The organism is Pseudomonas cichorii (genome assembly GCF_019719005.1).
Lineage (GTDB): Bacteria > Pseudomonadota > Gammaproteobacteria > Pseudomonadales > Pseudomonadaceae > Aquipseudomonas > Aquipseudomonas cichorii_E.
The window spans coordinates 112,353-226,147 of sequence record NZ_JAIGPJ010000002.1 but is presented as its reverse complement, the minus strand read 5'-3'; the positions used below and the strand labels follow the sequence as shown (position 1 = coordinate 226,147).

The 113,795-nt window shown below is 58.0% G+C and carries 114 protein-coding genes, 5 pseudogenes and 1 riboswitch (2 of these 120 cut by a window edge); of the genes and pseudogenes, 40 read left to right on the top strand and 79 right to left on the bottom strand.

Annotated features, from left to right (window positions below):
• Positions 1-132 (top strand): annotated as a pseudogene (locus K5D32_RS03165) (LysR substrate-binding domain-containing protein) (its annotated part extends 60 nt beyond the left edge of the window); the annotation flags it as partial.
• 1 nt (position 133) lies between these two features.
• Here K5D32_RS03165 and K5D32_RS03160 read toward each other — a convergent pair.
• Complete coding sequence (locus K5D32_RS03160; protein WP_221555574.1) at positions 134-1,255, bottom strand: MBL fold metallo-hydrolase; 1,122 nt, start codon at positions 1,253-1,255, stop codon at positions 134-136.
• A gap of 167 nt (positions 1,256-1,422) precedes the next feature.
• Between K5D32_RS03160 and K5D32_RS03155 the strand changes: the two genes are divergently transcribed.
• The 23 genes from K5D32_RS03155 to K5D32_RS03040 all read left to right on the top strand — a co-directional run bounded on the left by K5D32_RS03155 (position 1,423) and on the right by K5D32_RS03040 (position 31,297).
• Positions 1,423-1,821: a hypothetical protein gene (locus K5D32_RS03155; protein ID WP_221555573.1), complete on the top strand. Its 399-nt coding sequence runs from the start codon at positions 1,423-1,425 to the stop codon at positions 1,819-1,821.
• 38 nt (positions 1,822-1,859) lie between these two features.
• The gene (locus K5D32_RS03150) at positions 1,860-2,345 is read left to right on the top strand and encodes a GNAT family N-acetyltransferase (RefSeq protein WP_221555571.1); all 486 of its coding nucleotides are present in this window, start codon (positions 1,860-1,862) and stop codon (positions 2,343-2,345) included.
• 145 nt (positions 2,346-2,490) lie between these two features.
• Complete coding sequence (locus tag K5D32_RS03145; protein ID WP_221599223.1) at positions 2,491-3,021, top strand: sigma-70 family RNA polymerase sigma factor; 531 nt, start codon at positions 2,491-2,493, stop codon at positions 3,019-3,021.
• Complete coding sequence (locus K5D32_RS03140; protein ID WP_221599222.1) at positions 3,018-3,956, top strand: FecR family protein; 939 nt, start codon at positions 3,018-3,020, stop codon at positions 3,954-3,956. Before K5D32_RS03145 ends, K5D32_RS03140 begins: the two co-directional genes overlap by 4 nt.
• An 81-nt stretch (positions 3,957-4,037) precedes the next feature.
• Positions 4,038-6,443: a TonB-dependent siderophore receptor gene (locus K5D32_RS03135; RefSeq protein WP_221599221.1), complete on the top strand. Its 2,406-nt coding sequence runs from the start codon at positions 4,038-4,040 to the stop codon at positions 6,441-6,443.
• A 112-nt stretch (positions 6,444-6,555) separates the two neighbouring features.
• A riboswitch (cobalamin riboswitch) is annotated at positions 6,556-6,762 on the top strand.
• Positions 6,763-6,869: 107 nt separating this feature from the next.
• A complete protein-coding gene (locus tag K5D32_RS03130) occupies positions 6,870-8,999 on the top strand; it encodes a TonB-dependent siderophore receptor (protein ID WP_221599220.1) in 2,130 nt (709 codons plus the stop codon).
• Positions 9,000-9,051: 52 nt separating this feature from the next.
• On the top strand, positions 9,052-9,834 hold the full coding sequence (locus tag K5D32_RS03125; protein WP_221599219.1) for an ABC transporter ATP-binding protein: 783 nt from the start codon (positions 9,052-9,054) through the stop codon (positions 9,832-9,834).
• On the top strand, positions 9,831-10,799 hold the full coding sequence (locus tag K5D32_RS03120; protein ID WP_221599218.1) for an ABC transporter substrate-binding protein: 969 nt from the start codon (positions 9,831-9,833) through the stop codon (positions 10,797-10,799). The genes K5D32_RS03125 and K5D32_RS03120 overlap by 4 nt, the downstream gene beginning before the upstream one ends.
• A gap of 14 nt (positions 10,800-10,813) precedes the next feature.
• Positions 10,814-11,815 (top strand): iron ABC transporter permease, encoded by a 1,002-nt coding sequence (locus K5D32_RS03115; protein ID WP_221599287.1) that lies wholly within the window; start codon positions 10,814-10,816, stop codon positions 11,813-11,815.
• Positions 11,816-11,957: 142 nt separating this feature from the next.
• Positions 11,958-12,890 (top strand): LysR family transcriptional regulator, encoded by a 933-nt coding sequence (locus K5D32_RS03110; RefSeq protein ID WP_221559612.1) that lies wholly within the window; start codon positions 11,958-11,960, stop codon positions 12,888-12,890.
• Positions 12,891-13,000: 110 nt separating this feature from the next.
• Complete coding sequence (locus tag K5D32_RS03105; RefSeq protein WP_221599217.1) at positions 13,001-13,786, top strand: putative hydro-lyase; 786 nt, start codon at positions 13,001-13,003, stop codon at positions 13,784-13,786.
• Between the two features lie 189 nt (positions 13,787-13,975).
• A complete protein-coding gene (locus K5D32_RS03100; RefSeq protein ID WP_221559615.1) occupies positions 13,976-14,164 on the top strand; it encodes a hypothetical protein in 189 nt (62 codons plus the stop codon).
• 230 nt (positions 14,165-14,394) lie between these two features.
• Positions 14,395-16,425: an SrfA family protein gene (locus K5D32_RS03090; protein ID WP_260407141.1), complete on the top strand. Its 2,031-nt coding sequence runs from the start codon at positions 14,395-14,397 to the stop codon at positions 16,423-16,425.
• A gap of 11 nt (positions 16,426-16,436) precedes the next feature.
• Positions 16,437-19,574, top strand: a complete 3,138-nt coding sequence (locus K5D32_RS03085) for a virulence factor SrfB (RefSeq protein WP_221599216.1) — start codon at positions 16,437-16,439, stop codon at positions 19,572-19,574.
• Positions 19,571-22,270 carry a putative virulence factor gene (locus K5D32_RS03080; protein ID WP_221599215.1) on the top strand — a complete coding sequence of 900 codons (2,700 nt, stop codon included), beginning with the start codon at positions 19,571-19,573 and terminating at the stop codon, positions 22,268-22,270. The genes K5D32_RS03085 and K5D32_RS03080 overlap by 4 nt, the downstream gene beginning before the upstream one ends.
• A gap of 3 nt (positions 22,271-22,273) precedes the next feature.
• Positions 22,274-23,290, top strand: a complete 1,017-nt coding sequence (locus tag K5D32_RS03075) for a hypothetical protein (RefSeq protein WP_221599214.1) — start codon at positions 22,274-22,276, stop codon at positions 23,288-23,290.
• Positions 23,287-25,272, top strand: coding sequence for a vWA domain-containing protein (locus K5D32_RS03070; protein WP_221599213.1), 1,986 nt, complete (start codon positions 23,287-23,289; stop codon positions 25,270-25,272). Before K5D32_RS03075 ends, K5D32_RS03070 begins: the two co-directional genes overlap by 4 nt.
• A 1-nt stretch (position 25,273) precedes the next feature.
• A complete protein-coding gene (locus K5D32_RS03065; protein ID WP_221575832.1) occupies positions 25,274-25,966 on the top strand; it encodes an ABC transporter ATP-binding protein in 693 nt (230 codons plus the stop codon).
• A complete protein-coding gene (locus K5D32_RS03060) occupies positions 25,950-27,173 on the top strand; it encodes an FtsX-like permease family protein (protein WP_221599212.1) in 1,224 nt (407 codons plus the stop codon). Before K5D32_RS03065 ends, K5D32_RS03060 begins: the two co-directional genes overlap by 17 nt.
• A gap of 28 nt (positions 27,174-27,201) precedes the next feature.
• On the top strand, positions 27,202-28,710 hold the full coding sequence (locus K5D32_RS03055) for an SUMF1/EgtB/PvdO family nonheme iron enzyme (protein ID WP_221599285.1): 1,509 nt from the start codon (positions 27,202-27,204) through the stop codon (positions 28,708-28,710).
• 33 nt (positions 28,711-28,743) lie between these two features.
• The gene (locus K5D32_RS03050; protein WP_221575834.1) at positions 28,744-29,478 is read left to right on the top strand and encodes a hypothetical protein; all 735 of its coding nucleotides are present in this window, start codon (positions 28,744-28,746) and stop codon (positions 29,476-29,478) included.
• Positions 29,479-29,485: 7 nt separating this feature from the next.
• Complete coding sequence (locus K5D32_RS03045) at positions 29,486-29,986, top strand: hypothetical protein (RefSeq protein WP_221599210.1); 501 nt, start codon at positions 29,486-29,488, stop codon at positions 29,984-29,986.
• Positions 29,987-30,034: 48 nt separating this feature from the next.
• Positions 30,035-31,297 carry a hypothetical protein gene (locus tag K5D32_RS03040; protein WP_221599209.1) on the top strand — a complete coding sequence of 421 codons (1,263 nt, stop codon included), beginning with the start codon at positions 30,035-30,037 and terminating at the stop codon, positions 31,295-31,297.
• Between the two features lie 62 nt (positions 31,298-31,359).
• On the opposite strand, the gene katG is transcribed toward K5D32_RS03040, so the two are convergent.
• Together katG and K5D32_RS03030 are read right to left on the bottom strand one after the other, a co-directional pair.
• Positions 31,360-33,621, bottom strand: a complete 2,262-nt coding sequence (katG, locus tag K5D32_RS03035) for a catalase/peroxidase HPI (protein WP_221599208.1) — start codon at positions 33,619-33,621, stop codon at positions 31,360-31,362.
• Between the two features lie 269 nt (positions 33,622-33,890).
• Positions 33,891-36,314 carry a glucose/quinate/shikimate family membrane-bound PQQ-dependent dehydrogenase gene (locus K5D32_RS03030; protein ID WP_221599207.1) on the bottom strand — a complete coding sequence of 808 codons (2,424 nt, stop codon included), beginning with the start codon at positions 36,312-36,314 and terminating at the stop codon, positions 33,891-33,893.
• Between the two features lie 326 nt (positions 36,315-36,640).
• Between K5D32_RS03030 and K5D32_RS03025 the strand changes: the two genes are divergently transcribed.
• The 6 genes from K5D32_RS03025 (at position 36,641) to K5D32_RS03000 (ending at position 43,291) form a co-directional block, all read left to right on the top strand.
• Positions 36,641-37,360, top strand: a complete 720-nt coding sequence (locus K5D32_RS03025) for a response regulator transcription factor (RefSeq protein ID WP_221599205.1) — start codon at positions 36,641-36,643, stop codon at positions 37,358-37,360.
• Positions 37,357-38,694, top strand: a complete 1,338-nt coding sequence (locus K5D32_RS03020) for a sensor histidine kinase (RefSeq protein ID WP_221599204.1) — start codon at positions 37,357-37,359, stop codon at positions 38,692-38,694. The genes K5D32_RS03025 and K5D32_RS03020 overlap by 4 nt, the downstream gene beginning before the upstream one ends.
• Before the next feature lie 112 nt (positions 38,695-38,806).
• Positions 38,807-41,035 (top strand): FepA family TonB-dependent siderophore receptor, encoded by a 2,229-nt coding sequence (locus tag K5D32_RS03015; RefSeq protein WP_221599203.1) that lies wholly within the window; start codon positions 38,807-38,809, stop codon positions 41,033-41,035.
• Between the two features lie 82 nt (positions 41,036-41,117).
• A complete protein-coding gene (locus tag K5D32_RS03010; RefSeq protein ID WP_221593017.1) occupies positions 41,118-41,405 on the top strand; it encodes a DUF3649 domain-containing protein in 288 nt (95 codons plus the stop codon).
• Positions 41,402-42,955, top strand: coding sequence for a PepSY domain-containing protein (locus tag K5D32_RS03005; protein ID WP_221593016.1), 1,554 nt, complete (start codon positions 41,402-41,404; stop codon positions 42,953-42,955). Before K5D32_RS03010 ends, K5D32_RS03005 begins: the two co-directional genes overlap by 4 nt.
• Positions 42,956-43,291, top strand: a complete 336-nt coding sequence (locus tag K5D32_RS03000; RefSeq protein WP_221593015.1) for a DUF3325 domain-containing protein — start codon at positions 42,956-42,958, stop codon at positions 43,289-43,291.
• Positions 43,292-43,346: 55 nt separating this feature from the next.
• Here K5D32_RS03000 and K5D32_RS02995 read toward each other — a convergent pair whose 3' ends face one another.
• The 8 genes from K5D32_RS02995 to K5D32_RS02960 form a co-directional block, all read right to left on the bottom strand.
• Entirely contained in the window at positions 43,347-43,529 is a 183-nt protein-coding gene (locus K5D32_RS02995; protein ID WP_221575845.1) for a hypothetical protein, read from the bottom strand.
• A 94-nt stretch (positions 43,530-43,623) separates the two neighbouring features.
• Entirely contained in the window at positions 43,624-44,352 is a 729-nt protein-coding gene (locus K5D32_RS02990; RefSeq protein ID WP_221593014.1) for a GntR family transcriptional regulator, read from the bottom strand.
• Between the two features lie 20 nt (positions 44,353-44,372).
• A complete protein-coding gene (pnuC, locus tag K5D32_RS02985; RefSeq protein WP_221575847.1) occupies positions 44,373-44,972 on the bottom strand; it encodes a nicotinamide riboside transporter PnuC in 600 nt (199 codons plus the stop codon).
• A gap of 24 nt (positions 44,973-44,996) precedes the next feature.
• Positions 44,997-45,836 (bottom strand): 5'-nucleotidase, lipoprotein e(P4) family, encoded by an 840-nt coding sequence (locus K5D32_RS02980; RefSeq protein WP_221575848.1) that lies wholly within the window; start codon positions 45,834-45,836, stop codon positions 44,997-44,999.
• 8 nt (positions 45,837-45,844) lie between these two features.
• Positions 45,845-48,067, bottom strand: a complete 2,223-nt coding sequence (locus K5D32_RS02975) for a TonB-dependent siderophore receptor (protein WP_221599202.1) — start codon at positions 48,065-48,067, stop codon at positions 45,845-45,847.
• A 115-nt stretch (positions 48,068-48,182) separates the two neighbouring features.
• Positions 48,183-49,061, bottom strand: coding sequence for a sulfurtransferase (locus K5D32_RS02970; RefSeq protein WP_221599201.1), 879 nt, complete (start codon positions 49,059-49,061; stop codon positions 48,183-48,185).
• Entirely contained in the window at positions 49,058-50,212 is a 1,155-nt protein-coding gene (locus K5D32_RS02965) for a phosphotransferase enzyme family protein (RefSeq protein ID WP_221599200.1), read from the bottom strand. The genes K5D32_RS02970 and K5D32_RS02965 overlap by 4 nt, the downstream gene beginning before the upstream one ends.
• Positions 50,212-51,129 carry an ABC transporter substrate-binding protein gene (locus K5D32_RS02960; RefSeq protein ID WP_221599199.1) on the bottom strand — a complete coding sequence of 306 codons (918 nt, stop codon included), beginning with the start codon at positions 51,127-51,129 and terminating at the stop codon, positions 50,212-50,214. Before K5D32_RS02960 ends, K5D32_RS02965 begins: the two co-directional genes overlap by 1 nt.
• A gap of 305 nt (positions 51,130-51,434) precedes the next feature.
• Here K5D32_RS02960 and K5D32_RS02955 point away from each other — a divergent pair, with 305 nt between their 5' ends.
• Together K5D32_RS02955 and K5D32_RS02950 are read left to right on the top strand one after the other, a co-directional pair.
• On the top strand, positions 51,435-51,839 hold the full coding sequence (locus K5D32_RS02955; RefSeq protein WP_221575853.1) for a MarR family winged helix-turn-helix transcriptional regulator: 405 nt from the start codon (positions 51,435-51,437) through the stop codon (positions 51,837-51,839).
• Between the two features lie 10 nt (positions 51,840-51,849).
• Positions 51,850-52,995: an HPP family protein gene (locus K5D32_RS02950; RefSeq protein ID WP_221599198.1), complete on the top strand. Its 1,146-nt coding sequence runs from the start codon at positions 51,850-51,852 to the stop codon at positions 52,993-52,995.
• Here K5D32_RS02950 and K5D32_RS02945 read toward each other — a convergent pair.
• The 12 genes and pseudogenes from K5D32_RS02945 to K5D32_RS02895 form a co-directional block, all read right to left on the bottom strand.
• Complete coding sequence (locus K5D32_RS02945; RefSeq protein WP_221599197.1) at positions 52,992-53,276, bottom strand: gamma-butyrobetaine hydroxylase-like domain-containing protein; 285 nt, start codon at positions 53,274-53,276, stop codon at positions 52,992-52,994. The genes K5D32_RS02950 and K5D32_RS02945 overlap by 4 nt on opposite strands.
• A complete protein-coding gene (locus tag K5D32_RS02940) occupies positions 53,273-54,229 on the bottom strand; it encodes a HEAT repeat domain-containing protein (RefSeq protein WP_221599196.1) in 957 nt (318 codons plus the stop codon). Before K5D32_RS02940 ends, K5D32_RS02945 begins: the two co-directional genes overlap by 4 nt.
• 7 nt (positions 54,230-54,236) lie before the next feature.
• Complete coding sequence (locus K5D32_RS02935; RefSeq protein ID WP_221599195.1) at positions 54,237-55,073, bottom strand: ABC transporter ATP-binding protein; 837 nt, start codon at positions 55,071-55,073, stop codon at positions 54,237-54,239.
• Positions 55,070-55,858: an ABC transporter permease gene (locus K5D32_RS02930; protein ID WP_221593005.1), complete on the bottom strand. Its 789-nt coding sequence runs from the start codon at positions 55,856-55,858 to the stop codon at positions 55,070-55,072. Before K5D32_RS02930 ends, K5D32_RS02935 begins: the two co-directional genes overlap by 4 nt.
• 10 nt (positions 55,859-55,868) lie before the next feature.
• A complete protein-coding gene (locus K5D32_RS02925; RefSeq protein WP_221599194.1) occupies positions 55,869-57,278 on the bottom strand; it encodes an ABC transporter substrate-binding protein in 1,410 nt (469 codons plus the stop codon).
• A gap of 131 nt (positions 57,279-57,409) precedes the next feature.
• Positions 57,410-57,655 carry a ferredoxin family protein gene (locus tag K5D32_RS02920; RefSeq protein WP_201019141.1) on the bottom strand — a complete coding sequence of 82 codons (246 nt, stop codon included), beginning with the start codon at positions 57,653-57,655 and terminating at the stop codon, positions 57,410-57,412.
• 15 nt (positions 57,656-57,670) lie between these two features.
• Positions 57,671-59,407 carry a fumarate reductase/succinate dehydrogenase flavoprotein subunit gene (locus K5D32_RS02915; protein ID WP_221575860.1) on the bottom strand — a complete coding sequence of 579 codons (1,737 nt, stop codon included), beginning with the start codon at positions 59,405-59,407 and terminating at the stop codon, positions 57,671-57,673.
• 209 nt (positions 59,408-59,616) lie between these two features.
• Positions 59,617-60,363: a GntR family transcriptional regulator gene (locus tag K5D32_RS02910; protein ID WP_201019139.1), complete on the bottom strand. Its 747-nt coding sequence runs from the start codon at positions 60,361-60,363 to the stop codon at positions 59,617-59,619.
• A 189-nt stretch (positions 60,364-60,552) separates the two neighbouring features.
• A pseudogene (locus K5D32_RS26180) lies at positions 60,553-60,984 on the bottom strand (methyl-accepting chemotaxis protein); the annotation flags it as partial.
• Positions 60,985-61,092: 108 nt separating this feature from the next.
• Positions 61,093-61,815 (bottom strand): annotated as a pseudogene (locus K5D32_RS26175) (PAS domain-containing protein); the annotation flags it as partial.
• A 260-nt stretch (positions 61,816-62,075) separates the two neighbouring features.
• Entirely contained in the window at positions 62,076-62,336 is a 261-nt protein-coding gene (locus K5D32_RS02900) for a DUF1652 domain-containing protein (RefSeq protein ID WP_221555558.1), read from the bottom strand.
• A 154-nt stretch (positions 62,337-62,490) separates the two neighbouring features.
• A complete protein-coding gene (locus K5D32_RS02895) occupies positions 62,491-62,730 on the bottom strand; it encodes a hypothetical protein (RefSeq protein WP_221599193.1) in 240 nt (79 codons plus the stop codon).
• A gap of 112 nt (positions 62,731-62,842) precedes the next feature.
• Here K5D32_RS02895 and K5D32_RS02890 point away from each other — a divergent pair, with 112 nt between their 5' ends.
• Entirely contained in the window at positions 62,843-63,250 is a 408-nt protein-coding gene (locus tag K5D32_RS02890) for a hypothetical protein (RefSeq protein WP_221599192.1), read from the top strand.
• Between the two features lie 284 nt (positions 63,251-63,534).
• Here K5D32_RS02890 and K5D32_RS02885 read toward each other — a convergent pair whose 3' ends face one another.
• On the bottom strand, positions 63,535-63,723 hold the full coding sequence (locus tag K5D32_RS02885) for a hypothetical protein (protein ID WP_221599191.1): 189 nt from the start codon (positions 63,721-63,723) through the stop codon (positions 63,535-63,537).
• Positions 63,724-63,768: 45 nt separating this feature from the next.
• Between K5D32_RS02885 and K5D32_RS02880 the strand changes: the two are divergent.
• Positions 63,769-64,384 (top strand): annotated as a pseudogene (locus K5D32_RS02880) (nucleoid-associated protein); the annotation flags it as partial.
• A pseudogene (locus K5D32_RS25850) lies at positions 64,361-64,982 on the top strand (tyrosine-type recombinase/integrase); the annotation flags it as partial. The pseudogenes K5D32_RS02880 and K5D32_RS25850, both read left to right, overlap by 24 nt.
• A gap of 371 nt (positions 64,983-65,353) precedes the next feature.
• Here K5D32_RS25850 and qatC read toward each other — a convergent pair.
• Genes qatC through K5D32_RS02860 form a run of 3 tightly spaced genes read right to left on the bottom strand, consistent with a single transcriptional unit; the run spans position 65,354 to position 69,220 of the window.
• Positions 65,354-66,664 (bottom strand): Qat anti-phage system QueC-like protein QatC, encoded by a 1,311-nt coding sequence (gene qatC, locus K5D32_RS02870; protein WP_311775765.1) that lies wholly within the window; start codon positions 66,662-66,664, stop codon positions 65,354-65,356.
• The gene (locus tag K5D32_RS02865) at positions 66,661-67,416 is read right to left on the bottom strand and encodes a hypothetical protein (protein ID WP_260407139.1); all 756 of its coding nucleotides are present in this window, start codon (positions 67,414-67,416) and stop codon (positions 66,661-66,663) included. Before K5D32_RS02865 ends, qatC begins: the two co-directional genes overlap by 4 nt.
• 1 nt (position 67,417) lies before the next feature.
• Positions 67,418-69,220, bottom strand: coding sequence for a P-loop NTPase fold protein (locus tag K5D32_RS02860; RefSeq protein ID WP_221599189.1), 1,803 nt, complete (start codon positions 69,218-69,220; stop codon positions 67,418-67,420).
• Between the two features lie 447 nt (positions 69,221-69,667).
• On the opposite strand from K5D32_RS02860, the gene K5D32_RS02855 reads away from it, so the two are divergent.
• A complete protein-coding gene (locus K5D32_RS02855) occupies positions 69,668-72,685 on the top strand; it encodes an RNA-directed DNA polymerase (RefSeq protein WP_221599188.1) in 3,018 nt (1,005 codons plus the stop codon).
• 1,371 nt (positions 72,686-74,056) lie between these two features.
• Here K5D32_RS02855 and K5D32_RS02850 read toward each other — a convergent pair.
• From K5D32_RS02850 to K5D32_RS02780, 15 genes are all read right to left on the bottom strand, one after another.
• Positions 74,057-74,569 carry a DUF2514 domain-containing protein gene (locus K5D32_RS02850; RefSeq protein WP_311775764.1) on the bottom strand — a complete coding sequence of 171 codons (513 nt, stop codon included), beginning with the start codon at positions 74,567-74,569 and terminating at the stop codon, positions 74,057-74,059.
• The gene (locus K5D32_RS25845; RefSeq protein ID WP_260407138.1) at positions 74,566-75,000 is read right to left on the bottom strand and encodes a hypothetical protein; all 435 of its coding nucleotides are present in this window, start codon (positions 74,998-75,000) and stop codon (positions 74,566-74,568) included. Before K5D32_RS25845 ends, K5D32_RS02850 begins: the two co-directional genes overlap by 4 nt.
• 283 nt (positions 75,001-75,283) lie before the next feature.
• Positions 75,284-75,832: a glycoside hydrolase family 19 protein gene (locus K5D32_RS02840; RefSeq protein WP_221599187.1), complete on the bottom strand. Its 549-nt coding sequence runs from the start codon at positions 75,830-75,832 to the stop codon at positions 75,284-75,286.
• Between the two features lie 58 nt (positions 75,833-75,890).
• On the bottom strand, positions 75,891-76,256 hold the full coding sequence (locus tag K5D32_RS02835) for a phage tail protein (RefSeq protein ID WP_221599186.1): 366 nt from the start codon (positions 76,254-76,256) through the stop codon (positions 75,891-75,893).
• Positions 76,253-76,606, bottom strand: a complete 354-nt coding sequence (locus K5D32_RS02830) for a hypothetical protein (protein WP_221599185.1) — start codon at positions 76,604-76,606, stop codon at positions 76,253-76,255. Before K5D32_RS02830 ends, K5D32_RS02835 begins: the two co-directional genes overlap by 4 nt.
• On the bottom strand, positions 76,606-77,391 hold the full coding sequence (locus K5D32_RS26170; protein WP_260407136.1) for a hypothetical protein: 786 nt from the start codon (positions 77,389-77,391) through the stop codon (positions 76,606-76,608). The genes K5D32_RS02830 and K5D32_RS26170 overlap by 1 nt, the downstream gene beginning before the upstream one ends.
• Before the next feature lie 16 nt (positions 77,392-77,407).
• Complete coding sequence (locus K5D32_RS02820; RefSeq protein WP_221599184.1) at positions 77,408-78,274, bottom strand: hypothetical protein; 867 nt, start codon at positions 78,272-78,274, stop codon at positions 77,408-77,410.
• Between the two features lie 306 nt (positions 78,275-78,580).
• Positions 78,581-82,015, bottom strand: a complete 3,435-nt coding sequence (locus K5D32_RS02815; RefSeq protein WP_221599183.1) for a host specificity protein J — start codon at positions 82,013-82,015, stop codon at positions 78,581-78,583.
• 58 nt (positions 82,016-82,073) lie between these two features.
• Positions 82,074-82,685, bottom strand: coding sequence for a tail assembly protein (locus K5D32_RS02810; protein ID WP_221599182.1), 612 nt, complete (start codon positions 82,683-82,685; stop codon positions 82,074-82,076).
• 60 nt (positions 82,686-82,745) lie between these two features.
• Positions 82,746-83,096 (bottom strand): hypothetical protein, encoded by a 351-nt coding sequence (locus K5D32_RS02805; protein ID WP_221599181.1) that lies wholly within the window; start codon positions 83,094-83,096, stop codon positions 82,746-82,748.
• 67 nt (positions 83,097-83,163) lie between these two features.
• Entirely contained in the window at positions 83,164-84,291 is a 1,128-nt protein-coding gene (locus K5D32_RS02800; protein ID WP_221599180.1) for a DUF6575 domain-containing protein, read from the bottom strand.
• A complete protein-coding gene (locus K5D32_RS02795) occupies positions 84,288-84,674 on the bottom strand; it encodes a hypothetical protein (protein WP_221599179.1) in 387 nt (128 codons plus the stop codon). The genes K5D32_RS02800 and K5D32_RS02795 overlap by 4 nt, the downstream gene beginning before the upstream one ends.
• A gap of 266 nt (positions 84,675-84,940) precedes the next feature.
• Positions 84,941-85,747, bottom strand: coding sequence for a KilA-N domain-containing protein (locus tag K5D32_RS02790; RefSeq protein WP_221599178.1), 807 nt, complete (start codon positions 85,745-85,747; stop codon positions 84,941-84,943).
• Complete coding sequence (locus K5D32_RS02785; RefSeq protein WP_221599177.1) at positions 85,744-86,589, bottom strand: Bro-N domain-containing protein; 846 nt, start codon at positions 86,587-86,589, stop codon at positions 85,744-85,746. The genes K5D32_RS02790 and K5D32_RS02785 overlap by 4 nt, the downstream gene beginning before the upstream one ends.
• Positions 86,590-86,663: 74 nt before the next feature.
• Entirely contained in the window at positions 86,664-86,819 is a 156-nt protein-coding gene (locus tag K5D32_RS02780; RefSeq protein ID WP_221599176.1) for an Arc family DNA-binding protein, read from the bottom strand.
• A 95-nt stretch (positions 86,820-86,914) separates the two neighbouring features.
• On the opposite strand from K5D32_RS02780, the gene K5D32_RS02775 reads away from it, so the two are divergent.
• On the top strand, positions 86,915-87,310 hold the full coding sequence (locus K5D32_RS02775) for a TraY domain-containing protein (protein ID WP_221599175.1): 396 nt from the start codon (positions 86,915-86,917) through the stop codon (positions 87,308-87,310).
• A 48-nt stretch (positions 87,311-87,358) separates the two neighbouring features.
• Complete coding sequence (locus K5D32_RS02770) at positions 87,359-87,700, top strand: hypothetical protein (RefSeq protein WP_221599174.1); 342 nt, start codon at positions 87,359-87,361, stop codon at positions 87,698-87,700.
• A gap of 95 nt (positions 87,701-87,795) precedes the next feature.
• Here K5D32_RS02770 and K5D32_RS02765 read toward each other — a convergent pair whose 3' ends face one another.
• Positions 87,796-88,299: a KilA-N domain-containing protein gene (locus K5D32_RS02765; protein ID WP_221599173.1), complete on the bottom strand. Its 504-nt coding sequence runs from the start codon at positions 88,297-88,299 to the stop codon at positions 87,796-87,798.
• 189 nt (positions 88,300-88,488) lie between these two features.
• Positions 88,489-88,851, bottom strand: coding sequence for a DUF2513 domain-containing protein (locus K5D32_RS02760; RefSeq protein ID WP_221599172.1), 363 nt, complete (start codon positions 88,849-88,851; stop codon positions 88,489-88,491).
• Positions 88,852-89,010: 159 nt separating this feature from the next.
• Here K5D32_RS02760 and K5D32_RS02755 point away from each other — a divergent pair, with 159 nt between their 5' ends.
• Positions 89,011-89,280 carry a hypothetical protein gene (locus K5D32_RS02755; protein WP_221599171.1) on the top strand — a complete coding sequence of 90 codons (270 nt, stop codon included), beginning with the start codon at positions 89,011-89,013 and terminating at the stop codon, positions 89,278-89,280.
• Positions 89,281-89,350: 70 nt separating this feature from the next.
• Entirely contained in the window at positions 89,351-89,596 is a 246-nt protein-coding gene (locus K5D32_RS02750; protein ID WP_221599170.1) for a hypothetical protein, read from the top strand.
• A gap of 20 nt (positions 89,597-89,616) precedes the next feature.
• Here K5D32_RS02750 and K5D32_RS02745 read toward each other — a convergent pair whose 3' ends face one another.
• From K5D32_RS02745 to K5D32_RS02575, 35 genes are all read right to left on the bottom strand, one after another.
• Entirely contained in the window at positions 89,617-89,919 is a 303-nt protein-coding gene (locus tag K5D32_RS02745; RefSeq protein ID WP_221599169.1) for a hypothetical protein, read from the bottom strand.
• Between the two features lie 25 nt (positions 89,920-89,944).
• On the bottom strand, positions 89,945-90,700 hold the full coding sequence (locus K5D32_RS02740) for a C40 family peptidase (RefSeq protein ID WP_221599168.1): 756 nt from the start codon (positions 90,698-90,700) through the stop codon (positions 89,945-89,947).
• 2 nt (positions 90,701-90,702) lie between these two features.
• Positions 90,703-91,455 carry a phage minor tail protein L gene (locus K5D32_RS02735; protein ID WP_221599167.1) on the bottom strand — a complete coding sequence of 251 codons (753 nt, stop codon included), beginning with the start codon at positions 91,453-91,455 and terminating at the stop codon, positions 90,703-90,705.
• Positions 91,456-91,465: 10 nt separating this feature from the next.
• Positions 91,466-91,804: a phage tail protein gene (locus tag K5D32_RS02730; protein WP_221599166.1), complete on the bottom strand. Its 339-nt coding sequence runs from the start codon at positions 91,802-91,804 to the stop codon at positions 91,466-91,468.
• Positions 91,804-95,280: a phage tail tape measure protein gene (locus tag K5D32_RS02725; RefSeq protein WP_221599165.1), complete on the bottom strand. Its 3,477-nt coding sequence runs from the start codon at positions 95,278-95,280 to the stop codon at positions 91,804-91,806. Before K5D32_RS02725 ends, K5D32_RS02730 begins: the two co-directional genes overlap by 1 nt.
• Positions 95,281-95,283: 3 nt before the next feature.
• Positions 95,284-95,580, bottom strand: a complete 297-nt coding sequence (locus K5D32_RS02720; RefSeq protein WP_221599281.1) for a DUF1799 domain-containing protein — start codon at positions 95,578-95,580, stop codon at positions 95,284-95,286.
• Between the two features lie 17 nt (positions 95,581-95,597).
• Positions 95,598-95,981: a phage tail assembly chaperone gene (locus K5D32_RS02715; protein WP_221599164.1), complete on the bottom strand. Its 384-nt coding sequence runs from the start codon at positions 95,979-95,981 to the stop codon at positions 95,598-95,600.
• A 9-nt stretch (positions 95,982-95,990) separates the two neighbouring features.
• Positions 95,991-96,650 (bottom strand): phage tail protein, encoded by a 660-nt coding sequence (locus K5D32_RS02710; protein WP_221599163.1) that lies wholly within the window; start codon positions 96,648-96,650, stop codon positions 95,991-95,993.
• Between the two features lie 38 nt (positions 96,651-96,688).
• On the bottom strand, positions 96,689-97,117 hold the full coding sequence (locus K5D32_RS02705; protein WP_221599162.1) for a phage tail terminator-like protein: 429 nt from the start codon (positions 97,115-97,117) through the stop codon (positions 96,689-96,691).
• Positions 97,114-97,785, bottom strand: a complete 672-nt coding sequence (locus K5D32_RS02700) for a hypothetical protein (RefSeq protein ID WP_221599161.1) — start codon at positions 97,783-97,785, stop codon at positions 97,114-97,116. The genes K5D32_RS02705 and K5D32_RS02700 overlap by 4 nt, the downstream gene beginning before the upstream one ends.
• Before the next feature lie 2 nt (positions 97,786-97,787).
• Positions 97,788-98,171, bottom strand: a complete 384-nt coding sequence (locus K5D32_RS02695; protein WP_221599160.1) for a hypothetical protein — start codon at positions 98,169-98,171, stop codon at positions 97,788-97,790.
• A 1-nt stretch (position 98,172) separates the two neighbouring features.
• Positions 98,173-98,541 (bottom strand): hypothetical protein, encoded by a 369-nt coding sequence (locus K5D32_RS02690; protein ID WP_221599159.1) that lies wholly within the window; start codon positions 98,539-98,541, stop codon positions 98,173-98,175.
• A complete protein-coding gene (locus K5D32_RS02685; protein WP_221599158.1) occupies positions 98,541-98,915 on the bottom strand; it encodes a HeH/LEM domain-containing protein in 375 nt (124 codons plus the stop codon). Before K5D32_RS02685 ends, K5D32_RS02690 begins: the two co-directional genes overlap by 1 nt.
• A 48-nt stretch (positions 98,916-98,963) precedes the next feature.
• Positions 98,964-99,944, bottom strand: a complete 981-nt coding sequence (locus K5D32_RS02680) for a major capsid protein (protein WP_221599157.1) — start codon at positions 99,942-99,944, stop codon at positions 98,964-98,966.
• A 104-nt stretch (positions 99,945-100,048) separates the two neighbouring features.
• A complete protein-coding gene (locus K5D32_RS02675) occupies positions 100,049-100,837 on the bottom strand; it encodes a DUF6651 domain-containing protein (protein ID WP_221599156.1) in 789 nt (262 codons plus the stop codon).
• Positions 100,838-100,985: 148 nt separating this feature from the next.
• Entirely contained in the window at positions 100,986-102,062 is a 1,077-nt protein-coding gene (locus tag K5D32_RS02670; RefSeq protein ID WP_221599155.1) for a hypothetical protein, read from the bottom strand.
• Positions 102,062-103,441 carry a DUF4055 domain-containing protein gene (locus K5D32_RS02665; RefSeq protein WP_221599153.1) on the bottom strand — a complete coding sequence of 460 codons (1,380 nt, stop codon included), beginning with the start codon at positions 103,439-103,441 and terminating at the stop codon, positions 102,062-102,064. The genes K5D32_RS02670 and K5D32_RS02665 overlap by 1 nt, the downstream gene beginning before the upstream one ends.
• A gap of 2 nt (positions 103,442-103,443) precedes the next feature.
• Positions 103,444-104,763, bottom strand: a complete 1,320-nt coding sequence (locus K5D32_RS02660; protein ID WP_221599152.1) for a terminase — start codon at positions 104,761-104,763, stop codon at positions 103,444-103,446.
• Positions 104,738-105,214 carry a DUF2280 domain-containing protein gene (locus K5D32_RS02655; RefSeq protein WP_221599151.1) on the bottom strand — a complete coding sequence of 159 codons (477 nt, stop codon included), beginning with the start codon at positions 105,212-105,214 and terminating at the stop codon, positions 104,738-104,740. The genes K5D32_RS02660 and K5D32_RS02655 overlap by 26 nt, the downstream gene beginning before the upstream one ends.
• 31 nt (positions 105,215-105,245) lie before the next feature.
• Entirely contained in the window at positions 105,246-105,857 is a 612-nt protein-coding gene (locus K5D32_RS02650; RefSeq protein WP_221599150.1) for a putative metallopeptidase, read from the bottom strand.
• A gap of 332 nt (positions 105,858-106,189) precedes the next feature.
• Positions 106,190-106,636 carry a proteasome subunit beta gene (locus K5D32_RS02645; RefSeq protein ID WP_221599149.1) on the bottom strand — a complete coding sequence of 149 codons (447 nt, stop codon included), beginning with the start codon at positions 106,634-106,636 and terminating at the stop codon, positions 106,190-106,192.
• Positions 106,637-107,021: 385 nt separating this feature from the next.
• Positions 107,022-107,339, bottom strand: coding sequence for a hypothetical protein (locus K5D32_RS02640; RefSeq protein WP_221599148.1), 318 nt, complete (start codon positions 107,337-107,339; stop codon positions 107,022-107,024).
• Positions 107,339-107,710 carry a chemotaxis protein gene (locus K5D32_RS02635; RefSeq protein WP_095067907.1) on the bottom strand — a complete coding sequence of 124 codons (372 nt, stop codon included), beginning with the start codon at positions 107,708-107,710 and terminating at the stop codon, positions 107,339-107,341. The genes K5D32_RS02640 and K5D32_RS02635 overlap by 1 nt, the downstream gene beginning before the upstream one ends.
• A gap of 361 nt (positions 107,711-108,071) precedes the next feature.
• Complete coding sequence (locus K5D32_RS02630; protein ID WP_260407134.1) at positions 108,072-108,665, bottom strand: hypothetical protein; 594 nt, start codon at positions 108,663-108,665, stop codon at positions 108,072-108,074.
• Positions 108,662-109,291, bottom strand: coding sequence for a recombination protein NinG (locus K5D32_RS02625; protein ID WP_221599147.1), 630 nt, complete (start codon positions 109,289-109,291; stop codon positions 108,662-108,664). Before K5D32_RS02625 ends, K5D32_RS02630 begins: the two co-directional genes overlap by 4 nt.
• Positions 109,288-109,875 (bottom strand): DUF1367 family protein, encoded by a 588-nt coding sequence (locus K5D32_RS02620; RefSeq protein ID WP_221599146.1) that lies wholly within the window; start codon positions 109,873-109,875, stop codon positions 109,288-109,290. The genes K5D32_RS02625 and K5D32_RS02620 overlap by 4 nt, the downstream gene beginning before the upstream one ends.
• Positions 109,868-110,575 carry an ead/Ea22-like family protein gene (locus K5D32_RS02615; RefSeq protein WP_221599145.1) on the bottom strand — a complete coding sequence of 236 codons (708 nt, stop codon included), beginning with the start codon at positions 110,573-110,575 and terminating at the stop codon, positions 109,868-109,870. The genes K5D32_RS02620 and K5D32_RS02615 overlap by 8 nt, the downstream gene beginning before the upstream one ends.
• On the bottom strand, positions 110,572-110,736 hold the full coding sequence (locus tag K5D32_RS02610; RefSeq protein WP_221599144.1) for a hypothetical protein: 165 nt from the start codon (positions 110,734-110,736) through the stop codon (positions 110,572-110,574). The genes K5D32_RS02615 and K5D32_RS02610 overlap by 4 nt, the downstream gene beginning before the upstream one ends.
• Entirely contained in the window at positions 110,733-111,029 is a 297-nt protein-coding gene (locus K5D32_RS02605) for a hypothetical protein (RefSeq protein WP_221599143.1), read from the bottom strand. The genes K5D32_RS02610 and K5D32_RS02605 overlap by 4 nt, the downstream gene beginning before the upstream one ends.
• Positions 111,026-111,214: a DUF1382 family protein gene (locus K5D32_RS02600; protein ID WP_221599142.1), complete on the bottom strand. Its 189-nt coding sequence runs from the start codon at positions 111,212-111,214 to the stop codon at positions 111,026-111,028. The genes K5D32_RS02605 and K5D32_RS02600 overlap by 4 nt, the downstream gene beginning before the upstream one ends.
• Positions 111,211-111,375, bottom strand: coding sequence for a hypothetical protein (locus tag K5D32_RS02595; protein WP_221599141.1), 165 nt, complete (start codon positions 111,373-111,375; stop codon positions 111,211-111,213). The genes K5D32_RS02600 and K5D32_RS02595 overlap by 4 nt, the downstream gene beginning before the upstream one ends.
• The gene (locus tag K5D32_RS02590; protein WP_221599140.1) at positions 111,372-112,112 is read right to left on the bottom strand and encodes a replication protein P; all 741 of its coding nucleotides are present in this window, start codon (positions 112,110-112,112) and stop codon (positions 111,372-111,374) included. Before K5D32_RS02590 ends, K5D32_RS02595 begins: the two co-directional genes overlap by 4 nt.
• Positions 112,109-112,909: a hypothetical protein gene (locus K5D32_RS02585; protein WP_311775763.1), complete on the bottom strand. Its 801-nt coding sequence runs from the start codon at positions 112,907-112,909 to the stop codon at positions 112,109-112,111. The genes K5D32_RS02590 and K5D32_RS02585 overlap by 4 nt, the downstream gene beginning before the upstream one ends.
• Complete coding sequence (locus tag K5D32_RS02580; RefSeq protein WP_221599139.1) at positions 112,906-113,145, bottom strand: hypothetical protein; 240 nt, start codon at positions 113,143-113,145, stop codon at positions 112,906-112,908. The genes K5D32_RS02585 and K5D32_RS02580 overlap by 4 nt, the downstream gene beginning before the upstream one ends.
• On the bottom strand, positions 113,142-113,795 hold the 3' portion of the coding sequence (locus K5D32_RS02575; RefSeq protein WP_221599138.1) for a phage antirepressor KilAC domain-containing protein. 144 nt of this gene lie beyond the right edge of the window; only the last 654 of its 798 coding nucleotides appear in the window; its start codon lies beyond the right edge, outside the window — the gene reads right to left on this strand; the stop codon is at positions 113,142-113,144. Before K5D32_RS02575 ends, K5D32_RS02580 begins: the two co-directional genes overlap by 4 nt.

Here is a 113,795-nt window from a genome sequence, read left to right as displayed (position 1 = left end):
AGCGGTCAGCTAAAGGAAGTACAGGCTGACTGGTGTCCTTACTTTCAGGGCTTTCACCTGTATTACCCCAATCGCCGCCAGGCCTCTTCGGCCTTTACTGCATTTGTAGAGGCGGTCAGGTATCAGGGTTGATTCAGTCGACGCGGTTCCACCAGGACTCGAAGGACTGAGCCCTGCCGTCGACATGGACGGGTTGGCCGATCATCGGTGTCCACAGGGCATAGCCGCGCCCTTCGCTGGCTGTAGTCAGGCGCCGGAAAGGATCGTTCCAGTCATGGGACGCGAGGGAGAAGCGTCCCACATGTCCGGGAGTCAATACGCGGGTGCCCAGATCGACAGCAGCTTGAGCAGCCTCTTCGGGGTTCATGTGCAGATGCGCCCAGCGCTGGTCGTACTGGCCGCTGTCGAGGGACACCCAGTCGAACGGCCCGAAGCGCTTGCCGATCTCGGCAAAGTGGCTGCCATAGCCGGAGTCTCCACTGAAGAACAGTCGCCGCTGCGGTGACTCCAGTACAAAACCGGCCCATAACGCCTGATTGCGGGTCAATGTGCGCCCCGAATAATGCCGCGCAGGTGTCGCATGCAGCCGCAGGCCCTCGCCGACTTCATGACTGTCATACCAGTCCAGCTCGTGAATCCGGGCCGCGTCATATCCCCAGGACTCGAAATGCGCACCGATGCCCAGTCCGGTAACCACCTGCTTGACCAGAGGCTTGAGGGCAAGAACCGTCGGGTAATCGATGTGATCGTAATGGTCGTGAGTGATCAGTAGTACATCGATCCATGGCATGTCCTGGGCCGAATAGATAGTCGTGCCATCAAACGCTGTAACGAATCCGGGCAAAGGAGCAGCATGATCACTGAAAACAGGGTCGATCAGGATGCGCTTGCCGTTCAGTTGCACATACCACGAGGAATGGCCGAGCCACAGAACCAGATCATCCTGCGGGTTCAGGGCGCGCAGGTCGGTTTTTTGCGTGGGAATATCATGGGCAGGCCGAGGCTTGCCCTTCTCCGCGAAAAAATTATCGATGCGGATCGACAACTGGGTAGCACCATTGGTCAGGAAGGGCGTGTCCTCCTGGTTTTGAAAGGCTCCGTTCACGTAGTTCGGCGATGCCTGAATACGGGCAAGCCGCTCGCCCTGCGGCAACTGGCCGAAAACCGGCTGACGCATATAGAGGAAGACCGCTGCAACCAGCACGGCAACGATAGCCGTGAGCACAGCCAATGTTCGCAACAGGATTTTTCTCATCTTGGCTCTGGCCACATTCAAAAATTGCCAGCGATGTTAGGGGGAGAACGAGTATCCAACCAGACCCTATTACTTGATACGGTTATGAATGAGGTTCAGCAATGACGCTCGACAGAAGGCTGTGCCACCTATGGCCAGAAGCACTCGCGAATGGCTATGCTGCGCCCATGAACACCTCGCCTCCGATCCGCAACCCCTGCCCGCCCGGTGCTTGTATCTGCGAGCGCGAACGGCTGGACGCTCCCGATGCAGATCGGCGCATTCTGCTTCTGACCCGTGAAGAAGAAAAACGCCTGCTTGAGCGGCTGGAGCGTATCGAAAGCCTCGGCGACCTTGAGCGCTTGCAGGGCAAGATTCACGACCAGTTGGGCATCCGCGTGGAGATCGCGCCGGGTTTCAATGAGGTGCGCACCATGCGTGGTATCAGCATCTCTGTCCCCGAAAAGACCGGCCTGTGCCGCAAGACTCGCCAGTCGATTCCGGCGGCCATTCGCCGTGGCCTGGAAAATCGCCCGGAAATCGCCTGGGAACTGCTCAACGCCCATGACTTGTTGCGTGATGCCTGAGCTATGATGCCGGCTCATACCAATAAGGAAGAATCGTTGTGCCGCTCGAAATTCGCCCTGCCCGCCCCGACGACGCCAGCCAGATCCTTGCCTTCATCACTGAACTGGCCATCTATGAACGCGCCCGCCATGAAGTGATTGCCACGGTCGAAGACATTCACCGCTCGCTGTTCGCCGACAATGCACCTGCCAAGGCCCTGATCTGCCTGTATGACGACAAGCCGGTGGGTTTCGCCGTGTATTTCTACAGTTATTCCACCTGGCTGGGCCGCAACGGTATTTACCTTGAGGACCTGTACGTGTCGCCGGAAAACCGCAGCATCGGTGCCGGACGCGCACTGTTGCGTCACATTGCCCGTGAAGCCGTCGCCAATGAATGCGGACGCTTCGAGTGGAGCGTGCTGGACTGGAATGAACCGGCCATCAAGTTCTACAAGGCACTGGGTGCGGCACCTCAGGACGAGTGGGTGAGGTATCGCATGGAAGGCGACGCGCTGCTGAGTTTTGCCAAGGGTGACGAATAACCTCGTTATCACGCTGGAATCAGGCCCGACGCAATGTCGGGCTTTGCAATCAAAGGCTTGCTCACCTCTCGAACGATAGCCGTTTGTTGCAATCAATGCAGCGAATCGGCATCATTTGATAATAATTTTCATTAACTTTAGTGACATGCCGCCCATCTCTCCCGATGTCCGACGCTTGAGCGTGCGTAACCGTGTTCTGCAACAGTTGTTCGGCGACCATCATGGCTGGTTGCAGGAGCGATTGCGTGCTCGTCTGGGTTGCCATCACGATGCGGCGGACATGGCGGCTGAAACCTTCGCCCAAGTGGTCGCCCTGCCCGAACCTCAGGCCATTCGTGAACCGCGGGCGCTGCTGACCACCATCGCCAAACGGCTGATCTTTGCCTCATGGCGACGCCGGGATCTGGAGCGAGCCTATCTGGAAGTGCTGGCCCAGCAGCCTCAGGGCTACGAACCTTCTGCCGAAGAACAGGTACAGGCACTGGAAGCCCTGAGCACCCTCGATCAGATACTGGATGGCTTGTCGCCCATAGGCCGCAGCGCCTTTCTGTATAGCCAGCTCGACGGCATGACCTATGCCGAAATCGGCCGTACTCTGGGCATCTCCGCACCACGGGTTCATCAATACATCGTCAAGGCATTGGGCCTTTGCTACCTGGCGCTGGAGCAACAATGAGCAGCCAGCAACTGTCGCCCTCTGTCGCCGAAGCCATCGAGTGGCTGGCCCTGCAACGCTCCGGCACTATCAGCAACACGCAACGTCAGCGCTTTCAGCAATGGCTACAGACCAGCCAGGACAATCGCGATGCCTGGGCTCAGCTTGAGCAGCGTGTCGGGCAAGCATTCACCGGGCTTCCGCCATTGTCGCGCCAGGTCCTGAACCAGTCCGGGCAAACCCGCCGTCAATGGCTGCGCGGCGCATTGGGGCTGACCGGTTTGGGCATCGGCGGCTGGTGGCTGCAACGCAACGGGCTGCTGCCATGGAGTCGCGGGGATCTCTACACCGGGCTGGCCGAGCGGCGCCCCTTCTCTCTGGAGGATGGCAGCCAACTCTTGCTCAATGCCAAAAGCCGTGTGGATATGGCTTTCGATGAGCGGCAACGCACCCTCATTCTGCATGAAGGCGCTCTCAGCATTCAGGTCGCTTCAGACCCGCAGCGCCCCTTGGTCATTCGCACCGCCTTCGGCGAAGCCAGAGCTTTGGGCACACGCTTTACGGTCAGCCTGCACGAACAGGGTACGCATGTCTGGGTACAGGAATCCCGCGTGCAACTCACGACGCCCGGCGGTGCGACTCAAACGCTTGGTCCTGGCCAGGGCGCTCGACTGCATGGCGGGCGCATTCACCCACTGGACCCGCGTCTGTCGAGTGAAAACGCCTGGAAAGAGGGCTTGCTGGAAGTGCATGACCAGTCACTGGCCGGTATCATCGAAGCCTTGCAGAACTATCACCCGGGCCTGTTACGTATCGATCCGGATGCCGCCGCGTTGCGGGTCACTGGCGTCTTCACCCTGGATGACACTGACCAGACCTTGCGTTCATTGCAGGAAGTACTGCCAGTCAAGGTCGAAAAACGCTTCGGCTGGTGGACGCACATCAGCCTGCGCTGAAAATATTTTTCATACCCCCTTAATTTCCAGGCCGCTCGCGTCACATAGCTGGCATCGACTACCCAAACGGGAAATGCTGCCATGCACCGACCACTGCGCTTGACCCTGACACCGCTGGCATTTGCCCTGGCGTTCACCACCCTGGAGAGCGCGGCCGATGGCGCGGCCCAGCCCTCGACAGCCCGCCAGCAACTCATGGATCTGGACCTGCCAGCCGGCCCTCTGGATACAACCCTGACCAGCATCGCTCGCCAAAGCGGGCGCAACATTGCCTTCAATGCCACCCTGACTCGCGGCCTGACGGCGAAGCCATTGCGCGGTCGCTACAGCGTCGAGCAGGCCGTGAGCGAAGTACTGCGCGGTTTGCCCCTGCAATTGAGCATCACGCCCAGCGGCACCTTGAGCATCGAGCCGCGCCCCGAGACTTCGGCCATGGAGCTTTCGGATATCAATGTGAGTGCGGCCAGCCACGAACAGGACGCCTGGGGACCGGCACACAGCTGGGTCGCGCAACGCAGCGCGACCGTGAGCAAGACCGACACGTCCCTGCTGGAAATCCCCCAGTCGGTGTCGGTGATCACCCGTGAAGAAATGCAAGCGCGCAAGCACGACAGCCTCGCCGATGCACTCAACTACAACACCAGCGTGATCAGCCAGCCGAACGGCTACAGCCGCGTGGCCGACGACTACCGCATGCGCGGTTTCGATATCGGCCCGCGCACGGGTGGCGTGATGCGCGACGGCATGAAAATGCAAAGCACCCAGTTTGAAGGAGGCCAGGAGCCTTATGGCCTTGAGCGTGTGGAGGTGCTCAAGGGCGCATCATCGGTGCTCTATGGCCAACTGGCACCCGGCGGGCTGATCAACACCATCAGTAAACGGCCGACACTCGACCCGCTGCATGAAATCAATCTGGAATACGGCAACCATGACCGGCAGCAACTCTCCACCGATCATAGCGGACGCCTCGATGAAGAAGGTCGCTTCAGCTATCGCCTTACAGCCCTGGTGCGTGACAGCGGCACCCAGTACGACGCCATCGACGATGACAAACACTACATCGCCCCCGCGCTGACCTGGCAGATCAACGACGACAGCCGCCTGACCCTGCTCGCCAGCCATCAGCGCACCCAGACCACCCTGACGCCGCCCATGCGCTATGACATCACCACCTTTAGCTCAACGCCGGGCTACAAAGTGCCCTATGACCTGTTTGCGAGCGAGCCGGACTTCGATGATTACGACGGCACCTTGCAGACCTTCGGCTATCTGTTCGAGCAGCGCCTGAACGACAACCTGCAACTGCGTCACGCCGCCCGCTATTTCGAGTCACGCTCCGACTATGACTACATCACCCTGAACAACAGCCGGATCAGCGGCGCTAACCTGTCGAGCCTGTCGCGCACCTACAACTCACGCGAAGACATTGCCACCGGCTGGACCAGCGACAGCAGCCTGCAACTGGATCTGGAAAGCGGGCGCTGGAAACATACCCTGCTGGGCGGCCTGGACTACTACCGCAAGACCTACGACAGCCATCGTTTCAGCGGCAGCGCACCGGCACTTGACCTTGCCACCCCGGTCTATGGCAACCTGCCAAACGTGAACCGCAACATCGACAGCGGCTCGGACCTGCACAGCCATCAGCTCGGCATTTACCTGCAGGAACAACTGAAGCTCGATGATCGCTGGCTGCTGATGATCGGCATGCGTCAGGACTGGGCCGACAACAGCACCCGCAACTACCGCAACGACTCGCGCAGCAGCACCGACGACAGCAAGGCCACCGGGCGCATCGGCCTGGTCTACCTGGCTGAAAACGGTCTGGCACCCTATATCAGCTACAGCCAGTCCTTCCTGCCCTCTTCCGGCACCGATGCCAATGGCGATGCCTTCCTGCCCACCGAGGGCGAGCAGTATGAAATCGGTATCCGCTACCAGCCTCCGGGTCGCGAGATGATGATCAGCGCGGCGGTCTACCAGTTGACCCAGAGTAACGTCATCACCTCCATTGCAGGCTCGGACTTCGACGAGCAGACCGGCAAGGAACGCAGCACCGGTTTTGAAGTGGAAGCCAAGGCTCAACTGACCCCGCAACTGGCCATGAACGCTGCCTACGCCTACACCGACGCCCATATCATCAAGGACAACGATGAAGTGCTCGAAGGATCACGCATCGAAGGCACGCCTTATCACAATGCTTCGCTGTGGCTGGATTACCGCTTCGCCTCGGCGGGCCTGCAAGGTTTGTCAGTCGGCAGCGGCGTGCGTTACGTCGGCACCACCCACACCACGCCCAGCGTCACGGATCGCAAGATCCCGGCATACGCTCTGTTCGACGCCCGGATCAGCTATGACCTGGACGACAACTGGCAAATCAGCGCCAAGGCACAGAACCTCACCAACGAGAAATATCTGTACTGCGCCAATTCATGCCGGTATGGCGATACTCGCAGCCTGGTGGGGGCTGTCAGTTATCGGTGGTGATCTCTTCCCGAATGAATTCGCTCCTACGCGAGATGTGAAGGAGCGAATTCATTCGCGAAAACCCTCACGCCCGACCAACATCAGCCATTGACGCTTTCCAGCTTCAATGATCTGATGCGCGCCAGTTTCAGGTGTCCCCTGCCGCCGTGCATGGGATTAAACGGGAAGCCGGTGCGTCACTCTCCGTGATCAGTCCGGCGCTGCCCCCGCAACGGTAAGCGAGCGAAGCATTCGACATACCACTGTGCCAAGGCATGGGAAGGTGAATGCTTCATGACCCTCGCAAGCCCGGAGACCGGCCTGCAACCTTGTTTGGCAAACCCGCGGTGGGCGGGCGCAGGCCGGTCTTCGCGGGCTTTTTGCGCCTGCGATTCCCTATGCGTTGTTCCCTCCGGGATTCATTCATTCCTGATTGGCTGGAATCGCATGTCCCGTTTTTTTCTGCTTCAATCCCTGAGCCTGCTTCCCTGCCTGGCGCTTTCGTCCCATGCATGGGCCGCTGACTCGCAAACCCTGGCACTGCCCTCGGTCGCCATCACCGGCAGCGCCGATACGCCAGTAACCGATCTGGCAACCCCGACACCCAGCGGTTCGCGCCTGAACCTCACGGCGCTGGAAACACCCGCCAGCACCAGTAGCCTCGACAGCCAGACCCTCGAGAGCCGCAACAACCTCACCGTTCAGGATGCAGTCACTCGTTCGCCGGGTATCACCAGCATCGCAACGCCCGGTGATGGCAATACCGCGTTGTCTGCCCGTGGTTTCACCGGGCATTCCTCGGTCATGACCCTGTTCGACGGTTCGCGTCTGTATACCGGCGCAGGCACTCAGACCTTCCCGGTCGATCCGTTCATGGTCGAGCGCATCGACGTGATTCGCGGCCCGGCGTCGGTGCTGTATGGCGAGGGCGCAACAGGTGCCGTCATCAACGTGGTGCCGAAAAAACCTTTCGAGGGCGAGATCCGTAATCGCCTGCGCCTGGGCTACGGCTCCAATGACCGCCAGCAACTGGGCCTCGACAGCGGCGGTTCGCTGAGCGATACCCTGAGCTATCGCCTTACTCTGAACCAGCAGGAAAGCAATGGCTGGGTCGATAACGGCAACTCCCGCAGCCTGGCCATGAGCGCCGCCTTGCGCTGGCAAGCCACCGATGACCTGAGCTTCACCCTCGCCCACGAGCGTGGCGACAGCGAGCCGATGAACTACTTCGGTACGCCGCTGATCGATGGCCACTACCGCGACAGCCTGCGCGACAAGAACTACAACCTGCGCAATGCCGTGCAACGCTACAACGATGAATGGACCCGCCTGAACACCGACTGGGCCATCAGCGACAACGTCAGCGCCAGCAACCAGCTCTACTACATCAAGAGCCGCCGCCACTGGCGCAACGCTGAAACCTATACATGGAGCAGCGCACAAGGCCAGTTGCTGCGTGGCGACTACCTGGAAATCAAGCACGATCAGGAACAGATCGGCGACCGCCAGAGCTTCACCTTCAACCACTCGCTGTTCGGCCTGGACAGCCGCACGGTGGTCGGCGCCGAGTACAACAGAATCCGCTTCGACGTCAGCAACAACTCGCCCTACAACGATGTCGGCGGCGACTTTATCGACCCATGGAACCCGGCATCCGGCGACTTCCAGAGCCAGTCGGCATTCCGGCCACTGGCCGAAAGCACCACGCGCACCTTTGCCCTGTTTGCCGAAAACCGCCTGCAACTGTCCGAGCGCTGGTCGCTGGTGACCGGCGTGCGCCGCGACCAGAACCATATCGACCGCTATGACCAGCGCGCCGACAGCCGCAGCGACCGCAGCCTCACCGGCGGCAACTGGCGCGCCGGGCTGGTGTTCGCCGTAACCGACCAGTTGTCCTTGTATGGCCAGTATTCCACCAGTGAAGACGGCGTCAGCAACCTCATCAGCATGACTCCGACCCAGCAGCAGATGGACCTGACCGAAGCGAAACAGACCGAGTTCGGCCTCAAGCAGCAGTTCTGGGACGGACGTGGCGAATGGACCCTGGCGGCCTATCACATCGTCAAGAAAAAGCTGTTGACCATCGACCCGGTGACCCGCGTCACGCAACAGGTCGGCCAGCAGTCGTCCGACGGCCTGGAAGCCTCTCTGGAACTGGCCCTCGCCAATGACTGGCATGTGTCGGCCAACGCCTCGGTGGTACGTGCCGAGTACGATGATTTCGATGAGACGGTTTCCGGGCAGGTCGTGTCCCGCGCCGGCAATCGCCCCTCCGACGTCCCGCGCCGCACCGCCAATCTGTGGCTGAGCAAGGCGTTGAACGAAACCCTGGATGCCGGCATGGGCCTGCGCTATGTAGACGAACGCTATGCCAACACCGCCAATACCACTTCAGTACCGGGCTATACGGTGCTGGACGCCAATCTGGGCTGGCAGGTGCAGCGCGATGTGCGCCTGGGCCTGCAACTGAACAACCTGCTCGACCGCCGCTACGCCGCCTCGCAATACAACAACGGGCAGCAATGGCTGATGGGCGAGCCTCGCTCGTTCTTTGTCACGGCTGATTACAGCTTCTGATCCTGTTGGCGGCAGGCATACAACCTGTCGCCAGCCAACCCGGAGATCGAGCATGTCCACCCTGCATATCAACCGCCTGAACTGGGCTGCGCCACAGGGTCAGGGCCAACACTGGCAGCTTGAAGACATCGACTTGCACATCGGGCAAGGCGAATTCGTCGGGCTGATCGGCCCCAATGGCAGCGGCAAGACCAGCCTGCTGCGCTGCGCCTACCGTTTCAACGAACCGGACAGCGGCTCGCTGCACCTCGACGGGCAGGATATCTGGCAACAGACACCCCGCTGGAGCGCTCAGCGCATGGCGGTGATGATGCAAGAATTCCCTCAGGAATTCGGCCTGACCGTACAGGATGTGGTGGCCATGGGACGTACGCCTCATCAGGGCTGGTTCGACGGCGAAAGTGCCGAAGACCTTGAGCTGATCCACAAAACCTTGAACCAGGTGGGCCTGCAAGGGCTCAGCGAGCACTCGTTCGAGTCATTGTCGGGCGGCGAAAAACAGCGCGCATTGCTGGCCCGCGCACTGGTGCAGCAGCCCGGTCTGCTGATACTCGACGAGCCCACCAACCACCTTGACCCACGCTATCAACTGGAGCTGCTGCACTCTTTGCGGCAACTGAAACTCAGCACGCTGGCCAGCTTTCATGACCTCAATCTGGCGGCGGCTTTCTGCGACCGGCTGTATGTCATCCACCACGGCCAGATCGTTGCCAGTGGCACACCGACCGAGGTTCTGACCGAGCAACGACTGCTTCAAATCTTCGGCGTCCACGCGCTGGTGGATACCCATCCACTCGCTCCTCATCCACGCATTACCTGGATCAGCCCATCATGACCCGAGCCCTGGCCTGCCTGATGCTGCTTGCCGCCCTGCCCCCGGCCGCTGCCGCCGATAATTTCCCCCTGACCGTGCAGAGTTGCGGGCGCGAGGTGACATTCGATCATCCACCACAACGGGCAGTCAGCCATGACATCAACCTGACCGGCATGCTGCTTGCCCTCGGCCTGCGCCCACACATGGTTGGCTACACCGGCATCACCGGCTGGAAAACCCTCGCCCCGGCCCTGAGCGAAGCACTGGACGGCCTGCCAGAACTGGCAGAGCGTTACCCGTCGGTGGAAAACCTGCTGGACGCCAATGCCGACTTCTTCTTTGCAGGCTGGAGTTACGGCATGCGCGTCGGTGGCCCGGTGACGCCGCAAACCCTTCAACCGCTCGGCATTCCCGTCTACGAGTTGAGCGAATCCTGTTCGCGAATCATGGCCCAGCGCGAAGCCAGCCTGGACGATCTGTACCGCGACCTGCATAACCTGGGGCGAATCTTCGACGTCAAGGAACGCGCCGACACACTGATCGAAGGGCTGAAAAAACGGATTGCACAGGTCACGACCAGACTGACCCAGGTTCAGCAACATCCTCGGGTGTTCCTTTATGACAGCGGCGAAGATCGGCCTGCCACCTCAGGAAAACTGGGCATGCCTCAGGCCTTGATCACAACGGCTGCCGGGCAGAACGTCATGGACGATATCGCCGCCAGCTGGACGCAGGTCAGTTGGGAGAGCGTGGTGGAACGTAACCCTCAGGTCATCGTGATCGTCGATTACGGCCCGACCTCCTGGCAGCACAAACGTGACTTCCTGTTGCAGAACCCAGCCTTGAGCAGTGTTGAAGCCATTCGCCAGAAACGGTTCGTGGTCCTGCCCTATGTCGCCGTCACGCCTTCGGTCGATAACGCCGAAGCCATTGAAAAACTGGCCGCGGCGCTGCATCCGGAACAGTTCAACGGAGCCAGTCAGTGAAGCCTGTACGCAGTGTGGCTGGCTATCGCTGGCTGATCGGCGGACTGTTCGTTCTATTGGCGCTGTCATGCCTGATATCTCTGGGGTTCGGCTCGGCACGGGTGCCATTGGCCAAGGTAGTGGGCATTGTTCTGCAACAGGTCGGCTTCGATGCCGTGGTGGACTGGAGCAAGGGCCAGGAGCACATCATCTGGCTGATCCGCGCACCCAGGGTATTGCTCGGCGCATTGGTGGGCGCGGGACTGGCGCTGGTCGGTACCGCCCTGCAGGCGGTGACCCGCAATCCGCTGGCTGACCCACACCTGTTGGGCGTCAGCTCCGGCGCGGCGCTCGGGGCGGTGATCGCGGTGTTGTATCTGGGTGAGTTCATCGGCGTATTCAGTCTGCCGCTGGCCGCCTTTGTTGGCGCACTGGGCAGCATGCTGCTGGTTCTGGCCATCGCTAGCAGGCACGGACGCCTGGAAAGCGAGCGCCTGTTGCTGGCCGGGGTCGCGGTGTCCTTCGTGCTGATGGCGCTGGTCAACCTGTTGCTCTATACCGGCGATCAGCATGCCGCCAACTCGGTGATGTTCTGGATGCTCGGCGGCCTGGGGCTGGCGCGCTGGGAACTGCTGTGGCTGCCGGTCGCTTGTGTATCGGGTGGTTTCATCGTGCTGCTCAGCCTGAGCCGCGCCCTCAATGCCTTGATGAGTGGCGAACAGACTGCCGTGAGCCTGGGTTTCAATACCCGGCATGTGCGCTGGCAGGTGTTTGTCAGCACTTCACTGCTGACAGGCGTACTGGTGTCGCTCTCGGGAGCCATCGGTTTCGTCGGCCTGATGCTGCCGCACATGGCGCGCCGTCTGGTCGGTGCCGAGCACCGCAGGCTGCTGCCGGTCAGTGCCCTGCTTGGGGCAGTGTTCATGATCTGGGTGGACGTCGCAGCCCGCACGCTGATTGCGCCGCAGGATCTGCCCATCGGCATCGCCACTGCCGCAATTGGCGGTGTGTTTTTCATAGTGCTGATACGTCGATAGGAGTTCTCACCCCTCACCCGATCATGGGTTTCATGTTTCAATAGCCCGGCAGCAGAGAACAGGCAGCTACCTCTGTTCATATTTACTGAACAGAGGCCATGTGGTGTGCATGCGGGATTGTCCGCACAAGGTTGTGACATTCATGAATACGCGATTCGTTGAAACCTTCATCCTGTTGGCCCATGTGGGCAGTGTTCGTCAGGTTGCCAAGCAGATGCACACCACACCGGGCGCTATCTCCATGCGTGTGCGCAAGCTGGAAGCCGAGCTGGGTATCGTGCTCTTCAACTGGGACCACAAGACCCTTCAGATCACGGCGCAAGGTGCCAGCCTGTTGCCTCATGCCGAGCGTCTGGTGGCCGCCACACAGGAATTTCAACGTGCCGCCAGCTCTCCCGCGACAGAACAAGGCAGGATACGGATTGCGGTCATCGAGACGGTAGTCCATACCTTTTTGCCGGACTTCATGAAATTCATGAGCCGGGCAATGCCTGATGTAATCATCGACCTGTCGGTTGAACTGACTTCCAACTCGAAAGAGCAGTTGATGCGGCGTGAAGTCGACCTGATCATCCGGGTCACTGCCGATGACGGCGACAATCCTTTTGCGGTGACCAGGCCGATTGCAGAACTGCCCATTCATTGGGTGGCACGCCCACGCGCTGTACCGGCACGGGATATGGTGCGCAAAGTATTGAGCAAGCAAATGCTGACGCAAATGCGTGGCTCGGCCCCCTATGAATCGGCGGTTTCCATTGCGCAGCAATTGGCCTCGGAGCATGGCGTATTGGCCAGTGAGCTGCGCATATCCGGCTCTCCTTCCCTGGCCGCGCTGGTATCGCTGGTGAAAGAAGGTGTAGGCGTGGCAATCATGCCGGGCATTCTGGTCAAGGACAGCCTGGAACAGGGCGAGCTGCAAGAGCTCCCGCTACCCAGTCCACCCTCGTTCAAAATCGCTACGTCCCATATGAAAAATGCACCTGCGCTGGTATCAGGGGTCGCAGACATCGTACACAAGGTTTGCCGCACGTACTGTAAACGCCAGGGAGAGCACTGGATCATCAGCCATGGGTAAAGCATCTGTTCAGTTAAATTGAACAGACATGACGATTATTGTTGGATAGACACTGCCTGCAAGCTGTTCAAAGAATGACTCCCCTACTTCGTAATACTGGAGTCTTCACGATGAGCACGTCCTGGACCAACCCCGCCGAGTTTCGCGCAGCTGTTCGAGAAGGCCGTCATACCGGACCCACCGCTGACGTCTGCCCTGGCTACACACAGGGAAACCTGGCCATTCTGCCTCGTGAATACGCCGATGAGTTCTTGCGATTCGCCCGCCTCAACCCGAAGTCCTGCCCGATTATCGGGATGACCGAACCGGGAGACAGCCGGGTTCCTGAACTGGGCGGCGTGGATTTGATGGCCGACGTCCCCGCTTATTGCGTATTCCGCGATGGCGAGCAGGTCGATGAAGTTTCGGATCTCAAAGGGCTGTGGAACGACGATCTGGTAGGTTTTGTCATTGGCTGCTCCTTCTCCTTTGAAGGCGCGCTTCTGGATGCTGGCGTACCGATTCGCCACATCGAACAGGGCAGCAATGTCCCGATGTACGTTTCCAATATTGCAAATGGCAAGGCAGGACGTTTCGGCGGAACCACCGTGGTCAGCATGCGTCCGATGACACCGGCACAGGCGATCCGCGCAGTGCAGGTCACTTCCCGCTTTCCGAGCGTACATGGAGCGCCCGTTCATCTGGGTGATCCGTCCCAGATCGGCATCCGCGATGTAGACACACCCGACTTCGGCGAACGCTCGATTATCCGCCCAGGCGAAATCCCGGTGTTCTGGGCCTGCGGCGTAACCCCCCAACAAGCGATCCGCAGCGCACGCCCCTCATTCGCCATTACTCATAAACCGGGACATATGGTGGTGACGGATATTCTTAATAGTCATCTTGCGGTGTTTTAAGTCAGCCAACCGACACCTACGCTTCTGATAACGAGGCATAAGGCGTTCTTCTGCCCCCTGGACTGACTCCCTGCAGATCATTGAGAATTCTGCAGGGTGTTTCTTTTTTCGGGTTCAGTTATGAAAGCAGAGCCTGTAGCATCCCGTGGCTCGCATGTATCCAGAACAGTGCAAGACCCGAGGAAAGAGATGGCTCATTCACTTCAATATCAGGTGTCAGATTCCATTCGTGGCATCGAAAACGAAGTCGGCCGGCTGCTGGATCTGGTGCCCATGCTCAAGGAAGCCGGCAATGACGAACTGGCCGCAAAAGTCGGCCAGCAGGCGCATAAGTTGCTTGAAGTGGCGGTGGCGTTGAGGATGGCGTTGGCGGATTGAGTTACGCCTGGAAAAACACTGCAATAAACACTTTATCGCTGCACACGGCCTCCTCTTGTAACGAATCTTGCACTCTATAAAACCGCACTAAAAACTGGCTCATGATTTTTATGTCAGCCCGGAAACCTTTTGTATAAAAATTGACGAAAGCGTCACTTTGCCATTACTGTTGCGCCTTGCGGCAGCGTCATTGCTTCGCCAACGGATTGAATTACAAGGGAATGTAAAGCATGCAGGCTGCGCTGCTTCGTACGGGCAAAAGTGACGAATTCATCGCTGTAGGCGAAACCGGACAATCCGTTTACAAAGCCGCCCTGCAGTTGATCGCAGCACTCACCCGCAAAGATCCCTCTCTGGCCAGATTCCTTGCTGTGCCCAAAAGCAACGAGCAAGGCAGCGTGATCGACTGGTACAGCCCGGTCCCGGGCGACGTGGTGCCGTGGAGTTCGGCAAGCGAAGACGAGCGCGACGACGCCAGAGCGCAACTGCTCCGGTTCAAGAACGCCATCGCCGACATGAGCCAGGCATTGGTTCAGGCTGCAAACAAGGATGAGCAAAGAGACCAGATCATCTTTGGGAAATTGCTGGGGCTGATTCCCCATGCACCTGCCGAAGACTATCTGTATCTGGTCCAGACAACTCGTCCCAATGCCAGCGACGGTAATGAACTCTATATGCAGCCGGTGCTGACGTTCTGGGGTTTTGTACAGAGCGAAGCCGACCGCAATCGTGATCCACTGCATTTTCTGACCTCAAGGCCGATTGTCTCTGACCTCTCGCCCTCACTGAATCCGGCACCTGCTGCAAATGGGGCAAAGCCGCAGATGACATCCTCACCCGTTATACTTGGCGCCCCCAATGCATTGCTTCGCACAGGCAAAACTGACGAACTCATAGCAATGGGCGAAACCGGGCAAGCGGTCTACAAAGCTGCCTTGCAGCTCATTTCAGCACTCGCCCGTAAAGATCCCTCACTGGCCAGATTCCTTGCCGTGCCCAAAAGCAACGAACAGGGCAGTGTCATCGACTGGTACAGCCCGGTTCCAGGCGATGTCGTGCCCTGGAGTTCGGCAAGCGAAGACGAGCGCAATGCAGCACGGGCTCAGCTGTCCCGCTTCAAGGAAAGCATCGCAGCCATGAGCCAGGCTCTGGTGCAGGCCGGTAAAAGGGATGGGCAAAGCGACCAGACCATATTTGGCAAATTGCTGGGACTGGTTTCTCATGCACCAGACGAAAGCTATCTGCATCTGGTCCAGACAACACGCACCCATGCCAACGGCGATCAAGAATCCTACATGCAGCCGGTGCTGACATTCTGGGGTTTCGTAAAGACCGAAACGGATCGTAATCGTGAGCCATTGTATTTTCTGGCACCCAAGCCAAAGACTACTGCCCCCTTGCTCGACTCGACACCGTCTGCAAATCCGACTACGCCCCAACTGACAGCCACTCCTGTTTTGCCTGGTCCCTGGTGGCGTCGTTTCTGGTGGTTATGGCCACTGCTGCTGTTGGTGCTGGCCTTGCTGTTGTTTGGTCTGCTTCGCGGTTGCCTGCCTGCGGCCACGCTACCTGTTGGCGATCTTTCCGTGCCGTCCACGGGTATCTCCACAACCACAAACGCCATCAATGCAAGTAACCCGCCTGTAGATGGCGTGGCGCTCAATGGCTCAGCACTGTCCTCGAGCAGCACAACTGTCAGCCCCTCTGTGCCTCAGGAACAAACTGCCGAGCCGATATCGACGGTGGCTGAATCGACAGTGCCTGTGCCTACACCTACATCGCCACCACCGTCTCAAGCCAGCGAAACGGCTGTACCCGAATCCAGCGCTGCGCCTGAACTGCCAGCCGAACAACCGACAGCCGCGCCTCAGACACCGCAACCCGGAACGCCAGGTGAACAACTGAGCATTCCGCAGGATACCCCCGAAGGCCCGGCCTTCTTTCTCGACGGAAAGTACCGTGCAGGCGCAGGCATCATGGATGCCAAGACTTCCAGACCATTGCGCCTCCAGTATGAGTTCGAGAAAGGCAAGGGCAACGTCACTATCCGCCGTCCTGACGGTGTGTCCTGCACAGGTGCGGTCAATGCCGTCATGAATGGCGCAAGCCTGGGCATCAACAGCCAGGATCAGGCCAACTGCACCGACGGCAGTCGCTATGACATGCCACAAGTGTCCTGCAAACCGGGTGCCCAAAGCATCGCCGATTGCCAGGGCAACTACGGCAACACTCAATTCCCCATGTCCATGCGGCGCGAATAAAGGCTGGACCCATGCTGCCAGAACTGACTCAATTTGAAGAAACCGTCCACCTGATCAATGACAGCGGGCTCCAGTTCATGGACTTCGCGGTCAAGCTTGATCTGCGTAACGAGCCCGCGGGGCGCTTTGCCAGGATGGGCAACACCCTGATCGCACGCCTGTTGCAGAATCAGGAAAGCAAACAGTACTTCCACTTCGGCCCGGTGGGCACAGCCAGCCAGTCCGGCGAGCGGCTGGCACAGTCACAGGCTCAGGAACGTCTGATCAGTGAAGTCGACGACGAAGACCTGACCCTGAGCATGCAGACCAGCCTCAGGCTGCTTGATGGATTGTGGCTGCCCGTTCCCTTCTTTCGTTTCCTGCCACCAGAGCGTTATGACGAAGGCCCGACCAACTGGGCAAGAGCGCGCCTGGTCGAACTTGAGCAAGCCGATGTAGATGGCAACACTCACCGCCTGACCTTGGCGTTCGACACCCGCGCCATGGCCTCGGCAGCAGGCATGCAGTACCTGGCACCCACCCGTGACGACATCAATGCCGGTTCATCTTTCCGCCTGGCCTGCCACGCACGCCAGAGCCGCTGGTTTCTGGACCAAAAATGGGTGCAGGACTGGCTGGCGGAAATCTATCGCGAAAGCAACAAGCATCGCCCCAGCGAAGACATCGACGAAGAACTGGTCGAGCAGCGCCACATTGGTCACTACCTGAACCTCCTGAGCCTGATGGCCCGGCCGATTCCGGAGCAGCGCACCAGCGAGCCCGCCCGCATCGAAGTGCCGGAGGTCAAACTCACCGCCAACGGCGTCGATTCCATTGATCCGCCCATCCCGGTGGATCTGGTGCTGGACGTCGGCAACTCACGTACCTGCGGCATTCTGATCGAGAATCACGGGCAATCCGGCGACGGGATGAAGCACAACTACATCCTGCAGATTCGCGATCTCGTACGCTCCGAACGGGTTTACAACCAACCCTTTGAAAGCCGGATCGAGTTTTCCCAGGCAGCCTTCGGCAAGGAAAACTTTTCGGTACAAAGCGGTCGCCACGACGCTTTCCAGTGGCCGACCATCGCCCGCGTCGGGGTCGAAGCAGGACGTTTGTCCGCACGCCGCCGTGGCACCGAGGGCTCGACCGGTCTGTCGAGCCCCAAGCGTTACCTCTGGGATGAAAACGCCTACACCCACGGTTGGCGCTTCAACAATTCCTACGTGCAGACCGACAGCGAGCCCAAAGCCACCGCTGCGCCCTTCTCGCACAAGATCACCAAACTCGGCCAAGCGTTCTACAAGCTCAAGAACGAGGACGATCGCCTGCCCGCGTTCTCCCCGCAGTATTCTCGCAGCTCGCTGATGACGTTCATGCTCGCCGAGGTGCTGACTCAGGCCTTGTCGCAGATCAACAGCCCGGCGCAGCGGACCCGCATGGGGCACACCCAGCGACCACGCCAGTTGTCCAGCATCACTCTGACCGTGCCGCCGGGCATGCCACAGGTCGAGCGCAGCCTGCTCAATGACCGTCTGTTGCAAGCCCTGGCGCTGGTCTGGAAATGCATGGGCTGGCACGAAGGCGACCTTGATCCGAGCAAGGCCAAGGGCCTGAACTCCCCGGTACCGGCACCACGAGTCCCATTACCACGGGTAAAAGTGGAATGGGATGAAGCCAGCTGTGGCCAACTGGTTTACCTGTATACCGAAATTCGCGAAAACTTTGCCGGTCATGCCCAGGAGTTCTTCGACACTCTGGCTCGCCCGGACAAGGCCAATCGGGAGCAGATCACCCTGGCCAGCATCGATATCGGTGGCGGCACCACCGATCTGGTCATCACCGATTACACGCTGGAGCGCGGTGCCGAGCATGCAAGCGGCAGTAACGTGTCGATCATTCCCGAGCAGCGTTTTCGGGACAGCTTCAAGGTCGCCGGTGACGACATCCTGCTGGATATCATTCAGCGCTTCGTACTACCGCCGCTGGAACAGGCCCTCAAGGACTTTGGCGTGGTATCGCCCCGCTCGCTGCTTTCGCGCTTGTGCGGCGATGAAAGCACCAGTGCTCAGGACGCCATTCTGCGCCAGCAACTGAACCTGCAAGTGTTCGTTCCCCTGGGCCTGCGCCTGCTCAAGGATTACGAGGCATACGACCCGGAACTGCCAAGCCCGGTCCATGACTACAGCTTCGCCGAGTTGCTGGCAAAAGACGCGATCAGCGAACGCATTCAAGAATACGTGGCCGGTGGTGTACGCCGCATCGACGGTGGCCGCGACGGCTTTGAGCTGGGCAAGGTCGTGCTGCGCATCGACTTGCCAGCCATTCATCAGGCCTTCCTGAAAGGCCAGATCAACCTCAGCAAGATTCTCGATGCCCTGTGCGAAGTGGTGTTCCAGTACCCTTGCGACGCGTTGCTGCTGACTGGCCGACCCTCGCGTCTGCCGGGCGTGCAGGCTTACATCCGCCGCAAAGTGCCACTGCCACCGGGACGCATCGTGCCCATGAACGGTTATCGCACCGGCGGCTGGTACCCGTTCCACCGCAATGGCCAGATCGATGACCCCAAGAGCACGGCAGCCGTTGGTGCCATGCTGTGCCTGCTCAGCGAGCAGCGCAAAGTGTCGAACTTCTATTTCAGCGTTGGCCGCCTCAAGCCGTACTCGACCATGCGTCATATCGGCAAGCTGGACGAAAACAATCTGGTCATCGACCACGACATGCTCTACCGGGACGTGATCAAGAGCGACGCCCAAGGCAATGAGTTCCTGCAACTGCACGAACCGCAACTGGACGGCCCGCAACTGCGGGTACTGGGCAAGACCCGTCTGGGTTATCGCCAGTTGAATGCAGAGCGCTGGGTCGCGGCACCGCTGTACCTGATCGAACTCACCGAGCGCGGCACTCGCAAACTGGTGGGTAAACCCACTACCGACGGTAAAGAAGCCTGCCTGCTGTTGCGCTTTCGCGTAGAGAGCGCAGACGCAGACCGCAGCGACGCCGACATCATCGCCGAGACACTGGTGATCGACGACAACATCGAAAGCAACGTCCTGGATCAATCCTTCGACCGCAAGGACGTAAGGCTGCAGCTCTACACCATGTTGAGCGCTGAAGGCGGTGCCTCCAACTATTGGCTCGACAGCGGGAGCGTGAGTCCGAAATGACTACTCTGACCAGCGGACAGATTCAACTCGCACACGCATGGACATCGGTACACAAGGGCGCCGGCATGGCCCTGGACTGGGTGGAAGAAGTGGCCGGTAAAGTCGAGGAAGTGGCGACCAAGGCCGTACCGCTCAACCGCGACCTGCACCGAGCCCGCAACCTGGCTCGCAGCCTGGGTCGCGTGTCCACCACGCCCATGGGCATCGGTTTCTTCGGTTTGTCCCAGGCGGGCAAGAGCTACCTGATTTCCGCCCTGGCTGCCGACAGCAAGGGCCAGCTTCTGACCCAGTTCGGTACCCAGTCACTGGACTTCATCAAGCATGTAAACCCGGTGGGCGGCGGCAAGGAGGCCACCGGCCTGGTGACCCGTTTCACGCGCCGTGCAGAACCCGGCAAGGACCCACAGTTTCCGGTGGAATTGCGGCTGTTCCGAGAGGTCGAGATCGCCATTATTCTGGCCAATGCCTGGTTCGAGGACTTCGACCATCAGCGCCTGAACAGCCAGATCACCGACGCGCACATCGACGCTCTGCTGCAACGCTTTGAAGATCACGCGGCGAGCGAACCGACACCGGGCGTCAACAGCGACGACGTCGTGCTGCTCTGGGATTATCTGGAACACAACTACCCCAACGCCGTGCGCCCGCTGAATGCCCGCTACTGGCCACGGGTGGTCAAGCTGGCTCCAAGGCTGTCGGTTCGCGAACGCGCCCAGCTGTTCTCGCTGTTGTGGGGCGGCATCAACAAGATGACCGAAACCTACGAGCAACTGACAGTCGCCCTGCACCGTCTTGGTCTGGCCGAAACGGTCTTCGCACCGATCACCGCGCTGGTCAGCGAGCGTGACGGGCAGATGATCCAGACCAACAGCATCATCAACGTAGACATCCTCAGCCGCCTGGGCGGCAGCGGGGACAGTGCACTGGAAGTCCGTCCGGCCCATGAAGGCAACCTGCGTGCGCCGGTATCGGTGAGCAGGGCCGAACTGGCGGCACTGACCAACGAGCTGATTTTCCGTCTGGACAACGAACCGGCCAACGCCATCGTCAACAGTGTCGATCTGCTGGACTTCCCAGGCTATCGCAGCCGCCAGAAGCTGATGAGCATCGACGAAGCCAGCGAAGTGGACAGCAGCGGCGCGACCAACAACCCGGTTGCAAAACTGCTGCTGCGCGGCAAGGTCGCCTACCTGTTCGAGCGTTACACCAATGAACAGGAAATGAACGCGCTGGTCATGTGCACCAGCAGCTTCAAGCAGAGCGAAGTGGTCAGCGTGGGGCCCGTGCTCAAGAGCTGGATCGACAAGACCCAAGGCACCACCGCCCAACAGCGTGATGGCCGTGCCAGCGGGTTGATCTGGGCCTTGACCATGTGTGACGGCTTCATCGGCGGCGCGCTGAACGGCGAGATCGTGCAGTTCCCCGAGTCCTGCGACAACATGCTCAAGCTGACCATGATCGAGCGCTTCGGCAACGAAGAGTGGATGAAACAGTGGGGCAATACGCCGTTCAAGAATACCTATCTGGTGCGCAAGCCACGCTTCAAGACGAGCTTCATCGACCTGGCAACAAGTGGTGAAGAACTCGGCTTCAATGAATCATCCAGAGCCGCCTTGCAGGCTTTGCAGGAAGCCTTCAGCAATAACGAACTGGTCAAGCGTCATGTCGCCGAACCGCTGGATGCCTGGCAGGCGATGCTCAAGATCAACGATGGCGGCATGAGCCGCTTCAGTACCGCCTTCACGCCAGTGGCTGATATCAACTTCAAGTTGCAGCGTATCGAAGAGCAACTGGATGACTTGATGGTGAAGTTGCTGCCGCGCCTTGAGGAGTACTACGAAGCCGGTGGCGAAGACGAACGGGCCAAGAAAAAAGCCATCGCCAACCTGATCGCCCGCCCCTTCGCCACCACCAAGCACGGTAAATACGTACTGGGGGAACTGCTCGCCTACATGGCAGTGCCGGAAGACCAGTTGCGTGACCTTTATCTGAACGGTGACTTCGACAGCCCGGCTACCGAAACCACCGAAGCGGCACCGGCCAACAACGCCCCGGAAGTGGAATACGACATTTTCGGCGACGCCGTTACTCCGGCACCGGCCCCTGAAGCGCCACCTGCCGCAGTGGCCGCGCCGCAATACCAGAGCCATGAACACCTTTTTGCCCGCGCAGCATTCAACCTGTGGGCAACGCACTTGCGCGGCCTGAGCCGTCGCCAGCATTTGCTGGACCTGCTGGAGTTGCCGTCCGACGCCATTGCCTTGCTGGTCAAGGAACTGGTGGTCTGCGCCGAACGCCTGGACCTGCCTTTGCAACTCAGCCAGGCCCTGCTCAAGCGGGCCCAGAGCGGCGTGCGCAGGGAAAATCTGGTTCAGCGCCAGGTGCTGACTGCACAACTGCTGCTCAACGACTTTTCCGCCTGGTTCGGTCATACCGCACAGCCAGCCAGTCAGCGGCCCGCAGGCCTCTTGGGTGCAAAGCAACCGCTGTTCTCCTTTTATCAGAAGGAAATGCCGGGGCGCTTCCCGCTTCTGGCACCGCAGGCCGATGACCAAAGCGTGATCTTCGCCGACGACTGGATTTCCGGCATTGCCATTCACACCCATAACAACGTGGGCCATCGCAAGGGCAAAGAAATCACGCCCGAGCAGAACGAGGCCCTGGGCCGCGTCATCCAGGCCTTCAAAGCGAGATAGTTCATGCCCATCAAGATCACGCTCACTCCCTTGGCCAACCCGGTTCCCGGGCGCGCCTTTCTTCAAGTAAGTGGTTGGGAACATGATGCTGGCAACCTGAAATTCACCATTCAGCGCAACCAGGATAACCACTACCTGCAACACAACCAGCAATGGGGCAATGCGCCTTGCTGGTTCGTCCAGCATTTCGTGGAAGATGCCGATGGCGGCTTGATCCGTTATGAGGCCGGGCCGGAAATCGTCGACCCGTTACTGCTGAGCTCGGCCACCGGAATGTTCAACTTTCATATGCGCAGCCCGGACAATAGCGCCGAAGCTGAAAACCCCATGACCTTTGCTCCTGGCTTGAACTCATCCCTGGCGGTGAGCGCAAGCAGTGCCGGTGCCGCTGAAACCACGGTCAGCCTTGCGCCGCCACAACCGGTTGCAGAACCCGTGGCAGAACAGCCAGAAGAAGTACAACCGCTGCCCGAACCTGTCACTGAACCAGCGCCACCGGCACCGCCACCCGCCAAAAGCCGCACGGCCCTGCTGCTGATCGCTCTTCTGGTCTTGCTGGCTATCGCGGCAGGCCTGTGGTTCTGGCTCAAGCAGCCCGCCGCTCCGGCACCCGTTGCCGTTGCGGCCACTGCGGCGACCGTTGCACCACCTGCGCCTGCCCCGGCAGTGGCCGCGGTGCCCTGCAGCGTCGAAGCATTGAGCAGTGAGACTGAACTGAACTTTGTCCAGAGTTGTATCAAGCAGGCACCGGACAGCGCCGCGCTGCTCAAGGTCATCGAGCTGGCCAAGGCCAACAAACAATGCGGCGTCGCGCAGCGGCTGTACGCCAATCGCGCCCAGGCCGGCAATGTCGAAGTGGCTCAGGCCTATGCCCGCGAGTACGACCCCAAGTACCTGCAACCCAGCGCCTGCTTCGCTGCTGCGGACAATGCCACTGCCGTTTACTGGTACGAGACCATCCTCAGCTATCAGGCCGACAACGCCGAAGCCGCACAACGCCTGAAGGAACTCAAGCCGTGAGCCTGCGCAATGTTTCCCTGACTCTCGCCGCCTGCCTGTGTTTGAGCAGCGGCTACGCCCTGGCCGCCGACAAACCACTGTTGCAGGAAGGCAAGAAAACCCTGTTCCAGCGGGTGCTCACCACGCCCGGATGCCACTTGAGCACCGCCGCGGGTGGCGCCCCCGGCGCGGAGCAACCGGCGTTCAGCCGCTTTTATGTCTATGAGCATGCCAGCACAGGCAATGCAGAGTGGCTGAAGGTCGGGCCAGACAGTTTCGGCAAGACCAGCGGCTGGCTGCCTGCGGCCTGCACCGTGGACTGGAAGATGCAGTTGACCCTGGCCTTCACCAACCCGGCCAACCGCGACCGCTTGATGTTCTTCAAGGAGCGCAAGACCCTTGAAGGCATCCTCGACGCGCCGGACCCGGTGAGCCATGTTGCCCCGCTGCGGGCCAAGCTCAAGCAGAACACCCTTGCGCCGGGTGTACTGGCCCAGGAGCCGGAATACTTCATCGACATGCAAAAGCAGTTCTACCTGCTGCCGGTCCTCAGTGGCGAAGAAGTCATGACCGAGGCGGGCTTTCGCACCCGCATTCTCAATGTCGCCTCGGTCAGCAAGGCTGATCCGGCAAACGCCGGGCAAGCGGGCCAGGCCGGAGCAGCACAGGGTCAGGGCCAGACGCCTGCAGACGCCGCCAGCCAGCTCAAGGAGTTCAGCGCCGCAGTCGTGTTCGTGATCGACTCGACCATTTCCATGGACCCTTACATCGAGCGCACTCGCGAAGCAATCAGCAAGGTCTATGCAGAAATCGCCAAGGAAAACCTTGGTCGCCAGGTGAAGTTCGGTCTGGTCGCGTTCCGCTCCAGCACACAGGCAGTACCGGGCCTGGAATACGTGACCAAGATGTACGCCGACCCCAATACCGTGAAAGACGGTGATGACTTCCTGGCCAAAGCCGCCGATCTCAAGCAGGCGAAAGTGTCGAGCAAAAGCTTCGACGAAGACTCCTATGCCGGCGTCATGCAGGCCATCGAGCAGGTGGACTGGAGCCCCTTCGGCGCTCGCTATGTGGTGCTGATTACCGATGCTGGCGCTCTGGAAGGCGACGACAAACTGTCCAAGACAGGCCTGAATGCCGAGCAGGTCCGCATCGAAGCCAGTAACCCGGGCGTGGCGATCTACACCCTGCACTTGAAAACCGCCGCTGGCGTCAAGGATCACGCCAAGGCCGAAGCCCAGTATCAGGCGCTGTCCACCTACACCGGCACTAACACGTCGTTGTACTACCCGGTGGATGCAGGCGACCTGAATACCTTTGGCAGCAAGGTCGATACCCTGGCCAGTGCGATTACCAGCCAGGTGAAAGCCGCCTACATGGGCGACGATGCCATTGGCAGTGCCATGAACGCCAAGGCAACGCCCGCCGAGCAGAAGATGCTCGACGATGCAGCGCTGATCGGCCATGCCATGCGCCTCGCCTACCTGGGTGAGAAAAGCGGCACTCAGGCACCGCCAGTATTCCAGGCATGGATCGCTGACCGTGACCCGATCAAGCAGAACGTCCCGACCACTGACGTGCGGGTGCTGCTGACCAAGGCGCAACTCAGCGACCTGAGCGACGTGCTGAAGAAGATCCTCGACGCTGCCAACGAAGGCCTGATCTCCCCGAGCGAAATGTTCGACCGCTTGCGTTCGGTTGCCGCCACCATGGGCACCGACCCCAACCAGCTCAAGCAGAATGGCACCGCCAAACTGTCGGAACTCGGCATGCTGGGGGAATATCTGGAAGACCTGCCCTACCACAGCGAAGTGTTGAACCTGGATGAAGAAACCTGGAAAAGCTGGGATGGCCTGGCTCAGGAGAAATTCATCCGCACCCTGTCGACCAAACTGCGCCATTACCAGGTGTACAACGCCGATGTGGACCGCTGGGTATCACTGGCAGAGGGCAGCGACGCCCGTGACAACGTTTACCCCGTACCGCTGGAAATGATGCCCTGACATGCTTCGGATCAAGGGACTGAAAATACAGCGAGGAAGCGGCGTAAACGCGCACCGGGTTCATGTGCCCGAGCTGAATCTGGCACGCGGCACAGTGCTGGCGATTACCGGTGAGAGCGGTTGCGGCAAAAGCACACTGCTCGAAACCCTGGGTTTGCTGCTGGCTCCCGAAGCGCTTGGACAGTATCGACTGGGCAATCAGGACATCGCTGCCCTGCTGGCCGTCGACGATCAAGTGGCACTGGCCGATGTGCGCGCCCGCTCACTGGGGTTTGTGCTGCAAAGCGGTGGGCTGCTGCCGTTCCTCAAGGTCCGGGACAATATCAACCTGCCCAGACGCCTGCTGGGCCTGAGCAACAAAAGCGCTCATGTGGAACGGGCCATCGCTGCCCTGCATCTTGAGCCCTTGCTGGACAAGCTTCCTCAGGCACTCTCCATCGGTGAACGGCAACGGGTTGCCTGCGTGCGCGCCATCGCCCATCAGCCGCAACTCCTGCTGGCCGACGAACCCACAGCAGCACTCGACCCCCACAATGCACGACAACTGTTCGAGTTATTGCTGGGGCTGGTGGACGAACTGGGCCTCAGCGCGCTGGTGGTTTCCCATGACTGGAGCCTGGTGGACAGCTTCGGCCTGCCGCGCCTGAATGCCGTCAACCTGCCAGGGGAGACGCGCTTTGAAACGGTCCATTGAACGCCTCGGCTTGTTGGCAAGCCTGGCGCTGGCCGATCTCTGGCATGACCGCAAGGTGTCCTTGTGCATCGCCGCCTCACTGGTAGCGGTGATCGCTCCCCTGCTGTTGCTGTTCGGGCTCAAGCATGGCGTGGTCAGCCAGTTGCAGGACGAACTGCTGCGCGACCCGCGCAATCTGGAAATCAAACTGTTGAGTAGCGGCAACTATGACCAGCAATGGCTGAGCGCACTGCAACAGCGGCCAGAAACCGGCTTCGCCCTTGGCATGACCCGCTCTCTCAATACCCAGGCCGATCTGATCGGCAGCAAAGGCCGTTTTGTCGACAACGCCGAAATCATTCCCACCGCTGTCGCAGACCCGCTATTGAACATGCCTGCCAGCGAATTGCTGCCTGGCCAGGTGATTCTCAGCGCTGCGGCAGCCGAACGCCTTTCCCTGATGACCGGCGACACCCTGCGCCTGCGTGTGCAGCGGCGTCTGGACGGCGCTCTTGAAAGAGGCGAAACCGCACTGACGCTGGTTGCCACACTCCCTGCTGCGATTTTTTCGCGGCCGGCAGCATTCGTCCATCCCGACCTTCTGTTGCAACTGGAGCGCTTTCGCGACGGCTATGCGGTCGATGCCCTGGGTGCCATAAGCGGTCAGTCAGCAGAACGCCTGACACCCCGCTATGCCCGCGCCCGCCTGTATGCACGGGACATCGAAAGTGTTGCGCCGCTGGAGCGCTGGCTGAACGCGCAGCACATCGAAACCGGCAGTCGACTGGCCGATATCGAGAATGTCAAAGCGATAAACCATGTGCTGGGCGTGATCTTCGGAGTCATTGCCGGTGCAGCCTTGCTGGGCTGCATCGCTTCGCTGGTGGGTGCCTTTCTCGCCAATATCGACCGCAAACGCCGCAGCCTGGCCTTGTTGCGACTGCTGGGTTTTACCGGCCCGGCCGTTGCAGGCTACGTGGTCTTGCAGGCCGTGGTGCTGGCATTGGCAGGCTACCTCGGCGGCCTGGGTTTCTACCTTGCGGGCAGCCAGGCCTTCAACCAGTTGCTGGGCGGTCAGCGCATCACCGGCAGTTTCGTTTGCCATATCACCCCTTTGCACGGCCTGACAGCGCTGGCGCTCGCCCTTGCGGTCGCGGCGCTGGTCGCGTTGGTCGGTGCCACACGGGCTATCAGAATCCAACCTGCGGAGAGTCTTCGTGAACTCTAGACACTGGCGCCACTTGCTGTTTGTGCCACTGGCCCTGGCCAGCCTTCAGGCTTCGGCTGCCTGGGAAGAGAAACTCTACAACCCCATGCCCGCTGCCGAAGACGTGGTACTGCCCATGCCTTGCGATGGCGCCATGGTGTTTCGCAAAGTATTCATCCCCCTGGCCGGCCCGCTGGACGACTACCCCATCAATATCGGTGGCGACAACAGCGAATGGGGCTATGTGGAACAGACTCACCCTGCCTTTATCGCGGGCAGCTTCACCGCAGAGAAAACCGCCAAGTCGCGCTACTACCTGCTGGCCAAATACGAGATGACGGACCTGCAATACAGCGCCCTGACGCAGGCAGAGTGCCCGAAACCCTCAAACAAGCAACGCTTCCCAGCAGTCTCCCTGAGCTGGATGCAGGCCATGGAAGCCGCCGACAAATACAACCTGTGGTTGCGCCAGAACGCAGCCGACAAGTTGCCAAAGGAAGACGGCGTCGCTGGCTTCGTGCGCTTGCCGACCGAAGTGGAGTGGGAGTTTGCCGCTCGCGGCGGACTGAACGTCAGCACTGCGGAGTTCAGGGACTTGCGCTATCCGATGCCGGACGGGCTGAACGCTTATGAATGGTTCGCAGGTGCTCAGTCCTCCAACGGCAAGTTGCAACTGGCAGGCCTGCTAAAACCCAACCCCCTTGGCCTGCACGATATGCTCGGCAACGTCGACGAGATGATGTTCGAGCCGTTCCGCCTGAACAAGCTCGACCGTCAGCACGGCCAGGCCGGTGGCTATGTGGTGCGCGGTGGCGACTACCGCACGGCTCAGGGTGAGTTGCGCAGCGCTTTGCGCAAGGAGCGCAATTACTACGAAGACAAGGCCGCTGCCACCAGCAAGACCACAGGTCTGCGTCTGGCAATGGTGTCCAGCACCCTCACCTCCCGCGAGCGGGTCAGCAGTATCGAAAGCAGCTGGAAAAAACTCGGCACCGGCAGTGGCGAAACGGCTCAGGATAAAGACAAGAGTGCCGTGCAGGCACTTGGCACTCTGGCTTCAGGGGTTGCCGACGAAGCCTTGAAGGAACAGCTCAAGACTCTGGAAAACCAGCTGCGCGCCAGCAATCAGCAGCAGGAAGAAACCCGCGATCAGGCCATACGCGCCAGCCTCAATCTTGGTGCGTTCCTGTGCACCAAGATGCTCGACGACGGTAAATACCTGGACTTCCTGCAGAAAAACTACGACCTCAACTGTTCGGCCAGCGAGCAGGACAGCAGTTGCCCGATGCGCAAAGGCAAGCTCGACGAACAGAAAGATCGCCTGCACAAGCTCAGCCGCTACTACGCCAGCAGTCTGGTGGATTCAGGCACCCTTTATGGCGAACCGCTGCTGGCCCGACAAGTACCGGTCATGGGTGAAATCGTCGCCCGCAACGAACAGCTCAAAGAGCTCAAGCCGTATCTGCAGACCCACTGGGTCAATCAGCAGGCCTTTCTCAAAACCCAGAAAATCGACACCGATGCCTGGCTTGGCCGCTGCAAGGCCGTCAGTCAGTAATTCGATGCACCGTTTACCACCAGGAGCTGTAGCATGAAACAAGTATGTGATTATCTTCCCAAGGCCATGCTGGGCCTGTTTCTGTCCGTCAGTCTGGTACTGGGCGGTTGCGCTCACACCGGCAGTAACCTGCTTGGCGAGACCGGCACGGCACCTGACCCGCGTCTGACCCAGAGCGCTGACGCCAAGTTCTTCTCCTCCTCGGGCCTGACAGCCTGTGCCGGCGCTGCCGGAGTGGGCATTCTGGCGTGCGCAGTGGCCAACCCCAACGACAAGGTCAAATGCATGGTGGTAGCCGGTATCGCCGCGTGCGGCGTGGCCATGGGTGCCAACTATTACTACGACTATCGCCGCAGCCAGTACTCCAACACGACCCAGCGTCTGCAGTTGATGAATGACGAAGTCAAAGCCGACACCGATAAAGTCGCCTTGCGTACCGCCACCCTGCAGCAGGTGATCAGCGACGACAAAGGCCGTATCGCCGATATCCAGAAGTCCATCCAGAACAAGACGGTGGACAAGGCCAAGGCCCAACAGGAAATCGCCAGCGTCGACAGCAACCTGACGCAAATGCGCAAGGACCTGGATGGCATGCGCAACAAAGTGACCGAGTACCAGAAAACCGCGCAACTTGAGCGCACCAACGGCGGTGGCAAGCAAGTTACCGAAATCGAGGGTGAAATCGCCAAGATGAACACCAAGGTCGCGTCCCTGCAAAAAGAAGTCGACGGCCTTTACAGCCAACGCTCGGCTATCACTCTGGGTTGAGGTGGACATGATCATTCGCGCATTGCTGGTCTGCTCCGGGCTGTTGCTGCTGGGTGGCTGTGCCACTCAACCGGGTAGCTGCGACTCAAACAATACCGAGGCCAGCCTGATCGCCAAGATGAACTGCGATCATTCGGGTGGCTACAGCGACCAGATCCGCCAGCGTGAGCAGGCATTGGTGGCGGCACGTAACGAAAACGCTGCGTTCCACGAGGTCTACGACAACCTGGTGGCCCAGCAGCAAGCCACCAGCAAAAGCCTGGCCGAGCAGCAACGCCAACAGGCCGTGCTGGACACGTCCATGAGCAAACTGCTGGGTCAGCTCAAGACCCGTCATGCCAACAAGTCCCAGGTTCAGCAGCAGATCGCTGACCTGGAAAAACAGATGGCCGCTCAGAAGAAACTCACCGCCAGCACCGACCCGGCAGTGGTCGAAGCCCGAAAGCAGGAACTCAAGACCCTGCAGCAAAAGGTTTCAAGGCTGCAACTCAGCCTCGGCTACGAATGATCCTTTCTTGAGGCCCTGCGGGGCCTCGTCCTGTTCTGGACCTGCGCCATGCAACGCATCACCCGCGACGCCACATCTCCGTCTCCAGAACTGCTGCGCAGCCTGGAAAACAAGGTCGAACTGCTGCACCGTCATCTCCCGCCCAGTGTTGCCAGCCTTTACGCCACTCCACGTGCCGGAACCCAGGACACGCTGCAATGGTGGTCGGAACTCGGAGGCCAGCCGCTGACCTATGAAAGCCTTGGCTCCACAGCCCGACAAGCATTGTTGGCTCGCTACGAACAACGCCAACAGGCCATCCGGCAATTGGTGGATGAACTGAAGGCTCGCGGCAAGACTGAGGAGTCTCAGGCCCTGGACACCCTGATCGGTGCGCCGGATCTGGACAATCTCTACAGCCTGAACGACGAACCGGTAGTGGTTCGCTGGGGCCTGAAACCCAAAGCTGTACCGCCCGTTTCCAGTGCAGCACCTACGCCTCCACCGGTGCCTTTGCCCATCGTGCCCTCAACACGCTGGTGGCTGCGCATCCCTCTGTGGCTGCTGTTATTGCCTTTGCTGCTTCTGTTGCTGTGGCTGCTCTGGACCTGGCGCGGTAGCGTGTGGAACCTGATTTACCCGACACCTGTAGAAAGTTATGCCTGCACCGCAAACACGCCCAAACCGGACTTTGTGGTGGTGCTGGACACCTCCGGCTCCATGAACATCAACATCAATGCCACGGCTGCAGACGAGGAATGGCTTTCTCAGACAGGCCAAAACCTGCCTGAAACCAATCCGAGAAAGGCCAGCCTGCTGGCAGAGCCCACCCGCATGACAGTGGCCAAGCAATCCTTTGCCGCCATGATCGATCAGTTGCACCCGGACATCGATACCCGCCTGATTACCTTCAAGGGCTGCACCCATACGGTGGATCAGGGCCTGTTCGGGCGCAACGCGCGGCCACAGCTGATTGCTGGCGTCAACCAGCTCCAGGCGGATGACGGCACACCCTTGGCGGCCAGCCTTGCCGATGCAGCCAGCAAGGTCGACGGGCGCTTCAAGGATGCGGTCGTGGTGATGTTTGTCGACGGAGAAGATGGCTGTGAGCAGAACGCTTGCGAGGTATCGGCACGTATCGCCAGCCAGCAGCCACGACTGCGAGTGAACGTGGTCAATATCAGCGACAGCGCCCTGTCCAACTGTATTGCCGAAAACACCGGAGGTCGCGTCTATGCGGCAAACAATGCCGTAGAGGTGCAGCGCATGCTGCGTGAAGCCATGGATGAGGTATCGAACAAGCCGAACTGCCCGGGCGAGCAGAAACCATAACAGCCCAGAGACTGGCCTGAAGCGGCTCACACCGCTTCAGGCTGACTCTTGAAAGACCAGCTTCAGACGTCGAAACGATCCAGATTCATCACTTTGGTCCAGGCGGCAACGAAGTCGCTGACGAACTTCTCCTGAGCATCAGCGCTTGCATAGACTTCGGAGATTGCACGCAGTTGAGCGTGGGAACCGAAGACCAGATCGACACGAGTGCCGGTCCATTTCACCTGACCGGTCTTGCGATCACGCCCCTGGAAGGTGTCGTTAGTGCCTGAAGTCGCATTCCACGCCGTCCCCATATCGAGCAGGTTGACGAAGAAGTCATTGGTCAACGCTTCTGGCCGCTGGGTAAACACGCCATGCTGGCTATTGTCGGCATTGATATTCAGGACCCGCAGGCCTGCCAGCAGCACGGTCAGTTCCGGTGCGGTCAGGGTCAGCAGTTGCGCCTTGTCCACCAGCAACGCTTCGGCCGAAACCTTGTAGTTGCCTTTCAGGTAGTTGCGGAAGCCGTCGGCGATAGGTTCGAGGAAGCCGAAGGATTCCACGTCCGTCTGCTCTTGCGAGGCGTCGGTGCGGCCCGGTGTGAACGGGACCTTGACGCTCTGCCCGGCATTGCTGGCTGCTTTTTCGATGCCTGCGCTGCCTGCCAACACGATCAGGTCGGCCAGGGAAATCTTCTTGCCGCCCGCCTGCGCACCGTTGAATTCGGCCTGAATCCCTTCGAGGGTTTTCAGTACTTTCGCCAGTTGCTCGGGCTGGTTGACCGGCCAGTCTTTCTGCGGAGCCAGACGGATACGCGCACCGTTGGCACCACCGCGTTTGTCGGAGCCACGGAAGGTCGAAGCCGATGCCCATGCGGTGGACACCAGTTGCGAGACCGACAGGCCCGACGCCAGGATCTTGCTCTTGAGGGCGGCAACGTCGCTGTCATCCACCAAGGCATGGTCGACGGCTGGAAGCGGGTCTTGCCAGAGCAGTTCTTCGGTGGGGTTTTCCGGCCCGAGATAACGAGCCAACGGGCCCATGTCGCGGTGGGTCAGCTTGAACCAGGCGCGGGCAAAGGCGTCGGCCAGTTGATCCGGATTGGCGAGGAAGCGGCGAGAAATCGGCTCATAGATCGGGTCGAAACGCAGCGCCAGGTCGGAGGTCAGCATGCTCGGTGCATGGCGCTTGGAAGGGTCGTGGGCATCAGGCACAGTGCCAGCGCCCTCGCCGTTCTTCGGCGTCCACTGATGCGCGCCTGCCGGGCTTTTGGTCAACTCCCAGTCGAAACGGAACATGTTTTCCAGGTATTCGTTGCTCCACTTCGTTGGCGTGGACGTCCAGGTCACTTCCAGACCGCTGGTGATGGTGTCAGCGCCCTTGCCGGTGCCAAAGCTGTTTTTCCAGCCAAAGCCCTGCTCTTCCAGGCCAGCGGCTTCAGGTTCAGCGCCCACGTTGCTTGCAGGACCGGCACCGTGGGTCTTGCCGAAGGCGTGACCGCCCGCGATCAGGGCAACGGTTTCTTCATCGTTCATGGCCATGCGGCCGAAGGTTTCGCGAATGTCCTTGGCGGACTCGATCGGGTCAGGATTGCCTTCCGGGCCTTCAGGGTTTACGTAGATCAGGCCCATCTGCACGGCGGCCAGCGGGTTTTCCAGGTTGCGCCCTTCGCTGTCGGTGCGCTTCTCTTCGCTGCCATGCAGCTCAGGCTCGGCAACCAGGACGCCCTCGCCCGGTGGTTGAGTATCCTTGCCATAGCGAGTGTCGCCACCCAGCCAGGTCTTTTCGGAACCCCAGTACACGTCTTCTTCAGGTTCCCACACGTCCGGGCGACCGCCGGAGAAACCGAAGGTCTTGAAGCCCATGGACTCCAGCGCCACGTTGCCGGTGAGGATGATCAGGTCGGCCCAGGAAATCTTGCGTCCGTATTTCTGCTTGATCGGCCAGATCAGGCGACGGGCCTTGTCCAGGCTGACGTTGTCCGGCCAGCTATTGAGTGGTGCGAAGCGCTGCTGACCCGCACCGGCGCCGCCACGGCCATCGGCGGTGCGGTAAGTCCCGGCGCTGTGCCAGGCCATGCGCACGAACAGCGGCCCGTAATGACCGAAGTCGGCAGGCCACCAGTCCTGGGAATCGGTCATCAGGGCGTGCAGGTCTTTCTTCACGGCCTCAAGGTCGAGGCTCTTGAACGCTTCAGCGTAATCGAATGCCTCGCCCAGTGGATCGGACAAGGATGAATGCTGATGCAGGATTTTCAGATTGAGTTGCTCAGGCCACCAGTCTCGGTTCGTTGTACCACCACCCGCAGCATGGTTGAACGGACATTTTGATTCGGTTGACATGTACTGCTACCTCTTGGTCTGCATCCTGCTATCCGGCCAGGCCTCAAGCCCGGGCGCGACAGATGATGTCTATGGCATATACAGAGCCCGCTGGTTCTCTGGGCTCCGTTCTCACGGCAGTGCTCGTTACCGACCTTCATCTGGAGTTGCATCGGCAACGATTAGCCTAGACGAGTCCATGAGGCAGAGCTAGGGGGCAAATCCGGCAGACAATAAAAAACCCGCGGCCACCCTGAGCGGGCGACAGCGGGTTTCGGGTGTTGCGCGGCTTACTTGCTGTCAGGCAGCGCGTAAGCGATCACGTAATCGCCACGGTCCGGCGACTGGCGTGCGCCACCGGCAGTGATGACGATGTACTGCTTGCCGGTCTTGGGCGAAACATACGTCATCGGGCCGCCCTGGCTGCCTACTGGCAGGCGGGCTTTCCAGGCTTCTTCGCCGTTGGCGGAGTTGAAGGCGCGCAGGTAGTAATCCTGAGTACCGGCGATAAACACCAGTCCACCCTGAGTGGACAGCGTACCGCCCAGGGTCGGCATGCCGATCGGCAATGGCAAATGCATCTTGATGCCCATGGGGCCGGTGTCTTCAACGGTGCCAACCGGCACTTGCCAGGCGACTTTCTGGGTTTTCATGTCGATGGCAGTCAGGGTGCCGAAAGGCGGTGCCTGACAAGGAATACCGGCCACCGACAGGAAGCGGTTCTTGTTCACCGCATACGGCGTGCCCTTGAGCGGTACTGCACCCATGCCGGTGTTCAGCGCTTCGCCACCGGACGAGGCCTTGGCGTCTTTCTCCTGCGGGACCATCTGAATCCACAGGCCCAGGCGCATGTCATTGACGAAGATGAAGCCATGTACCGGATCGGTCGAAATGCTGCCCCAGTTCAAGCCACCCAGAGAACCCGGGAAGCTCAGGGAAACATCGGTACCCGGCGCGGTGTACAGGCCTTCATAACGCATCTTCTTGAAGGAGATACGGCACAGCATCTGGTCGAACGGCGTCGCGCCCCACATGTCCGATTCCGTCAGGTGCGGTGCGCCGATCTGTGGCATGCCCACCGACAGTGGCTCGGTCTTGGAGTAAGGCTCGTTGGGAATATTCGACGGTTTGACCGGAATCTCGTCAACCTGGGTCAGCGGCTGGCCCGTGGCACGATCCAGCACGAAGATCTGACCGGCCTTGGTGCCGATCACCAGAGCAGGCACCTTGCTGCCATCGGCCTTGGTGAAGTCGATCAGGCTTGGCTGCATCGGCAGGTCGAAGTCCCACAGGTCGTTATGGACGGTCTGGTAGACCCACTTCTCTTCGCCTGTGGTCGCGTTCAATGCCAGCACCGAAGCGCCGTACTTGTGATCCAGTGCGGTACGTTCCACACCATAGATGTCGGTGGACGAACTGCCCATGGGCAGGAAGACCGTGTTCATCGCCGGGTCGTAAGACATCGGAGCCCAGCTGTTAGGCGTGCTGCGCACATACGTGCGGCCTTCAGCCGGGGCTTTCTTGTCTTCAGGGTTGCCTGGGTCGAACGCCCAGCGCATTTCACCCGTCACCACGTCGAAACCACGGATAACGCCACCGGGCATGTCAGCCTGAACGTTGTCAGCGACACGACCGCCGACAACCACTGTGGTCCCGGCCATCAAGGGTGCCGACGACAGTTGGTAGTAAGCATCCGGGACCTTGCCCAGACCGGCTTTCAGATCGATCTGGCCGTTATTGCCAAAACCCTGGCAGAACTCGCCGGTGTCGGCATCCACGGCAATCAGGCGCGCATCGATGGTGTTGGTCAGCAAACGACGCTGGCAATTGGCACCCGCCGCTACGACAACAGCCTTGGCTGGCGTGCTGCCGTCGGTTGGCTGGGCAACGGCTGCGGTGACGTCGAAGTAAGCCAGACCACGGCAACGCTGCCAGACCGCCGCCTGAGCGTTGATCTCGCTCTTCCACAGTTTTTTGCCGGTGTCGGCATCGAGCGCGATGATGTTGTTGTGCGGGGTGCAGATAAACACCTTGTCGCCAATCTGCAGCGGAGTGGTCTGGTCTTCGGCACCGTTGCCGTTGCTGATTGCGATGTCGCCGGTGTTGTAGGTCCAGGCCGGCACCAGTTTCGAGACATTGCTGCGATTGATCTGGTCCAGGGCTGCGAAACGGCTGCCGCCTTCATCATTACCGTAGTGCTGCCAGTCTTTCTGGGCTTTTGCAGGGTCGACGCTGGTCAGGCCTGGGCCGTTGCCGGTGGGTGAAACCGAAGCGTGAGGCACGAACATTCCCGCACCAGCCGCAACAATGGCGATGGCCAGAGCACCCGCCAGAGCATAAGAGGCACCACCGGCCTTCTGGCCATTCGCCTTGCACAACACCGGATAAATCAGCGCCACCAACAGGCTCAGAACACCCAGAGCGAACAACCGCGAAATCAGCGGCCAGAAATTCAACCCGGCATCAGCCAGTGCCCAAAGCACCGTCAGCACCATCACTGCCGCGAACAGCCAGGCACCTGAAAGGCGTTGCCTGAAGAGCAGAACACTCGATGCGATCAGGCCAAGACCGGCCAGCAGGAAGTACCAACTGCCACCCAGCGTGACGAGATAGCCGCCTCCTGCGGCGAAAAGCAATCCAAATACCAGTACACCCAGCGCGACAACCCGAATGGGCCAGCGACTGAAGGATGCCGAAGGTTGAGACTTAGTCATGTTGCATGATCCTGCTGATGCATGAACGCTTGAGAAAAACGGGGCTTTTCCGGCAGCTCAGAGGCAAAGCCCACTGTAGGATTTTCCGGCTCTGAACATCGGGATCGATGTCTGCGGAAAATTATTAACTAAACGGTTACTTTTTTAACGATACCAAAAAAGTCGCTAGCTGCGTCAGATTGTCACCTGTACAAAATGAGAATAACCCTTACGTATTCGGTAACAATTCATCTGTCTGTGAAGGCAATGAAAGTGCCGATGGGAATCTTCAGCGACATTGGTCAGAATACCGAACAAAGAATTGTTCTCACCCGCAGGTGCTTCTCATGCAACCCCATCGCCCCGCTGGCACCCATGCCCATATCCTGGCCATTGAAGATGATCCGCTGCTGGCGGCTCATCTGCAGAGCCATCTCAGCGAGCGCGGTTTTACGATCACACTGCGCCAGGACGGCAAAGAAGTTCTGGAGTTGGTGCGCTCGGAAGATTTCGATCTGATCCTGATGGACATCATGCTGCCCGACAGCAACGGCCTGGAGATCCTGGCCCGGCTGCGCCAGCGTCAGCGCTTGCCGGTGATCCTGATGTCGGCACTGGGTGCCGAGCAGGACCGGATCGTCGGTTTCAGCCAGGGCGCGGATGATTACCTGCCCAAGCCGTTCAGCATGCTGGAAATGGATGTGCGCATCGACGCCATCCTGCGTCGTGTGGCGTACGAGCATGAAGCGCAAAAGAAGATTGGCAGTGACGAATCGCAATTGACCTTCGACGAGCAACGCACCGACGTCTGCCTGAACGATCAATGGGCGGATCTGAGCACCACCGAATACCGGATTCTGGAAACGCTGGTGCGCCATACGGGCGAAGTGCTGGGCAAGGCGTTCCTCTACCAGCAGGCCATGCACCGGGCGTACTCGCAGCATGATCGCAGCCTGGACATGCATGTCAGCCGCATTCGCCGCAAGTTGCAGGCCATCGGCTATAACGACAAGCGTCTGGAGACGGTGCGCGGCATGGGTTACGTGCTGACCCGGTTGATGCCATGAAACTGCCTCATCGCCACTCGCTGTTATGGAAATTCATTGGCGGCCTTGCCCTGCTCTGCCTCTTGATGGCCAGCCTGCAAAGCAGCCTGAACCGTCGTCTCAACGAAGCGACGGAGCGCTTGTCCGAACCCACCAAGCGAGCCCTCACCGACTATGCACGACAGGCCGAAGCCGCCTGGCAGAAAGACGGTACCCGCGGGGTCGACAAAGTGCTGCACAACCTGCGCAACCGGGAAAAGGTCTGGGCCGTGATCGTGGACCGGCAGCAGAACTCGCTGTCTTCACAGCCGCTGACAAAGCCGGAACTGGAAAGGCTGAATTTTGTACGCCGGCTTGATGGCATGGTGGGACGCCCCGGCGGTTTGCCCACTTTTTATATCCCCTTCGAAAACACCGAGGCACGCCTGGTGATGGATCTGCCCGGGCACTTTCATCCTCGTCAGCACAACGAACTGTGGGACCTGCTGCTGCAAAAAGTGCTTCCGACCAGCCTGGCGCTGCTGCTGGCCGTTCTGCTGTACCGCATTCTGATCTCGCCCATCGTGATCCTGCATCGTCAGGCCAATGCCTTGAGCACCGGTGATCTGGCGGCGCGGGTCGAGCCGCAGGTGGCTGAGCGCCGGGACGAACTGGGTGAACTGGCACGCGCCTTCAACCATATGGCCGGGCGTCTGGAGAACACCGTGGTCTTTCAGCGCCGCTTGTTGCGCACACTGTCCCATGAATTGCGCACACCGCTGAGCCGCTTGCGTGCGGCTGGCGAACGTGAACTGGACATCGACGCCATGCGCCAGCGCCAGGAACGCGAAGTACAGATCATGGAAAAACTGATCAGCGACACCCTGGAACTCGTGTGGCTGGATACCGAACGCCCTGTTCTGCCGCTGGAAACCGTAGAAGTGAAGGAGCTGTGGAATCTGTTGTGCGAGGACGTGTGCTTCGAGACCAACTGGCCCATGGAGCGGTTGCCATGCGACCTGCCGCCCGACTGCTACGTCAACGGCAACCTGAATGGTCTGGCACAGGCCCTGGAAAACATCCTGCGCAATGCCATTCGTCATTCACCTGATGGCGGCGTAGTGCGCCTGACCGGTTGCCGCGAAGGTGGTTACTGGCATCTGTGGATCGAAGATCAGGGGCCAGGCATCGAGCCCGAAAAACTGGAGCATGTCTTCCAGCCGTTCACCCGCCTCAACGCTGAACGCCCCGGTGGTGAAGGCTTCGGCCTCGGGCTTTCCATCGCCCGCAGCATCGTTGAATTGCAGAACGGCCAAATCTGGGCCGAGAACGCCACGCCAGGGCTGCGCCTGCACCTGCGTTTGAGAAGTGTATAAAGTGTAAAAAAGATTTACTCACATATGAGAATGAATACCATCTGCGCCCAGTCCAGCAGCACAGAGGCCCCGCGCCTCTCTGCACGCCATGAATGTCACAGGAGTGTTGCAGATGCATCCGCGATTCAAGCTCAGTCACCTTTGCCTGGCCCTGCTGGCCGCCTGCCCGTCGCTGGTGCTGGCCGAAACGGCAGAATCCGACAAGTCCGATGACGCCGTTCAGTTGTCCGACACCCATGTGGTGGCCACTGCCGAACAAGAGCTGAAGCAGGCATCGGGTGTATCGCTGATCAGCGCAGATGACATCAAGAAACGCCCACCGGTCAATGACCTCTCCGATATCGTGCGCAAGATGCCGGGCGTCAACCTGACCGGCAACAGCGCCAGCGGCGCACGTGGCAACAACCGCCAGATCGACCTGCGCGGCATGGGGCCGGAAAACACCCTGATCCTGATCGACGGCAAACCCGTCACCTCCCGCAACTCGGTGCGCTACACCCGTTCCGGCGAGCGCGATACCCGTGGCGACAGCAACTGGGTACCCGCCAGCGAAGTCGAGAGCATCGAAGTGCTGCGTGGCCCGGCGGCGGCCCGTTACGGCTCGGGCTCCATGGGCGGTGTGGTGAACATCATCACCAAACGTCCGACAGAATCCCTGACCGGCTCGATCACCGCCTACACCAACTTGCCGGAAGACGATGCGGAAGGCATGACCAAACGCACCACCTTCAGCCTGGCCGGCCCGCTGACCGATGCCCTCACCTTTCGCGTCTACGGCAACCTCAACAAGACCGATGCCGACGACGCCGACATCAACCAGGCGCACACCGACACCGCTTCCGGTGCATCGCTGGCAGCGGGCAGCGAAGGTGTGCGCAACAAGGATATAAACGGCCTGTTGAGCTGGGCGCTGGACACCAACCAGACCCTCGACTTTGAAGCCGGTTACAGCCGCCAGGGCAATATCTACGCCGGGGATGTCGGCACGGGCGGCACAGAAGCGCTGACCAACGGCAGTACCGTCAACGGCTGGCTGGGCCGGGAAACCAACACGATGTATCGCCAGAATTTCTCGGTCACCCATAACGGCGACTGGGCGTTCGGCACCTCGCGGCTGCTGGCCCAATACGAGAAGACCCGCAACTACAGATTGCTGGAAGGACAGACCGGCAGCGTCGATGGCGATATCAGTGCCAACGCGGACAAGAGCACCAGCACCTATGACAGCTACCTGTTGCAGGGCCAGCTGGATATCCCGCTGGAACTCCTGCGCCCGCAGACCCTGACCGTCGGCGCAGAGTGGAATTACCAGGAGCTGGATGACCCCAGCACCATGGACCGCGACATCGGCACCACGCTGGCCAACTCGGCAGCCGGGTCACGTCCCACCGACATGGACGCCACCATCATGGCCGTGTTCCTCGAAGACAATATCGAGCTGACGCCCAAATGGTTCCTGACTCCGGGTGTACGCCTCGACCATCACGACCAGTTCGGGGCCAACTGGAGCCCCAGCCTCAACTCCTCCTACAAGCTGACCGATGACATCACTCTCAAAGGCGGGATTGCCAGGGCCTTCAAGGCACCCAACCTGTACCAGTCCAACCCGAACTACCTGTACCGCAGCAACGGCAATGGCTGTGCGCCCAGCCTGAACTCAACGGGCTGCTACGTGCTGGGTAACGAAAATCTCGACCCGGAAATCAGCATCAACAAGGAGCTGGGCATCAGTTTTGCGCGGGATGGCTGGAGCGCCGGGCTGACCTACTTCCGTAACGATTACGAGAGCAAGATCGTCTCGTCCAACGACCTGACCGGCAGGACCGCAAGCAACGAAGCCATCCTGCGCTGGGACAATGCCGAGGACGCCGTGATCAAGGGTTGGGAAGGCAATGTCGGCGTCCCGCTGCTGGGCCAGAACGGCGACATCCTGAGCTGGAACACCAACCTCACCTACATGCAATCCAACGAGGATGATGACGGCAACCCGTTGTCGGTGGTGCCCGAATACACCGTCAATACCATGCTCGACTGGCAGGCCACCGAGGCGCTGTCCCTGAGCCTGACCGGCACCTACTACGGCAAGCAGGAACCGCGCGTCACCAACCCGCTGCGGGGTGTCGCCGTCACGGCGCAGAACGAGCTGAGAACCCTCGACCCTTACCATGTCTGGGGTATTGGCGGGACTTACGAGATCAACAAGAACCTCTCGGTCGGTGCAGGCCTCAACAATATGTTCGACAAGCGTATCTATCGCGAAGGCGCAGGCACCAGCGCGGGTGCAAGCACTTACAACGAGCCGGGACGCTCGGTCTATGCGTCCATCACCACGTCGTTCTGAAGCTGACCTGACGCTCGCAATGCAGGCCCGACCGGGAAACCGGTCGGGCCTGCATGTGCACGCGGCCTGATGAGTATCACCCATGAAAACACGATCCTTTTCCTGGTCCACCGTCTCCAGGATTGTCGCCGCACTGCCGGGTGGCTATGTGTTCACCTATGCCTTTACCGCAGCACTGGCGCGCCTGTTGCCGCTGGACAAGGTTGATGCCCTGGTGGTCTCCACGTTGCTGTCCTTTGTGGTTTACACCCTCGTCATCCTCTGGGCTTTCAGTTGCCGCAGCGCCTGGCGAGCCTGGGCCGGGCTGGCCCTGACGTTGCCTCTGGCGCTCATCGGCTTCTGGCCACAATGGCTGGAGCAACTGCCATGAAACACAAGACCCTCACCCAATCGCTGTCCTGGCTCCACACCTGGAGCGGACTGGTCTTTGGCTGGCTGCTGTTTTCGATCTTCCTCACCGGAACCCTGGCGGTGTTCGACAAGGAAATCGATGGCTGGATGCGACCGGAAATCCCGGCGCACTCGTTCGATCAGGCACAAATAACGCAACGCGCACTCGATTACCTGCAAGCCCATCACCCCAAGGCCAGCGCCTGGAACATCGGCCTGCCCAATGAGCGCTCACCCAATCTGGTGGTGTCCGCCGGAGAACAGCGACGCGGCGGCGGCACCTATCTGGACCCGTACACCAGCGAGCCTCTGGATGTACGCGCAACGGCAGGTGGCGGGTTCTTTTTCCTCTTTCACTTCACCCTCAACCTGCCGCGCAATATCGGCATCTGGATCGTGGGTCTGGCCGCCATGGCCATGCTGGCGGCACTCGTCAGCGGCATCGTGATTCACAAGAAATTCTTCAAGGAGTTCTTCACATTCCGCCCGGCCAAGGGCCAACGTTCCTGGCTCGATGCCCACAACGCCACAGCCGTGCTGGTGCTGCCGTTTCACTTGATGATCACGTATACGGGGCTGGTGATTTTCTACCTGATCTACATGCCAGCGGCGACAGATGCTCTGTTCGACGGCGACCGCGATGCCCTGGGCCGTGCAATCCGTGGCGGGCCGGCCATCGAGCAACAGGGGCAACGGCCGGAGCAGTCGGCAAGACGTAGCGAAGCAACGAGCCCCACAACGCTGACACCGCTAGGCCCACTGCTGGCCGAGGCCGAGCGAGTAATGGGGCCGGTGGCCGGGTTCTCTATCCAGAACCCCGGCAGCAGCGCTGCAAAAGTTGAAGTGCGCCCGGTGCTGGGCAACCGTATCGAACTGACCAAGGGCCAGAGCATGCTGTTCGACGGCGTGACCGGCAAGGTCCTGCGCCAGCCTGCGGAAAGTCGCCCGAGCCTGCTGACCCAGAAAGTCATGGCCGGCCTGCACTTCGCCCAGTTCGGCGGCTATCCGATGCGCTGGCTGTACTTCATCTGCGGCCTGGCCAGTTGCGCGATGATCGCCACCGGCATGGTGCTGTTCACCGTCAAACGACGTCGACGTCACGACAGTGAAGGTGCCATGGGTGCCTTGCTCTACCACACAGCCGAACGCCTGAACGTCACCGTGATCGCGGGCCTGATGCTGGCTTGTGCCGGCTTCTTGTGGGCCAACCGCCTGCTGCCGACAGAACTGGCCCAGCGCGGCCAGTGGGAAATCCGCGTGTTCTTTATCGTCTGGCTACTGAGCCTCGGCCACGCCATTGTCCGCCCGTGGCTCAACGCCTGGCGCGAACAACTGGCCCTGACCGCCCTGCTCTGCATCAGCCTGCCGCTCTTGGCACTGACCACCACGAATCGCGGCGAACATTTCGTTCTGGAGGCCACAACCGTAGCCCTTGGTGTATTGCTGGGCTGGACCTGCTGGAAAATCGGCCAACCCGCCAAGGAACGCCCCGCAAAACATCCCTCCACCGCCACAGCGCAGGTCAACTGAATGAGCATCGCATTGATCACCAGCCTGCTCCTGGCCTACAGCGGCATGCTGGGTTTGTGTCTGGGGCTGGAGCGGCATTACAAGCAACTGTCGCAACGTCCCCCCTCCAAAACATTGCGCCACACCCTGCGCACCGCAGGCTGGCTGGCATTGGCGGGCAGCTTCTTCACCAGCGCTCAGGTCTGGGGCTGGGCCATGGGGCCGGTGGGCTGGCTGGGGCTGGTTTCAATGACAGGCCTGGCGCTGGTCTTGTTGCTGCCGTATGCGATACGGCTGGCCGTGGGAGTGAGTGGTGCGGGTTGGGTGCTGCTCGGGGTGTTTACCCTCTCGGCGTAGAAGCGAACTCATTCGCGAATGATGATTTTTCGCGAATGAATTCTCCTACCGGGTTTTACCCGAGGGACGGTTCTTCATCTTCGTCTATCGGTGGGTTGACCGGCAGATCAGGGTCGTCGCTCTGATCATTGGTGAGCTCATCAACAGCGGGATCGGCATCAAACCCGGTTTCGCTGTCCGTCGGCCTGGTAACAGGGCTCTGTGAAACATTGCCCGGTGCATTTTCGTCAATTTCCATGACCATTCTCCGCGTGAAGCGCAGGATATCTGCGCTTTGTAGTGAGAAACGCCAGAGAGCCGGGAGTGCAAGGGAAGCGATGAGTGGCGGGAGATTAACCCGGATAACGGGTTTCCATGACCACCGACAGGGCATCCGGTCGCCAGAACTCCTGATCGAACTCCACCGGCTGGTCCTGCTCACCAAAATTCAGACGTTCCAGGTACAAACTGCTCGACCCCACTGTCAGTTGCAACAGCTCGGCCTGATGCTCATCCACGGTGCTGTTGTGCATGGTCAGCTCGCAACGGGATTGAACCCGTCTGAAGCGCTCCCTCAGCACCTGGGTCAGGGACGTATTCAGATCGGCTTCCAGCAACCCCGGACACCAACTGGCAACTAGGGCGTTGTACTCCAGCAGCACCGGGCGGCGATCAACCCAGCGACGGCGTTGCAGATGAAAGACCGGCTCGTCGGAAGACCTCAGCCCCATTCTTCTAGCCAGCCAGCTACCCGCAGGACGCAACTCGGCACTCAAACACTCGGTTACGGGCGTGCGACCTTGGGCAGCGACGTACTCCATGAAGCCGCTGATGCGGGTCGGGTCATAGCGAATGCGTTGCGGGCTGACGTACCAGCCTCGCCGGTTTTCCCGATATACCTGGCCATCGGCTTCCAGTTGCTGCAAGGCCTGACGCAATGTCACCCGCGTGCAGCCGAAACGCTCGGACATTTCACGCTCGGAGGGAAACTTCTGATCGGCCCGCGGTATTCCGCCCGCAATATCAGCGGCGATTTCGTCACGAATACGCTGGTAATGAGGAGGAATCGGATAGAAAGGCATGGGTGAGTCCGAGTAATCAATCAAACAAGGTCATGGCTATACGCTGCTGCCGGGCGGGCTTCCTGACTCAGCAGATCACGCCTCCAGGCCAGATAGCCGTAAGACGCCAGCACTACAAACCCCGCATACAGGCCTGCCGTCAGGTGCAGGTCCTTGTGCCAGTACATGCCGACATACAGGCAGTCCAGCACGATCCACAAAACCCAACTGACCACGTACTTGCGAGCAGCCCACACGCTGGCCACAAGGCTGAAAGCCGTCAGTGAGGCATCCAGCCAGGGCACGGCCGCATCCGTGAAGGTCGCCATCAGGCTGCCTAGCAACACCGCGCCCACTGCACCCACCGCCAGGCTCGATACCGCATCGCGTACCGACAGGCGCGTCACATGAACCTTACCGTGGTCGAGCCCGCCCTGGGTCCAGCGCCACCAGCCATAGCCTTGCAAAAAGGCAAAGATCAGCTGCAGGAGCATGTCCGAGTAAAGCCTGGCCTCGTAGAAGATCCACACGTACAACAGAACCGCCACGACACTCACAGGCCAGCACCAGCGGATACGCTGGGTGGTGAGCCAGACGCCGAGAATATTGATGGCCACGGCGATTATTTCCAGGGCTGACATGCTGTTCCCCTCGGCACAAATGCCTTATTGCTGCAGATCCAGCGCCTGTTGTTTGAGCTCCCGCTTGCGGGCGAAAGGCAAATCCTCCTGATCGCCGTAAGGCGCGCTGTACCATTTGCCATACGTGGGATTGGGCAGCAGGAACCAGCGTTGTCCCAGCCAGGCCAGATACGGGGCCGCCGCCTTGCGTTGCGCAGCGAGGTTGTTGCTGTCGGCCTGCACGAAATCACCGAAGGAATCCCCCACCAGCATCAGCACCCGGGCATGGTTGGCCACCCACTGGCGGCGGCAGGTTTTGCCGTAGCCGTCCTTTTCGCAGTTGCCGGTGGGCGTTGCAGCAGCCAGAACCTGCTGCGCATCGCTGATCGGGAAACCGCGCAGGCGCAGGTTTCTGACCGTTGCCTCGACCTGTGAATGTTCACGATTGGTCAGGTAATAGACCTGCACGCCACGTTGAGTGGCGGCCTGCAAAAAGTTGACCGCGCCCGGCAACGCCTGGGCCTTGGCCTGGTCGACCCACAGGTTCCAGCGATCATAGGAATAGGTCTGGTCATTGCGGATATCACGGGCGTTGAGCGGCACGTTATCGAGCAGGGTTTCGTCGATATCGACAATCACTGCCGGCGGCAATCCCGCAAGATTGCGCGCAGGTTGCGGCAAGGCATCCCAGGTCGGATCGGCCAGCGCCGCATCCAGTTGCCGGGTGGCGCTGGCAAACACCTGGCGGTAGATCAACTCATGCTCGATGGAGGTTTGCGTCCACAGCACGGCATCCAGTTGATCGTTGGCCGGTGGCCGTTGCTGACAGCCCGCGAGTGCGGCGAGTACGGCAAAAGTGCCGCCGATAATGAGTTGCTTGCCCATGATTGACCTCAGAAATTCACAGTGGCTGACAAACGCGCTGTGCGGGGTGCGCCGGGGAACAGATAACCGTCGCCCATGGACTCACCGACATCGCGCCAGTAGCGTTTATCGAACAGGTTATCCACGGTCAGACGCAAGACAGTGTCATACCCTTCGACTTTGGTGCTGTAGCGACCACCCGCATCGAATACCGCATAGTCGTCCACTTTTACACTGCCCTGCCGATTCGCGTACTTGCTGCCGCTGTACTGCACGCCACCCAGCAACGCCAGGCCATTGAAGCCGGGGATGCTGTAGTCGCCATGCAGGCTGGCGCGGAACTTGGGAACGTTGATCGCCTGATGACCATCGTAAGCATCGGTGCCACTGTCAGTGACCCGCGCCCGAATCGCGGCGACGCTGGCCGACACTTGCAGGTTAGAGGTCAGGTGACCATTGGCAGACAGTTCCAGACCGGTGTTTTTCTGCTTGCCCTGCTGCACGTAGGTAAAGGTGCCGTCTTCGTTGGGCCGGGTGTACTGATAATCCTGGGTGATCTGGAACAGCGCGGCGGTCAGGCTCAGGCGCTGCCAGTCGTGCTTGACTCCCAACTCGATCTGCCGGGAAGTCGTGGGCGGCAGCACCTCGTCGGCATTGGTGCTGAACCAGGACGCCTCGCCTCCCAGAGACAGGCCTTTGCTGTAGCTGATGTATAAAGATGTATCCGGGCGTGGTTTATAGATCAGGGCCGCCTGAGGCAGAAACTCAGTGCGCGTGGTATGGCGAGTCGTGGCACCCGAGCTGTCGTAGGTTTCTTCGTCGAGACGGATTTGACGCCCGCCCAGGACGGTCTGCCACTGTTCGTTGAAGCTGATCCGGTCAGTAGCGAACAGGCCGTATTGTCGGCTGTCGAGGCGACGGTAGCTGTTGCCCAGCTCCCCGGCGTAAGGCTCAAGGGCTTGCGGCGTAGTGCCAATGACGCCAGTACCGATAAATTCATTGATCGAAGACCGGCGATCCACCACACGGCGGAAGGCTGTCGTGCCGAAGGTCAGGTCATGCTTGAGGGTTCCGGTGTCGAACTGCCCATTGATGGCCGCCTGAGCTTCGTCATTGCGGCGGGTATCGTCGGGGCTGCGGTAATCGGAAATATCGTATTCACCCTCAGGGCTGAAGTAATTCGGCACCGCCGCACTCGCGCAACTGGCGGAACCATAGCAACCCCAGGCGAAGGTGCTGTAGTCGTCGATCACCACCCGGCTGCGGGAAGCGCTGAGACTGGCTTTCCACGACTCGTTGAAGCGGTATTCATACAAGCCGTCGAGATTCAGTGACTGGATGCCCACCGGGTTGGACCAGCTCTGGTAAGCCAGCAAGTCCCTGGGGTTCACGTTATGGGGCACCGTTGTGCCGCCCAGCAATTGATAACCAGGCACCGAACGCTGCTCGCGATTCTGATACTCGGCGTTGAGTTGCAGCACGCTGTCAGGGTTGATGTTCCAGTCCACCGCCAGGGACGCGAAGTCACGCTTGCCATCGGCATGATCGACATAGGAGCGGATATCCTCGTGAGCCAGGTTGGCCCGTACACCAAACTGTTGCTCGCTGCCGAACCAGCTTCCCAGATCCGTCGCCAGATAACGCTCGCCCTGCTCGTTGGTAGAAACAGTAACCGAACGCACATTGTCGGGCCGCTTGCTCACGTAATTGACCAGCCCACCGGGCTCCGACACACCACTCTGCAAACCGGCCAGGCCCTTGAGCACTTCAACCTGCTGCTTGTTTTCCAGAGCGACGTTCTGCTCGCCGGTGATGGTCCGGCCATTGATCTTGTAGCTGCTGGCCGAGTTGAGGGCAAAACCGCGTACCACGAAGTTTTCGTAGTAGCCGACAGGCGCATAACTGTCGCCCACCGAAGCATCGTTGCGCAGCACTTCGCTGAGCAGGCGCGCTTGCTGATCCTTGAGCCGTTGCTCGGTGATCACGGCAATGGATGCAGGAGTATCCAGCAGCGGTGCCTGATCAAAACCACCCACCGACGCTTTGCTGGCCTGATAGCCGGTATCCTGCTGGCCGATGACGGTGACAGCCCCCAATTGCACGCTGGTATCGGAAGCCGTCGAGCTATCGGCCCATGCCGCACCGGCCAGCAGGCCATTGCCCACACCACAGGCCATCAGGACGCCAATTCTCAACAGGTTTGGCGAAAAAACCGGGGCGCTTGCCCCGAATGTTCGATGCAACTTGACCATGAAAACTCCTTGGTGGGCGCTATAGACCAACGCGATTTGCCAGGCACAGGGCGCACATGCGCCGGAGCCTGCAACCAGCCCCCGGTACAACTGAATGATTGATAGCCAGAAGGCGTCAGGCCGGAGCTGCTCCGGTGGTCATTGGCAAGCGGGGGTCGGCGGCCCATTCCTGAAGAGAGCCGTCGTAGATAAAGACGTCTGAGCGACCGACCAATGCAAGCGCCAGCGCCTGTGCAGCCGCGGAAATCCCGCCGCCGCAGTACAGAATCAGCGGCTCTTTGCTCTCCAGCAGTGAACCGAGCGTTTCACGTAAGGCATCGGCCTCAAGGTAGCGGCCCTGCTCATCGAACAGCGAACGTGCAGACAGGTTCAGGCTGCCGGGAATATGCCCGCGTCTTGCATAGCGGCTCACGGCACTGCCATCGAACAGCGCCGCCGAAAGTGCGCAGACCAGAGTGCCTGGACGCTCGCCAGCGACGACCGCCTGAACGCCAGCCCGGTCAATCCAGAACCCATCCCGGTATTCGGTTTGCAAGGTGACAGGCTGAGCAGCCACAGGTCCGCCCTCTTGGGGCAAACCGGCGCGCTGCCAGGCCTTGAAACCACCGTCGAGTACCTGCGCATGAAGCCCGACACTGCGCAGCACCCACCACAGGCGCGCCGCCCAGAATCCATCGTTGCGGTCATAAATGACGATGCGTCGCTGATCACTGACGCCCAGTGCTCCCAACGCCGTTGCCAATGCCTGCGCGTTCGGCAAGGCAAAGCTGAACGTGGCTTGCGGATCACTCAACGCCGCGTACAAATCAGCATGCAGCGCGCCGGGAATGTGCTCTTGCAACCAGCCCTCGTAACCGCTGCGGGCGCAGTAATCGCCATCGAAGCGCGGTGCGGCCAATTCGACCGTGGCATCGAGAATCAGCAGGTCCGGGTCTGCCAGAATCCCGTGCAGCTCACCGGTTTGAATGAGGATTGAATCTGCTGCATTGCTCATGGCTGAACACTCTCTGCAAAACGGTTGAGATGGGCCAGCAAACGCTGACCTTCAGCCCCCTTGAACCAACGGGTGTGGCCGATGAGGTAAGCGTCGTAGGCAATAGTGGCGTTGGCGACAGAACCCACCACGCCTTGGTAATAGGCGATTTCCGACAGCGCAAAATCGGCGTGGACCAGCGGCAAGAGCGCGGCCAGCGTCTGGAAGTCCCGAGCCGATAAAGGTCTTACGCTTTGATAGCCGGCCAGAATCGCATCCACCGACTCAAGATGAACCACCTCGTTGGCGTTGTGTTCCAGCTCCAGCCAGGCAATGCAATTACGCTCCAGGGTGGTGGCCAGATCAAAAAGCGCGAAGGTTTGATCGGCCAGCCCGAAGTCCAGCACGCTGACAACCTGCGCCGCATCAGACTCGGCGCTCCAGAGCAGATTGGATGCGTGCAGATCGTTATGGGTCCACAGGGGCGGCTGCTCGGCAAGCAAGGGATACAGCGCCCGATGGAACGGCATGTGCAGCGCGGTCAGGTCACTGCGCCAGTCACGCTGGCTCAGGTAAGCCGCGAGTGCCGGATCGGCAACGCTGGCGGCCTCGATGGCTTGAATGGGATCGGGCTGGCTGAACAACCTGAAATTGGCCAGCAAAACCGCAGCCTGTCGTGGCGGAGCCAAATAGCCTGTGGCGGCGTCATGCAATTGCGCCAGAGCCTGCCCGGCTGCCCAGGCATGTCGAACATCCTGAAACGGCGTCCAGGACAGCGCATCGCGATACAGGTCTTGCCCTGCCGCTACACCATGCACCTCGTAGGTCCATTCACCAATGGCAATGGCCGTTTCCCCTTGCTGATCGGCCAGCACCTCGGCAACCTGCACGCCGTTCTGCCGCAGATGAGCCATGAAACGATGCTCTTCAGCCAGCCATGCCGGTTCGCGAACAGCCCGGTGATGGCGCTTGATGAACAGCGGGCCGGTCGAGGTATTGGCAAGGCAAGCTGCCGAAAATGGCCGAGGGCTGTGCCAGGTCAACGCCTGCAAGACACCGACCTCGGGGTAACGCCGTAGCAGTTGCTCCACGGACTCGGCAGATATCGCCGGCCAGTCGGCCTCGACCGGTTCCAGTCCGAGGCCATGTGCGCTCAGACGCTCGGCGGCCATCAGACGGCCTCCGGCAGATAGGCATTGGTGGTCGCGCCCTGCCAGGCATTGCCGTCGCCCAGCACCTGATGTTCGTGCAGCCAGTGCGCGTAAGGTTCCAGCAGACTTTGGCGCTGCTCTCCCCAACGGCCTTCATGCAGCCAGGTCGGGGCAATGCGCTGCAAGGATTGCGCAAGCAGTTCGCTGGGGAAATAAGGCGTGACCTGCTCGTAAGCCTGCAAGGCGCTCAATGGCTCCTGAGTCACAGCCAGGAAACCCCGAGCGGTGACCGCGAGAAAGGTGCGGATCAGTTCCGGGTCAGCGGCAAGGGTGTCTTCATGAGCACCTAGCAGATAGCTGTGATACGCCGGAGCACCAATCTCATCCACCGGCCAGACCACCCGCTGCTCATCGGCAATCGGGCTGGCCATCAACGCCTCCCAGGCCCAATAGCCACCAAAACTCGCATCGGCAACACCGGCAGCCAGTTGCTCGGGGCGTAACTCACGAACGCCGCTGTCGACCACAATCACCGCATCCGGATCGCCGCCGTCGGCCTTCACCAGATGACGCACCATCGCCAGACCGCGAGGTGTCGGGTTCAACGCCAGACGCCGCCCCGCCAGATCCCGAGGCCGGCTAATGCCTGAGCTGGCGAGCGTCTGAATAGACTCAAGCCCACGATGATTGATCGCCGCAATACCGCGCAACGGCTGCCCAAGCGCACGCCGCACCAACAAGCGATTACTCGGAAACACCCCGAAATGCACCGCCTTGCCCAACAGATGATCGAGCGTATCGCCACGCCAGGGGTCATGAACCACCAACTCGACATCCAGCCCGGCATCGCTATACCAACCCCGCTCACGCGCCAGATAAAAACCGGCCGAATTAGGCCAGGGATGGAAATACTCGAGCATTACCCGTACACCAATCATCACCGCGCTCCTGCCCGACCACATCGTTGTGGAAGGCTCCTGTCTTCTGAGTGCGGGTTTTATAGAAGCTAAATCTGGTATATACCAATATCGTTTGTTGCTATGGATATAGCTTTTTGGGAGCACTTTACCGCCCCATCGCCAGGCACTCGATTCGCGATCACGCATAGCCTGTAGGACCGGATTTATTCGGGAAGACATTCTTGTGAGCGATGAAGATTCAATGAATGCCTGCATCATCGCCAAAATACATCACACCATGATATAAAAGCCGCCCTTCCCTCAACCGAAGCGGCACTACCCCCATGGCTGACACCCTCCACAAGCAGGATTTTGAAACCCTGTCCGAATTCCGTTATCAACTGCGACGCTTTCTGCGTTTTTCCGAAGAGGCGGTTCAGGCCTGTGGCGTTACGTCCCAACAGTACTTGCTGATGTTGCATACCCAGGGCTTCAGCGAGCGTGATTGGGCCACGGTGGGTGAGCTGGCGGAGCGTTTGCAGATCGTGCCCCATGGTGCCGCTGCGCTGGTGAAACGGTGTGAGGCTCTGGGGCTGGTGCAGACCCGGCGCAATATCGCGGATCGGCGTGAGGTGCAGGTCAGCCTGACCGACAAGGGCAGTGAGGTGCTGGCGCAACTGGCTTTTCTGCATAGAGAAGAACTCAAGTCGGCGGGCAAGCGTTTCCGCGTGCCTTTCGAGCAGGAGTAACCGCAAAAACATGCCTTCACCCTCCAACACAACCCTTGCGGCGCGCTTGCGCTCGCTATGGCCTGCACCCCACGCCATCGACACCCTAGAGAAAGTACGCGCCAGCGTCGGCGCGGCCTTGGGCATTCTGTTGGTCGCAACCGTTGCAGCACTCTGGCTGCACGGCGCACATGCCATTGAGAACAGCTTTCTGGCCATGGCCATCGTCGCGCCCATCGGGGCCAGTGCGGTGCTGGTGTTTACCGTGCCATCGAGCCCGTTGGCACAGCCATGGTCCGTGGTGGGCGGCAATACGGTTTCGGCGCTGGCGGGCATTGCCTGCGCCAAATGGATTCCCGATGCCACGCTGGCTGCCTCGCTGGCGGTCAGCCTGGCAATTGCCGCGATGCTGGCGACCCGTTGCCTGCATCCGCCGGGAGGCGCGGCGGCGCTGTTGATGGTGATTACCGGTTGCGATCAGTTTGTGTACGCGCTGAGCCCAGTGATGCTCGACTCGCTATTGCTGGTGGCAGCAGGCGTGATCTACAACAACCTGACCCGCCGTCCATGGCCCCATGTTCAGCAGGCAAAAAGCGATTCGCCTGCCAGCCGTTTCAGTGATGCGGATCTGGACGCCGCCCTCGCCCACTACAATCAGGTACTGGATGTCAGCCGAGATGACCTTCACGGACTGCTGGAGCGTGCGGAAGCCTCGGCCTACCAGCGCAAGATGGGCGAGATCCGCTGCGCAGACGTGATGAGCACTGCGCCCATTGTTGCTCGTCAGGAAATGCCCCTGCGCGAGGCATGGGCCTTGATGCGGCGGCACAAGATCAAGGCCCTGCCGGTGATCGACCGGCAACGCCATCTGATGGGGATCGTGACAGTGGCCGACTTCATGAAACAGATTGATATGGACGCCCACGAAGGCGTGGGCTGGCATTTGCGGGCACTGCTGCGTCAGGTCAGCAACAAGCAACCGGCGAGCATTGTCGGCGAGATCATGACTCGCAAGGTGCGGGTCGCCAGTGCCGAGCGCCTGCTGACTGATCTGGTGCCGGTGTTTTCGGAAAATGGCCATCGGCATGTTCCGATCATCGACGCCCAGCGACATCTGGTGGGCATCATTACCCAGTCGGATTTGATCAAGGCGCTGTATACGGCCGTGCGGGTTTAAAGCGTGATCATTTCTCTTATATAGGCCCAGGGATAAATCCCCTGCTTGTGTCCATCGCTGAAGATCAACTGCACGCCATAACCCTGATCGACAATCTCGGTGATGCGGACTTCTTCACTCACCAGATCGATCCGCCCGCGCAGCCGTGCAGCCCGACAGTGCGAGCACGGGCATAACGCACGCAGTTGGCCGTGGGCCAAGGCTCGCGCCTGACCATCAGGCCACTCCACATGCAGCAGCCCGCCGTGTCTGACGTTGCGGATCGCCGAAGGCACCATCATGGCTCCAGTTGCGACAGTGCAATGCGAACGGCCTTGCGCACTTCAGGGTCGCCATCCTGTTCGGCCAGTCGCAGCGCAGGCAAGGCTTGCGGGTCGCCAAACTCGCCCAGTGCCAGAGCCGACTCCTTGCGAAGATTGCTGATGCTGTGTGACAGCAGGCTCTCCACCGCTCCACGCGCCGGGCTGTACTTGAGCCGGCCCAGTGAGCGCACCGCACGCAAGCGAACCTGCCAATAGGCATCATCCAGCGCCAGCAGCAGCGCGCTGCCAGCAGATTCGTCACCGACCTTGCCCAACGTGGTCGCCGCCTCTTCGCGCACTTGCCACTGGGGATCGTTCAGAGCTGTCGTCAAGGCTTCGATAACCGCTGGAGTGCCCGCAAAACCGACCGCGCCCGCGGCCATGCGCCGGACTTCAATATCGTCATCTGTGGCCAGACGTTGAGTCAGGTCAGCCAGTGCTTCGGTGTGTTTCAACCAACCGAGAATGCCTACGGCCTCGCGGCGAATCGCGGCAGCCGGGTCATTCAAGGCTTCACGGGCGACTTGGGCGCTGGCGGGCAGCCTCAATTCACGCAGGGCACGCAAGGCGCTGCCCCGCACGAAAGGATCGGCATGCCGCGCCCAAGGTAACAGCAGCTGACCAGCGGCTTCGGTCTTGAGCTGCGAGAGGCTTTGTGCAGCCGCCTCACGCACTTCCTGCTCGGCGTCGGTCAGGGCCTGGCACAGTGCGGTCACCACCGGCGCGTCTTCCCAGGCTTCAAGCAAGCGCGCAGATTCAGCACGCACGTTTGAAGCCGGGTCCTGACGCAAGGCTTCGGTCAACCAGGGCAGGCTGTCAGGGTCTTCGAGGTCGGCCAGTGCAATGAGGGCGATTCTGCGCACCACCGCATCTGCATCTTCAAGACGCGACTGGAGTTCGAGAATGTCGGGGTTATCGGTTATCAGGCTCATGAACGGCTCACAGTGCAATACGTAACAGATCTTGTTGCAGGGGTAACCCCAGCGGGGTCAGGCGTGGCAAAGGCGGTGCATCGGGACCATGATCGAGCAGTTCCAGGCAGTGACGCTTGAGTTCGACGAAACCTGGGCTGGTCAGCAGGGACGGCTGTCGCGGACGGGGGAAGTCCAGCTTCAGGTCGGCGATGAAACGCCCCGGACGAGCACTCATCACCAGAATGCGATCCCCCAGAAACAGCGCCTCATCGATGTCATGGGTGACGAACACCACCGTGGTGCCGATACGGCCCCAGATATCGAGCAGCAGTTGCTGCATGCGCGAACGTGTCTGGGCATCCAGCGCACCGAAGGGCTCATCCATCAGCAGCAGACGCGGACGGTTGATCAGCACACGAGCAATCTCGGCCCGTTGCTGCATGCCACCGGACAATTGCTTTGGCCAGTGCCCGGCGAAGTCTTCAAGGCCCACCCAGCGCAGCATTTCCAGCGCCTGGCGGTGGCGCTCACGCCTGGATACACCTTGCATTTTCAGGCCGAAAGCGACGTTATCAAGCACACGACGCCATGGCAGTAAAGTGTGATGCTGGAAGACCATGCCGCGTGTGGGAGATGGCCCGTCGACGATTGATCCGTCGACCCGCAGTTGCCCGCTGCCGGGCTGCAAGTGCCCGGCGAGCGCACCCAGCAAGGTCGACTTGCCACAGCCCGAAGGCCCCAGAATGCATACGAACTGCCCGGGCGAAATGCTGAAGTCGAGTGCCTGTACGGCTTCAAAAGCGTCATCACCGTCGCCCAGACGGATGCCGACGTTTTCTCCTTGAACACGTCCTGAAGTCATCGCTGTGCTCCTGTCTGGTTATTCCACGGCATGCACCACGCACCCAGGCGCTTGACGAGCGCACTGCTGACCAGCCCGAACAGGCCGATCAGCAGCATGCCGACCATGATGTCCGCGTAGTTCTGCAAGGTGTAGGACTCCCAGGTGTAGTAACCCAGGCCCCACTGGCCGGAAATCATCTCGGCGGTCACCAGACAGAACCATGAAGTCCCCATGCCGATGGCCAGGCCCGTGACAATGCTCGGGCCTGCGCCCGGCAGCACCACTTCGCGCAGGATCGCCCAGCGCCCTGCCCCGAGGCTGAGGGCCGAAGCCACCAGACGCCGGTCGACGCTTTCGACGCCATGAACGGTATTGAGCAGGATCGGAAACAGCGCTCCCGTGAAGGTAATGAACACCATGGACAGCTCCGACGATGGAAACATCAGAATCGCCAGCGGGATCCAGGCCACAGCCGGAATCGGCCGCAGCACTTCAAGGGGAGGCAGCAGCACGTCCGAAGCCCAGCGCCAACGGCCGATCAGCACGCCCAGAGCGATACCCAACACAGCAGCCGCTGCATAGCCAGCCGCAACGCGACCCAGGCTGGCGCTGACATGGCGGAACAGAGCCGTCGAAGACGTCAGCTCATGCAGCGCGGCAAAGACTTCGCCCGGTGTCGGCACGTTGCGAAACGTCACCAGACCCAGGTCCAGTTGATGACTGGCCGCGACCTGCCAGAACAGCAGGCAGGCCAGGATCGACGACCCACGCAACACCCAGCGGGCAAGGTTGGATAGCCTCATCGAATGCTCCTCAACGCGCCGTCACTGCGGTATCGCCGGTCAAACCTGCGAAATCCAGGACTTGCCCGCCACGGGCTTGCGCATCGCTGACTGCCTGGTCCTTGAGAAGGAAGGCATCCACGCGGCCCGGTGCAGTCTTGACGAACCAGGCGCTATCGGCGAGCAGCTTGATGCCGCTGTCGCTGGCCTGGGTATAGAACCCGCGAATCTCGTGACCGTTTTTCTTCAGTTCGGCCAGTTGAACAATGGCTTCCTCGGGCGAGGCGTAATTGCGTACCTGGGCTTCACCCTTGACCCAGATCTGCGCGACCCGCTTGAAGTCGGTGATCGGCTTGCCAGTCACGGCGTCCTTGGCCACCAGCGGCTGGGCAGCGTAGTTGGCCAGTGCCTTATCGTAATCCAGGCCGCTGGCCTTGAAAGCGGCACGCAGGTACTGGTCGTCGATGAAGGTGTCGGTGTTGAGACCGCGATCCGCTTTTTTCAGCAACTTGAGAGTGTCGATGGCAGTGCTGACGGCCTGGCGGTATTCCGGTTTCCAGGTCAGGTCGCGGGTCTGCAATCCCAGTGGGCCGTGGTAGAGATAGTTGACCGAAGCCTCGATACCGGCGACTTTTTCGATCAACTCGCTGTACTTCTCAGGCTGCTCGGCCAGCAGGCGATTGGCCTCGATGGTGGCGCGCAGATAGGCGACGACGATTTCCGGGTATTGTTGAGCAAAGTCCTGCTCCACCAGAGCACCGTGGAAAGTGGGCGCCTTGGCCTGGGAGCCATCGAAGATCTTGCGGGCGAAACCACGGCTGACGAACAGCTCGGCAAAGGGCACAAAGTCAGCGTGGGCGTCGATCTTGCCCGCCTGCAAGGCCGAACCTGCGACTTCCGGCGCTTGCGCGATGATGGTCAGGTCACGCGCCGGGTCCCAACCCTGAGCAGCTACAGCACGCAACAACATGCCATGGGCAGTCGAGGCGAAAGGCACGGAAACCGTCTTGCCCTTGAGTTCGGAGATCGACTGCACGGGGGAATTTTCAGGCACGACGATGCCGTTGCCACTGCCCTCGACACTGCCTGACAGAACGTTGATGAACAGGCTGCGACGCCCCGCGGCTTCATGGGCCACGCCATTGAGGCTGCCGGGGAAATCGGCCATCGCGCCGAAGTCCAGCTTGCCGGCGACCATCTCGTTGGTCAGCGGCGCACCGCTGGTGAAGTTCTTCCATTGAATGTCGTAGTCGACATCCTTGTACTTGCCGTCATTGGGCAGGTACTTCTGCAGCAGTCCCAGCTCACGAATCATCAGGCCGCCAGCGGCGCAGTTGATGGTTGTGTCCTGAGTGCCAATGGCAATGCGGATGGTCTGGGCCTGAGCCCCGAAAGCGGTGGCTGCCAGCAGCAGGCTGGCCAGAGTCGTGCGTAAGAACATAGGTTATCCCCTCGAGTCAAAGATGCGTCGATCGTCTCCTCCACGGGTCAAGTGGTGGGAAACGAGGGGTTGCATGGCAGGCGTCCGGTGGTTTGGCCGGTGGCATTTTTTATGGTTATGGCTGGCCGTGATCAGCGCAGCAGGTAAGGAATCTCGACCTTGACTGCACCGGTCGGGCAGTCGGTTTCGCAGGGCATGCAGTACCAGCATTCATCGAACTGCATAAAGGCCTTGCGGGTTGTGGGATCGATGGCCAGCAGGTCCATCGGGCACACGTCCACGCAAACCGTGCAGCCCTTCTCGGCGATGCACTTGTCGTTGTCCACGGTGACCGGAGCGGAGCTTCTGAAGAAAATTTCCTGGGGTTGAAAGGCCATGGTGCAGTCCTCGAATCAGGCAGGTTGGCCGGGGGCGACCCGCAGCCGGTTGTAGGCGGTGCGCTCGTCGTTATCCAGGGCGACGAGATAGGGTTCCACCGGTTTCTTGAAGCTGGTCATGCGGCCATCAGGGCCTTTTTTCAGATGGCAATGGCAGAACCAGTCCTCATCGTTGCGCTGCGGATGATCGACGCGATGGTGGTAAAGGCCCCAGCGACTCTCTTCACGAAACAGCGAAGCGCGGGCAGCCATCTCGGCGCAGTCTCGGATCACCGTGACTTCCAGAGCGCGCATCAGCTCATGGGGATTGTTGGCTTTCATGCTGGCCAGATCCGCTTCGATCTCGCTGAAGCGTTGCAGGCCGATCTCCATCTTGCGGGTCACTTTCGGCGGCTGCAGGTAGTCGTTGACCATGCGCCGCAACTTGTACTCGACCTGCGCGGGTGGCAGGCCGTGCTCGCGCAACAGCGGCGCATAGACCCGCGCCTTTTCAGCGGCGACCTGATTGGCACAAGGCTGCTGAAAATCACGACCGGCGACATGCTCGGCGGCGTTGACCCCGGCGAACCAGCCATAGGTAAAAGCCCCGAGCATGTAGTTGTGCGGCACCGCCGCCATGTCACCGGCCGAATACAGGCCCTTGACCGAGGTTTCCGCACGCTCGTTGACCCAGACTCCCGAAGCACTGTGGCCGCTGCAAAAACCGATTTCGGAAATATGCATCTCGACCATCTGCTGACGATAATCAGTGCCGCGCCCGGCATGAAACTGCCCGCGACTGGGACGCTCGTTGCTGTGCAGGATCTGCTCGATGTTCTGGATGGTTTCTTCGGCCAGGTGATCGAGCTTGAGAAACACCGGGCCATTGCCGCCTTCGAGTTCCTGGTGGAACTCCCACATCATCTGGCCGCTCCAGTAGTCGCACTCGATAAAGCGCTCACCCTTGTTATTGGCGGTGTAACCACCCAGAGGACCAGTAACGTAAGCGCATGCCGGGCCGTTGTAATCCTTGATCAGCGGGTTGATCTGAAAGCATTCTAGGTTCGCCAGTTCGGCACCGGCGTGATAGGCCATGGCGTAACCGTCACCGGCGTTGGTGGGGTTCTCATAGGTGCCCATCAGATAACCCGACGACGGAAGCCCCAGGCGACCGGCAGCGCCGCAGCAGAGAATCACCGCCTTGGCCTTGATCACATGAAAGTCGGCGGTACGGCAATCGAAACCCATCAGGCCGCTGACAGCACCTTCGGTGTCGGTCAGCAAACGAGTGACAATGACCCGATTGGTGATCTCCACCCTCGCCCGTTTGAGCTGGCGGTACAGCACTTTCTTGATGTCGTGCCCCTCAGGCATCGGCAGTACGTAAGCGCCCATGTGGTGGACTTTCTTGACTGCGTAGTCGCCGGTTTCATCCTTCTCGAACTTCACGCCCCAGCGGTCAAGCTGCTCGATGGTCTCGAAACTGTGTTCGGCATACGCCAGCACAGCCTTCTGGTTGACGATGCCATCGTTGGCGACCGTGATTTCCTTGGTGTACTGCTCTGCGGTGGCGTGGCCGGGAATGACCGCATTATTCAGGCCGTCCATCCCCATGCTGATGGCACCGCTGCGCTTGACGTTAGCCTTGTCGATCAGCAACACGCGCAAGTCGCGATTACGCTCCTTGGCCTTTATCGCCGCCATGGGGCCGGCAGTGCCGCCGCCGATGACGACGATGTCGTATTCGCGCTCGATTGTCTGAAACTCGGCCATGCCCTGCTCCTCTCCGGTTCGATACACCCGCTGACATTGGCAGGCGATGGCGCTGCAGTAGCGGTTTTCATCACGGCCGCTCTGCGCGCTCATAACTTGTTATAACAAGATATACAGGGATGATATTGGCTATGAGGGCAAGGCCAGAAATACTTTTTCGGACTAAGGATATTCTGCTGCCTGCAGGACGCAGGCAGCCGGACAAGACTCTAACGGTCGATGCGCAGGCGGTACTGGAAGGCATCACCGCAGTAATACAAGTATTCAAAGTCCAGCGGCTGCCCATCGGCTGTGTGGGTCAATCGCTCGATACGCATGATCGGTGACCTGGGTTTGACTCCCAGCGCAGCGACCACCTGAGCATCGGCTTCGATGGCATCTATAGCCAGATCGGCATGCCCCAGGGCGATGTCGAGATCGTTTTCCAGAATCAGAAAGATATCGCGAGTGGCCAGATCAGCCGACTCCAGACGTCGACCTGTAGCTTCGGGCAGGTAGGTGATTTCCAGCGATACCGGCTCGCGGTTGACCAGTCGTACCCGGCGAATCTCGACCACAATCTGCCCTTCTTCGAGCCCCAGCCGCTGGGCAACGATTGCATCGGCAGGTAAATACTCGAAACCGCACATGCGGTTGGCGACCTCATGCCCGGAAGCCGCCAGCGCTTCGGCCAGCCCTTTCAAGGAGCTGACGTTCTGGAACGCCTTGGGCTTGGAAACAAAGGTGCCCTTGCCATGAATCTTGAAGATAAGCCCTTCTTTCTGCAGATCCCCCAACGCTTGCCGCACGGTGATGCGACTGACACCAAACGCGGCCCCAAGCTCGCTTTCTGAACCCATTCGGCTGCTTGGCGCGTAGGTGCCATCCAGAATCCGCGAACGAATATGCTCCTTGAGCTGTGCGTACAACGGAACGGGAGATTGGCTGGTCAGCTTTACAGGAGGCTCGGAGTTCATAGGGTTTCGGCTTGCAAGGGGTCACGCTCGGGAGTGATTGAGTGCAACGCTCACTGAGCACGGAGGCTGTCAGTGACGGCGGCGGCCAATAGACTAACTCAGCCGGGGAAAGGATTTCATCATTTGCGGCCGACTGACAACCGGGCCCTGCGCGAGTCCAGTTACCAGCCGACCTACCAGACCGAACGCTTAATTCGAGTTCTGATTAACGAAGCTACTGACTGCTCGCACCACAGAGTTCGCGCCCTGCTGGATCTCCTGGATCACACGGTCTGCATCATTGGCCAGAGTCAGCGCCTCAGTGGCCTGTTCCGTGCTGCGTTCGATCACGCCAACGGCACCCGAAGCAAGGCTCTGGTTTTCCTTGACCACACTCACGATATCTTCCGTTGCCTTGGTGGTACGGGAAGCCAGTTGCCGAACCTCGTCAGCCACCACGGCAAAACCTCTGCCCTGCTCACCGGCCCGAGCGGCTTCGATGGCAGCGTTGAGAGCGAGCAGGTTGGTCTGCTCGGCAATGCTGCTGATGGTCTTGACGATTGTCCCGATCACCTGACTCTGGGAATCGAGCGCCTCGATGCCTTGAGTCGCTTCTTGCATGGAGCGGGTCAGCCGGTCCAGCATTTCGACGGTACTCTTGATCACTGCACGCCCCTGCTGGGCAGTGGTGTCAGTCTGGACGGATGTTTGATAGGCCATGTTCGATGCCTCGGACACCGCCTTTTCGCGCTCGACCTGATCGGTGATGACGGTTGCAAACTTGGCAATCTTGTACAGCTTGCCATTCGCATCGGTGATGGGGTTATAAGAAGCCTCAAGCCACACATCACGACCGTATTTATCAATCCGCAGGAAACGATTGACGATGAACTCACCCCTGCGCAGCCTTTCCCAGAAGCTTCTATAGGCCTCTGAACCGGACTCTTCCGGCGTACAAAAAATGCTGTGGTGCTTGCCTTTGATTTGGGCAAGCTCATAGCCCATGGCTTTGAGGAAATTGTCATTCGCACTGGTCACAATTCCATCGAGCGTAAAATCGATGACAGCCGTCGAACGCTGCAAGGCATTGACCAACGCCTCATTCTCCCGCGAAGCCTCGATGGTGCGCGTCAACACGCTCGAGTACAGAATGACTTGCTCGATACCACCGGTTTCATTCCTGAATGGCACGACAATCGTTCGCAGCCAGACTTTGGAACCCTGCTTGTGATTCAACCGCAGCGTCCCGCTAAAGTGCTTCCCTTCCCGAATAGCACCCAGAGCCCGCTTCTGGTGAACATCACCACTCAGCTCCGACGGACTCAATTCCTCAAGACGACGCCCGACCACCTCGCTGGGCGAATAACCAAGCTCGGCTTCAAACAGAGCATTGATGGATTTCACGTTCCCTCGACCATCCAGTACGGCAGCTACAGTCTCTAAATCCAGAACCTGACTCGCCTGCTCCAGCATGGCCAGTCGAAGTTCCAGTGCCTTGTTGGCTTGTTTCAAATGGGAGTTGAACATGATGTGTATCCGAGGAAGGTTGCCTACTGCATCGGATATGGAGCGGGAATCTTTAGTGGTCAGGAGGAAGAAAGCACGATATCAGAAGCACTCAAGCTAGGCGTTGAGGCCGAAGGGTCAAAGCAGCGTCGAGCGGGGGAAATAACCTGGCATGACATGATGTGATTCACCCCAAGCCCGCCAGATGCGGGCTTGTCGTATTTGGCCTATCCCTGGCGCTTGATATCGTCCTTATCAGCCGCCTTGACGCGCCTGGCCTCGTCCTTGATCTCCCCCACCAAAGCCGCAATGGCTCGGCCTCCACTGAGTTTGGCGGTCGATATTCCGGTCATTGTCAGCTCCGGAATATGGGTTTCCGGGTTCCTCAGTTCGATGGACATCAATCCGTCCGGGCTGATGGTGCATTTGCAGATCGCAGGCCTGAAGGCCACTTCCATGACATGACGCAGTTCAAGATGAGAAAGCATTTGACCGTCCCTGTAGACGCTACATAGCGGATTGATACTAGAGTCTAGCCCAAGGTCGCAGGTGTGGTTTTTGTCTGACGGAGCATGTGTAAATTTTTATGTCGATAATGCACGCCAGCAACAGAACTGCATGGAGTGATTGGCATAAGGCCGATTACTCCGCATCGATAAGGCTGTCAGTCTTCGGTTCGTCGTCTTTGTCACCATCCGTTTGTGCATCATCGACAGACTCCGGATTGCCAGGAGGTGGGTTCCAGTCTTCGGGGCGATCATCACCCTGCTTTGGCTCGGAACTGACCTGATCAAGACCGGAACCATGCCCTTCACCGGTGTCGGTCGTCTTATCAGACGGCCCTGGGTAAGCGCTCTCCGGTCCGTTGTTTTCGATTTCCATGGCGACTCTCCTTTCTGTGCGCAGGATGTCTGCGCGTAAGGTTGAGAGAGGCAGGAAGTGTCGGGAGTGCAGAGCAGCAGACAGGCGGTAACGATGTGGGGAATTGGTTCTTGTGCAGCACTTTTTATGGTGGGTCACGAAAATCCGCATTCGCGACCGGAAATACACGTTTGGCATGATGTCGCTGATCAAGGTCCGAATCAATGAGCACAAGCAGGTCGAGGCTAAAAAGGAAGAAGCTCAACGCGCGCGCATTCGCCAAGAGGAAACAGAAAGGCTTCAGGAAGCCGCAGAGGAGAAGCGAAAAGAGGCCGAGACAAACGTCAAAGCAGAAGTTCCAGCGCCGGTGGCCGCAGCCGAGCGGCTCCAGCACATAAATGATCGAAATGAGGCGCATCAACAACAGAGTGCGGCAGCGCCGAAAGCAGTTGCATATCAAATCCCGCCAAGCGCGCCAAATATGCAGAGAAGGAGTTGCGGCACCGGGTTCGACCATAATCCTGGGGATGTTGAAGGCTAGATCGCGTCTAGTTGAACACCATGCCCATGTAAACAGCGGCGATTACACGATTGTTACCGGCCTCGACCATTGCTACAGCCTCAGCTCTGTCTTTGACAACGACCGTCGTCTTTTGGGTCTTTTTGTTTGGCCCGTTGCTAACGTAAGTAACCTCGTATTTCTGCTTCAGCATCTGCATATCCCTTGAAATCGGCCCCATGCCGGCCACCGTCTATAGCTTTGACGGTCGCCTGGTCATTGTCAGGGTGATCATGACTCCCCCGACAACGAAAAGTGCTGCTGACTCATAGCTGGGCACAAAGACAACCAAAGCGTAATGGATAGCGATCAGGGTCAGTCCAGCGCAACAGACTTTCTTGTTCGATAGCGCGGCGCAATAGCTCTGCGCGGCCTTCATGTAAGTCCTCAGTTTTTTCATTCGCTTCATCCTTGATGTAGTCATCGATTCTAACACCAGAACCCCAATTGACCATGCCACCACCGGATACGGAGGGCGGCACGCCCCCGAGGTAATCGATATGCCCGTACTTCACAGCGTCATTCACAAGATCGACAAGAAGCCGGATGGTACCCCAGCCGTTCTGTTTCTCAGCGGTGTCGAGCAGGCCAAGAGCCAGGCGCGTGAAGATCCGATGTATCAGTTCAACGAAAGCTACAACGCCACCGCCGGCAAAGGCTGGGGCTTGTTTCACCCCGAGTCAGGTGCTTATCCACTGAGCGGCTGGCCCAGGCGAAACCCGCACCCTGCTCAAGGCATGCAGCGACTTTGTGGAAAGCGAAGACCTGCCGGAAGAGCCGACGCGGGAGAAAACCAAGACCCTGGTGGATTACGCCACCAGCCAAACCAAACTGGGCGACCCCATTGGCCTGGAAGAGTTGTCCGAGCTTATCGACGAAGACCGCCCGCGTGCGTTCTACGATCACATCCGCAACAAGGATTACGGCCTGTCGCCGGAGATCCCCGCCGACAAACGCACCCTGAACCAGTTTCGTCGCTTCACGGGCCGCGCCGAAGGCATGTCGATCAGCTTCGAGCAGCACCTGCCCGGATCAAAGATCGAGTTCGATAAGGCCGGAGGCACGTTGACTTTGCGAGACCTTCCAGTCGGCACCATCAGCAGGATCGAGAAGAAGCAGCGTAAGCGACACACCATCGATGGCCTGAAAGCCATTCGTGAGGCAGCACCAGCCTGGCTGAAAGCGCAATCGACCTGGCACTGATCACGGCCCAGCGCCGCACCGAAATTCTGAATATGCGCTTTGACGGGGTTCAAGAGGGTTTTCTATATGTGGTTCAGCAAAAGACCGCAAAGGCCAGTGATGCGGCATGGATTAGGTTTAGGGTGACTGAAGAGCTGCGGGCGGTGATCAGCCGATGTAGGGATGCATCGCCTCGCCATACTTGGTTCACCGCCGACCAGACCGAAAAATGCAGCTTCAGGCGCCGACGAAGGATCACTGGACAAAAGTCGAGGAACGATACTTGACGCGAGCATTTAAGGAGGCTCGGGAGGTGGCGGGCTGTTACAAAGGCTGAAAGGAAGAGGAAATGCCAGGCTTTCATGAGGTGCGGGCGCTGTCGTTGCACCTGTATCAGAAAGCCGGGAAAGACGGGCAAAAGATCGCCGGTCACGCCAGCGAGAGCATGACCAAAAACTATCAGCGGGACCACGCCGAAATCGTCTGGTCCGATGCCGTTCCAGACCTCGATATCAGCCAATTCGCGGGATAGTTTTGCGCCAGTTTTGCGCATCTTTTGCGCACGCACAAAAAAGCCGATCTAGCTGATCGGCTTAAGTATCTGATTTTAATCAGTAAATATGGTCTGGACGGAGTGATTCGAACACTCGACCCCTAGCACCCCATCTCCTTTTTTATACTTCTTGAAAGACTCCGAAATTTTACTCTGGATTTTTATAAACTAGTATTTACTTGAGTTCCACCGGTGTTCTGCTCTACGAGAGTCCAGTAACGTCCATCAAGAGCCGACGTTTTTGTGGGGGTAAAAGTAGGGGGATCGTACATCAGTAGGGTTCACAGACCATGGCATGATGGCGATCTGCCCTAATCTCTTTGCGAGGTAGTAATGCAACTCTTCGCTGCTCAAATTAGCCCAAGGCTGTCCAGGTAAGCACTCACCTCTCCCATTCCTCGCTCCGCTACGTCCAGTAGATCATCTCGGTCTTTTCGATTCAACGGCAGCGGACCCGCGTTAGGCACCCATTTAGAGACGCTGGTTTTGGGTAAACGCCTGGATGACAGAACCATCGCCATAAGGTCGTCCCGTGCTTTTTCATCGTTGAAAACGGCCTGCAAGTTTTGGCCCTTTGGATTGTATCTCGTGCCATCTTTCATACCTGCGGCGTGAAATGAAGCTCGTCTGATAATGCACGGAACGCATTTGCCACACTGCTGATGCGTTCTCTTCCATTTCCCACAAGACACAGTATCGGTGGCCAGAGCGTTGAGTGAGACTTGATCGGAACAGCCCAGAAGCATCTCCCCCTTTGTCTTTAGCGCATACGGGTTTTTTACAACGACTGGCAAACCAACGGTGTCCAGAATTTGCTGGAACAAACCAAGAAAATGAGGATGAGTCGTTCGGGTGCTCAGCGCCCCTATGCGTCTTGGCGTCATTGGTGGATTGAGAGCGATGAGACCGTTCTCTGGAACGAATAACTCCACCGGTGTACTGGCCACTCTCAATTGCGCCAAAGTAGCAGCGACTAACGCGCCATAAGCTAGGAAGTTGAAGCTGCGTGTACGCATCTGCACATCTAGCGTGGTACCAAGCCGTGAGGTGGGGTTCGCTACGGCCGCAAATCTTGAGACTTTTACGGGAAGCTGGCTGCTCACAAGGATTTGCTTCTCCGAGTCCCCTCTGTAGGAATGACTGATCAGAATTGGCCGTCGCCCTTTACCCAACAGATCAAGTGCACCAATGCCACTGTCCATGCCTCCAGAGAACAAGCTCACACAATCATGGCCAGCAAGCACGGTGATGCGGCCACGATTTTGCGATTTTGATTGTCTAGGGCCGTCAGGCAGCAACTCGATAGTCCAGATATCACCACTTAAAAAATGAAGCGCTTTTTGAAGCAATGGGACCGCTGCATTCCAAAGATCCGGATCGGCTAGTGGAATGACCAGGCGAAGCTGTCTTGCCCATCCATCGTCTGCCTCGGCTTTATCGACAAACGTGTCTGCCGCTGTAACTGCCATCGCAATAGTGAGCAAATCGAAGCCCACACGACTCACGGGCGCACCTAGACGTCGAACAGCGGTACGAACAGGCCCACCGATTGAACAGGTACCCTTCGCCAATGGTCGACTTCCGTACATCAGTACGGGTATGACATTCGGAGAGCGTGGTGGAAGCTGGTCAAATTCGTGATGGAAAATTAAGTCAGTCACTGTTCGTAGCTCTCCCACTCGACCCAAACTTCTTTAATCGCACTGAGCTGGATACTTTCGACTTGGGCACTCGTGAAGGACTTCAAGTTACCCGTTAAAAGGGGGCGCATGTGCTTGTCTGTTACCGCTTCCACCAAAGAAAACAAATCCCTTTCCGCCTGCTCCACCTGCCCAGGAGACGATGCTTTAGCGAAGGCTTCATTGGAGTCCAGCACTATCTGCCCAAAAACACATTTCGTGACGTACACGAGCATCATTTGGACCAGCATTTCATCATTTATCTTCGTGAAGTCGAATTCATCATAGCCCTCCAAGCATTCCGATAGTGCTTCATTCATCGCTACGCGAACCCGATCTGAATCGCCATCTTCTGGAACGAGTGCTTGGACGATTATGTCAATCGCAACGTCCGTATCTTTCCCGTTAAGGGACGCAAGATTGAGCCCGTTTGGTGACTGGCCGTCACTCAGCGCTGCCATTGCACCAAATAGTGCGCCGCCAGCACCAGCCATCGAGCCAAATCGTATGGGGCCGACACTGCTACCACCTGTAGAGCCACTGGCATAGCTTCGTACAGCAGAGCGAAGGTAGTCGCCGTCTCCGCTGGAGACGAATTTACCCAAGGATTTACGGAAATCTTTGAACCGCTGCGGAGGAGTTTCTGGAATCGCCCCCTGGCCCGGTGTGTCTATCCACCCGGGAACAAACGGAGAGTTACCACCGGGCCCTTTACTCGAAGTCGACGTTCCCATGTCATTGCTTCTCTTTAGGCTTAAACCAGCTGACGCTTTTCACCCTGGTACTGAGCCAGGGCTTAATTTTTCCTGGCATGACCGTATGGATGAAATCGGATAACGAAGAGCCTGCATCGGATGAGCGCTCGGCCAACATAAATGCGCCATCAAAACCAGGCGCTCTGGTAGTCCAATCCACATGGGACCGCATTGACTGAATAAGTTGTGCCATAACAGCCACATGCTCGCCAGTTGGGATTGTGAGAATGGCAGCGATGGCAGATGGGGAGGATGTGTTGGACGCTCTCTTGAGAACCGCAAGCGCTTCTGTCGCAGCGGCCGATAAGCCCGCTCTCAGTACGCGTAATGGTGTGGTCTCACGACTCAAATAGACAATCGGACGGAGATCAGTGTTCGAGAGTGAAGGCTCTAGCGTCAGCCACTCTCTGATAAATTCAGCTTTTACGTTCCACGGTTCAGGGCAAGCTAGTTTGAATTTATCTGGATCCTCCAGCAGGTTTTCGAGTGTCGTCAGTATTTCCGGTTTCCCCCCTGCGGCTGCGTTGATCACCGAGTACATGTGAGCAACCGATTTGTCTTCCATGCATCGCTCAAACAGAGCGAGTTTGGCAATCAACGCCTCATCAACCGGCATGTCTCTTTGCTTGGCAACACGGGAGCGCATACGAACTACGTTCAACATCCGCTTAACGATTCGTGGATTTCCTAGGATCAGCGTTGAGTTCGCGAGCATAGACGCCATGCGATCAGCAATCGCAAATCCTTGGGCGATCTGGTCTGGAACAACTGTACCAAGAAGACCTAATGCAACCTCGGTGACGATAGGTTCTTCCTTCCAGGCTGTGCGCAGATTCGCCTCAAGCCCGGCTCGTAGTTTTTCGATTTTATCCGCAGGAATCACTGCGCCGGCGGACGCGAACAACATGAACAAATAGGCTCTCACTTCTTGTACCCCAAGCCTAGGAACACGCACTGGCACCTGGATAAGCTTGTCCAAATAGTCAGTTACATGTCGGTCATCTGGGTCTTTGAAATGCTCACTCACCGAATGTCTGACCATGTCTTCATCGGCAGCGACGACGAATGCCGTTTGCCCCATGAACAAAAACAAACGAAGGGCTTCGAGGGTTTGGATGGTCTGCTTTGGAAGGCACCGATCGAGGTTGTCTACAAATACGACCAGCGTTTTATCCAACGCAGTGAGGACGTCGGAAAATTCTGACCTAAAGGCGGCGATTTCCTTCGGTGGAGTCCGCTGCTTTTCCTCATCCAACAAACCAGTAAGGTGCCCTTTAGCCTTGCCACTAGCTTCCTTTAGCGTCGTTAACGTTTCTTCATCCGCCTCGCCCGAGAATAGTTCGCCTAAGGCCTGCACACCTTTCATGCCAAATCCAAAAGCTGGTATCCCCATGGCCATTGCGCCGCCTTCGACCAGCAGACCAAGTGCACGCATTTTATTAACACGGCCCATCAGTTTCTTGGCTTTGGGGATAACCGCTGTTTTTCCTTCCGCAGCTTCAATCAATGTCGATGCGATGATTTCCATCAAGGCTGCTCGGGAATCGTCAAATCCCTGATAAAGCCATGCATCAAAACGCACCACAACGTATTTACTTGGGTCCTCGTCAGGATTGAGGCCTTCCTCAATCAAATTCAGCAGAGTTGATTTTCCGGTGCCCCAAGAACCAAAGACACCGACCGTGACAGGCCTCATGTTCGGATCGCGAATTACGTCGACGACCAGATTAGCGACCTCTGAGTAATTCAGAAAATCTTGTTTTGTATCGACGTCAGCCCACATTTGAGCCTCCCTGCTTCACATTATTTGCGCACCTGGCAGCTTAAACGACCAGTTTCCAAGGCCGTAGGCCGTAATGCATCATCATTGAACGATCCGTATCATTATCGAAAAATAGAACCTGTGCCACTATTTTGGCACTGCATTTTCTGATGCAATGCTCTGTATTCGGTGTAACCCAATAGCTCAAGGGCTGACTAGGTCGGTACACGATATATTTCATAGACATTCCGAGCGGAGCTGATGGCGTTATTTGAATTTCTATGTCCTTATGTGAGGTTCTTCCACGGTGTGGCGTATAACCTGCATCAAACGTTGGATGGGTTAGGCATTTCCTCTGCCGGGTTTAGTGGCCCACCCAATCCTGCCCCTGATCGGTACATTCAAGGAAGATAAAATGAATATAAAAAAAATCGAAGTTCCACCGTACGCTTCCCTTGCAGGTGACAGATGAGTTTCGTTCTTGAGGAGTTAGGATTAGCTTATCGAAAGGCTAAAGTGGATTTATTCTATTCGTCCAGCCCCGACTTATTGGCAATAGCAGCCTACGAGGAACACCTTTCCGAAAATCTCAATGCGCTGTTGATTCTGCTCAATGGAAGCAACCTCAAGTGGGTTGAGCAGACAACGCTTGTCGGTGGGTGGACCTTTGCCACCAAGTCTGTTACTTGGGCAGACCGCAAGGAACTTCGCGAGAAAAATGGTACTGGCCTAATTTTTTCTTCTCCAGAAGAAGATTGGGACCGCACTTGCGAGTTGCTTTCGGAAACTGAGGAATATTCAAAGCCTAATGCGGAATTCCGTTTGATGGCTCAATGCAGCATAGACTTTCATGTATTATCTGCTCTATGGTTGCTTAAAGTAGGGCACCAGTATGATGCGAAACTTTCCAAATGCGCCTACGGAAATCGATTGCGCCGCACACAAGATGGAAAAAATATAAACCCGCTTTCACTAGGTTCATTTGTTCCTTATTTGACACCTTTTCGAAACTGGCGTGACAACGGCATTTCCTCAATGCGTGCCGCCTTGGATGATGGAAAAAAAGTCGTCGCACTCACGGCTGATGTCAGTTCTTTTTACCACGAACTGAAACCTAGCTTCATGCTGGAGTCGTCCTTTCTCCATGATGTGCTCTCACTTGAGCTGACAGAAACCGAGAAAAAACTAAATCGTTTATTCATCAAAGCTCTAGAAGCATGGGCAGCGACAACTCCGCTGAAGAAAGGTCTACCGGTTGGATTACCAGCGTCTGCTGTAGTCGCCAACATGGCTTTGATAGAGCTGGACCGGGTGATCGAACAGCAAGTCATTCCATTGTACTATGGGCGATACGTTGATGATATTTTGCTCGTCATGGAAAATGGCGCCCACTTTCGGTCAACGGATGAGCTTTGGGATTGGTTATTCGAACGCTCTGACGAAAAACTTGCCTGGGATGGTAAGGGAGAGAGTAAAAGAATAATTTTTCAGCCTAGCTATTTCAAATCGGGAAAAAACAAAAGTCAGATATGTTTTGCCAATGCAAAGAATAAAGTCTTTATGTTGAATGGCGATACGGGCAAAACGTTCATAGACGCTATTGCTCATCAAATTAGCGAACGCGCTAGCGAATGGCGTGCAATGCCACGCTTACCTCGTTGGGCTGAACACGTTGGAACCGATCTTTTAGCAGCAACACAAAGCGATGGTGAGACGGCTGACAACTTGCGAAAGACGGATGCATTAACAATGCGCCGCGCGGGTTTTGCCATCAAATTACGTGATTTTGAAGCGTATGAACGTGACTTACCTCCTGAAGCTTGGAAGGCGCACCGGCATGCATTCTTTCGCGCATTTACCCAGCACGTCCTGGTGCTGCCACAATTTTTTGAGTTATCGATTTATCTACCTCGCGTGATACAGCTCGCAACCGCATGCGAGGACTTTCGGGAGCTTCGAAAAATCATTACTGCGCTTGACAAATTGTGTACAAAGGTGAAGCTGAACTGTTCAGTGAGCGTGAAGGCGTGGCCTGACGAAGGACCGGTCGATGACGAGAACGTTCTTGCGCTTTGGGAAGGACAATTACTAAAGACCGTACTTGAAAGCATCATGTCCGCATTTCCGCCTTTTCTCTCCAAGAATGGCAAGCGGGAATGGAAAGAACATATGGCCGACTATCGACCAAGCGATCTTGGCGTAAAATGGCCCAAGTCTACCAAAGCCTTCCAGCGAGCCCAAGCTAGACTCTTTTCTTTTGATTTGGCTCACATGCCATTCCGCTTTATTGGCTTGCCAGAAGAAATGGTCGCGCAGCGGGGTATCCCTGATCGTCGATCAGGTGCAATTCACGATGAATCGGCTCAAATGCTTCCCCACAGCGTATTACGTGGAGCAACATTCCTCGCAGAATGGAGCAATCTCGAAGGCCTACCCCGGGGCCTTCTTTTCGCCACACGACCTTTCAACCTCCCAGAGCTTTTCGTACTCAGCAAAAATGTCTACTCCAAGGATCATGAGGAGGAAATACGCGCAGTGGTTCTAGCTCTGAGAGGTTTCACGCTAAACGACAAAATGCCGTTTATGGATCGACGAGGAGTTCTACAAATTCCCGATGGGACGCCCCCATCAGATTACCGCATTGCTGTATCCAGCTGGCAGACTCGACTGGAAAGTTGGACAGCATCGGTAGCGCAGCAGCCTGACCCTGACATTCAAAAAAGGTACGCTAGGCTGAATCACTTGCTAGACGGCGTGATTTCAAACCCAGAGAAGAGTCGTTATCTAATCCTGCCTGAATTGGCGTTGCCAGCCCTATGGTTCGTTCGCATCGCGCGGAAGTTACAAGGTCGTGGTATCTCTTTGATTTCTGGGGTCGAATACCTTCATGCCAAACATGCGAAGGTTCACAACCAGGTTTGGGTAGCTCTTTCTCACGACGGGCTGGGGTTCCCCTCAACGATGATCTACCGACAGGACAAGCAACGACCCGCGCTGCATGAAGAACAGGAATTACGCCGCATAGCGGGCGTGGAATTAAAGCCAGAAAAACCTTGGAAAAAGCCACCAATTATTCAACATGGAGAGTTCCGCTTCGCTTTATTGGTATGCAGCGAACTTACAAATATCGGCTATCGAAGTGCGCTTAGAGGAAAGGTAGATGCGCTGTTTGTTCCTGAGTGGAATCAAGACACAGAGACATTTAATGCGTTAGTGGAATCTGCCGCGTTAGACATTCACGCTTATATTATCCAGTGCAACGACCGACAATACGGTGATAGTCGTATCCGTGCTCCTTACAAGGATAGCTGGAAACGAGACGTTCTTAAGGTCAAAGGTGGGATCACAGATTATTGTGTCATTGGAGAAATCGACATTCAGGCATTACGGCGATTTCAGAGCAGCCACCGCTCACCTGCGGGTCCATTTAAACCAGTTCCAGACGGTTTTAAAATTTCTAAGACTCGTAAAATTTTGCCGAAGTGATCATCATAATTTATCAGTTATGAATGATCTGCTACTCGCAGGAGTTCCAAACGTAAAAGGCCGCTAACGAAGCGGCCTTTTTATGTCTGCTAGGCTCAGCTGTTAGACAAGGTTTCGCAAAGCTTCAATCCCTTTTCCGTCACCACAGCCCCCGAAAATTTATAGCCATCTTCTATATCGAACAGCAGATAGCTCTGCGACGCCAACCACCGAACAATATCTGCAAAAAAACTGCTCATCTTCTGTCAATTGACCAGACGCCTGATTTTCAACCTCAGAGTATGGAGCAACTTGCACCCTTCATTGACCTTGTAGCGCCTACAGCCGTCCAGCTCGCGAGGCACTGAGTAATCTCCTGCGGCCCTTCTCGAAGCCACATCGTGCACGGATCATAGACCACTCCAACGCAATAGGCCTCTATACCTTCGTATCTGCCGTTAACACCGGCCGCCGGACGAACCGTAACACTCCGTCCTTCAAAAGCGCATCGCGACTACGGTTATCAAGCGTGCTGTTTTGGCCGCAGGAACGTTAGGATTTTCCAGGCATAGATCAGTCAACGGGCACGGACTTGCAGCGCTGCAGTAATCGCAATTGCTCATTCTGAATCGCTGACATCGACGACGACAGCGTTGAAGACATCTTGCAGGCGAACATTGTCGAAGCCGGCCTTGAGACGCCTTCGTTGGATCGTTCTTGCCGTCTCCCTATGCCAATAAAGAGCGGATGTAATCCGCGGGGCATTCAACACCGGACCACTCGTTGCAAACCAGACGCCACTATCCTCAAGCTAAATGATCCAAGGAAATGCGGCGTAGTAGTAACCTGAGCCAGAGACGTGGCACGTGAGGGCATCGAAACTAGGCAATTCTCGACTACCTTCACCACTCAAGTACGCGCAGCCTAGACGACTCCTAGTTGAACTGTAGCTACGGATCGATTGCTCCCTGACTTAATGGCGGACCATAGGATCCAAGTGACCACGGAATCCTACTGCCCCAGCGTCTCACAGCGACGGGCTATCCGTGTGGCTCTAACTCCCCAGACACCGAAATCGCTCTAACAGTCCTTCGATTTCTGCTGAGAGCCAGCCGTTTTTGTGGGGGTAAAACACTTGAAAACAAAAAAGGATCGCGAGATAAAATCTCGCAACCCTTTGAATTATATGGTCGGGACGGAGTGATTCGAACACTCGACCCCTAGCACCCCATGCTCGCGGAGTCCCTCTAAGCCTGCGGTTTATGGCTGATCTCAATAGCGCTCGCTGCAATCGAATAGCTATAGATCAACATAGATCAATGTGAAGTCACGCAAAAGTCACGCACACCACATCCATCCCTCCCTCCGGCGTTCTGCCGACATTCAAATCCCCTACCTCAAAGATTCATACGCCCTCTCGCATGCCATTCCGGCTATTCGGGCTCGGTCATAAGCCGCTGCCAGTTCTCCCGCTCTTTTGTCAGCCCGGCTGAGCAGGTCGGAGAGCACCAGGGCGGCGCGGGTGGCTGTCTCGCCTCGCTGGGCAGTTCCGGTATCACCGGGACCGCAACTGGAGCGACCAGCAAAGTCTTTTGCTGCGACGTGCAACCGGTCGCCAGCAGCATCAGCACGACCGGCATCATCAATGGCCACAGCCTGTTCCTTTCTCGCATCGTTCGCCACCTGGTTGGCCGCGCTCTGGCGGCGTTGTTCTTCGGTTCGGTTTTTTTCTTCGGCCTCGGATCGGGCCTGCATGTCACCGGCATCGCGGGCATTCCATCGGCCCTGCCATTCGGCGCTCTCGACTGACCGCCCATGTTCATAGACCATCCACAAGCAGCCCGCCAGCACCGCAACGCCGATGGCCAGCACCCAAAGCCGACCGGTTCCCGCCAGCGGAATCACGACAGCACCTTCAACGCGCGCTCATAGAACGCCTGGCGCTCTTCAAGGCCGTTGGTGCCGCCGTTGATGCGCTTGGGCCGCTTACCCAGAAACAACTCTTCATCATTCCAGCCCATGCGGCGCCTGCCCTGTATTCTGGCGTAAGGGATGCCGGTGATCTCGGCCCACTCAGCAATGGTTTTTGTCTGGCCGTTCCGCGTGATCAGCACATTGCCTCGTGTATTTCTTGCTTGATCAGGCCGGGTGACCCATCTGCAATTTTCGGGAGAATATCCCAGTTCGTTGTTTTTACGGTCCAGGGAATGACCGGGCGGCCTCTCACCCATGTCCGCATGGAATTTCTGGAAATCATGCCAGCGCGCGCATACCGCAATGCCTCGACCTCCATAGTTGTGGTAGTGAGGGTTGCGTGGGTCATTGCAGCGCCTCATCATATTGCTCCAGAGCCAATATGACCGGGTCCCGCTCAATCCATGCGTTTTGCACTTGGTGGCGCTGATCAATCTCTTATGGCATCCGCAGGACTTCGTATTTCCTGACCTGATGTTGGACGCGAGAGCCTCTGTAGTTGACCCGCAATCACATAGGCACGACCAAACCCAGTTGTTGCCACGCTTTTCAATTCGCGCGACAACAGTGAGCAAATTGTATTTCTGCCCCGGCTCGAGAGGCAGGGCTTTGAATCTTCCATTCTGGCAGCGAGGGCTGATAGCTTTAGGCATTCAGCACCTCACACGCCTTTTTATAGAGGGTCAACCGATCCTGAAGGCCGTTAAGCCCTCCATTTATTCTGCGCGTTATTTTCTGCATGTCGCCGCTGTCAGCCAGGCGGTTCAGCCCGTTGCTGCCCCAGAACCAAGCGGCAGACATCGCCGCGTGCTCCGGCTGCTCCAGCAACTCGGGATGCTTGAGAAGGTCCAGGCCCAAGGCCTCGCCACAGGCGGCATAGTTCGCCCGGCCCGTCACCTGGATCAGGCCTCGGCCACGATAGAACTGGCCATCGCCATCGGCTTCTGGGGTGTTACCCAGGTTCGCGGCGAGTCGCCCGGTGTCGTACTTGCTCAGGTATGCGTCGTTACCCAGCTCGCGGACGTAGCGCAATTGGCCGGACTCGTGGCCGATCTGCGCGATGAAAGCGGCAATCCGCAGAGGGGTGATGATCTGGTACTTGCCCATGGCCGCGTTGAGCGCAGGAACAAAAACGCCGGCTTTAGAACCGGCGCTGGGAAGGATTTGCAGCAGTTGCTGCTGGGTGATCGGCATTTATCTTTCTCCATGCATGAAAAAGCCCGCACGCGGCGGGCCAGTGAGACTTGGTGAGTTAGATGGTGTCTTGAGCTACAGACAGAGGATCTGCTTCGATAACTGGAATGGCGGGTTCGCTTGGCCAGATCGGCGCGGTAGGCCATGTCGGCTGCTTTGCGACCTTCCCCAGTGCGAACTTGTAGGCCTTCCAGGAGGCTACGCTGACCATCAGGTCTGCTTGCTCCGCTTCATCCTCTTCAGTCGCATCGCCGGAATCAATACCGTACCCCAGGGTGTCGATTCGATCTTGAATGCGCAGTATTTGAGCAGCAGCACGGGCATTGCGCGCCGCGAGCTCGGCCTTCATTTCTGCCAAGTGAGCTGCAAGCGCGGCAGCCTCTTTCATGGCTCTTGTAACAAGCTGGCTCCAGTCAATATTCATGCCTCAAGCCCCGCTGTGCCCGGCTCAGCGGGCATTTCTGAAAATAGGCTGGAAGGGAGCGGCGCAGGGAATACGACAGGGCCATCGCCAACATTTACCAGCGGCTCCGGAAATGCTTGCGCCTGGCTGTAATTCGCAGGAAGAGGCAGAAACAGCGTCAACTCAAGCTCTCCACCGATGTTGTCGACATTGCCAGCAAAGAATGGGGAGCTGATCGCGCTGGCCGGCAATGTGTCGCCGTCGACCATTCGCGTGAAATCAAACGACTCACCATTCAAGATCAGAATATTTCCGCTTTTAACAACGTCAAGGTTGTCATCACGACGTTGCGGGGCCAAATAAATCTTCATTAGAACCACCTTCCAATTGCCACGTATCGCACATTGAAACTCTGCGCAGAAGCCCCGTTTCTTATCGTAATACCTCCGGAGCCTGAAGATACCGGATAGCTACCTGTTGCGCCGAACGCATCGTATGAAGCGCTCGGTACGGCAACACCTACAAACAAAAAACTCGCATTAAAAAAGTTAGCCGCAAAATTCACCGTAAACACATTACTGTTGGTGTTCGCGCCATAACTTGGAGTTGCGATATTCGTTGTGCCGCTTGTGCAGATCAAGGTTCCATCTGCAAACTTCACGTAGTCACCGCTTGCTGTGCTGCCGCGCTCGATAATAGCGCCGGTCGGAACTCCCGCCGACTGCGAAACGGTTCCGAGAATATTTGACTTGGCATACGCAAGGTCCGTGATATTTGCGGCAGTCATCTTGTCGACTGCAGTGAAGTATGGAATCTTTCCAGCGCCCCCCGTAAGCACCGCAAAAGCATTAATTGCAGGCGAGGCGGCAAGGGAGCCAAACTTGTTCACAAGCGCGCGAAGTGCGTCCGCCGAATCTTTTACGTAGCCCTGTATCGGCACGAGCGCATAACCACCAGCGCTAACGCTTACCCCTTGATAGGCAGGGGAAATTGATATTGCAGTATCGCTTGCAACGTTAGTGACTTCGTACGAAGCGCCATCCGGGCCGCGAAATAAATCACCTACCCGGCTATTTGCAATGAACGAAGTTCCTGAGCCTATCACAGCGTTTGAATTTTGAGCGCACGAAACCGTGCCGGTTTTGTACCACGGCATATGGGTGGGACCTTTTTTATCTGTAGGGAAATGGAAGTCCGGCAGTTCTGATATACAAAGCTTGCGGGTAGCGGTCGGTCGGAAGATTGACGTAAGAAGCCGGGCTGTATGCGCCTGTCCCAATGTACTGACTGAAGGTGCCTTCTGTTGTTGCCGCGAAGATGAAGCTTATTCCACCCACCCTTCCGTAAGCCCCCTCAACCACGCCGTATGACCATGGCTGAGTAAAGGACCAGGCCTCGGTATCAATAACAGTTGCAGTGCGGCTCCAGGGCAAAAACACGGCGCACTCGCCACCGCCGACTTCGATATTGACGATGCACGCGATATTCGCGCCAGATGCCTGCGACATCGAGTAGTAGGAAAGCCTGGTCATCACGCCGCCCGCGTACGTCTCCCTGTACCTCCCGTTCGGCCAGACTGAGCCGGGGCCGGGTGCCTGGACTGCTCCGGCAATGTTCAGCGGCGGCTGCAATGAATTGAACGTACACACTCCATTGTTCAAAAACGTCTTGAGATAAGGGCTGCCCGGAATATCATCAGACATCAAATCAAAGCAGTAGTACTTCGTGTCAGTGCTTGCGCTTGCGTAATAGAACGTGACGCTGTCGCCACTTCTTGCAGTGCTCACAAGGCATCCACGACCGACTATGAAAACAACCGGTGACTTTGCATTGCTTACCGTGAAGCCGTAAATAGGGTGCTTACCTGCATTGTAGTTGTAACTGCTTTTTTGCTCTGGATCGACGTTTGAGCCTCTTATTGTATAAACGCCATCGTGGCGCAGGTAAACCATATTCCCGCTCTTCACAAGCCCATATGTAATTTTCGACGTATCGAATAGAAGCTCCCCGGTATCTTTTCTAACTATCAGTTCCGGCATCAGTAGTACCCATACCAAATTCTGCAGTTCGCGGCGAAGTACCCCCACCCTCCCCCTGTATTGAACGAATAAGCCCAACTCAAGGAGGTGCCAGATAGAGTCACGCCCGGCCTCTTTCCTTTCTCGTTCTGCATATCGACAAGCGGCACAACAATGAAGTACGCAACCTTACCAGTGGGTGGCGATGGAATCGTGACAGCACCATTAGCGCCGCCAGTATCCACGCTCCCCATCGTCTGACTGAGCCTCATTGTCATGTCGACGAGCACAACATTGTCTGCTGACTTTATCGTTAACCCTGTCATATTAGAGAACCAGTGCAATCCCAAGAACGCCATTGGCGTGATACAGCTTAATTCCCGAATTTTCGAATGTTGAGCGGCGGCCGTCAGCCATTGAACCATTCAATTGCCATGGGCCAGTTTTCGGCAGCAGCCAGCCCGACGTATTCGCGACATAGTCATTCGACTGCAAGTTTCCAACTTTCAGGCTTGTGATAGATCCATCTTCAATAAATGCGGACTTGATAAATGTCTGCCCGCCACTTATTCCGAACAACGACTCAGGGGTCTGAGAGTTTGTATTCATCACAAGAAAGGTGTCGGCTCGCACGACAAAGCTTGATGTCGTTCCACCTGGGCCAGACGCCAGCCCCAGGCCGAAGCCCGTGGTGTATGGTTGGCCGTTCGCTGTTGCCTCCATCCGCAGCGTCCAGAGCGTCGATATTTTTCCGTCGGTGGTCACCTGCGCTTGCGTCACCTGCTGGACCGCAGCTGTATTGCCTGCCACGCTGGCCCGCAGCGTTTCAGTTGAGCTGACAATTGCTTGGTCTTGAGTCGCTCGGGCAACGATCTCGTTTGCATATGCCGCCTGTGTGTCCCACAGTTTCAGCGCACCCTGCAGGTCGCCTTCGGCATTGTCGTCGCGCCATGCGGCTCGCAACACTTGAACGCTTGATGCCTCAGCGCCCAGCTCATCAATATCAGCAGTGTTCTGCTGCACCTGCTGGGCCAGACCGTTTGCAGTCTCAACTGCTTGGCCCACGTCGAGCCAGTAGTTGATGTTCGGCGGCGGAGTATTGGGTGGCACCGCCCGGGTGGCCTGGTAGATCCTCCCGTTTGCAAGCGTCATCTCTTCAGCGAAATATGATTGATCAGGCTTGTACGCTGACAGCCCATCAAGAGCTTCGATCTGCTCCTGCAGGTCATCGATCTTGTCAGAGAGCTGCTGACCCACTTCGCTTTCAACGTACTTGCCCGTCAGCAGCTCAAGAATCGGCGCTGGGTCTGAGCTGGAGCGTCCGACAACCCCATTGCCTGCCGGGTACCATGGCCCGATATTCCCCGTCCGGTCAACAAGACGCGCCCAGAAGAAAAACTCAACACCCGCTGCCAGACCTTGAAGCGAATAATCGGACTGAGGGTAAGCCAGGTCACTGAGCTTTGTAGCAGACGCAATGTCGTTTGCCTGGCTGTACCAGACTTCAGTTCTCTGCGTGTCCTCTGCGCCAGCCGGGAAACCCCAGCTCAGGCCGATACCAAACAGCTCGCTGCTGGTAGTCAGGTAAGCAACGGCAGGCGGCGCACCCTCCTTGCCCTTCAACTCAGTGAGTGCTGACTCTCGCCAGATCGACGCAATATCGAATGAGCTGACAGCACGCACGCGGGCCAGATACGCCCCCGCGTAGATCCCCGTCACGTCGACAGAGGTCGAGCCAGCACGCGGCAGGCGAATCCAGTTCCCGTTGTCTTTGCGCCACTCCACGTCATATGCAACAGCGCCACTCACGGCAGGCCATGAGATGTTCATGGTGCTTATTGCCAGACCCTGGTCAACTGAGTAATTCGACGTGATGCTAACGCTGGCCGGTGCCTGTACTACGGTGATCGGGATAACGCTGATCGGACGCTCTTCCAGGCGTGCGCCGGTGTCGATGTGAGCAAACTTGCTCGGGTCGTACTGCACAGCCGAAATTTCAAAAACGCCGGGCTCTGGGCGGGCCACGCTCACCACACGGTAAAGCGGAATCGCCAAGTCATCAGCATCCAGCGCCCACACCAGCTCGCGCTCTGGCGGTGCGGAGTAGGCGACAGTAACGGTGACCTGCCGACCGCTGACCAACTGCACAGTACGGCCCTCGCACTTGCCGTCTGGCAGGTTGAGGATCAATCGGTCGCCGGGCTTGGCCTGAGTGTCACGGTCGAGGGTGATGATCTTGCCGTTCACCGCCGAGATACGCCCGCCTACCGGTCGACCGGCCAACAGTTCGTCGGCGATCGGAATCACGTAGCCTGGCAGCGGGATGCGCCCGTCCAGGCCGACCTTGAAGGTAACAGCACGGTCCTTCGAGTTTGTCAGTAGAGCCCACTTACCACGGCGCTGGGCCTCAGATTCGCGGGTACAGCCTATGGCACTGATCTCAAGCGGGTTGTCGCCGTAACGGCGCTGCAGCTTGGCATCCGTGACAGCGGTAACGTCGGTATCGTAGTTATTCAGCGGGTTGTCGTAGCTGATCAGCGCCCGGGTGTAACGAGTGCGCTCCGATGCGCTGGAATAGGTGAACTTGCCATCTATGACGTTCGCTCTGGTGTAAGCGAAATCAAAATCCGTAGCACGCGGCATATCCGACAGCGTGAACACCTGACCCTGAGCCCAGTAAGCCATTCCCCTGTAAATCGTGGAGATGTCTCGCAGAAGCGACCAAGCGTCCGCCTTGCTCTGCAGGTTCAGGTTGCAAATGAAGCGCGGCTCAAGCCCGCCTTTGCCGTCTGGCACCAACTGGTCACAGTATTGGGATATCCGGTAGAGCTCCCATTTATCAACCATCCATGGCTTGATCCGACGACCAAGGCCAAATCGATCAGCAGTGGTGATGTCGTAGGTCATCCAGACGGCGTTGTCGGTCCATGCTTGCTTGAAGGTGCCGTCCCATACCCCGGTATAAGAGCGAGCCACAGGATCGTAGTTGCTCGGGACCTGCATCTTCTTCAGCTTGGTTTCGACCGTCACAGCAGGAATGCTGCGGAACTGCTCAGCGGAAAACTCGATGTAAAGCAACGCGGTGTTCGGGTATCGGATCTTGGCGTCGATCACCTCGGTGAAACCGGCGATCTGCATGGTGTCCGAGATTTTGTTGTTGTTCTGGTTGGCCGTCACCCGGGTTATGCGCATCAACCAGCCAGAGGTCGATTTTGGAAGATCAATGCGGCGCGTGCGCTCGTACAGGCTTGTGGTCTTTCCGTCTACAGCCTCACTCAAGACCTGCTGATATGCTCCACCATCAGTGGCCAGCTCGATCTTGTACTCAATCCGGTAGCCGTTTACGTTGCCGCCAGAATCAATCGATTGAAGCGCCGGCCAGGCAAAGCGAACTCGCACAGCGGAAAGCTGGGTGTTGCTGATAGCACGAACCCACGGAGTGCCGCTGCGCAACTCAGTGCTGATGGTTGTCTCGTTCTCGACTGAAGGGATGCCCTGGATGTAGGACTGGTCCACAGCCCCGGTCCGCCACTCCCACTTCACATTCGGGAAGTTCATATTGCCCTGGGGGTCTTGAAGTGGCGTGTTGTCGAGGTAGATGTCTTGGGCCGTTGGCGTGCCTTCAAACTCACCCTCTCCGACAGCGATCAGCATCTTGGCGACAGCTACAGATCGCAGGCTGTCCGGTGCCTCGGTAGGTGTTTTTGGCTTGTCTTCCCCGCCCTTGGCGCCGTGGATATCAAACTTGCGTGCTGCGCCCATGCTTTTCTCCAGGCAATAAAAAACCGGCTCATGGCCGGCTGCGGTGCTGCGAGTTTCTCTACATCTGGTCTTCGGCGTAGATCGCGGCGCTGATGATCGCCCCACCCACTCGCCGCTTGCCGTAACACAGCGGAACCGGGTTACCTGATGCCGTGGTGTTCTTGGCACTACCGAAGGCATAACCGGGCGTGTTCTCTGGCGCAGCGCTGGTCTTGAGTCCGCCGGCCTGCGGGCTGAGCATTTGTATTACGCCGCCCAACGCCATAGAGCCCCCCATCATGATCAGGGCCGAACCAAACGGAGCGCCTGCGCCGAAGGTGCCGCCGGTTATAACAAGGCCCACAACGATCAGCACCGCCCCGATAATGGTTTGGAGCGCCCCGCCGCGCTTGCTGCCAGTGACGACTGGCGCAATTCGAATATCACCCTCTCCCGAAAAGCCAAGCTCTTTTTCTTCAAGATTTTTCGATCCTCGGAAAACTGCAAACTCGATCCCACGAGACTTTGCGTTAGACAGGAATCTTTCAAACCCAGGGATCTGCACGCAGAGCGCCTTGATAGCCTCTCCAGGGGTTCGAACAGAAAGCCTGAAAGAGCGTCCGAATTTCCGAAGCTGTCCATAGAGCAGAATCGTGGTCAGCGGTTGATAGTTAATCGCCAATGCAGCCATGGTTTTCTCCAGATAATAAAAAGGCCCGCCGAAGCGAGCCTTGAATGAATTGATGTATCGCTACAAACAGCTTTGCAATGCAGAAAGTCTTTTATTGGCGATCCAGTTACCAACCACCACGTAATATTTTGCCTCCGAGCCGGAACCCTTTGGCTGGATGTCGACGAAGTACTGCGAGCCCTCAGTGAACACTGTATACCCTGTATCGCGACCTGACTGGAGGGTTGCCCCTGGTGCACCGCCGAAAATAGGCTGATTCTGCCATTCGTAGTGCACGCATTTAGCTAGGACAGCGTCAGCCTTCTTCGATTCCAGAACCTTATACGGGCCTTCTTGGCGCGCTTCATTCATCGTTGGTGCCATGCACCCCGCCAACACAGCAACCACTACGACACCAATAAAAACTCGCATATGCACCCTCCTTGTTGATGGCGTGAATCTATCACTATCGGGAAGAGGTGCCAAAAATGAGGATTAATCAGGCTGGCTCGATGCCAGTCAGGCTAAGCTTTCTCGTCTCTTTCCCGGTACCTGCCACTACTTCAATTTTTTCCTCGCACTTGAACCGGTACTGGTTACCAAGAGTGATACCGGCAAGATTGATCTCAGAGCCAGGCTTTACTGCGCCATGATGGGCGACGCCCTCACAGATAATTTTCCAGGTTCCTCCCGATACATCCGCAGAATCTACGATACCTTCAAGCACCACTTCTTCTGTGCTCAGATCTTCACGAAGGCGACATTTGTTGATGATGCTTACTGCACTTAACGCTCGGACTGTTGCTGCCGTCGAAGCAGGCATTCCAGGCGTAGACCAGCGATTAGTAAGTGCGCAGTCATTTTCCTTAACAAATGTCAGGAGGTTTATAAGAGAGGATGCTGTATGCCCTTTTACCTCAAGCAGAAATTTCAGAGCCTCGTCCGGATCACTCGCCAAACTAAGAAATTCGTTCAGCTTAGAGAATGCTGTTACAAGGGCCTTGTTTTCCCCAAGCATATCGCACTCTTGAGCGCCGCGAACCTGCACAGTAAAGGAGCCATGACAAAACCCGAAAACATCAGATTCATAGGGGTCATCATTTTTTGGAATTGGCTTTCCATTTGCTTTAGCTGCAAACCTTGCCAAGTACTTTATCGCCGCCTGATAGACCGCCAGAAATTCAGACAATTTTCGGGTTCTAATCCTGGCTTCATGGACCGACTCAGGCACCGAAAGAGACGCATAGGCTACTGTGGAGTTAAGTTCTTGCGCTTTGTTTAGAACCTCATCGCCACATTGAAAGACTAGGCCCGCCTCAGGGAGAAGCTCCTCTGGAACAACTGAGAATTCTGCCTGTGTGATATCAAATGGACTTATGAGATCGATCGGCTTAGCCTCGTAAAAATCAGTGACCTCAGGTGAGGCGTACACGCTTCGCAGGTCGATCTTTTCGTTACAAAGCTCCCTGAAGCGTTGATCTGAAATCGGCACGCACAAGAAGGTAGGCTCATAGTCGACGACGGCTGAAACCATGCAGACAAAGCGACATCCGATCGCATCTACCCCTACGAAGACCTGAGGGTAATCATACTCCAGCAAAACATGCAGTAGCTTGATAGATCTCATGAGACGACCTCAATGGATTTGCTCATATCAAAGCTATTGGAGCGCCACCATGAGTAGTGACTGTCATCAGGTTTGCCAGTTTTCATGGTGGCACCGTCTTGAGGATTAAGCGTTACCCTGACGATTGTTTTCGCCTTGTGCGCAGGCAGCATTAATACCTTATCAAGATCACTCTGATCCTTGTAAACCGAAATCGAACGCGCACGACATTCGGGCACATAAAAGGTTTTGTGCGGAAAAAGATGACGGTGCGACAAGAAGTCTTTGTCAACTGCGCTCTTGCTTTCGCACAACCGGTAGCACACGAATCCATTCGGTGTCATTGCCTCTCCAGGTGGGCACTGATCGGGTAACGTCTCGTACCATCCACTATGAACTTCCATGTCGCCTCCATACCGTAGAGGCGCGAATGTACCACTGTGCCACCATCCTCAGAACTGTCTGTTCATCCAGCTATTTTCGCCCAACGATACAGGCGCAACAGCTTCAACGGTAGATATTGACCGCCAAAAACAGAAAAAGCACCCGAAGGTGCCCTTTCTGTGCCGTTTACGGCCCGTGCCATACCGCGCCAGACCTGACCTCGCCTCGACTCGCCGTAGCTTGCCTTAGCCGACCTTGCCGCAGAATTCTACTTTACGCCAAACCATCAGCCGATCAATCCCCCGGCAACAACTGTCGGCATCGAAGCGTTCAATCGCTCGGCCAAGTCGTGCAAAGGTCTGGCAACGGACTCCTTCCATAGGATCTGCTGCACCGGTTTGCCGTCGCTGTGGCTCTTGCCTGTATCGGTGATTACTGCGAACGCCCTGCCCTCCGGCGTAACTTCCCAGCGTTTCTTACCGGGCTTGTAAATCACCTGGTGCTGTAGGCCGCACTGGGCGAGCAGCTTGTTCATGCTTGGTGCGCTCATACCGAACTTGGAGCCCAATTCGGTTGGCGTGTAGTTCAGCTCCTGAGCCTCGTTGACCAGACGCTTTACGCCGGCCATCTCCATCAGATCTAGGCCAATGGCCGACTTGACCATGCTATTGGCGCAGAGAATCGCCTGATTGCCTTCCAGGCCGAGGCTTTCGGCTATGCGTCTGGCTGCGTCGAAGTTGTCAGCGGCCACGGGGAGGCGCTTTTCCTGCGGGATCTGATGGTCATTCGCTGCTGCGGTGTCGAACGTACGGATCACATGCAAGCTGAACGATGGGGATATCCACATGGCATAGGCATATACCAGCTCCTTACAGGCGTAGGTGCCCGGCGCGCGACCGCCGCGCACTGCCTTCAAAGCCGTAATTCCGGCTTTGCCGATTTCATCTACAAGGTCTTGGGCTTGCTGATTTTCGACCCAGCGCGAGGGGCGGTGACGATCTTCGCCTCCCGCCGCCCGATGGAAGTCATTCAGGCTGAACCGGCCGTCCTGGTCTTGGTGAATTTCAATGCCGGCAATCATCAATGCGCTCATGCTGCCACCCTCCGCTTCACCTTCTCCAGCGCCGCCAAGGCGAAATCGAAAAGCGCAGGCGGCGACACATGAATCCCGTTCGCACCCACGACAGCAGCCAGGAACTGAGTCGGAGACATCACACACGCATCAAACGGAACGGGCCGAACCTGCCTCTTGCCCGCGCCGTCGACGAATACCAGATAGCGCTGAACTTCCGAAAGGTCGCTAGGAATGTCGACGGATTGGCTTCCGCCTTTTGGCATGTATTCGCCTTCCAGCACGCTATATGCCGCGATGAAGTTGCAGGCTGCTTCAAACTGTCCAGCCGGAATAAGTTCAGTGCGAGGCACGTTGAACCGGGTGTGCAAACGACTGTGCATGGTCAGCGCGAAGCTTTGCCGCTTATCTGCAGGAACTGTCTTTCCTTTGTCCCTGATGAGTCCCTTGATGACACTCAACTCACTCATGCCGATCAGTTCGTCCAGCAGGGTCTTCATGTTGTTATCGACATCTTCATAGCGGCCATGCTTGCGAATCGCGGGAAGAACCTCGGCTGTGACCCATTTACGGAAGGCGTGCGCATCGCTGCCTTTCTTGATCGCGTCATCGCAGCGCAGGATCAAGGTGTACAGACCTGACTCGCTAACGATGTTCGCCAAACCCTGACGCCCTAACTTAAAGTTAGACCGTTCGTCGCCGTCCAATGAATGCAGGGCTTTGGTGGTGTTGCTCTGCTTGAGTATCTTGCAGACGTCCGATGCAACGAACCATGGCTCACCGTCGATAGTGATAGCTCGGACGCTGTGTCCGCGAAAGTCAAACGGGATGACATTCGATACTGCTGTGCTAATATTGCTCATGACGATTTCTTCCTCGAAGTTGATCTCGTTTCCCGAAGCCCTGACGACTCTCACCTCGTCGGGGCTTCTTTGTTTCAGGCTACCGCTCGCTCCTGACGTTTTTTCGCTGCCGTCAGCCAGAAAACTATTTCGGCCGTCTGGGAACGACAGTTTTCCTTCGCGCTTTGCTCCACCCATTCCTTTAACTCCTCCGGTAGCCTTAGGTTGAACTGTGGGTCTTTCCTGCTCATCTTCACTCTCCCTCCGCGTATAGCATTTTGCTTGGTTTTTATTAAAGCATTTTGCTTTATTGCCGTCTATAGCAAAGTGCTACAGAATTCGCTGCATGAGCAAAGAAGAACTGCAGGTCAATTTCAGAATGCCGGCCTCCCTTAAGGGGGAGCTCGAGGCGCTGGCTAAAAGAAGTCGCAGGTCGCTAACCGCGGAGATAGTTGCGCGGCTGGAACGAAGCGTCGGAGAAACGGATGAAATGGGCATCAGTGATAGAGATCGTCTTGATCCGAACCACTTTCTTTACACTCCAGAACCACCGGAGCAGCAAATTACCACGAGAATCCACAGGGATCGGCTGATCACCGGCCTTGACGGCCCTCTGACAGCACAAGAAGAAAAGATCATGTCGGCCATGCTGAAAGCCCTGCGCGGCATCGGCAAATTCGAAGAAGATGCTGAGAACCCAAACACGGGACCCAAGCCCCGCAAGCGCTACCCGAAGGAATAGCGTCTCCCTCTTCAGAAACATCGCACAAACCAAAGAAAGGATGCAGTAATGGCGACAAAAGCGAGATTTTTCGAGGTAGTCATCAAGGATGTACATAACACGCGCCACGAAGCCTTTGCTGCGCAAAGCGAGGCCGACCTTCGTAACAAGCTGGACATCCATCCGCTAGAGCTGCTGGTTTCTTTGAGCCACCTAGGATTTTATCCTGTCGAGGCCGATCCCGATGAGGAAAATAACTCTGTAGTTTTTAGTGCTCAACTACCTAGCGGGGCTTGGTTTTGCTATGTCGGGGGTCTTTCGCATCCATATCTGATGCAGCAGTTCTCAGCCACTGTAGGCAATATCAATGAATATTTTCGCCAGAGGGACGAGGCACGGTACCAGCAGTAATCGGTCTCAGATGGAATTGTAAAGCCCGCATCAGCGGGCTTTTGTTTGTCAGGGTCAGGGAGTTCACTTTGCGAGGCCCCTTTGCACGTCCCACATCAAGCCGCATCCAACCCCAAGGTCATCTGCAACTGATCACACCAGTAGGCGACCTGATATTCCAAGCGGGGTTTCTTCTGCTTCCACTTGGCCAGTTCGCGGCCGCTGAGGCTGGCGATATCCTTGCCGTCGTCAAGCGCCTTGCAGGCCAGGTCGAACTGGAGTTTCTCGTCCAACTCGCCGCGCAGCAGTGCGTCGATATGCAGGTCTGCCCAAACAGAGAATTTCACGTTCAGCCAACGGGCAAACGCGACCGCCAGTTTTGGATGCAGCCAGGTACCGCCAGCCCGGCCACGCTGACTGCGAATTAAATCCCCGGAATTCCGGGTATTTAGGGCCTCGCTCAAGGCCTCGAGATACTGCTGGGTTTCCGAGTTGGCCAGCCAGTGATCAACGCGCTTGCCGAAGCTCTTGGCGGCATCGGTTGCATTGATCCAGCCTTCGCTATTGAAGCGCACGGCCTGTCCCTGATAGTGAAAAGGGATGACATTGCTTGCGTTCATGGGTGCCACCTCGTTCATCAGACGAAAAGGTACGCAGCCGGGGCGGACGGATGAACGAACATCCACCGTTCGACTGTACGGGTCTAGGCTGCGTATTGGGTTTGCCTTGCGGCAGAAACAAAAAGCCCCGGATCGCGAGTGCGTCCAGGGCTATGTGGGGTAGATGGAAAAAGCCAGTGCGAGGCTGGCCTAAAGGCTAATCAGGCTTTTCGCAATAGCAGCGGCTGCGGCCTTAATCGTGCTGAACGACAAGTCCAAGCCTTTCACCTGGATGACGTTCATCGTCTTGCTCCAGAGGGTTTTAGACCTGATCTGGTCAAGGAATTCATGACCTTCCCATGTCATCTCGAAGGCCTTGCATTGCCTTGGCGAGTTGAGTGAATTGAAACAGGTAGCTCTGACAAGCCCTGCCTGATCAAGAATGTGAATGTGGTACGAAACTTCAACACTATCGCGTCCAGGGAGTGTCGAGCCACTCACCGAATCCCCGTGGGTCTGAATAGACTCAACGGCAATCAGAATTTCCCTGATCAAATCCCAATCTCGCTTCATGACAAATCCCTCAGATTTCTTACTGCTTCAAATCGTAGCCGGGGCCTGTCCACCCATCCAGCGTGGATGGAATGCCAGTAACTGGATTGGATCCAATCGTAGTAGCGTTGTGCCCCCATGCGGCAGTCGCATGGCGATCCATTTTGACGAGTACACATCATGACAGCTGATGCTGAATATCTTCGCGAAAAGTCCAAGCAAGGAAAGAAAAACATTCAATTCCGGGAGCTGATGGATTCCATCAAGTACCAAATCAATGAGGAAACCCGTGCGGGCTCATACAGCACTACCTACAAGCTCACAGACGATGAGGTCGAGTTTGCGGACGCAGTAGTTGACCACTTTGAGCAAAGCGACGCCCCATGCGAAGTAACCTTCGACGCCAAAAAATCCAAGCTGCTTATCAGTTGGGAGCAGCCTGAAGAGTAATTCTCTCGCAATCGCCCCGGTCCGTTGCCGGAAAGCCCATGGACTGGGGCAAATGACCTTGGAGGGTCAAATGGAAGCACGCGACATGAATGAGTTGAAGAAAGTGGTTAACTCCCACGCATCCGATATTCAAGCACTCACAGCACTGGTGTACGGTCTTCTCGCACAGCTTCACGAAACCCAGGGCGAGGTAGGAATTGCCGCAGCGGAGATTCGGACGCAGACAATTGCCAAAAGCCTCGGCTCGCCATTTTCCGTCCGCCCGAACAACTCATTGATCACCAAGCTCATTGCAGCAGCTAAGCAGCCGATGTGATCACTACAAGCCGGTCGGCATCAGGCCGGCTTCCCACTACCCCAGCCTTCACTAAGACCAAGCCCGACCGCAGCAAGCTCCCTGTCCAGATTGTGCGATTCAAAGGAGATCGAACCTGCACCTGATACCAGACGTGCAGTCAGTCCCGGCATGCCTGTGTAGCTACGACGGTAGCCGCTCGTGCCCTGGCACTTGCCGCTGACTATGATGCGATCAACCTCCTGGCCGCTATTTATGATGGCGATCACCGCCTCGCCGCCGCACACATCACTTCCGTTCATCGTGAACAGGTCCCAGATCGTCAGCATGTAACGTTGCTGCATGTACTTCTCCTGCGGCCTAGCCGCTTCATTTCGCGTCTCGATGACGCAACACAAGGCGCGTCCGGTCGAGCCATGGGCCACCGAACACAACGATCTCCGATGGCCTGCCATAAAGGTGGTGCAGCAGGAACGGCCCCGGGCCGAAAGCTCCTGACTCCTCTCCAGGCAACTCCGGATCGGTGCCCAAGTAGATTCCCGCATGGTTCGGGTGCGCAGTGCGCCCAACAGACATTACGATCATATCGCCCTGCTGCGGCCTGTCGACTCGGACAAATCCGGCAGCCTCGTAATGCTGCTCGTACAGGCTGGTGTTCTCCGTACTCTCCCACCATCCATCAGCGCGCTGGAACGCTTCAAACTCAAGCCCCCACTCGCGCTGATACCAATCAGCACAGACTTGCCAGCAGTCCCATGCTCCATGAACGAATGGACGCTTGAGCAGTGGTGTACTGCCTGTTGGCACGATTGTTCGCAAGTCGCCTTCCGGCCACGAAACGATATGCCAGGGCAGCTCGGTGGCTTCACACATCGCCAGGTCACGTGCCGAGGGCCTGCTCGTAGCGTCCGGGTGCGAATGAACAATACCGATGATCTCGCCGACATCTTCGGCATCAGCATACTGCTCGGGTGAAATCCGAAATTCTTCCCCAGGATCGGAAGCCGTGTTCTCGCAGGCGAGATACTGCTGCTTGCGCCCAACAGCCAGTATCAGCCCGCAGCACTCCCGCGGATACTCGGCCGCAGCATGCGCCTGAATGGCGGCGATGATGTGCTTGTGCATGGTCAGCTCCGGGCAATCAAGGAAACAGCAGGGAAACCACCGAAGGCCAATTCTTCGTTCTCGCCGAAGCGCAACTTGCAAGACGAAAGGCAGCCTTTGCACTGATCCAGCGCCGGATCATCGGTGGAGTTGTCCTCGTCGTCGAACATGGCCGCGCCGGTGTAGCCGCAATCCGGGCCCCGGTATCCATTGGTCATAGCCCAGTGGCAGAAAGTCGTCATCTGCCGACCGGGAAGTCCGTGGTTATCGATCTCGCCCGGCGATGACAACTCCCACACCACCGCTTCCCCGTCTTCGCTGGTTTTCTGGTCGATGTACCAGATCTCCAGCGCCTCCTGGGTCGGGTCGGCAGTTGGGTTGCCTTCGGGGAAATTCTCCGCGTCCAGATACTGAGCCAGGGTCTCGCGAACTGTCAGCTTGAACTTGAGCATATCCTCGAAAGCCAGGCACAGCGCCGTGACACGCCCGTTGATGTTGCCAGCGGCGAAGGTGGGCCGAGAGGCCGTGCCGTCGCTGCTCGAGGAAATGCCTTCAATCTGCACCGGCCAGGCCGCGTATTCCTCGCCCTGCCACCAAATCGACTTCGCCGGCAGTTGATCTTCCGAGTGCTCGTAGAGCAGCAACTCTTCGGGAGTGTGCGGAATGGCATGCCCATGGAAACGCAGGTAATCTGCCCCGTATTCGGTCCCGTCGATTTCAAAAAGGCGAATCTCGCCGCCGGGCTCCAGCTTCTGGATGTCCGCGATCAGTGCCATAGGTTTTTTCTCAGGGGTGAAAGGTTTGTTCAAAGGTTGCAGTGATGGCGTAGACCTGCCCGCCACGGTGCACAGGCTTGTAGCCGTTGCACTTGTAAAGACCCAATTCGCCGAGGGGCGGCTCCCAGAGGAAGCCCTTTGCCCCTTTGTGCCGGTCGAGGAAGTCCATGATGCCCTTGATGCGCCCCTTCAAACCCGTGAAGGTCACCGGCCAGGATTGCGAACGGTTGTTTAGGCCATCCTCGACCGATTGCTCGTAGCCGTCGCCGAACTGCTTGGATCGGACTCGCTGGGCAACATCACCCTCAGCGCCCTTCTCCATAGCCCAGGTGAATCGTTCGATAGCCATCATCGCCCCTTGATTGCGTTGTTGATGACGCCGCCCTGGCGCATATCCTTGGTTCGCAGCTCCTGATATTTCTGCTCAACAAAGGTCGCCAGCTCTTTGCCAAATAGTTCGTAGCCGGGAGCATCTGCGGTCGACGATGCGTTTCCTTCTCCATCGATATGCACCTCGACATTGATCTGCGTTGAACCTGCCCCTCCGCCCCCGATTGACATGACGCCAAGCTTGCCGCTCGACGTTCGAGTAAGAGGCATGACCGCCTCATCACCATCCTCGCCCATGATCCCGGTTTTACCGTTTGCCATACCGAACGCTGTAGGCGTACTGACGATGGAGTTGGTGAAGGCTCCGCCGTTGGCAAACATCTGCACGCCATTCGACCAAGCGCCGCCATCCGCCTGAAAATAAGCACTGGAATAACCTGCCGAGGACGCTCCAAGATCCGAGGAAACAGCCCCGGCAGATCCGGCGGCCAAACCATTTCCGCTTCCGGCCCCGAAATAGGAGCTTGCTGCTGATGTGGCCAGCCCGAATAACCCGCTCAAGGCAGACGAAGAAGCTTGCCTGGCAGCAATGCGCGCCATGTCCGCCAAGATCGACTTTGTGAAATCCGAAAACGAAAACTTGCCTGTCATGGCAAAGTTCACAATTCCGTCTTCCATGCTGGAAAAGGCGCTGGTGAACAGGCTCTTTGTCTGCCCTGCAACATCGCGGGCCGACTCCAGGTAGTTCTGGAAGGCAGATGATGCGCCGGCACTCCAATCGCCTTGGGCGGCGGTCATATCGTTGTAGTTGGCAACTGCTGTCTCCTGCAGGTCCCTCTGCGTCCTATCCAGCGCGCCCAGCTTCTGGTTGTACTCGTCAAGGCTCATACCTCGCGCGCCATCACCATACTGATTGGCCAGGTCCAGCTTTTGCTGGTTGATCCTGTCATTGATGGAGTTCTGTTGGCTGTAGAGACCTTGCTGGCGATCCCCCATGCCCAACGTTGCTGCCGAGCGTTGCCCCTGCCCTCTCAAGGTCGCGACCTGCTGCTGGAGAGCGTCGGTGTAGGTCTTGACTGCCTGCTCCTGCTTCTTCAGCCGACCCTGCTCGTTTGAGGCAAGCACATTCAGTTGTGTGTCAGCGTCCTGCTGAGCCTTGACCATGCTGGCCCTGGCATCGGCAATTTTCTGATCAAGCTGAATACGCTGCTCCGCGCTTGTCGTGCCTTTTGCTCTTGCCGCTTCCAGCGCTGCGATTTCAGCCTCATAAGCGGCAGTGACATCACCTTTTTCTTGCTCAACGATAGCCATACGCTGGCTGGAGTAGGATTCAGCGGATACCAGGCCGGCCTTCTGGGCTGCGTCCAGTTCCTTCTGGATGTTGTCGTAGTAGCCGGTGATCGATTTGAGCTGGTTTTGAGCGTCATTGAAGGCGGTCAGATCGACAGCGCCTGCGGATGGGGCTTTAGGGTCCTTGAACTGTTCAGCGATGTTTGCTTTAACCCGCGCGACGTTCTCTGGCTTTAACCGGGCGTCGTTCGCGTCAGTCTTGCGAATGGTTTCAAGCGACTTCGCATAGTCCTTCAGTGCATCGGCACGCTTTTCGGCGTTCGTCCTGGCGGCCTTCTCCAGCACATCGACCTTGGTCATTGCCAAGACTGTCGCCTGTTGCCTCTGAGCATCCAGTGCCCGAGCAGCAGCGATCGCTGATTGGGTGTCGCGCTGCCGAGTCAAATATTCCAGTTCAAGCCTGGAGTTCTTCAGCTTTTCCTCTGCATCGGTATCGGCAGAGTTGCCTTTGACAGCTGATTCAGCATAAGCCACACGACGCTGAGCGTCAGTAATCTGATCTGCTAAGGTCTGCTCACGGCCAACTTCCTTGATCGAATCGATAGCATCCTTGGCCCCATCGCTGACGGCTTTCCACCCCTTTTCCCAGAGTCCCAAGTTCTTGACGATCTCTGCGGAACGATCATTGATCGTGCTTGCATATGTGTCTGTCAGAATCTTTGCGGCACCGATCGTGTCACCTTGCTCCTTAAGCGCAACAATTTGCGAGTAGACGGATGCAGTGAGGAATCCATACTGAGCATTCAACTCCTTGGCTGCCGCGACAGGGTCCTTGCCTATTTTGGCGAACTCGGCGACCGTTTTCTCGACTGACTTGCCGGTGGCGTCCTCCATATTCGCCGCAGCTTCGGCCACAGTCTTGAAACTGTCGCCCGCAATGGTGCCGCTATTGGCAATGAGCACCAAAGACGCAGCGGCCTCACCAATGGTGCCGTTGGCAGCGGAAACCTGCTGGGCCATTGTGGCGAGTTGGTCAGCAGTTGTTCCAGCTCGATTCCCCGTCAAAATCAGGGTGTCGCCGAACTTGTCACCTTCCTTGCTGCCTTGTGCGTAGCCATAGATAACCGCGCCAATAGCCGCTGCAGCCGACAAGGCTGCGGTGACAACGACGCCAAACCCAATAGTCAGTGGTGGCGTGGCTGCGTTCAGAGCGCCAGCCGCCTCTCTGGCGTTCTTTGCAGCATCAGCAGCCGTGTTCGCGCCCTCAGCCATCGCACCAAGACTTTCACCTGCAGCATCAGCCCCCTCAGCCGCCGCTTTTGCGCCAGACCCAACGGTTTCAAGGGCGTCACCCACGACACCAATGCCACCACCCAGGCCGAGCACTGACTTTATCTTGCCGCCCAATACGTCAAGCGTTGGGCCAATGCCGCCGAACGAGTCGGCGATCTGACCGCCTTGCTGTATCAGGACAAGAAGAGGATTCTGCCCACCAGCAAGGCTGGTAAAGATATCGGTGAACTGGGCGGGAAGCTGCCGCAGCGCGGCCTGAGTTTGAGCAGAAGAAACGCCGGTTTTTTGCAGGCTATCGTCGAAGTCCCCAAGCTTTTGCCTGGAAGCATCGATGCGGCCCGAGTATTCACTGAACGTGTCGGCATCGATCAGCCCTGCACTCTTGTACTTTTGCAGTTGAGCCTGCTGCTCATCCAGCTTGCCCAGCGCTGCGATGGCGGGATTGATCTTGCCCAGTAGAGTTTGCAGCCCCTCAGCCTGAACCCGAGTTGCAGCGGCAGCCTTTCGGGCCTCTTCGGCAAGGCGATCCTCTGTTGCAAGGAGCGCCTGAGCGCGAGAGTTGATTGCGGCAAGCTCTGCGTTCCAGTCACGAGCCGAAGAGGCTCCACCATCCATGGCGGACGAAGTGCTGTTAACGCTGGAAGAAAGGTTCTGATAGTACTGGCTCGACTCAAGAGATGCCTTGGCCATCGCGGTTAGGCGTGCCATGGCCTCTTCAGTCGACTCTGCAACCCTATCCTCGGCGGCAGCAAGACCACCAGCAGCCGCAGATGCTTTGTCAAAGCTTGAGGCTACTCCCGCGGCAGCCTTTTCAGCCTTGCCACCAGCCTGCGCCAGGCGGTCGAGATTGTCGGTCGCCTGAACGGCGTCGCCCGAGTCGATCCGAATCCCGAGTTCGGCAATGCTGGTCATGGTTCACTCCAAGGATTCGGCCATCACAGCCAGAGCCTCAACCTCCATCACTCGAAGGTCGGGAAAAATGTCGGTGAGATCGCGGCGGTTTATGCCGAGCATTGAGGCGGTAACGGGGATGACGTTGTAGTCCAAACCAGAAGGGCCGCCCTGCCCGAGACGCCACTGAGTCGAAAGCGCCTCGAACAACCGAAAGGCAGGCCATGCATCCGGCCATACCTCGACCTCTTCATCAGAAATGTCTGCCGAGGTAAGCCCTAAAGCAGAAAGCTGCTCGGCTGACGGCCCGAGCTCATATATGGCCCGGGCCGCCTCCCTCAGTTTCCCAGGCGGGCCGGGGCGTAAGCAGACTGGTATGCATTGATCACAGCCTCAGGCGCCCCAATGCAGGTGCTCACAAGGTTGGCAATCGATTCGTCGCTGAACTTGTCGTCGAATCCCCAGCCACTGACCACATCCTTGATCTGCTCCACTTGCAGTGAAATCTCACCAGCGGTGGCATCAACCCAGGAAAGGCTTTCGTCTTTGACCTTCGCTGCGTATTCAGTTCGTGCCGCATTCCAACGGTCAAACATCGCGGCCAACGTTGCACGGTCGAAATATTTGAACTCGAAATCAACCTCGACCGGCTCGCCACCCACACGAGGTATCTTGACTGGGGCCGTGAATGTCGGGTTTTGCGCAATTTTGATCTTCGCCATGAGAACTCCTTACGCGCCGGCCAGGTAACGAAGCGAACGGGCCGAAAGGCCGACGCTGATGGTTCGGGTCATCACGTTGTTCCGCTCCATGGTCGGGTCAGTGGTGATGCTGACGTAGCCTGGGTAGAGGATCTGATCACCATTGCGGAGTTTCATGCGGATCACAGTGAGTTCTTTGGAAGCGTCGTAACCCTCTACCGACTCGATGTACGCCGCCGTCGGCTGGTCTTCGACAATAATCGTCAGACTGGTCGGATTTCGGTTGGTCGGGAACTGCTTGTCATCGTCATCTTCCAGGTAACCGACTGTCGCATACTGCTGCTCGCCGCCGGCTGAATTGAAGGAAGTAACTTTGGATATCTGCACCCAGTCGGAGACAGGCAGAACCGAGCCTACACCCGCGCCTGCGGTGAAGAATTCGGCATCACTGGTATCCAGGCCAGCAAGGGCGAATACATCTTCACCGACACCAGAGGCTTTGACGGCTCGGTCATTGATCCGAGCCCAGCCAGAGTTAACCAGCAGGACGTCACCGTTCTGGATGGCGTGATCCGCGGCGGTAGCTACCGGCGGTTTTGCGTTGGTCAGCGCAGTGAAAGCGACGGCAGAACCGATGACACGTGCAATTTCCAGCACGGCGCCGTTCGGCAGCGGGAAGCGTGCGGCCATGTTTTATTCCTCTTGATAGCCCGCCAGGCGGCGGTTGGTTATGCCCCAACGGGCGATTGGTCTGCGACACCCCGGTAGGTGAAGCTGGCTGGAACCGTATAGGTCGCCGACTCGGTAATGGTGGGTCCCTGCTCTACCGGCTCAGTGATAAGCCCCTCAAAGCCATTGCGACTGAGTGACGAATCGACCCGGAACAGATCGGAGAGCTCATCGACCAGCGCCTCGGCAGTAGCCAATGGCTGGCCTGCCGGGCAAACAATGCTGACCTGATAAATCCCTGAGTACTCGTAGGCCTCGCCACCCAAGTAGCGGCAAGTGGTTCCAGCCGGAAGCTGAAATGCGCGAAGATAGGTTTCATCGGGGCGAGCCTCGAAGCTTTGCTCAAAGTTCGCCACCCGGATCGGGCGCGCGGCAGCCCAGCCCATCAATTTGATCTCGATAGCCTGCCTGGCTCGTGCTTGGCTCATACGCGGTTGTTCCTGATGGCTTCTTCGACGATGCGCTGGAAGTCAGCGACGGTGACGCGCACCATGCCGGAAGGGGCTTGGGTGCTGTGGCCAAATTCCAAAGGAACGGCGTAAGGCAGGTTGTTGACGATATAGGCAACCTCTCCTGCGCTCAGGTCACCAGCTCCGGCGATGATGCGATCCAACGTCTCCCCGGCATTCTCGACATCCTCGATCTCACCAGCAGCAGGTGTCCCCGTGGAGAATTGCCAGTTACTGCGGAATCGGCCACCGACATATCCCTGGCCAACCGTCCGGACGCCAAACCCGAAGTTCTCGCGCTGCTCTCGCTTGGTGAGTGGCTTGCGAAGCCGAAGGCCTTTCTTCAGATTGTCACTCTTTGTGTAGTTCGCCTGATTTGACGTGATGCTGGCGTTGATGGCTTCTGCTCGGGAGTTGTACGCTGCGATCTGCTCAGATGCACCGCCTTGCGCCTCGACATTCACCTTCCAGATATCCGGATTACCTACCGGGGACATGGTGATCAGCTTTCTGCCGACTGCGATCACGACCTCGCGAAAGGTCAGGTCCATTGATTCCTTGGCCGCTTCCGCAAACTCCTGAAGCTGAGCCGAAAAGCTACCGTCCAGACCGCCATAGCGCTCTGTCATGTGCGAGCCACGCGCCATGATTACTTCCTCAGTTGGATGGTCCAGGTAGCCTTGGCCGGGTCTTGGCCAACATTCATGACGCGATGGTCGTTAATGCGGTCGCCTATGGCGGGAGCGGCTGGCGTCTGCGTTACCTCGTCGCCCTCCTTCATGAACAGCTCGTTCTGGAGGATCTTGAGGCGAATGTCAGTGGACAGAATGCGTGTGCCGTCGATTTCACGGGCCTTGTACTGCCCAAAGACACCGCGACCAACGTAACGTGTGTTTATTGATGTGCTTCCACCCAACTCCGGGTCATACACTCCCTGTACGGATCGACTTCCTTCAACAGCAGATACGGCGTCGGCCAAGTCCGTGTTGAAGGCCTGAGCCAGTTCGGCCTGCAGCTCATCTCGAAGCCCCATATCACCCTCTCACGATCTTGACCTGACCATTGCCGAGGTACTTGGCAAGTAGGGCCAGAGCGAAAGACTCGCCAGCACTTATAGAGCGAGACGACTCCGAGTAGGTCTTGCTGCTCGATACACCGTCGGCATTCACCGATCGGCTTAGCACCCCTGTCTCCTTGGCCGCATACAGACTGCCTGCTGCTGCCTCCCGTGCAACCTCAGCACCTGCCTGGATTACATCGCCCGGTACCGGATCAAAATCAGGTAGGTTCAAGTTAGTGAGCCAGGTGTTGGCCATCAGCACCGAGCGAGACTTTTGGTCTTCAGACGCCCAACTGGCACCGAGTAGCCCATCCACCTGCTCGACACTGATGTAGATGGTCATTAAGCAGCCTCGCCCAGCAGTTTTTGCAGGTCTTCCAGGTTGGCGGCAGGCTCGAACTGAACACCTTTCTCGGTCAGTTTGCCCTTGAGCTCCGCGATAGCATTGAAGTCATCGAGCAACTTCTGCAGCTCTGGCTTTTTGGCCTTTTCATCGAAGGTGACACCATTGGCTGTCAACGTAGTGCGCAGTTCCTCGATGCTCAGAGCACCCCCTTTACCCCGAGCCTTGGTATCAGTGCCAACCTTGACAGGCTCAGGATGCTCATAATCATCCGGGGCAAAGCTGGCATCGAGGATCTTGTAGCCCTTCTGCCGCAGTTCAGCCTTTCGCTCAGCAGTGACTGGATGCGTTTCATAAATGACTTTTTCGGACATGACACTCTCCATGAAATGCGGCCTCGAAAGACCGCATCAACTGATTGATTAAGCTTGACCAACAGCCAAAACACCGGCCGTGTGCTTGATGCTCGCCGCGACCTTGTCCCAGTTCGCACCGGTAGCGAGAGCAGCGTCATCAGGAGAGGCGCCACCGTTGGCAACGTCCCAGGCATAACCACGGAGGCCGACACCGAAGCTGTAGTCGATCTGTAGGGTGGTCTCGATGCGCTCCTTGCCGTTGCTGGTATCGATGTTCGAGATCAAGTCGCGCGCATCGTGAACAGTGGCAGCCCCTTGAGCCAGAGACAGGACGCGGCGCTTGGCCGGCGCGGCAGGATCAGCGATAGCGGCGCTATACAGCGCTGGCGCATCGGTCACGACTACCAAACGACCCAGGATGTCGACAACACGCACACTGTCAGACTTGAACAGTTGCTCGGCGTTGGTGAGGTTCTGACCCACAAAGGCGTGGAACTGAGCGCCATCCATAACCTGTGCGATCAGTTGGCTGGAGTGATCGCCGAACAGTGCATGGCTATCGTTCACAGCGATGTAATCCACCTTCTTGGTGGCCGACACATCAGCCACAGCCGCAGCACCTTGGTTGCTGATCGCGGCGACCAGTGCGGCGATGGCGGTGTTCAGTTGATCCTGCAGCAGGGATTCAGCGAAGTAGCGGGACGCCACTTCCACGCCCTCTGCGCTCGGCTTACGCAACCAGGTCATCTGAGAGGGCTCATAGCGCACCGGGCCGAAGCCGCCAGCGACCTTGACGGTGTTGTGCTTGAGCTGGGTGAGATCTACCGGGTTCACAGCGCCGTTGTTGCTGTAACGGTTCACGCGGCGACGCGCGCCAGCCAGGCCAGCGTAGAAACTGGTTTGGAGAAAGTCGCCGTCAAAACCGTCAGTGGTGAGCAGGATCGCGCCGCCCGACGCAGCATTGAAGCGCTCAACCATTTGAGCCAGCGTCTCGATAGTCGCCGGCATGAAATAGGTGTTGAACACCTCCATATCGGAAAGTGCCATGTGGTATTACCCCTTTTGGTGTTGCCCGGATGGGCTGAATGAAGGATTGTCAGAGCGTCCACTCTGGTGCGCCGTACCCCATCCGGGATGACAGCCAGGTACGATCAGGACTGAGCCAGATCGGGGAATTGCGATTTGATTGCTTGCAGGCGGTCTTCTTTGTTGCCGCCGAAATTGCCTTTTCCAACTGCAGGCTTGCCGCCTGAGCCGTTACCGTTTGGGGCACCGCCGCCGTTAGCACCGGAGCTTTTGAGGATCTGATCCTTGTATGGGTACTGATCCACCAGCGCCTCCAGCGCTTCGTCGAAATCAGCAACCTCACCGGGGCGAGCTCGGCTGAAAATCTTGTTGCCAGCCTGGTCGTAGGCAACCACCTTGCCTTCTTCGATCTTGAAGGCCTGCCCGAAGCGGGCCTGCACCAGATCGCCAGGGATCGCGAACTTTTCCGAGATCAGTTTCGAGCGGCTGAAGCTTCCACCGATGAGCTCACCGTGCAGTTGGCCTTGCAGTGTCTCCAGATCACCCTGCAGAGTCTTTTCGCGCTCGGCAGCGGCTTTGGCAGCGGCTGCAACTTGCTCTTCTGCAGCACGCTTGGCAGCGGACTTGATCTCCTCGACCTTGCCCGCAGTTACCAGGTCGCCTTCCTTGAGGTTTTTGACGGTTTCCAGCGCCTTGATAGCCGCCTCGGCATCCTCGATGCCCTCGAACAGTTTGGCGCGAGACTCAGCCGCTTCCTTGGCTTCTCGGTGCCCCTGAGCTTCGCGATTCAGGGCCGAGATTTTGGTGACGGCGGCAGCCGCGTCGAACGGAGCCTCTTTGCCGTCATCGTGGACGTAGACAGGCTGGCCGTTTTGCACGACTACATTGCCGCTCTCATCGATTTTGAGCTTCATGGATTAATCTCCGGGCATCCGCCCATTGGCAGGCCTTCCGGCCAAGTTGCGCCCCGTCCATCCGAACCGCAGGCATAAAAAACCCGCACTAGGCGGGGCTTTGAAGGTGCGCGCCACAAAATCGCATCTGTCTATTTCGTGGCGCGGTCTACTTGAGTCGCTCTCGTAGTTCATCGAGAGTCAAAAGCTTGCCCTTATCGTTATAGAAAGAACTGAGCTTCAGTCCGCCCTCACGCATCAACCGCCCTCGCTCAGGCCCAAGGATCTCGTCTTGGCGTGCGGCCGACTGCTTGCCAAGCCATTCCGCATAGGTCATTGACTCCGGCACTTGGCCGTCCATGCTCGCCCGCGTTGCTCCATCATTCAGCGCAAGGGCCTTGGCGCTCTTGAGCACTGGTAGCTTGGTGGAACGGCAACAGAAGTGAATGCGCCCCGGCCCGGCCAGCCATGGAATCTTGTGCCCAATAGGCTTGTAGGTGCCCAGCGTATAGGACAGGCGATCACGGATTCGGCAATCGGATGACGTGTGGTTGTCCAGCGTACTGAGCCACTCAACATGACTGATGATGTCGCTGTTGGCCTCGTATGCTGCGTCACTGGCCGTTTCGGCAGTGTGGGACACGGCAGACCGGACTACCGCCTCAAGGTCCCGCCTGGCCTTCTGGAGGGAGCCGTCGGCATAGCGTTCCACCCGGCTGCCCATGACGGTGCGAACGATCTCGGCCGTAGGGCGCCCCTCAACCACTCCAGCCCGCACAGCGTCACGAACCGCGGCGGCGCGACTGGTTTCGATACCCGCAACCCACTCCTTGAGCAGACGCCCCTGGAATGGCCGCGCCTGGGCAATGGCCTTCACTGCGCTGAAGGCAGGCGATACAAGCGGATATGCCTCCTGCACCACCGTCGGCAGCACAGCACGTAGCGCGCCCTGCTGGAACGCCAGTTCGTAACTGACCAGCCCATCGGTCAACTGATCCAGCGCAAGACTGATCTGGACGAAGGACTGCCGGTTGATTCGGAGTACCGTCGAGAGCGCCATATCGACTGCGGCAGCCGACAGGTCAGTGCCCAGGTTGTCGATGGCCTCGATCAGTGATGTGCGAAGGTCTGCATCTGCGCTGTTCAGGATTTTGATGATCGCCACGACCTGACTGTTGCTCAACCTGGACAGGTCGACCTCATGACCGATCAGTTCGTTCAGCAACTTCTCGTTTGCCGTCTTCATCAGAGCGTACCGAGAGCGGGGCCTTGGGCTTCAATCTTCGCCAGCTCATCAGCCCATTCGTATTCGTCGCTGATCACTCCGCGGCGCTGCATTTCGGCGAAATGCGTTTCCTTGGAGATCATCCCCGCGTTGGCCATACCGACCAGCGTCGGCAATGACACCTCTGGCATGTAATCAATATCGAAGTTGCCTCGCATCTCAACCGTGCCACCGCTGCCAAGCGAACGATAGTCGGCCATGAACTGGAGCAACTGAGCCAGGCAATCAGCGAATTGGTGAGCCATGCGGGCAAGAGGTGACAGCTCCTGAGCCGCCTCCTCCTCCGCCTGGGTGGCTGTCTTGGTCGCGGATTTTTCTGGCGTGAGCAACTTCGCACCAGCCATTCGCATTTCGTCGATCAGATCCTTCAGCGCGGTACGCCCTGCCTCAACAGCCTGGCCAGTGTGCTCCACATACTTGAGGTCGCCGTTGACAGGAAGATCCGTGAGAGAGCCCATGCCCACCTTGAACTCTGGCGGTATCACTTTGCCCTGGTTATCGAACTGGGCCTGCACCCCGAGACGCACCAGAATCGGCACCCGGATGACATGCAGGATGTTGTCTTGGTCGCTCTGGCTCTGCCAATGCTTTACGTTCAGATGGGCAAGTTCCAGCAGTGGCGGTTTCGCTGTCATGAAGCCAGTGCGGCTGGTGTAGAACGTAACCCATGGAATGTTGTTCAGGCTGTTTACGCCCTCATCGTAGATGCCGAACTTGCCGCTTTTGTCTTCCCGGCGATATATCCTCCATGCGCCAGGCTCCAGTACCCGGATCTGTTCGACGCGCCTTGCTCCGAACTCGCCGTCATCCTCCTCCACGACCTCGATGTAACGAATCATGGTCAGCACGCCACCCTTGGAACGCCAGCCCAAGACTTGCTCGGGCTTCACCAGCACGACGTAAGGGCGAACACCGGCAGCTTTTTCGTCGGCCTTGGTCTTCAGATCGTCAGCCTGCTGGTGATCTACGAATGCATGGCACAAACCATGGCTCATTCCTTCACTGAAGAATCCAACTGCCCAGGAGTTCAGGTCGTTACCGGCCAGATCGATATCCTTAGTCATTTCTACGATGACATCAGGTGCGTCGTCACCTACCTGCAATGGCTCAGCAAACACTCGGGACGTCATGTTAACGACGGTTTCCGAGTAAGCCGGAAGAAGAGTCGAAAGACGAAGACGCTCCTTGTAAGCGCAGTCATCTTCAGCCGGATACTGCGGAAGAAGGCACTTGCCAGCTGCACGCATGGCCATGGTTCCGCCCATGAGTGGCGAGATCACAGCCCAGTACTCACGCATCGCGTCGACTGCTGGCAGCGTGATGCTTGGGTTGTCGGACATGGTTACATTCTCAGGGGTTGGCTGGTGGACATCGCCACGTTGATCGGGAACCGCTTGGCAATGAAGTAGCCAGCAGCATCGTTCATATGGTCGTGACCCTTCTTCGGGTCTTTGTCCGGCTCGCCTTTGTCGGTGTAGGTCTGGCGTTCCAGGCACTGCGTGAGCTGTGGGCACTGGTCGATGTTGACCTTGAGCCTGCGCTCACCGTAGGTGTTCAGGAGCATGGCGTTGACCGAGTTGACCCGGTCTTTGACGCCAGGGTTTGTCGAATCCACCACCACGGTAAAGTTGGCCTTCTTGAGCAGGGAAAGGTCAGATTCGCTGGCATTCTTGCTGCTGGTGTTCTGGCCTGAAGCGTCCGGGTAAACCGCTATGCTGTGGCCGGGGAAGCGCGCCTGGATCTTCTCGATCATCTCCGGCGTGTCGCGCACACCATGGAACTCATCTAGAGCCAACGGCAGGCCGTCGCGAACGACATAGACAACTGCGGCCATCTTCATGACGTTGAAGTCCATGCCGATGTGCAGGGCCTCGCCTGGCTTTATCCGCTCGGTTGTGCGGCATTCGGTACGGCTGAACGTGTAGTAAACGACGCCTGAGTAGTTCTCGAACCCAGCTTCGTACTCTTGCCGGAAGGTCCGTGGGTCCATCTTGCGGCGTGCCGCTTCCAGCTCCTCGGCCGGGACGTTGCCGCCCTGCAGCGAGGTATACTGCCAGCTCTTGTGGTCCGGCTCCCCGCCTTCTTGCCCATCGCGGTACGTGTCGTAGCAGTGGTTGAAGCCCTTCGGCGTGCCGATCCGTAGCGCGTGACCACCCTTTCGTGTTTCGCCACTCGGCAGGGTGTACTGACACGTCGAGAGCATCGGACGCAGGACTTCCTCCCATGCAGCCCATGGACAGTCGGCCCATTCGTCAACTAGGACAAAGAACAGGCCAGAGCCGCGCAAGTTGTCGTAGTTGTCGAGCCCGACCACGCGCATGATGTGGCCGGACTTGAGGGTGATCGAGCACTCTGTCTCGTTTGGGCGGTGCGCACGCCAAGCCTCCGGGATCGCCTGTTTCAGCCGACGCCAAAAAACTCGCTTGGCCTGCTTGAATGTCGGAGCGCCATACCAGATCTCATCCTCCACGCTGACACCCCACTCTGCCGCCAACCTGGCAGCCCGGCGCATCTCAGCCTTGCCGAGGAAAGTCTTGCCAAACCGACGACCACACACCGCATCACGAAACCGTGCGCTGGGCTGGAAGCCCCACACGTAAATGTTCGCCTGCTTAGGTGTCAGCTTGACCGGAGCGTCATAGGTACGGGGTAGGCGGGACATTCTCGTCTGGCTCCAGCTTGTACTCAGCAACGGCATGCGGCTGGTCGGCCTGAGAGCCAAGGGGCTTTTCGGGTTCAAGTCGGCGGTTGACGTAGACATCACCCACCTCTTTGGCGGCCTGTTCCAACAACTGGGCAGTCAGTGCCATGTTCTTCATGTTCTCGGCTTTCTCAGCCATGCGACCAAGCGCCCGAAGCCGATAAGCCCGATTGGCAATCGGTATATCGAGCGTCTCTTCACGGAATCGCTTACGGGCTTCGTTGAACATGTCGACCCAGCGCTTGGCGAGCGTCTTGCTGCAGCGCTTTGTAGGGTCGTGCGACTCCACCTGCTGGCGGCTCACTTCGATGTTGAATTCACGCTTGACGGCCTCCGCCACCTGAGAAGGTGTATCGAAGCAGGCCAACGCCTGAACGATGAAGGCCTTAACCTCGCTGCTCAGGGCTGCCATAGGATTGGGTTCCGTCTATTGCTGTCTATCCTCAGGCCAATTTGAGCAGACAGGTTCCGCAGGCCCTCGATATGTTGATTCTTGCCACTTCGGGTGGCTTGCTTGCTGCGTCGATGAGCAGTTGAACGTCATGGCTTGCACCGTAGCGGCGGACCACTCCGACAAACTCCTCGACATCGTGTGAGCGCATTTCCAGCTTCGGCATGCCCGTATCCCTGTTGAAGGCCGGCGCACCGTACTTATCCGACTTGTGCGCCACGTGATAGAGCTCATGTTCAACCAGGGCGCAGAACTCGGCGTCACCGCACTGAGCACAGTAGTCGGCAGCCAGGGTAATGATGAATTCGGGTTCCTCACCGAACCACTCACGCATCTGCTGCTCGGCTCGAGCTTTCTGCCATCCTCCTGCACGATGCATGACCATCTCGGCCTGACCCAGCACTGTGCGACCCTGCTTGGCGAATGAACCGGACGCCCATAGAACGCCGATGTTCGCCCCGATCAGGTGAGCATGGTCTTCGTTGTGAATGCTGCCGGTGTCGGCAAGGATCTCGGTCGATATCCACTCCCATACCTCGGGAGCAGGCTCAAGAGTCAGGAATACAGCCTCAAGCACGCTTGGCGGAGGGATTGGCCTGTTCATGCCGCCTCCCAGTCGTGCTGCTTTGTGATCATGGGTAGCACCAATAATGCGAAAGGATGATTGCTGCCGAATACGGTTACCGGTATTGATGAGCTCCAATCAATTCATGGAGATCGACATGCCCGATAGATACAGGGTTGTTCAAAGGCCGCACGTGGTGCTTCTTTCGCTGCGGCCGGGCGAGCAACCACCAAGCATTCCGATTGATGAGTTCTGCTTCCAGATAGAAGACTCTCGGTCAGACGGCGATTACGTCGGTGAATCGTACGCCCTTGAGGCCGAGGCTCGGCTGGCTTGCGATCGGCTAAACGGGAAATAGTATTCGCGCCGCACTAACCCTGCGGCACACCCTCTTCGCGGATAACCACAGCCTTTACCTTCCCGCCCGTGTAGATATCCCGCTTCATCGCAGCTCGCACCGCATCCTCAGCGCTTGCGCCCATATCCATTGCAGCCAGGGCATACGCCGATCCGCTGCCGATGGCGTCAGGGTTCGCCGGATCAAGCTCCAGTTTCCAGATGCCGGTCTTGTCGCAGTGACCGACCATCAGCAACTTGCCGCCATCAACTACATATCCAGAGCATTCGACTGGAACCGGCGACGGGGTTCCGAAGTAAGCCGCGATCAGGGCCTTCTCGTCGCAGACAGCCCCAGACAGGAAGAACTTGACCCCATCGACGACATGACACTTCGAGCAATCATCAGAAACGATTGTGCCGCTTCGGGTCTGGCGGGTGTCGTGGGCGATCACGCCGTCTTTGTAGGCGATGGTTGTCATGGATTCACTCTACTGTGCAGGTCGGCCAGATCACCCGGGCGCATGCCAGCGCTTCGGCATGACTCAGAGCTGGACCCATAGGGATCATTGGGAATGGTGGGTAGCCAGGTGCGTGGACGAGCCAGGACTTTTTCATGCCGCTCTCGCCTGCCGTAGCTCAATCTCTATTGGCCCGATGTAGAACCGGCGCGTGCATGGCCTGGCAGGCAGGCGAATCCAATAGCAATGCCAGTTAAATGGTCGAAAGCAGATCAGTAAGTGTCCCGAAGCCCAGCCCTAAGACGCGAACCAACCATTGCCTCGATAGGGGTCGATGAAGCGACCGTGCCTGCTCTGCTGCATACACACCTCGCGCCACGAAATGGCAGCTATCGAATTTTTGGCGCTACTGGCTCGACCTGCTCAGCGCCTCATCCGCCTTGTCTACGGCCTTGCTGGCAGTATCAGCCGCCTGAGTGGCAGTGCTTGCCGCAGCCTCTGCCTTGCCCGCCAGCTTGTTGATTCGTAGGTCACGCTGCTTGAGCGCCTCGTCATACCCGCGCCGGACCTCGACCACCTGGGCGACGTACCAGCTGGACAGCGACCACTGGGCTACTTGAAAGCCCAGCATCGCACCACCCGCCAGCAGCAGGATCGCAATGAGCCAGACCTCCACTCGACGCCACCAGTGGCGGGCAATGAAGTTGATTGCGCATCTGTCCATCAGCTGACACCTCCCAACTTTGTGCGCAAGCGAGTGATCTCATCGCTTTGCTGGGTTACTCGTTGAGTGAGCTGCGCAACCTGGCTTGTGAGAGCTTCAATCTTGCCCTCCATACGACCAACCGCAGCAGCCAGCTCGTTGCGCTCTTTTGCGAACTGATCCGCCCGGGCTTCAGCCTCCTTGCGAGCCTCGCGCTCAGAATCGAGCAATTCATTCAGACGCCGGACAGTGCCGATATCAGCATTGTCCATTGCCCGATCAGCAGCATCCTTGGAGAGGAATTTCCTCAGCCACAGAAAGCCACCCAGTAGGATGGTGCCGGTCCCGCCCAGCCAGGTAGCTGTGCCTGGGCCAAGGTCAGTTGGGTCCATCGGTACTCCAGATACGAAAAAGGCCCAGCGGATGCTGAGCCTCGAAATAGGTGTGCACGTCTTTCCGTGCTGTCTGCCAACAACCAATCAAGCGTCGACACCCCAATGCATCGATCTCGCTCAACCAGTTACGCGCCACCCTTTTCAGCGTGAGGCAAGGATGCGCGGGCTGCCGGTTTTTTTCCGTAGCACTGCACTACCGGCTTATCAGTGTCCAGGCTCCCCAAAGGGCTGCCCTGGCTGCAGGTCCATCAAATCGCAGGTAACAAAAAACCCGGCTTTTGGGGCCGGGCTTTGGGTAGATATTTGCCAGAGGCAAAACTCTAATATGGCGAAATGATGCCGAATCGCCGACAAAACGTCAAGCGGCTTCTTTCATGACCGAAATTGCCTGAGAAACCGGAACCAATGCGGCCTTGTCGAGCTGGTTGCAAGCATCAAAACAATACTCGACAAATTGAGCCCAATCCCTGGCCCACTGGTCACCCACCAGCGCTACGCCAAATTCCTCAAGAACCCACTTCCTCATGTGTTCAGCACCTGGCAGCGGATCAACGCCTTCACTCTGTCCGCCCTGGTGCATGCGGCGGTACCTGTGCAGAACAGCCATGGCCACGTAACGCGCTTTCTCAAACTTGCGCGCTGTCATCTTCGGCCCCAGAGCATAGGCAGCGTGCAGCACGCGCTCGTCCGCCTCCTCCTTATCGTCTATACCGGCGAGCGGGCTGTACATGTGGTTGCCGAATGCCTGCAGATGGTCGGGCAGCGATGCAATCGCGTGCTGAATTCGCGCCGACATCGACTGATGCATCGCGTGCCGACTGTTCACCGACTTCTCCGTCTTCTGTACAGAGCAGCCCAGCAGGCCGATCTGCTCGATATGGGCACCCTGGCTATCCCATGGGGTATAGAGCGCATCGTGCCAGGCTGCCCGGGCGCTGTTTAGTTTGATCATGCTGCTTTCCCCTCAAGCTGTTTGATTTTTGCCCGGCACTCGGCCTTGATTTCTTGCAGATCAGGAATGGTGTAGCGCTTCGGCTCGCAGGGGCCTATCAGGGCCTCTACTGCCGTAAGGCCAATACGGCGTTCAAGCTCAGGCCTGTACCCATGAATGTTCCCGCTCAAGTGGTTGTTGCAGACCGAGCAGGCCTTGTGCACATTGAGCGGGTTGAACCGATGCTCCGGCGACGAGCCGACACTGAGGAAATGCGATGCGTGCCATTGACCCTGCCAAGTCGCTGGCTTGTCACAACTCACGCAACCCAGGTGAGCGTCACGCAGCCTGATCCAGCGATTGAACAGGGCCTGGGCCTCTCGCATGTGTTCGCCTTTGGTCTTCACACGCTCTTTCGCCGCCTTCAGCTCTTGCCGTCCGACCTCGGCCAGAGCCTTCCTCGCCCTGGGCTGGTTTTCCTGCGCGATAGCCAGGCCGCAGGCCGGACTGCAGACAACCTGCCCCATTCGAGACGGTAAGAACTTGCAGGCGCAGGCTGGGTTGCGGCAAGTCTTCTTGCGCGGAGTGCGCTGGGTGATGCCGCTCGCCTTGAGCGGTGCAGTGCGTTTCAGTTCTGAGCGCTTCATGCAAAGCTCCCGATCTGGCCGGCGGCATCCAGGGCGGCCTGCTCGGTTTCAAAGTGCGCGGAAAGGACCAGCCGCCAGCAGGCATTGAAGACGTCGCGATACAGCGGCTCAAACGCCGTGTCATCCATGTTCGCCCAACTGATCGACTTGGCTTCCTTGCGAACCCCGTCGGGGGTGCGAACCAAATGGAAGTGACCGGCCTCGATAGTCACCCACTCACGGAAAGCCTCGCGGCTCTTATCGACTGCCGGAAAGCGCTCGGCGCGATCAGCTTCGATCTGGGCTATGTAGGCGGCAACCGCTTCTGAGAGCTGCCCCGGCTTTCCGCTTGCGCTCTCAAAGAACTTGGCCAGCCCCTGGATGCCTCGCAACTCCTGCCGAGGGACAAGCCCTCCGACCGGCTCCCAGTAATCCCATGCAAGGTCCAGCATGGCGAAGAACTTGCCGTGGAACTTTGCGTTGCGCATCCGGGTGAACTTGCCATGAATGACTTGGCCAGCCTTCCAGCTCTGGATCGTTTCACGGTCTGCATCAGTGGCTGGCACCAAGCCTTGCGCGGTGCGAATGAGTGCGAGATCAGCCATGGCTCTGCTCCTTGGCCATGGCGTCGTCATAGTCAAAAAGACAGTCAATGGCGTCGCGGACGCTTGAAAAAGGACCGTCTACAGTCCATGCATACCCCTCAAGCTCATGAGCGCCGTAGCCTGACCCCTCCTTGTCAAGTCGATCCAGGCGCTCTGCATCCTTACGCAGCGCCTCGTTCTCGGTCTTGAGCTGCTCGAATCGCTGATTGATTACGTCTGCACGGTGCTTGCCCAACTCAGGAGCCTTGACCGACTTCTGCACCCACTCCGTCTTTTCTATCCATTCGAGGTGAGCAGCTTTGAACTGGTCGCGCTCGGCAGCCAGAGATTCAAAGTCCTGAACAGGGCCAAGTACACCGTCACCGCCGCAGGTTCCGCACACATCGATGATTGGCTCTGGCGGCTGGTTGTAGCCCTCATAGCTGCTACGCCCTGAATGAACCTCGCCTTGGCCTTGGCAGTCGCGGCACATGCAAAGCCTTGCACTGATACGCTCAATCTCCCCAAGGAGGGAAAGGATGGTGGCCGGGCTGGCGGCGGCGATAAACCGGGCATCCGAGCAGTCGCCCTCATCTTCGTAGGTCTCGCAAACTGTCTCGCAGTCGCGCCCGAAAACCTGACTGATTCCGCCATGCTGGCACCAAGGGCCGGTTGTTGCAGCCTCAGCCAGCGCCTTGAGCTCTTTCTTGTCTACGGTCATGGCCTCGCCCCCTTGCGCTCTGCAAAGCCCCAGTAGAGGGACTTGAGCCCGCATACGACGAAGAAAACAAGGCATGCCGCCTCAAAGACGACTTCATGCTGCACGCCTGCTGCGATGAGCCACAGAACACTCATCATCTGGTTGAATTGAGAGTGGCTCATGGAGAAACCCTCAGGCCGACGGCCTCGATGGCGGCTCGACAATCATTGATCGCGTGGATCGCTTCTCCTGGATCGTCGTATCCGTAGTGATCAGGCAGCTCGATTGCCAGAGCATCGCGGGAAGATTTCCAGACGCCCCAGGAATGGAAGTAGGCCTCATAACCGGCGATGGTCGATCCGGTATGGCGTGCTGTCTTGATCTCAACCAAGGCGTAGCGGCTGGTTTCTTCGCTCCAGAGGACGCCAGCAGGGACCGGGTAGCGGGATTCAAATTGCTCACGGATCGCGCTCATTGGGCGGCCTCCATTTTTTCGCCTTGCTGGAGCACCTGCTCGAACCGCCCAGCAGCCTTGTTCACCAAGTCGATCTTGTCGCTCTCGCTCAGGACAGGGACGCACACGAAGTCGATACCTGCCTTTGCGTACTTCTGCGCTACGTCGACTGCCCGGCGAAGCGTTGGTGGGGTGGCGCGGTTCATTTCGCATGCTCCTGGTGGTGGGCCCGCTTTTGGGTGCCGTCAGCCATGACGATGCGCCGGTCTGCACCCTTCGTGAGGCGGACAATGTCCTTGGCTCCGACAACGATCTGGAAACCGGCAGACTGGAGGTTTTCTACGGTAATGCGCTGGGCGGCGGTCATTGGGATTTCCCCTTTCCGAATTTTTCCAGCAGCAGCTCACGCGCTTTAGCGCCGTCTGCCGGGATGCCTTGTAGAGCGATCAACTCAATGGCAACCCGATCACTCAGCTCCTGAGCAATTTCAAATTCACTCTTCTGACCGTCGTGACCGATGCCGATGGCGATGTCATCCAGCGGCAACCCATCAACGAGCATGCGAACAGTGATTTCGTAGGCCCGCTCGAATACATCCATTGCCTTGTCGGGTTCGAGTTCGGTCAGGTTGTGCATCTCGCACTGGAGAGCTGCATGACGAACCGCTGAGTGTGACCACTGCCGCGAACTACTTCGACCCGGATGCAGATTGAGCAGAGCCTCACGAAATGCCTTGTCCGTCGAGGGAATTCCAAGCATCTCGGGGGTCGGCTTACACCACCTGATGAACTGCCCTACGCTCGGCGCGAATGGCGATCCGCTCATGCGGCACTGCTCGATGCCGAAGCGAATCTGGTCAATCGTGTTGATGCGAGCGGCAATGAACCCTTTCGTCCAGCTACGACGCGCCGAAGCCAGTGCCTTGTCATCAGGCCAAGCCTGCTTGTAGGCTGGGAAAATGGCCTGCAGTTGGCGAAACAAGCGCTCAACGACTTCGCCGGTTGCGTCATCAACCTCGCCCAGCGGTTGGGCAGGCGCTTGGTACGGCTGGGTCGTGCCGATAGCCCGAGAAGCGCCAGGAATGAGCTGCGCTACGCTTTTCATAGGTCGTCGCTCGTGTCTCGACGCCACGACTGATCGTAGAAATCAGGGCCGTTAGCTTGGCGGCGTGGCTGGAAGTGATGCACGTTGTCGACAACTTCGGGGAACTCATCCTCCCAGCGCTTGCCGTTTAGCCATGTCGAGGCATGCGGAATGAACTGTCCGTTGTCCTTGGTCCAGCCCGGCGTAGTCGAGTGAGCAGCCAGCGCTTTCAGGATCTGGTCGAACAGAGCCTGCGTGAGCTTGAGTTTGTCCCATGCCTTCTGAGCCTTGTCCTTCCCGACCTTGCGCGGATACAGCTTCCAGAACCGAGAGAACAGCTCTGCGCAATCAATCGTCGGTGACGACGTATTGAGGGAATCAGGAATCAGGTTAAGGGAATCAAGAGAGAGGGAATCAGCAGGGAAAGAACCATGCGAGTCTGGTGCTTGCATGGTGCTTGCATCAGGCTTTCCATCGAAGCCCTCTAAACCGGGCATTTCAGGGATGGTGCTCTTGGCCTCTTTCATGTGCGGATTCTGGTGCTTAGTCCAGTTGATCACCTGAATGGCTTTCACATCACCCACGGTATAACGCTTGATGAACCCCAAATGATCCAGGTCATCAAGCATGCGGTTGATGTCGACGTTATCAGCCGGGAACAGCGCCATCTTAAGTCGGCGCGGCCGATCCTCAAGGCGGCCCTCACGGTCAGCCTCGGTCCACATGCCGATGAACAGCAGGCGCGTTGCAAAGTCCAGCTCTGCCAGGTGTTCGTTCGAGAAGAACCCCGGCTTTATGTTGCGGGATCTGGCCATCATTGGGCCTCCAGCTTTGCGATCAGGTCGCGGGCGCTACGCTCGATAGCGAGCCGCTCCCGATCTGGCATTTGGTTGTAGTAGAACAAGGCCCGATGCAGGTTCTTGGCTGCATCCAGAAGCTCCGGGTATTCGGAGCAATCGCCCATGTGAGCACTGGTGATTCGACCCCCAGCCAAGGGCATGCCCAGACGGATCGGAGCGGTAGCGCCTTCGATGACCACGGTTATGCGGCTCATGCTGCACCGCCAAGCAGATCCGCTTCGCGGCCCGACCAAAGCGACTGAAGCTTGGTGAAGCCCTTTCCAGTGACCTTGCAGGTGAACTTTGTCTTGCGCTCACCGGTTTCCGGGCATTTGTAAGAGTGCGGTTCGGCTACCAGGTAGCCAGCCTCAACCCTGCCCTGATACGGAGTGTTATGGCGATCAACCCAGCGCTGCTGGCGCATGAAAGCAAACAGGCGGTTTTGGCCGGTGCCAATGGACTGGGCCACTTCCCGCACCGAATGGATGCTGGTCGAAGTGATAACTGCGTTGAAGAAATCGACCTTCGGCGCATCAGCAACCACCTTCTGCTCCAACAGGTGGTTTTCCTGTGTGAGTTCGGTGTTGTCCGCTTCCAGGTATACGACCTTGCGGACGTTGTCCGTCAGCAGAGCCAGTAACACCTTCGGGTCGTTCAGGCTAGCAATGTCGAAGACAGGCTTGGCGCTGGATTCTTCCAGCTCCTGCCAGCGGTCAATGACACGCGCCCGGTGCTCATCGCTGTAGCCAGCGATAACCAGATGAGTGTCTCGCTCGCAGAGGTCGTAAACCTCAATGGGCCTGCCGCCAGTAGCCTCTCGACGACTTATACGACTTGATCGTAAAAGCCCTTTTGCGAAAAGACG

Coding starts and splice junctions, on each gene's coding strand:
- K5D32_RS02730 (WP_221599166.1), bottom strand. CDS start 91,804: ATGGCTATCGAACGATTCACCTGGGCTATGGAGAAGGGCGCTGAGGGT.
- K5D32_RS02625 (WP_221599147.1), bottom strand. CDS start 109,291: ATGAAGCGCTCAGAACTGAAACGCACTGCACCGCTCAAGGCGAGCGGC.
- K5D32_RS02745 (WP_221599169.1), bottom strand. CDS start 89,919: ATGCAGCAACGTTACATGCTGACGATCTGGGACCTGTTCACGATGAAC.
- K5D32_RS02710 (WP_221599163.1), bottom strand. CDS start 96,650: ATGGCCGCACGCTTCCCGCTGCCGAACGGCGCCGTGCTGGAAATTGCA.
- K5D32_RS02590 (WP_221599140.1), bottom strand. CDS start 112,112: ATGAAAAGCGTAGCGCAGCTCATTCCTGGCGCTTCTCGGGCTATCGGC.
- K5D32_RS02645 (WP_221599149.1), bottom strand. CDS start 106,636: ATGACAACCATCGCCTACAAAGACGGCGTGATCGCCCACGACACCCGC.
- K5D32_RS03090 (WP_260407141.1), top strand. CDS start 14,395: ATGCAGGCTGCGCTGCTTCGTACGGGCAAAAGTGACGAATTCATCGCT.
- K5D32_RS02975 (WP_221599202.1), bottom strand. CDS start 48,067: ATGGTCAAGTTGCATCGAACATTCGGGGCAAGCGCCCCGGTTTTTTCG.
- K5D32_RS02785 (WP_221599177.1), bottom strand. CDS start 86,589: ATGAGCAATATTAGCACAGCAGTATCGAATGTCATCCCGTTTGACTTT.
- K5D32_RS02965 (WP_221599200.1), bottom strand. CDS start 50,212: ATGGCCGCCGAGCGTCTGAGCGCACATGGCCTCGGACTGGAACCGGTC.
- K5D32_RS03155 (WP_221555573.1), top strand. CDS start 1,423: ATGAACACCTCGCCTCCGATCCGCAACCCCTGCCCGCCCGGTGCTTGT.
- K5D32_RS02900 (WP_221555558.1), bottom strand. CDS start 62,336: ATGCTTTCTCATCTTGAACTGCGTCATGTCATGGAAGTGGCCTTCAGG.
- K5D32_RS02640 (WP_221599148.1), bottom strand. CDS start 107,339: ATGGACAGATGCGCAATCAACTTCATTGCCCGCCACTGGTGGCGTCGA.
- K5D32_RS03075 (WP_221599214.1), top strand. CDS start 22,274: ATGCCCATCAAGATCACGCTCACTCCCTTGGCCAACCCGGTTCCCGGG.
- K5D32_RS02685 (WP_221599158.1), bottom strand. CDS start 98,915: ATGTCCGAAAAAGTCATTTATGAAACGCATCCAGTCACTGCTGAGCGA.
- K5D32_RS03110 (WP_221559612.1), top strand. CDS start 11,958: ATGAATACGCGATTCGTTGAAACCTTCATCCTGTTGGCCCATGTGGGC.
- K5D32_RS03030 (WP_221599207.1), bottom strand. CDS start 36,314: ATGACTAAGTCTCAACCTTCGGCATCCTTCAGTCGCTGGCCCATTCGG.
- K5D32_RS03145 (WP_221599223.1), top strand. CDS start 2,491: ATGCCGCCCATCTCTCCCGATGTCCGACGCTTGAGCGTGCGTAACCGT.
- K5D32_RS02800 (WP_221599180.1), bottom strand. CDS start 84,291: ATGAGATCTATCAAGCTACTGCATGTTTTGCTGGAGTATGATTACCCT.
- K5D32_RS02650 (WP_221599150.1), bottom strand. CDS start 105,857: ATGAACAGGCCAATCCCTCCGCCAAGCGTGCTTGAGGCTGTATTCCTG.
- K5D32_RS02755 (WP_221599171.1), top strand. CDS start 89,011: ATGACAGCTGATGCTGAATATCTTCGCGAAAAGTCCAAGCAAGGAAAG.
- K5D32_RS02765 (WP_221599173.1), bottom strand. CDS start 88,299: ATGAACGCAAGCAATGTCATCCCTTTTCACTATCAGGGACAGGCCGTG.
- K5D32_RS02760 (WP_221599172.1), bottom strand. CDS start 88,851: ATGAAGCGAGATTGGGATTTGATCAGGGAAATTCTGATTGCCGTTGAG.
- K5D32_RS02705 (WP_221599162.1), bottom strand. CDS start 97,117: ATGAGCCAAGCACGAGCCAGGCAGGCTATCGAGATCAAATTGATGGGC.
- K5D32_RS02960 (WP_221599199.1), bottom strand. CDS start 51,129: ATGATTGGTGTACGGGTAATGCTCGAGTATTTCCATCCCTGGCCTAAT.
- K5D32_RS02665 (WP_221599153.1), bottom strand. CDS start 103,441: ATGTCCGACAACCCAAGCATCACGCTGCCAGCAGTCGACGCGATGCGT.
- K5D32_RS03080 (WP_221599215.1), top strand. CDS start 19,571: ATGACTACTCTGACCAGCGGACAGATTCAACTCGCACACGCATGGACA.
- K5D32_RS03015 (WP_221599203.1), top strand. CDS start 38,807: ATGCATCCGCGATTCAAGCTCAGTCACCTTTGCCTGGCCCTGCTGGCC.
- K5D32_RS02615 (WP_221599145.1), bottom strand. CDS start 110,575: ATGACCGTAGACAAGAAAGAGCTCAAGGCGCTGGCTGAGGCTGCAACA.
- K5D32_RS02725 (WP_221599165.1), bottom strand. CDS start 95,280: ATGACCAGCATTGCCGAACTCGGGATTCGGATCGACTCGGGCGACGCC.
- K5D32_RS03005 (WP_221593016.1), top strand. CDS start 41,402: ATGAAACACAAGACCCTCACCCAATCGCTGTCCTGGCTCCACACCTGG.
- K5D32_RS02910 (WP_201019139.1), bottom strand. CDS start 60,363: ATGAACTCCGAGCCTCCTGTAAAGCTGACCAGCCAATCTCCCGTTCCG.
- K5D32_RS02915 (WP_221575860.1), bottom strand. CDS start 59,407: ATGGCCGAGTTTCAGACAATCGAGCGCGAATACGACATCGTCGTCATC.
- K5D32_RS02970 (WP_221599201.1), bottom strand. CDS start 49,061: ATGAGCAATGCAGCAGATTCAATCCTCATTCAAACCGGTGAGCTGCAC.
- K5D32_RS02770 (WP_221599174.1), top strand. CDS start 87,359: ATGGCGACAAAAGCGAGATTTTTCGAGGTAGTCATCAAGGATGTACAT.
- K5D32_RS03105 (WP_221599217.1), top strand. CDS start 13,001: ATGAGCACGTCCTGGACCAACCCCGCCGAGTTTCGCGCAGCTGTTCGA.
- K5D32_RS02940 (WP_221599196.1), bottom strand. CDS start 54,229: ATGAGCCTGATAACCGATAACCCCGACATTCTCGAACTCCAGTCGCGT.
- K5D32_RS02865 (WP_260407139.1), bottom strand. CDS start 67,416: ATGGGAACGTCGACTTCGAGTAAAGGGCCCGGTGGTAACTCTCCGTTT.
- K5D32_RS03020 (WP_221599204.1), top strand. CDS start 37,357: ATGAAACTGCCTCATCGCCACTCGCTGTTATGGAAATTCATTGGCGGC.
- K5D32_RS02740 (WP_221599168.1), bottom strand. CDS start 90,700: ATGCACAAGCACATCATCGCCGCCATTCAGGCGCATGCTGCGGCCGAG.
- K5D32_RS02950 (WP_221599198.1), top strand. CDS start 51,850: ATGCCTTCACCCTCCAACACAACCCTTGCGGCGCGCTTGCGCTCGCTA.
- K5D32_RS02780 (WP_221599176.1), bottom strand. CDS start 86,819: ATGAGCAGGAAAGACCCACAGTTCAACCTAAGGCTACCGGAGGAGTTA.
- K5D32_RS02700 (WP_221599161.1), bottom strand. CDS start 97,785: ATGGCGCGTGGCTCGCACATGACAGAGCGCTATGGCGGTCTGGACGGT.
- K5D32_RS02980 (WP_221575848.1), bottom strand. CDS start 45,836: ATGGGCAAGCAACTCATTATCGGCGGCACTTTTGCCGTACTCGCCGCA.
- K5D32_RS03050 (WP_221575834.1), top strand. CDS start 28,744: ATGAAACAAGTATGTGATTATCTTCCCAAGGCCATGCTGGGCCTGTTT.
- K5D32_RS03125 (WP_221599219.1), top strand. CDS start 9,052: ATGTCCACCCTGCATATCAACCGCCTGAACTGGGCTGCGCCACAGGGT.
- K5D32_RS02715 (WP_221599164.1), bottom strand. CDS start 95,981: ATGGCGAAGATCAAAATTGCGCAAAACCCGACATTCACGGCCCCAGTC.
- K5D32_RS03160 (WP_221555574.1), bottom strand. CDS start 1,255: ATGAGAAAAATCCTGTTGCGAACATTGGCTGTGCTCACGGCTATCGTT.
- K5D32_RS02695 (WP_221599160.1), bottom strand. CDS start 98,171: ATGGGGCTTCGAGATGAGCTGCAGGCCGAACTGGCTCAGGCCTTCAAC.
- K5D32_RS02885 (WP_221599191.1), bottom strand. CDS start 63,723: ATGGTCAATTGGGGTTCTGGTGTTAGAATCGATGACTACATCAAGGAT.
- K5D32_RS03085 (WP_221599216.1), top strand. CDS start 16,437: ATGCTGCCAGAACTGACTCAATTTGAAGAAACCGTCCACCTGATCAAT.
- K5D32_RS02990 (WP_221593014.1), bottom strand. CDS start 44,352: ATGCCTTTCTATCCGATTCCTCCTCATTACCAGCGTATTCGTGACGAA.
- K5D32_RS03065 (WP_221575832.1), top strand. CDS start 25,274: ATGCTTCGGATCAAGGGACTGAAAATACAGCGAGGAAGCGGCGTAAAC.
- K5D32_RS02925 (WP_221599194.1), bottom strand. CDS start 57,278: ATGTTCTTACGCACGACTCTGGCCAGCCTGCTGCTGGCAGCCACCGCT.
- K5D32_RS02840 (WP_221599187.1), bottom strand. CDS start 75,832: ATGCCGATCACCCAGCAGCAACTGCTGCAAATCCTTCCCAGCGCCGGT.
- K5D32_RS02995 (WP_221575845.1), bottom strand. CDS start 43,529: ATGGAAATTGACGAAAATGCACCGGGCAATGTTTCACAGAGCCCTGTT.
- K5D32_RS02805 (WP_221599181.1), bottom strand. CDS start 83,096: ATGCGAGTTTTTATTGGTGTCGTAGTGGTTGCTGTGTTGGCGGGGTGC.
- K5D32_RS02795 (WP_221599179.1), bottom strand. CDS start 84,674: ATGGAAGTTCATAGTGGATGGTACGAGACGTTACCCGATCAGTGCCCA.
- pnuC (WP_221575847.1), bottom strand. CDS start 44,972: ATGTCAGCCCTGGAAATAATCGCCGTGGCCATCAATATTCTCGGCGTC.
- K5D32_RS02955 (WP_221575853.1), top strand. CDS start 51,435: ATGGCTGACACCCTCCACAAGCAGGATTTTGAAACCCTGTCCGAATTC.
- K5D32_RS03040 (WP_221599209.1), top strand. CDS start 30,035: ATGCAACGCATCACCCGCGACGCCACATCTCCGTCTCCAGAACTGCTG.
- K5D32_RS02595 (WP_221599141.1), bottom strand. CDS start 111,375: ATGACCGCCGCCCAGCGCATTACCGTAGAAAACCTCCAGTCTGCCGGT.
- K5D32_RS03135 (WP_221599221.1), top strand. CDS start 4,038: ATGCACCGACCACTGCGCTTGACCCTGACACCGCTGGCATTTGCCCTG.
- K5D32_RS02680 (WP_221599157.1), bottom strand. CDS start 99,944: ATGGCACTTTCCGATATGGAGGTGTTCAACACCTATTTCATGCCGGCG.
- K5D32_RS02670 (WP_221599155.1), bottom strand. CDS start 102,062: ATGAAGACGGCAAACGAGAAGTTGCTGAACGAACTGATCGGTCATGAG.
- K5D32_RS02895 (WP_221599193.1), bottom strand. CDS start 62,730: ATGGAAATCGAAAACAACGGACCGGAGAGCGCTTACCCAGGGCCGTCT.
- K5D32_RS02750 (WP_221599170.1), top strand. CDS start 89,351: ATGGAAGCACGCGACATGAATGAGTTGAAGAAAGTGGTTAACTCCCAC.
- K5D32_RS02660 (WP_221599152.1), bottom strand. CDS start 104,763: ATGTCCCGCCTACCCCGTACCTATGACGCTCCGGTCAAGCTGACACCT.
- K5D32_RS02815 (WP_221599183.1), bottom strand. CDS start 82,015: ATGGGCGCAGCACGCAAGTTTGATATCCACGGCGCCAAGGGCGGGGAA.
- K5D32_RS03140 (WP_221599222.1), top strand. CDS start 3,018: ATGAGCAGCCAGCAACTGTCGCCCTCTGTCGCCGAAGCCATCGAGTGG.
- K5D32_RS02930 (WP_221593005.1), bottom strand. CDS start 55,858: ATGAGGCTATCCAACCTTGCCCGCTGGGTGTTGCGTGGGTCGTCGATC.
- K5D32_RS02835 (WP_221599186.1), bottom strand. CDS start 76,256: ATGAATATTGACTGGAGCCAGCTTGTTACAAGAGCCATGAAAGAGGCT.
- K5D32_RS02810 (WP_221599182.1), bottom strand. CDS start 82,685: ATGGCTGCATTGGCGATTAACTATCAACCGCTGACCACGATTCTGCTC.
- K5D32_RS26170 (WP_260407136.1), bottom strand. CDS start 77,391: ATGCCGTGGTACAAAACCGGCACGGTTTCGTGCGCTCAAAATTCAAAC.
- K5D32_RS02580 (WP_221599139.1), bottom strand. CDS start 113,145: ATGAGCCGCATAACCGTGGTCATCGAAGGCGCTACCGCTCCGATCCGT.
- K5D32_RS02585 (WP_311775763.1), bottom strand. CDS start 112,909: ATGATGGCCAGATCCCGCAACATAAAGCCGGGGTTCTTCTCGAACGAA.
- K5D32_RS03010 (WP_221593017.1), top strand. CDS start 41,118: ATGAAAACACGATCCTTTTCCTGGTCCACCGTCTCCAGGATTGTCGCC.
- K5D32_RS02935 (WP_221599195.1), bottom strand. CDS start 55,073: ATGACTTCAGGACGTGTTCAAGGAGAAAACGTCGGCATCCGTCTGGGC.
- K5D32_RS02690 (WP_221599159.1), bottom strand. CDS start 98,541: ATGACCATCTACATCAGTGTCGAGCAGGTGGATGGGCTACTCGGTGCC.
- K5D32_RS03130 (WP_221599220.1), top strand. CDS start 6,870: ATGTCCCGTTTTTTTCTGCTTCAATCCCTGAGCCTGCTTCCCTGCCTG.
- K5D32_RS25845 (WP_260407138.1), bottom strand. CDS start 75,000: ATGAGGCGCTGCAATGACCCACGCAACCCTCACTACCACAACTATGGA.
- K5D32_RS02820 (WP_221599184.1), bottom strand. CDS start 78,274: ATGCCGGAACTGATAGTTAGAAAAGATACCGGGGAGCTTCTATTCGAT.
- K5D32_RS02945 (WP_221599197.1), bottom strand. CDS start 53,276: ATGATGGTGCCTTCGGCGATCCGCAACGTCAGACACGGCGGGCTGCTG.
- K5D32_RS03000 (WP_221593015.1), top strand. CDS start 42,956: ATGAGCATCGCATTGATCACCAGCCTGCTCCTGGCCTACAGCGGCATG.
- K5D32_RS02610 (WP_221599144.1), bottom strand. CDS start 110,736: ATGAGCCACTCTCAATTCAACCAGATGATGAGTGTTCTGTGGCTCATC.
- K5D32_RS03045 (WP_221599210.1), top strand. CDS start 29,486: ATGATCATTCGCGCATTGCTGGTCTGCTCCGGGCTGTTGCTGCTGGGT.
- K5D32_RS02855 (WP_221599188.1), top strand. CDS start 69,668: ATGAGTTTCGTTCTTGAGGAGTTAGGATTAGCTTATCGAAAGGCTAAA.
- K5D32_RS02600 (WP_221599142.1), bottom strand. CDS start 111,214: ATGAACCGCGCCACCCCACCAACGCTTCGCCGGGCAGTCGACGTAGCG.
- K5D32_RS02735 (WP_221599167.1), bottom strand. CDS start 91,455: ATGGCACTGATCGCGGACATCCAGAAGCTGGAGCCCGGCGGCGAGATT.
- K5D32_RS02920 (WP_201019141.1), bottom strand. CDS start 57,655: ATGGCCTTTCAACCCCAGGAAATTTTCTTCAGAAGCTCCGCTCCGGTC.
- K5D32_RS02860 (WP_221599189.1), bottom strand. CDS start 69,220: ATGTGGGCTGACGTCGATACAAAACAAGATTTTCTGAATTACTCAGAG.
- K5D32_RS02605 (WP_221599143.1), bottom strand. CDS start 111,029: ATGAGCGCGATCCGTGAGCAATTTGAATCCCGCTACCCGGTCCCTGCT.
- K5D32_RS02675 (WP_221599156.1), bottom strand. CDS start 100,837: ATGAAGCTCAAAATCGATGAGAGCGGCAATGTAGTCGTGCAAAACGGC.
- K5D32_RS02635 (WP_095067907.1), bottom strand. CDS start 107,710: ATGGACCCAACTGACCTTGGCCCAGGCACAGCTACCTGGCTGGGCGGG.
- katG (WP_221599208.1), bottom strand. CDS start 33,621: ATGTCAACCGAATCAAAATGTCCGTTCAACCATGCTGCGGGTGGTGGT.
- K5D32_RS02775 (WP_221599175.1), top strand. CDS start 86,915: ATGAGCAAAGAAGAACTGCAGGTCAATTTCAGAATGCCGGCCTCCCTT.
- K5D32_RS03120 (WP_221599218.1), top strand. CDS start 9,831: ATGACCCGAGCCCTGGCCTGCCTGATGCTGCTTGCCGCCCTGCCCCCG.
- K5D32_RS02630 (WP_260407134.1), bottom strand. CDS start 108,665: ATGATCAAACTAAACAGCGCCCGGGCAGCCTGGCACGATGCGCTCTAT.
- K5D32_RS02790 (WP_221599178.1), bottom strand. CDS start 85,747: ATGAGCGCATTGATGATTGCCGGCATTGAAATTCACCAAGACCAGGAC.
- K5D32_RS02655 (WP_221599151.1), bottom strand. CDS start 105,214: ATGGCAGCCCTGAGCAGCGAGGTTAAGGCCTTCATCGTTCAGGCGTTG.
- K5D32_RS02620 (WP_221599146.1), bottom strand. CDS start 109,875: ATGGCTGATCTCGCACTCATTCGCACCGCGCAAGGCTTGGTGCCAGCC.
- K5D32_RS03025 (WP_221599205.1), top strand. CDS start 36,641: ATGCAACCCCATCGCCCCGCTGGCACCCATGCCCATATCCTGGCCATT.
- K5D32_RS02830 (WP_221599185.1), bottom strand. CDS start 76,606: ATGAAGATTTATTTGGCCCCGCAACGTCGTGATGACAACCTTGACGTT.
- K5D32_RS03100 (WP_221559615.1), top strand. CDS start 13,976: ATGGCTCATTCACTTCAATATCAGGTGTCAGATTCCATTCGTGGCATC.